Origin of the sequence: Butyrivibrio sp. XBB1001 (assembly GCF_000424505.1) — a bacterium.
Taxonomy (GTDB): Bacteria; Bacillota; Clostridia; order Lachnospirales; family Lachnospiraceae; genus Butyrivibrio.
In genome coordinates this window covers 173,015-288,357 of the sequence record NZ_AUKA01000002.1, presented here as the reverse complement: position 1 = coordinate 288,357, position 115,343 = coordinate 173,015, and the positions used below count along the sequence as shown (strand labels likewise).

Genomic DNA, 115,343 nt, shown 5'->3' with positions numbered 1-115,343 from the left:
GCCAGTTGATAGCAGCGTAAAAAAGTTCTTTATACCAACCCAGGTAAAGAGATTTCCCGGTGGCTGGTGATCCTGGTCATAGTTCGTAAACGCCATCAGGATCATGTATATAATTGGCATTACTGTAAAAATAGATAGTCCCAGTACTGGAACTGACAAAAGCAAAAAGTGTACATTTTCGTTGGCAAGGCTCTTTATATCTTCAATGAAGGAGTTAGCTCTTTTGCCAAGTGCTCTTGCAGATCTTGCCTTCTCACCTGAATATATGGAAAAGAGCCAGATTGCAAGGAAAGCCCCTGTTAATACAAGGGTCATTACGCCCTCAAGGAGTATAAGCATGGAGTTATCGCCCTTAGTCACTTCATAAATTCCAAGGCTCTCGTTGTAAACCATGCCCTGAGTGCTCTCACCCAAAGTCCTCATCATATGAAGGTTGTGATTGCCTGTCATGACCATAAAAGCTATGTAAAGAGCTTCTATAGTTGCAAATATAAGTCCCTTTATAACCTGTCCGTTTCTGATATTGGAAAGACCCATTATCAAATAAGACAGCTTTGAAAAAATATCCCCTTTGGTAAAAGTGGTTATGATATTTCTGTTGTTTACTAGCTTCATTTTAAAATCCTCTTTGTGTTTGAAGAGTCGTACTACATATTATTTTGGAAAGAACAAAGCATGTTGAATGCAACATGCTTTGCCCGTAATTATTCTTACTGAACCAGATCCCTACTAAATAAGGATTGTGTTCTTAGTTACTCAGTAAGTGTACTTGTGATGCTGTCTACAAGCGCATCGAGCTGTGCCTGAAGATTAGCCTCTGTGATCTCCTGGTTGTAAATACCTACACCAAAGGCCTTCATAGGATCCCAGTAATCGCCCATCTTGGCGATACTTGGCTGGTTAGTTGCAAGAGCAGCCTGATCGTTAAGGGCGCTGGCTACGATATCATTCTTGATCTCATCGCTCTCTGAAAGTGACTTAAGTACAGGAACATCACCCTGCTTGTTGTATCTTGAAAGGCAGCTCTCCTGACTTGCCATGTATACTGCAAGCTGCTGAGCGCAGAGAGGATACTGTGTATTTGACTTAACTGTGATAGTCTTGAAATCTACGAAGTTAGAGAGCTGGACATCCTTACCGCCGATGTTTGCTACAGGAAGGGCAACTGCTCCAACCTTATCACCAAGAGCCTCTCTAAATTCAGGTGCACTCCATGCTCCGCTTGTTACTGCGCCAAGCTTACCTTCCTTGAAGGCACTTCCGCCTACGCCATCTGCATCCTCAAGGTATTTAGGGTTCTTAGCAAGGTCAATCATGTACTGGCCTGCCGCAAATCCATTAGCATCGTTAAATGAGCAGTTTGTCTCATCAGTTCCATCTTCTCCGAAAAGTGTGCAGCCATTTCCAAGGAAGAACATCTCTGCATACCAGGAGTTTGTAAACTGTGTACTAAAGTTCCACATTCCATCACCAAGGTCTTTTGCCATCATTGTGTCAAGGCTCTTAACCTCTTCCTCTGTAAAGAAATCCTTGTTGTAGTACATAAAGAATGTATTAGGTGAAAATGGAACTGCGTATGTAAGTCCATCAACTGTTACAGCGTTTATAGCGCTTTCTGGAAGATCTGCAGCAAGAACATCAAAATCCTTGGTTATAGGAAGTAAAAGTCCCTTTGCAGCAAGATCACCAACACCGCCGCTTGGTGTATAGAAAATATCAGCAGCTGTATCTGCATCTGTTCCAAGAGCCTGAGGCGCTTCGTCTATACCTACAACTGCAATTTCATAGGTTATGTTGAACTCATCGTGAGCTTCGTCGAACTTTTTAACCATCTCATCAGTAATATCTACTTCCTCTTCAGGAACCCAGATCTTAAGTGTTACGTCCTGAGTTTCTGCAGCTGGAGCTGCATCACCAGCAGTAGCTGTTGCTGTCTCAGAAGTCTTTGAATCTGCGTTTGCAGAATTTGCCTGCTCTGCTCCACATCCTGCTACAGTGCTAAGAGCAATAGCACTTGTCAGCATGAGGGCCCCAATTTTTTTAGCTTTCATTTGTGAAATCCTCCTTTTAAAACAAAAAATAAAATAAAAAAGTAATTGGTTAATCGGTTTACCAAGACTATAAACAAATACAATTTTCCGGTCAACACGTTAACGGGATTTTCCATTTTATAGCTAAAAAAATAGCCGTCTCCCAGAAGAAACGACTAATTTTTTATTAGTTTTACATATGTGTTTAGGTTATCTGTTTACCACTTCAATATCATTCATTTAAAGATCTCACAGACTGCCTCTCATAGACTCTTATATGCTGCCGTTCATCAGCAGTTATCTGCACTCCGCTCTCTATCATTTTAAAGAGGTAATCGCTGGCTTTTCTGGCTTTCCACTCAAAATCCTGGGCAACAGAAGTAAGCTTAGGTGTCATTAGTTCGCAGTCAGGAAGATTATCAAAACCTATCACAGACATATCATATGGCACCCTGATCCCGCACTGCTTGAGTCCTTCAATAACGCCAAAGGCCACAATATCTGACATGCAGGCTATAGCTGTAAAGTCACCGCTGTTGATTCCAATATCCTGACCCACCACAACTGCGCTGTTATAGGTAGACTCTGAATAGTAGATATTTCCTTTTTTAAGAGGAACTCCTGCCTCCTTGCAGGCATCAGAAAAGCCTCTATAGCGTTCCTTTATAACTCCCTCTGATTCTATGTCGGGAGTAACAAGGGCAAGCTTCTTGTGGCCTTTCCCAATAAGATATCTGGCTGACAGATAGCCTCCGCGATAGTCCTCAATACCGATGTTCACTATCTTCTCTCCTGGTGCATAGGTATCAAGATATACAATTGGAATATCTATCTGCTTCCTGATTTCTGGAACTTCATCCTTGTAAACACCTAAAAAGAAGGCACCATCTACATTCCAGGAGGACAAAAGAGGCAATATTTCTCTTGGATCCCCCACGCACCTTAGCATAAGGTAGTAGTCCTTCCTCCTTATGTATTTCTCTAAAGAGGCGATGATGTGGGCATTATAGGGATTTGTAAAAAAGTCTTCATCCTTGCCAAGATAAGGAACAACAACTCCAATGAGTCTGCTCTCCTTTTTGACCAGAGATCTTGCCATTACACTTGGCTTGTAGCCTGTCTCCTTTATGATCTCGTCTATCTTGGCCTTGGTTTCCTGGGAAACCTTGGATAGCTTGCCATTTATTACATTTGATACAGTAGCTGTACTAACTCCTGCTCTCTTTGCGATTTCTCTTATATTCACTACTTCTCTCCATTGATTCTGCAGCCAGGTATAAGGCACTTGGCATTTACGCCTGGTTATATACAGTAAGGTTTTAGTTAACCGTTTAACCTAAGCTTACTATACATAGCATTATGCTGTTGTGTCAAGAAGAAGTGCATTTGCCTATTTCCACCACTTTCGTGTAAGCCAGACATGAACTGGTTTCTGTGACTTGTTTAACTTGTTTATATGATTTTGCCTATAGTTCACTTTTCGTGTAATAGCTTGATTTCGCTGGATTATATGAATTTGATGAATTTTGCGATTTCGTGTAAAGCGGCCTTAAAGCTTGTTTATATGCATTTGCCTATTTCCACCATTTTCGTGTAAGCCAGACATGTACTGGTTTCTGTGACTTGTTTAACTTGTTTATATGATTTTGCCTATAGTTCACTTTTCGTGTAATAGCTTGATTTCACTGGATTATATGAATTTGATGAATTTTACGTTTTCGTGTAAAGCGGTCTTGGAGCTTGTTTATATGCATTTGCCTATTTCCACCACTTTCGTATAAGCAAGTTAATCGAATTGGTGGAACCAGTAATTGTTCTATTATACGAAAATGCAGACATAGCTAAAAGCATGCAGTCCTCCTCTAGTTTGAATATAGTCAACATATATGGTAATATCTTGTAGTTGCGGTTTAATTTGTAACTCAAAAATACAAATATGAAAGGAAAATATTTATGCGTATTGCAGTAACTTATGATAACGGCGAAGTGTTCCAGCACTTTGGACATACAGAGAGCTTCAAAATCTACAATGTAGAGAATGACAAGATTGTTTCTTCAGAAGTAATCTCATCAAATGGTCAGGGACATGGTGCTCTTGCAAATGTTCTTGCAGGTGAGGAAGTTGATGTGCTTATCTGCGGTGGTATTGGTGGCGGTGCTCATCAGGCACTTTCAGACAACGGAATCAAGATTTGTGCTGGTGCATCAGGAGATGCAGACAAGGCAGTAGAGAGCTTCCTTAAGGGAGAACTTGAGGATACAGGTATCAACTGTGATCACCACGGAGAAGGACATACTTGTGGAGACCACGAGGATGGACATTCCTGTGGTAGCCATGATGAAGAAGGCGGATGTGGTGGATGCCACAGCGATGAGGAAGAAAGTGGCTGCGGCGGTTGCCATGGTGATGACGAGGAAGGCGGCTGCGGTGGCGGTTGCGGAGGATGTAGCGGATGCCACTCAGAGCCTTTGTTTGAAGGTAAGAACGTTGGTAAGACTTGCAGAGTTCACTACACTGGAACCTTCAACGATGGCGAGAAGTTTGATTCTTCCTATGACAGAGGAGAGCCTCTTGAATTCGTATGTGGTATGGGCATGATGATTCATGGTTTTGACAAGGCTGTTGCTGAGATGAATGTCGGAGATATCGTAGATATCCACCTTACACCAAATGAAGCTTACGGCGAATTTGATCCTGATGCAGTATTCACCCTCAAGATTTCTGAACTTCCTGGTTCTGAAGGCCTTTCTGTTGGCCAGAGAGTATATCTTCAGGATATGTATGGAAGACCAATTCCAGTTTTGGTAAAAGATAAAACTGATGAAGAGGTAACATTTGACGCCAACCACGAGATGGCAGGCAAGGACCTCAACTTCAAGATTGAACTTGTAGAGATCAAGGAAGCCTAAGAAAACAAAGAGTCGCCCGGGCGGTATTACGAAGCAATAGATTATCGCTATTCAAATAAAAACCTCACCATTGACAGTATTTACATGTGGCCGATATAATTGTATAAAAGTGATGCAAAATAACTATCAATGGAGGGTATGAAATGAAGAATCTTTTGGATCTCACGGGAAAAGTAGCACTTGTTACAGGCGCATCTTCTGGCCTTGGAGTTCAGTTTGCAAAAGCGCTGGCTGAACAGGGTGCAGACATTGCTATTTGCGCGCGCCGTCTTGAAAGGCTTGAAGCTGTCAAGAAAGATATCGAAGCTCTTGGGGTTAAGTGCTTCGCATATAAGTGCGACGTTTTAAAGGTAGACGAAATTCGTGCTATGGTAAATGCAGTTGAAGAGCATTATGGCAAGATTGATATTCTCGTTAACAATGCCGGTGTTGGAGATGCTACTCCAGCAGCAGATCTTCCTGATGAAACCTGGAGAAACGTTCTTGGAACAAATCTCGATGCTGTATTTTATGTAGCAAGAGAAGTGGGAAAAGTAATGCTAAAGAACGGTTATGGCAAGATCATAAATGTAGGATCTCTTCATTCCGAGGTTGTTATGTCTAATACTACCTGGCCAGTTCCTGCATACGCAGCTGCTAAGGGTGGAGTTAAGATGCTGACCAAGGCTCTTGCTGTAGAATGGGCTAAGAGCGGTATTACAGTTAATGCCATTGGACCGGCTTACTTTGGCAGTGAGATGACCAATGATATTCTTTCTACAGGCGGTTTTGACCCTGTTGCTGCAGCTTATTGCCCTATGGGAAGAGCTGGTAGAGAGGGCGAGCTTAACGGAGCAGTTCTTTACTTTGCGTCTGACGCTTCCTCCTATACTACAGGACAAATACTCTACATTGACGGTGGTTGGACTGCTATATAAATGATATAGGTGTCAAAAGTCAAACAAGCTTAACATGTATTCATGTTAAGCTTGTTTTTTTATGATATTAGGAAATTTCTCCGAAATTCCTATATCATAAAAAGCGCTCCGCTTGAGCAGAGCACTTGCTGAGGTATTATCGAAGCTAGTGCGAGCCACACAGAGTAATGGATGCGCACCTCGCGGAGATGAATTTTATTGCTTCGCAATACCGCTCGGGCGCGAAAGAGTCGCTAGCGACTCTTTGTTCTTAAAGGATATCGATATGTTCTCCAGCAAGGGCCTTGTTCATACTGCGGACTGCACAGAACTTGCCGCACATAGAACAGGTATCATCAAACTCTGGAGCTCTGTCTGCTCTGATAGCCTTTGCTGTCTCTGGATCAATTGCACACTCCCACTGGCCTTCCCAGTCAAAGTCCTTTCTGGCCTCAGCCATCTTGTTATCAATATCCATGGCATGAGGTATTTTTTTTGCTATATCAGCTGCGTGGGCTGCAATCTTGGAAGCAATTATTCCCTGCTTAACATCGTCAACATTAGGAAGAGCCAGGTGCTCAGCTGGTGTAACATAACACAGAAAAGCTGCTCCTGCTGCTCCTGCAATGGCGCCTCCAATTGCAGATGTAATGTGGTCATAGCCCGGAGCAATGTCTGTCACAAGAGGTCCCAATACATAGAATGGCGCTCCCATGCAGATTGTCTGCTGCAATTTCATATTTGCTTCAATCTGATCCATTGGCATGTGGCCTGGGCCCTCAACCATAACCTGAACATCCTTCTCCCAGGCTCTCTTTGTAAGCTCGCCTAGTCTTACAAGCTCTTCTATCTGGCATACATCACTGGCATCAGCAAGGCAACCAGGTCTGCAGGCATCTCCAAGAGATATTGTCACATCGTACTCTCTGCAAATATCAAGTATTTCATCATAGTACTCATAAAATGGATTTTCCTGCCCTGTCATGCTCATCCAGGCAAAAACAAGGGATCCTCCGCGAGATACGATGTTCATTTTTCTCTTGTGCTTTTTGATCTGGTCAATTGTCTTTCTGGTAATTCCGCAGTGAAGAGTTACAAAATCAACTCCGTCCTGAGCATGAAGTCTAATAACATCTATAAAATCCTTGGCTGTAAGCTCAGATAAATCCCTCTGGTAATGAATAACACTGTCATAAACCGGAACTGTACCCAACATTACAGGGCACTCCTCAACAAGTTTTTTTCTAAAGGGCTGTGTATTTCCATGAGATGAAAGATCCATGATTGCGTCAGCTCCCATATTTACAGCTGCCATTACCTTTTCCATCTCGATATTGTAATCCTTGCAATCCCTTGATACACCAAGGTTTACATTTATCTTGGTCCTGAGCATTGAACCTACGCCCTTTGCTTCCAAACACTTGTGATTTTTGTTGGCACAGATTGCAACCTGCCCCTTAGCCACAAGATCTCTGATTTCCTCTGGAGTGCGGTACTCATCCCTGGCAACCTTCTCCATCTCTTTGGTGATGATTCCTTTCCTTGCAGCTTCCATCTGTGTTGAATAATTTCCCATAATTTTCCTTCCTTTTTCATAGGTTTTAAAATGTATTAGTGATAAAGTGGTCCTCTTCCATGTCCCAAATCAAGCCCCATGGATATGCATTCTGTTATATAGTCTTTCGCAAGACTCATAGCTTTTTCTAATGTCATTCCCTTGGCAAGGCCACAGGCAATGGCACTTGATAAGGTGCAGCCTGTTCCATGGGTATTGCTGTTATCTATCCTTTTTCCAGACAGCCAAATGCGCCGGCTACCCGGCATTATATAGAGAAGATCATCTGAACTATCATCTCCGGCAAAAGAGCTATGTCCGCCCTTAATAAGAACGCTGTAGCCGCAGAAATCTGATATAATGCGGGCGGCTAACTCCATATCTTCCCCAGATGAAATATACATATTCTTAAAGCTCTGGTCCTGACAAATAGCGGATATGCTCTTTATTATTTTCTCTACCTCAGGAATATTGGGCGTTATAAGAGTGCATCTTTTAAATAACTCTTTTATCATGTATTCCAGATCGCTATTTCTGGATAGCTCTGTCCCTGAGGTGGAACTAAGTACTGGATCCAGCACTACATTTTTTATCTTGTATTTATCAACTGTTTTGCAGACAACTTCCATAATTTTTCTATTAGGAAGCATGCCGATTTTTACTGCATCTGGTTGTATGTCTGATAAAACTGCTTCAAGCTGTTTTTCAACAAATGCAGTTTCAACATTCATCACCGCCGACACCCCCAGCGTGTTCTGAGCTGTGAGTGCCGTGATAACACTCATACCATATACATCAAAGGCTTCCATGGTCTTAAGGTCAGCCTGAATTCCGGCTCCTCCCGAAGGATCGCTCCCTGCAATGGTTAGCACTGTTTTTTGTTTCATGATCTTTTCCTTACCTTCCAGCAATATCTAGTGCTGTACTAGCTGCAAGAAGTTCCCTTGCTGCTTTCCCAGAATTCTCTGCCTTCATGATTGCTGACACGACGCAAATTCCAGCTATTGGAGCGCCTTTAAGTATCTCAAGGTTATCCTTATTAAGGCCACCTATGGCATTTGCAGGGATTGGAACTGCTGCGCAGATATCTTTTAACGTATCTACTGATGTAAGCACTGTCTTAACCTTGGTGGTTGTGGGGTAAATAGCGCCAACTCCAAGATAATCTGCCCCGTTTTTATATGCCTCAAGAGCCTGGGGAACAGTCTTTGTGGTAGCACCAATTATCATGTCATCTCCCACAATTTTCCTTGCTATGTCAATTGGCATATCGCTCTGGCCAAGGTGCACACCTTCTGCTCCAATGGCCATGGCAACATCAATTCGATCATCAATTATAAGAGGCACGCCGAATTCTTTTGTAATATCATGAACCCTTGTGGCAAGCTCCATGTACTCTCTTGTGGTCTTATTCTTTTCTCTTAGCTGTATGAGTGTCACTCCACCCTCAAGGGCATCCCTTACTTTCTCTAAAAAAACTTCTTCTGAGAGCCCTGTACTGTCTGTCACAAGGTAGAGTTTCATCATCTTTCTATCAAAATTCTTCATTGTAATCACCTTAATCTATATCTTCTACGGCTATCAGATTATGCTAGCTGAATTGTCTCATCGTCTGCACACCTGCAAGTTTTCAGCTTTTTGCGAATCCTCATATAGAAAGAAAAGCTCGTCCAAAAAAGCTGCCTGAAAGCTACCAGTGCCGACTCTTTTTTCTTTTTCCAAAACCTTTTCATAGGCCTTTTCGCCGGCAATTCCAAAGAGGCTGCATGATTTGGCAACCGCATGAAGGCTCTGCTCTTTTGCAAGGAAACGGGCGCAGGAAGCGCCAAGTGCGCAGCCTGTGCCTGTAACAAGGCTCATCATAGGATGGCCACTATCATTTATGAGAACTTTTCCGGCAAAAGACATAACATCTCTCTTGCCAGTAGCTAGGATAGCCGCATTTAACTGTTCCGAGAGTTTCATGCTTATTTCTGTGACAGAAGAAAAATCTATATTCTCCTGAGCATCAACGCCCTTGCCCCTGTATGTTTCATCAAAGAGAGACTTTATCTCTGAATAGTTTCCTTTGATCAGGAGTTTTAGATCTTCTCCTTCTGTGTCTTGTTCTAAACTCATTTTTCTACAAGCATCAATGAAGGAATTAAGTTCAAAGAAAAACCTCCTTCTAAGCCCAGAGCAGGAAACTCCCACTGCATCGATGACAACCGGGATATCTTTTTTCAAAGCTGCAGACAAGGAGATTTTCATAGCCTCCATTCTGGTGGTGCTTATGTTACCTAGGTTTAAAAGAAGTGCTGAAGCAGTTTCCGTGATTTCTTTTACCTCGTCTGGGTGTTCTGCCATGATTGGCTTGGCGCCAAGAGCCAAGACAACGTTGGCACTAAGGTTCATGGCTATTGGGTTTGTGATGCAGTGGATAAGATCAGACATTTAGGCAGCCTTTTCCTTTCTATCTTCGTCTCTTAAGCTGTTCTGGATTTTGGTAAGAACGCCTGTTGCCTTAAGGTGCAGGAGAAGCACAAGCGCAATACTGCCACCGATAAGGGTTCCCATGATAAATGATGGCACGTAGAAAAACAGTGTCAGTTCTTCTCTTCCCCAGAGATAGGTCATAACAGGGTAGGATACGATGGCGCCAATAATGCCGGTTCCGATGATTTCCCCAAGAACAGCAGCAATGATCTTGCCTTTTGATAATTTGTAGAAAATGCCAGATAAAGCGGCACCAAAGACTGCGCCAGTAAGGGCAAGAGGCGGGATTCCCATAAAGGCCATTCTGATAATGCCGATCAGAAGTGCACACAAGAAGGCGTAACCAGGCCCCATAAATACTGCGCAGGTGATGTTGATAAGATGTGCCATCGGGCACATACCTTCAACCCTCAGGATTGGAGAAATCACAACCCCCATCGCAACAAACATTGCTAAAGTTACCATTTTCAATAAGTTACTACGTTTTTTCATACTGTCCCCTTTTCTCAGACGAGGAGCTTAGGATTAGAATTGCAGGGCTTTTTTATAATGAAAGAAAAAAAGCGGATGCAACCTAAAATGGCTACATCCGCATAAGCTCTCCTATTATCAGGCGTCCCTACGTTGGCATTATCCAAATCAGGTTCTCGGTCGAAGGTCACACCTTCCTCTCAGCCTGTAATACAAGCTCCCGTCTGTTCAATTTTTCCTTATTCTTTATACAACAATAAATGCCGGTCTGCAAGAGGGTTTCGAGATTTTCGATGAATTTTCTTGTTTGTAAATCTTTTCTCGAAATATGTAGAACAGTACGCATTTCTGTCTAAGCAGTAACAATCACTCAACAATATGTCCTTGATTTATAACATATTTCAGGTTCAGATTATCGTCAACAAGCAGAATATTGGCAACTTTTCCTTCCTCAATAGAGCCCACATCTCCATCAATTCCAATAGACTTTGCAGGGTTAAGTGTCGCAGAGAGTATGACTCTTTCAAGCTCCACACCCATGTCGAAGACCGCAGTCTTCATGCAGTCAAAGAGGTTTGTAACAGAACCCGCAACGGTGTCTCCCTTATCCTTTAGGGTTGCAAGCTTGCCATTCTTGATGACAGGCTGTCCACCTAGCTGGTACTCTCCATCTGGCAGCCCCGTTGCCTCCATGCTGTCGGATATTAGTATGACTTTGTCCTTGCCAAAAGAGCTAAAGGTAAAGCGCACCATTGCTGAATCCACGTGAATTCCATCGGCAATAAGTTCAACCTCTGCCCTGTTTTCCAAAGCTGCTATAATGGGGCCTGGCTTTCTGTGGTGGATTGGGTTCATGGCATTATACAGGTGAGTAACGTGCCTTGCCCCTGCCTTAAAAGCCATATCTGCTGTCTCAAAATCACAGTCGGTATGAGCTATTGAAATATTGACTTTGTCTTTACATTTTTCAATAAACTCCATAGCGCCTTCCGTTTCTGGAGCAATATCCACAAGCTTTATGAGTCTTCCTGAAGCCTCATAAAGTCTCTCGAACATACCTACATCCGGCTTTTGCACATATTGGGGATTCTGGGCGCCAATCTTTTTCTCGCTGATAAAAGGGCCCTCCATATTGACGCCTACCAATGTGGACATAGATTTTGATGTATATCCATTTTCCCCATTGAGGGATTTTTCGTCTATATCATCAGTTTCATCAGATCTGTCATGTTTATACGCATTCCCTTCGATGACAAAATCTCTTACAGTGCTCATGATCTCTTTAAGCATATCCTCAGGAAATGTCATGGTAGCAGGACATATACTGGTAATGCCATGCAAAAGCTCGTATCTCGCTATCTCTTTTAGCCCCTCTAAATCGGCGTTGCAGAAGTCATGCCCCATGGCTCCGTGGAAATGAATATCAACAAAACCTGGAATAGCCATAAGGCCCTGGCCGTCTATTATTTCGTCGTTCTCTTGTGTAGCGTTTTCAAAAAGAGAGCCTTCGCCATCCTCATCAGTAATGACCTTAGTTATCCTATCATTCTCGATGACTATGTCTCCTATTTCAAACTTACTATCCTTATTAAAAATCCTGACATTTTTTATTATCATGATTATCACATCCTGAATTATTTTGCGTTCAACAACCTTTAACATTTTCTTGATTCTGTAACTATAATTATAACCCAGCCCAAGAACTATGTGGTAACCCTTTTGCTATGATTCAGATATAAATGTAACTGATATCTTTTATCAATTTCAAATATTGACTGAAATGGAACCTGCTGTATAATGTTAGCATATGCTAACACATTCAACAAAGGAGGAAAGTATGAGTAAAATAGCAATTGTTTATTGGAGCGGCACAGGCAACACACAGTCTATGGCTGAAGCTGTAAAAAAGGGCGCAGAGGCAAGCGGTGCTGCAGTAGATATGTTCACACCATCAGAATTTAACTCATCCATGGTTGCAGGTTATGATGCAATCGCATTTGGATGTCCTGCCATGGGGGCAGAAGTCCTAGAGGAATCAGAGTTTGATCCGATGTTTACAGCTGTTGAAGGTTCTCTTTCAGGCAAGAAGGTAGTTCTTTTTGGATCTTATGGCTGGGGCGATGGCCAGTGGATGAGAGACTGGGAAGACAGATGCAAGTCTGACAACGCAACTCTCGTTACAGAGAGCGTTATTGCCAACAACGCGCCATCATCTGATGACCTTGAGAACTGCTCGGCACTTGGAAGGGCAATCGCTTAATATCAAAACTACTATCATTGGGGAGGCATCGCATCCAAAATGCCAGATAGCATCATCGTTGAGAACTGCTCACCTACTCTAGCAGGAATAAAGACAGGTAATATTTTCACAGTGGACAGGAGTCTTATTACTGATATACAAAAAGAGCTGTGTGAATTAAATAAGTGCTTTACACAAAAGGGTCTCAGGGTAGTCCCCCTTAGAGTTTCGGAAAAGAATGTCCTGCTCTACGTTTACAGGCCTGACAGATTAAGGGAAGATCTATCCTGTAAGGAAGCCAGATGCATTCTGCTTGAAAACGGCTATAGCTGTAATTCCATAGAAAAAGATATTGTTCATCTGATACATCAGATTCACAACAACAAGTCTTTTCCTCATGAGATAGGTCTTTTTCTTGGGTATCCGCCTGTTGATGTAAAGGGCTTTATGGAGGATTCAAGAAAGGGCGTAAAGTGCGTTGGCTACTGGAAGGTTTATGGGGACAAGGAGAAGGCTGAAAAGATATTTTCCAGATATAGGAAGTGTACTGATGCCTACAAAAGATGTCTTTCAAAAGGAAGGCTCTTATCTTCAATGATAGTAAAGACAGGCTAAAAATGGCACCGCGTAATCTATACGCGGTGCCATTTTTTTCAGACTCTTCTCAAATATACAAATCCAAATACTCTTGCTGATTCAACTACAAAGGAGCCGCCGAAGGTTACTGGAATAGTAAGGACCTTACTTCCAGCTACAGTTCTATGTTCAAGTGCCTTTGCTACTATCTCTTTTGACACAGGATATTCAACAAAATACTCCTCAGAAGTACCTGTATAATAAACCTTGCCGTTGTAGATAAACTCATCTCCAACCTTGATTGTGATTGGCTTACCATTATCTTCTCTAAGGAAGTGGACTTCAAGCAGAAGGTCCTTGCCCTCTTCCGCCTTCATGTGGTAAGTAAAGCCTCCATTTGGCGTAGCCTTTCTGGTTGTACCCTGCGCAGTGCTGCCAACTGAGCCATGATCTTCCATGGCATGGAGCTCGTCGTTTTCATACTGGCCATAACCTGGCTGAACAGTGTCTATAATGCTCTCTCTGCGGGCTTCTTCTGCTTTTCTCTTCTCAACCTCATCATTTGAAGCTGTATTTTTATCAAAGAAATACCAGTAGATTCCATAGCGCTCCCTAGTCTTTTTGTAGTGAGGCGCAAATACAAGATTTCTATCTGTTCCCTTAAGAGTAAAGTTAAGACTTCCCTCTTCTCTTACCATAAAACTGTCTATGTTATCTATGTAGTCCTTGATAGTGCCTTCCTGCACGGTCAGGTACTCATTGCCAGCGATTTTATTTGTAGGAATCGTAACGTCAACGCCAGTTGTGCCATCTATCATGTCTTCTGTGCCAAGGTTTGCAGATAATAAAACCGGGCCATACTTAAAGGCAAATACAGTGTCGCAGTCTGGAAGGCCCTTTGCAACTGTCTTCATGGCAAAAGAGATTTCTATCTGATCACCATTTTCAAAGATTCTGCTAACCTTAATGTAGCCATCTTCTCCTGCCTTAAAACTCTCGCCGCTACTAGCAAGTTTGCAGGTATAGTCTGCAGCCCAGTCAGGAACTCTAAACTTAAGGCTTACATCGCGCTTTCCATCGCATTTAATAGTGAAAAGAGCTGTGTTTTCCATAGGAATCTTAGTCTCCTGGATAAGAGTCAGCTCTTTTGCCTTATCAGTAAGAGTTGAGGAAACGTAGAGATTAACTGTGATTTCCTTGTCATCTGTAAAGTAAATGCTGTCTGAGAGCTTTGTAAAGTTCTCCATTCCAGTACCTGTACAGCACCAGAACTTATCAAAAGGCTTACCATAAACCTTGTAATAGCCTGTGGACATAGGCTGGAAGTACATAGTCATGCCATCTTCCGGATTCTGAGAAGACAAAATTGCATTGATCCAGGTATTCTCATAGTAGTCTGCATACTTCTTGTCCCCTGTTATGCGGAACAGGTCCCTGCTCATCTTGAGCATGTTGTAGGTATTGCAGGTCTCGTTATTACAGTTGGTGCGCTCTGCGTCAAGAACAAAGTCCTCTCCAAAGTGCTCCCACTCACTGTTTCCGCCAGTTACATAGGTGTGCCTTGTTACTACCATATCCCAGAAAGCCTTAACATATTCAAGGTATTCACTAGCCTCTTCACCAACAGTCATATATCTGTTAAGGGCCCCCAGGAATTTAGGGATAGTTGTGTTGGCATGGCGATTATTTAATACATTTTTATCTCCGCTGGCTATCTTCTTAAACAGCTCATCCTCATCAAAAGCGTGAGCAGCCTTTAGGTGCTCCTCTTTACCAGTCAGCTTATAGAGTTTATAAAGGGCATCATTCATACCGCCATATTCTATTCCAAGGACTGTCCTGTGTGTCTCCTCAGACCAGGAAGAAGCTCTGTTGTAGCTCCAGTCACCGATTCCCTCTGCTACCTTAAGGGCAGTTTCATAGCCAGTAAAAATATAAGTATTAACTAGCCCGTCCAGGATCTTGTGCATTGTGTACCACGGAACCCAAGCCTCTGTTATGATGTTTGTTTTACCCTCTTCTACGTTATCAAACTGTTTCTCTACATTACTTATATCAAGAATAGCAGCACCAAATACAAAGCCAGGCCTGCCAAGTGAGTGCTGCTGGCATTCATAAAGGCCATCAACCATTTTCTTTATAAGGTCCAAAAGAGCTTCTTTATCCTCAGGTTTAGTCCCGGAATTAGCATAGCCCTGAGAAGCCGCTGTAAGGTAGTGGCCCATTGTATGGCCCCCGATCAGCATATTCTCCCAGCCAGCATAGCGCATTTTTTTAGGACTTAGCCCTGCGTTTTCATAAAATCCAGCAAGCATCCTGTCTGGATCAATGCTCTTTAAATATGCAACGTCCTTGTAAAGGGCATTCTGGCAATAATCATCTGCAAGAAGTACTTGTGAAAGATCATACTCTTTTAACATTTTTATTCTCCCCGATTTTGGTCTGATATAGGAACTGCTCTAAGACTATAGATTTTCGCAGTTCTATAAATAGTATGATAACATAGACATTTTTCACTTACACTTCATATATTGCTTGCTTATTATTAAAAATGGCGCCGCAACATGCGACGCCATTTTTTTATCATATTTTACATGATCATCAAGGTTTGAAGTAGCTCATAGTCTCAGTCATATTCTCAGCCAGCTCCTGGAGCTTACCTGCTGACTCAGTGATTATTGAGAAGGTAGCATTAAGTTCCTGCATAGAGGCATTTGTTTCCTCTGTAGATGCTGCATTTTCCTCTGATATAGCTGAAAGATCTGAAATGATCTCAACCAGTTTATCCTTGGCCACATTGAGTTTTTCAACATGATCAGCGATGCTGTCGGCACTGCCTGATACATTCTGTACGTTATCAGCCATGCTCTGCATGTTGGTCTTGGTATCATCAAGCTGCTGTGACTGTTGTTCAAAACTCTCATTGAGTCTCTGCATGACTTCTACAGAAGCCTCTGAATCTGCAAGAAGCTGTTCTACAATCTTCTTGATTTCCTCTGCACTATTGCTACTCTGAACTGCAAGCTGTCCAATCTCTGTAGCAACTACAGCAAAGCCCTTTCCAGCATCTCCTGCTCTTGCAGCCTCAATACTTGCATTAAGTGACAAAAGATTAGTCTGAGATGCGATTTCTGTGATAGCCTGCGAGAACTTAGAGATCTCTTTTGCTGAATCGTTAGTAGAGTTGATGGTGCGCCCAATATCGCTTACTGAGGACTGAACCAGTGTGCTCTGGTCTATGAGCTTACTAAGAGCTGTCATGGCAGCCTCACAGGAATTCTTCATCTCTGTAGCATAGCCATTTAGCTGCTGTACATTATCTGAAACTTCCTCTATATCTCTACCGATATCCTGTGTATTTCCAGCTGCAGTCTCAATGCTATCTGCCTGAGTAACAGCTCCTCTTGAAATTTCATCCACAGCCTGACTTACCTGGTTAGATGCTGTAGACGCCTGGTTGGCAGAATCTGCAAGCTCTGAACCTGAAGTCTTAAGCTCATTGGACATATCCATGGTATTTCTAATGACATCACCAAGCTTGTCACTAAGGGTCTTGGCTCCATCAGCAAGAAGTCCGATCTCATCGTTTCTGTCAATAAGCTTGGGATCTATATCGAGTTTAAGTTCGCCCTTTGAAAGAAGGCCAAGTTCGTCAGCAATACGTCTCATCTTGTCTGAGGATTTGTTGGCAACAATTATGCCTAATGCAGAAACACCAATTGTAATTACAACTGATATTATGATCATCTCGATGATGATAGATCTTATGGTTGTAGAAACAGTCTTGCACTCTCTTCCGGCAAAAACCATTCCCACTACGCTTCCGTCGTCATTGGCAAGAGGAACGTAGTAGATATAATATTCCTGAGAAACACCAGCTGGTGCAGCCTGGGCAAAATAAGACTGTTTCTTATTAACTACTGTGTCATACAAGCTATCAGAAATGTTATGACCAATGGCTTTCTTGCCAGAGGAGTCCTTCATAGTAGTAATAACTCGCTCTTTTCCATATATGATAGAGTACTCAAGTCCTGTCTCAGCCTTTAGGGCATCCATAATCTCTTCGTACTCTTCCATTACATTTTCTTCACCTTTGTAAAGTATCCCATCACGGTAGTCCCAGGACCCGTCCCAGACGTTGTTCATCTCACTGTCAAGCTGTGCGGCAGCTACAGACAGCTCTTCCTGAACCATCTTCATGTAGGTATCAGAAATCTTGATGCCACCCATAACAGTCAGAACAGTTGCAACGCCAACAATCGCCGCTACAGCAGCAAAAATCAGCTTTTGTACCAGCTTACCATTACGAACTCTGGTTTCCATTTATGTGCCTCCTTATCCTTAAGGTTGTCAAAGCGAAACAATTATCAGATTAATTATAAACGTATTCTAGATAATACATAATTAAATCTTTATAAAGACTTCATTTTACAATTCAAAAATAGTGAGGCAAATTGCTATAAATGGGCACTACGAAATCTTTCAGGAAATTTTCTCACTAATAGCTTTCCAATTAGTGCAGCGGGTATAATTATCTCCTGGAAGCTCGTGTTCATGATTCCAAGGTCTGTCAAATACCAGAACCTTGAGCTCAGGCAGATGGTCAAAGAACTTAAAGGCCATTGGTGAATCCTCTATGGCATAATCAAACTTGATCTTGTAATAATCCTCAAGTTCCATGTTGAACTCGCTATTTTTTATAAAAGCATCTCTTCCATATTTGTTCAGGCAAAAGAGCTTTACACGCTCAAGGCCATGTTCATCGAGCCACTGTCTTGATGGCTCATAGGCACTTGCGGGTCTTCCTGTAATGATCATGACTTCATGCCCCTTATCTAAAAGCTCATTGATGACTGTAGATGCGCCGGGAGTCTCCTCATATCCTAAAAGGATCTCTGGGCGATGGCCCTCCAACATCAGCTGCTCGTATTCTTCATCAGTAAGTTCAAAAGACTGCTGAAGGTTAAAGAACTTAACCTGCTCATAGGGAACATTTTTCCCAAAGAGCCTTGCAGCAATGTCTACAAAACCTCTTGCTGTCTCGCATAAACAATCATCAAAATCAACGTAAATCTTCATTGTGTTACCTCTTACTTCTTACTACTTGCTTCTTACTACTTATTTCTTACTTCTAAATCTACTAGATCTTTAATTTTTCTTTCTGCTTACAGATTCTGTCAGGAACATCCCTGACAAACCATAATATCATATTTGTCAAGCCAAATGCACAGTTTCTCGTTTCCTGCTCAATTCTTGTCAAAACCAGTGTATTTGCAAAGCCGCATAGTCCTTTTACAAAAAAAGCGGACAGCGTTGCAATAATCCAAAATAGCATGTTATCTTCTACACTTTCAAATAATTTTTTTAGTTACAAAAAGCCACGGTTACTGGGCTAATCTATAAAGGGTCAGTGTATTATCTTCCAATGAGCTAAACTCTGGTTCAGATGAAACCACTTCATATTCAGTGTTAAGAATCCCCTGAATATATGTGTCTTTATTACTATATACGATAATCCACAAAGGCTTCTTGGTTTTAAATTCCTCATTTAACAGCTCTACATATGACTCACTAAATTTAGCCTGCCAGTCCTGATAGGCAAAGAACCTGCACGCAGGAGAAATGTCCATATCCAGATAAATTGTCGGATTGGCGTTATATGCCACAACGCTGCCACGCTCATCCTCTGGAATCTGAGAAGAAAAATCAATTAGCTGCCTGTACTTGGCCACAGCCTCTTCAGAAGGATTTGCAGAATAGGTCTCATACTTACCAGCCATCTTGATGATCTCCTTGCCTGTTCTATAGGAAGCAATAAGAAGCGTACCAGTTAGCGCAAAAACACCCATTTTTCTTGCTATGTCGCGGTTTTCAGCTATAGTGTATGTCAGCTCATAGACAGAAACTATTAGAAGGCCAAAAGTGATCATAGAATAATGGTCATATCTAAAGATACTCTTAAGCAGAATTTGAGTTCCGATTCCCATAGCAATATACATTATTCCGTCATAATATCTTTTCCTGAAAAGGATTACAAAACCTGTTCCCATCAGAGCATAGCTTCCAATCTGCCTTGTAGCTGACTTAATAAATGTAATTAAGCTGCTATTTGCCCCGGCTGTATAAGAAAGATTAAACAATATCGTTCCGTACCAGAAATCATAGGTACAATCATTAATAGCAAAATAAATCATAAATGGAACAATCGCCAGTGCTGTTCCGCCAATAAACGCTATTGCATTCCGAAGGAGATTGCCCCAGGCCTTGTTTGCACATAGATAAATTACTATAAAAAGTACAGCAATGCACACAGCTACAGAGTTTGTTATCCTGGACATTACGCACAGACCAAAGGTTATTCCGTAAAAGAGTGCGCAAAGTGGGTTGTGGTCCGGCTTTTCTTTTGACTTCTTATGAATCCAATCTGTAATAAAGTACATGCAAATTATGAGAAATGGATTTATATATTCTTCTAAAAGATTTCCACCCTCATAATTGCAGGAAAACACTATGATGCCAAGACATGCGCCAAAAACAGACCATAGCTCATTAAGAGTCCTTCTGAGCAGCTTGTATATAAAGCTTTCCGAAACAATGGCAAATAGTATCTGGATGATCAACACACCATATTTATTTCCAGTGAGCATGAATCCCAACAGATTTACCAGGAAAATTGCAGGGCCCTTCTGATCCCACAAATCTTTATAGGGTGTAAGACCTCCAAGCCATTCCCTGCCCATTACCAGGAAGAAGCTAGAATCCCAAGCTTTAAAATTGGGATATAGTGGGCTTGTTGAAGCTGAAAAATACAGCACCATTGCCACAGCAAAAATGATAAAGAGCAAATACTTTAGTGATCTATTTAAGAGGCTTCTGTATTTCATTTTAGTCTAATATGTACCCTTTCAGCTGATATATGTAGTCGAGACACACATTAAACAATTTAACATCTATCAGGGGGAAAAACAACGAAAAAAGTGACAGGTCCTGTGAAGAAGTGTTCACGTTACCTGTCACCCTCTCTCATATTATCACTTATTCACGAATCTTGCGCTTACTCCCTATCCACCTGCATAGTGCAACCAATCCAATTCCTACAAGAAATCCGATAGCATCAATTATTATATCTCCCACTTCAAACTCCCTGGTCGGAAGAAAGATTTTCAGCGTTTCATCTGCAAGTGCAATAATGCTACATACTCCAACAGATACCCATACTTTGGAAAAAGGAAAAGCGGCTATAAATCCCAGCATGAAATACAATGGTAAATGAAGAAGTGACCTGAACCAGTGCATATCTGTTGCCCATCTCCCCGAGACATTTGGAATTAATTCCTTGCACAAATCCTGCAATCCATTCGAAACACTAATTGTCTCACTTGGTGGCTGCGTAGTCCCTACAGTAATAACAATAAGCATCATAACAATTGGTAAAATCTGTCTAATTCTCTTATCCAGCATATCCATTCATATAATCTCCCCCACAATCACTTTTTTTCTATGTACTATTAGACAACCTGCTGATCAAAAAATCAACATTAAGGAAATCTTAAGAAATTTCGATGGTAAATCTTAAGAATTTTGTGTTAGCATAGATTTCGGCTCAAGTTTTCCGTCAACCTCTCTGTTGACTCATGAGCCATCATATCTGGCATTTCGCCAGTACTTTCCTACACCAGCTTGCAAGCATCGTAGAAAAAATAGAAAGGAATCAAACAATTTGATAATCAGCAAAAACAAATACTTTTTTAGGGCCCTTTGGCGGCCATTGGTTAATAGGATGTACAAGGACACAATCTTCAGACTGCTTTTCAAGGATGATAAAGAAGCTCTGCTTGAATTGTATAATGCTATTAACCACTCTAATTATGATAATCCAGATGACCTTATTATCAACACTTTGGAAAATGCGATATTCATGGGAATAAAGAACGACTTGTCCTTCATCATAGATACACATCTAAACATTTATGAGCACCAGTCTTCTAAATGCCCCAATATGCCTCTAAGGTGCCTATTCTATGTGAGTACTTTATACTCACAACTCATTGATCAAAGCTTACTATACAGAAGGACGAAAATGAACATCTACGAGCCGCATTTCATCATGTTTTACAATGGCAAAGAGGAAATGCCAGAGAGAATGACTTACAAACTGTCAGATTTGTACATGAATAAATCTGAAAATCCCGACCTAGAACTCATCGTAAAGGTGTATAATATCAACAGAGGTATGAATACTGATCTGATGAAAAGCTGCAAGAAGCTTGAAGAATACTCTCTTTTTGTTGCAAAAGTCCGCGAATACGCAAACAGTATGCCTATGTACAAGGCTATTCCAAAGGCTATTGATTATTGCATTGAGCACGACATTCTGCGTGACTTCTTGATAAAGGAAAGGAAGACCATTATCATGTATAGTTTATTTGAATATGATCAAGCTGAACATATGAAAGATATTGCAGAAGTAAGCAGACTTGAAGGAATAAAGGAAGGTTTAAATACCGGCCACGATAACGGAGTCAAAGATACAACCGAGTTATTCTCTTGGCTAAAAGCCAATGGTAGAGCGTCAGATGTATTAATTGCAATCGATGATTCTGACTTCCTCTCACAGCTTTTTGCTGAATACGAAGCTTGGAAAAAAGATAACGCACAGTAATATAAAAGCATTAAATCCCTGCTCTTGCGAGCAGGGATTCCTTTTCATCTCAAATCATATTATCAATCTCTCTTAAAGATATCTCTTGTATAAACCTTATCCTGTACATCATCAAGCACAGAATCATATCTGTTAGCAATGATGCTATCTGACCCGCTCTTGAACTTCTCAATATCATTAACAACAAGTGATCCAAAGAAGGTTGTTCCATCAGGAAGTGTTGGCTCATAGATAATTACAGTTGCGCCCTTGGCCTTAAGCCTCTTCATAACGCCCTGAATACTACTCTGTCTGAAGTTATCAGAATTGGACTTCATAGTAAGCCTGTAAACACCTACTGTGATTGGTCTCTCCTTCTCTGCATTCCACATTGAAGACTCTGTGTAATAACCAGCCTTTTCAAGAACCATATTTGCAATGTGATCCTTACGAGTGCGGTTACTCTCAACAATAGCCCTGATCAGGTCCTCAGGCACATCCTGGAAGTTTGCAAGAAGCTGCTTGGTATCCTTAGGAAGACAATATCCACCATAGCCAAATGAAGGATTGTTGTAGTGAGTTCCAATTCTAGGATCAAGGCAAACACCCTCAATGATCTTCTGTGTATCAAGACCTTTAAGCTCTGCATATGTATCAAGCTCGTTGAAATAACTAACTCTAAGGGCAAGATATGTATTGGCAAAAAGCTTAACAGCCTCAGCCTCTGTAAATCCCATGAATAATGTATCGATGTTCTCTTTCTCAGCGCCCTCTACCAGGAGATTAGCAAAAACTTTTGCCTTCTCGCGGCTTGCGTCATCGCATCCAACGATAATTCTGCTAGGATAAAGATTGTCATAAAGAGCCTTGGACTCACGCAGAAACTCTGGTGAAAAGAGAATTCTATCTGTCTTAAACTGCTCTCTCACCTTCTTGGTATAACCTACAGGAATTGTAGACTTGATGATCATTGTTGCAGTCTTGCTGGACTTAAGAACTAAATCTATTACCGCCTCAACCGCTGAACAGTCAAAAAAGTTCTTGGCAGGATCATAGTTTGTAGGCGCTGCGATAATAACATAATCAGCATCTGCATAAGCTGACGCGCCATCTGTTGTAGCCTTAAGATTCAGCTTCCTCTCCTCGTGCTCCTTCAAAAACTTCTCAATATACTCATCCTGAATAGGTGATATCCAGTTATTTAACTTCTCAACCTTCTCCTCAAGGATATCAACCGCTGTCACCTCATTGTGCTGTGACAAAAGAACTGCCAGTGACAATCCCACATATCCAGTTCCCGCTACTGCTATTTTCATAATATTATCCTCCATAACGCATACCTTCCGCGGACAAAGTAGGAATATGTCCGCAAGAATCCGGCATTGCCAAATACGCATATTATTATTCCACACAAAATCTTAAGAAATTTCGATGGTATTTCTTAAGAATTATATGATAACATATTTCTCGGTTCAAGTTTTCAGCCAATAAATCTTTTGGCACTTTAAGCGCTTTCAAGCAGGGATAATTTTAATTTATGTCGACAAAGAGACTACGATATAAAAAGATACTGATATTTCCTACGCATTTGCATTATTATATCTATGACTCTTTTCCTTATTCCTTCATCATATTGCTCAGCTCCCATTACTATTTCTGAAACTTGTGAGTAATTGAAATCAAATCTTATTTGCTGTCCGTATTTACTCTCAGCAATATTAAGCTGCTCTGCAAAATCATCACAAAACGTCTTGGGCTTAACCCTGTCTATTAGTTCAATAACATCCTGATTCAAAGGATATTCCATCATAGTATCAGACAACAATCCTGCTCCATTATCAAAAATTGGAGCCAGCTTATAATTTCCTTTCCCATCCATCAACACAGCAAGATTATGCGTATGACGATCTTCATTTAAAAAAAGAGCATCAACAGCCAATACCTTGCACATATAAATTCCAAAGTCAGCTATCCCGGTTGTCCTCTCTACTTCCGAAACAATTGCATCCAACCTTTGTTCATGATCATCTATAGAGTAAATAATATTATTAAGCCCTCTGCCAAACTGCTGCTTAAAAAGCCTTTCCAAAGTAATAAGCTGCCACCCATCAGTAAAATCGGCGCTTTTACAAGCATTGAATTTCTGACCATTATATACTATCTCATCTAGTTCATAATCAACGTACTCATTCCTGGCAAGGTCAGATAATCCAAGCAATTTGGAAACAGTATACTCAACAAGCCCTTCATATCCAAGATAATCTGCCTTATACCATATATTATCTCTGCTGAACTTGAGCTGATTCCCTTTTGATGATTGTCTGTCAGGCATATTCAATTCATTTTCAAATAGCTCTACCAATTTCTCACCTCTCAATTTCTATCCAGAAATTATCCTCAGCCATACGCCCCTTAGTCTTTTCGATAATCAATATAGGATCATAAAAGGGTATTCCAAGACGCTTTAACTCAAGTTTCATCTTATCCCTCTGCCTTGGAAAGCAGCGTGATTCTATAAACTCCTCGTAGTCTTCAAATGTAGGCTCTGTATTAACGCCAAAAGCCCTAAACATGGGCTTGTCTACATAGTTGTGTATTTCCACTTCTCTTTGGCTTTCATCAACGTCAATGACAGTGCAGATTGTATTCTCATATCTATATACTAAACGAAGCTTTAACTTGTTATCTGGTATTTCCAGTTTTCTGGCAAGTTCTGGCTTTCGCATAAGAATGTCTACAAGAGTAACTATCGGCCCAGTTATTGCCCCATCTTTTGTCTCCCAATTCTCCACAGTTCGAACCGCGCAATTTGCAAATGCAGCAAACTCGCGCTGCGTCATCCCAAGAAGATTTCTTACTCTCTTGATATCAGCCCCTGTTATTTCACTTGCTATAGCATATCTATTACCCATACAAATCACCTCACCATAATTTAACCACATATTTTGCGGTATTTCAATGACATTTTACCACAAAATATGTGGCTAGCTCAGTGTACAACAAATCCCTGCTCTTTTGAGCAGGGATTCTTTTTTCATCTCAAAGCCTAGTTATCCTTCCAGCATAGCCAGTTCATCATCAATAGCTCTAGACACAAACTGATTAATTGTTATGCCCTCATTTGCAGCATAGAGGGCTACTTTTTTATGCTGTTCAGGTTTAATCCTGACATTAAATGAACCTTTGAACTCTCTTTCTGGTTCTTTCCCAATCTGAACACAATAGTCAATATAATTTTTCACAGAATTATGGAACTCCACTGTCAGTTCCTGTACAGATTGACCATGAAAGTTTATTGAATCATTTAATCCAAGAACATGGCCAACAAATATCTGATCTTCCTGATCAAATTCGATCTTTGCGTGGTAACCTTCATATTCCATTAAAGAACTGATCATTATATCTCACCTACCTCTCCTAAAAACTTGATGATCATCTTGATCTGATAACGATATAACTCATTACCAGGATGTGGACCATCAAACTGCACTATACGCTTGGTTTCTTCATGATAGTAGCCAATGCCTAAGCCTCTTCCCCCTTCAAATTTCTTGCATCCACACTTTTTCATTAGCACATCAAGCTCGCGTGTTGTAAAATTCGTAGGAGATGGCTTACTAAGCAGTTTCCTGAGTAGTTCTTCCTTTTTAGGCATAATCAAATCCTTTGCAACTATTTTCTAGTTGCATTTTAGCATTATGTATCTCGCATGTCAATTTCTGAAAATGGCCTCGGCACCCCCTGCTTTTGTGCTTACTTCCTAGCCATCTACACAATGCAACCAATCCAATTCCTACAAGAAATCCAATAGCATCAAATATGATGTCTCTCACTTCAAACTCTCTGGTCGGAAGGAAGATTTTCAGCGTTTCATCCGCAAAAGATGATAATCCTTCTGTGGAGCTAGTAGTTACTGCGCTTAATGTTAACAACGGTCACAACGCCGGGCTCATGAAGGCTTGTAAAACTCTTAAGGGCTATTCCATTTTCGTCTCAAAAGTGCGAAAATATAAGCAGTTAGTGGAAGATGAGTACGACTTGTCACACTCTACTCCACTCAAACTTTTAGCAGACAAAAGAGATGTGATGAATAATCTCATTAAGCAAGCTGTTACGCTTGCCATTGATGAATGTATTCAGGAAAACGTCCTTAAATCTTTCTTTGAAGAGTCCAGAGAGGAGATCATAACTGTGGGTGTATTGGAATACTCTTATGAACGTCATATGCAGATAGTTCAGGATGAAAGCTATAATAATGGCTTTAATAATGGCTTTAATAACGGCGTGAATACTGGTCATAATAATGGAGTCAAGGATACAACCGAATTATTCTCCTGGCTAAAATCTAATGGCCGAGCATCAGATGTATTAACCGCAATCGATGATTCTGACTTTCTCTCACAGCTTTTTGCTGAATATGAAACCTGGAAGAAAGAGCATAATAAACAATGACTACTTGCAGGCAAAAGCGTAAATCGCACCTTCAAATCCAAAACCTGGGAGGAACTTTAAATGGTTGCACAGAATAATGAATGCATGTCTTCTGCTGTTGAATCACTATATCTCTCTAACACTGATGAGAACATCCGCAAAATTGCCAGAGAACGTGATGATTTTCTCCGCTATCAGGCTAAAAGAGAAGCCACGATAAAAGAGCTCACTGATGAAAATGCAACTCTTGCTGATGAAAATGCAGCCCTTGCAGATGAAAATGCAACCCTTACTGATGAAAACGCCCGCCTCCGTAAACTTCTAGAGGATAATGGTATTAAGCCATAAGGCCCTATATAGCAATCCCTGCTCTTTCGAGCAGGGATTTTTTTACATACCCTCTATTCACTAGCCCAAATCAACATTAAGAAAATCTTAAGAAATTTCGATGGTATATCTTAAGAATTTTGTGTTAGCATAGATTCCGGCTCAAGATTTCAGTCAGCATATCTGTTGACACTTAGGCCATCATATCTGGCGATTCGCCAGTACTTTCCTACAGCAGCTTGCAAGCATTGTAGAAAAAGACAGAAAGGAACTTAAATTATTGCAAATCGAAAATCAAAAGTATAAAGACACTGTCTTTAGAATGCTCTTCAACAATAAGCTCAACTTATTAGAACTATACAATGCCATAAACGGCACCAACTACACTAATCCAGATGATCTGACAATCACTACACTCAGCGGTGAGACCTTCCTAAAAGTCAAAAATGATCTGTCATTTATCATCAATCTTGAACTAAATATCTTTGAGCACCAGTCTACTCCATGTCCAAACATTCCTCTTAGAAATCTGTATTATCTGGCAGCTACGCTAAAAGAAAAGTTTCCAACGGAAAAAATCTACAGTCCTGCTATGATAAAAATTCCGGTGCCAAAATTTATAGTATTCTACAATGGCACATCACCAATGAACGACAAAGTAATCTATCGTCTGTCAGACATGTTTATCAAGAAAGATGATAATCCTTCTGTAGAACTAGTAGTTACAGTACTTAATGTTAACAACGGTCACAATACCGGGCTCATGGAGGCTTGTAAAACCTTAAAGGGCTATTCCATTTTTGTTTCAAAAGTGCGAAAATATAAGCAGTTAGTGGAAGATGAGTACGACTTGTCACACTCTACTCCACTTAAACTTTTAGCAGACAAAAGAGACGTAATGAACAATCTCATTAAGAAGGCAATTGCTCTAGCCATTGATGAGTGCATTCGGGAAAACGTCCTTAAATCTTTCTTTGAAGAGTACAGAGAGGAGATTATAACTGTGGGTGTATTAGAATACTCTTATGAACGTCATATGCAGGTGATTCAGGATGAAAGCTATAATAACGGCTTTAATAATGGCTTTAATAATGGCTTTGATAGTGGATTTAATAACGGCTTTGATAGCGGCGTGAATACTGGTCACAATAATGGCATCAAGGATACGACCGAGTTGTTCTCCTGGCTAAAAGCCAATGGCCGAGCCTCAGATGTATTAACCGCAATCGATGATTCCGACTACCTTGCACAACTTTTTGCTGAATATGAAACCTGGAAGAAAGAACATAACAAACAATGACTACTTGCAGACAAAAGCGTAAACCGCCTCTTCAAATCCAATACCTGGGAGGAACTAAAAATGGTTGCACAGAATAATGAATGTATGTCTTCTGCCGTTGAATCCCTATATCTCTCAAACTCTGACGAGAACATCCGTAAAGTTGCCAGAGAACGTGATGATTTTCTCCGCTATCAGGCCAAAAGAGAAGCAACGATAAAAGAGCTCACTGATGAAAATGCTCGTCTCCGCAAATTATTAGAGGATAACGGCATTAAGCCATAACTTGCTATATAACTAATCCCTGCTCATAAGAGCAGGGATTTCAATATTAATCTCTCTTAAAGATATCTCTTGTGTAGACCTTATCGGCTACATCATCAAGTACTGTATCGTATCTGTTTGCAATAATACTATCTGACCCGCTCTTAAACTTCTCAATGTCATTGACAACAAGTGATCCAAAGAAAGTTGTTCCATCAGGAAGTGTTGGCTCATAGATAATTACAGTAGCACCCTTAGCCTTAAGTCTCTTCATAACACCCTGAATACTACTCTGTCTGAAGTTATCAGAATTGGACTTCATAGTAAGTCTGTATACGCCTACTGTGATAGGTCTCTCCTTCTCTGCATTCCACATGGAAGATTCTGTGTAATAGCCTGCCTTTTCCAAAACTCTGTTAGCGATATGATCCTTACGAGTACGGTTACTCTCAACAATAGCCCTGATCAGGTCCTCAGGCACATCCTGGAAGTTTGCAAGAAGCTGCTTGGTATCCTTAGGAAGACAATATCCACCATAGCCAAATGAAGGATTGTTGTAATGAGTTCCAATTCTAGGATCAAGACAAACACCCTCAATGATCTTCTGTGTATCAAGACCCTTAAGCTCTGCATAGGTATCAAGTTCGTTGAAATAGCTGACTCTAAGGGCAAGATATGTATTGGCAAAAAGCTTAACAGCCTCAGCCTCTGTAAATCCCATGAATAGTGTATCGATGTTCTCTTTCTCAGCGCCCTCTACCAGTAGATTAGCAAAAACTTCTGCCTTCTCGCGGCTTGCATCATCACATCCAACAATAATCCTGCTAGGATAAAGATTGTCATAAAGAGCCTTGGACTCACGAAGGAACTCTGGTGAAAAGAGAATTCTATCTGTCTTAAACTGCTCTCTCACTTTTTTGGTATAGCCTACAGGAATTGTAGACTTGATGATCATTGTAGCAGTCTTGCTGGACTTAAGAACCAGGTCAATTACCGCCTCAACCGCTGAACAGTCAAAAAAGTTCTTGGCAGGATCATAGTTTGTAGGCGCTGCGATAATAACATAATCAGCATCTGCATAAGCTGACGCGCCATCTGTTGTAGCCTTTAGATTCAGCTTCCTCTCCTCGTGCTCCTTCAAAAACTTCTCAATATACTCATCCTGAATAGGTGATATCCAGTTATTTAACTTCTCAACCTTCTCCTCAAGGATATCAACCGCTGTCACCTCATTGTGCTGTGACAAAAGAACTGCCAGTGACAATCCCACATATCCAGTTCCCGCTACTGCTATTTTCATAATATTATCCTCCTTAGCGCATAGCTATTATGCGTATATTTTTAATCTATTTGATAACATTTTTATCGGTTCAATCTATCAGATTTGTACTTGAATAAATCTGAAAATCCAGACCTAGAACTCATCGTAAAGGTGTATAATATCAACAAAGGAATGAACACCGATCTGATGAAAAGCTGCAAGAAGCTTGAAGAATACTCACTTTTTGTTGCAAAAGTCCGCGAATTTGCTAACAGCATGCCTATGTACAAGGCTATTCCAAAAGCTATTGATTATTGCATTGAGCACGACATTCTGCGGGACTTCTTGATAAAGGAAAGGAAGACCATTATCATGTATAGTTTATTTGAATATGATCAAGCCGAACATATGAAAGATGTTGCAGAAGTAAGCAAACTTGAAGGCAAAAAGGAAGGCATAAAGGATACGACCGAGTTATTCTCTTGGCTAAAATCCAATGGCCGAACTTCAGATGTATTAACCGCAATCGATGATTCTGACTTTCTATCCCAGCTTTTTGCTGAATACGAAGCATGGAAACGTGCCAACAATACTTCTAGTACAAATGCCTAATACACTATATTCACAATTATTATCCCTGCTCTCTCGAGCAGGGACTTTTCATTTACTCTTACAAAATCATCTTTCAAAAATTCCTTTCACAGCTTCATAGCTCTTTATATCACCTATGTCGTACCTCTTTCCTGGCATAACATATGCATACATACTACATTTCTTACTAAGCCATGCAGCAAAGCTTCCAGGCGCATCATATCCACATCCAGCCTCTAACGCCTCATTTATTCTGGAAATATCCTCACTTCTATAAATATAAAATGGCGGAACAGCCAGGTTTCCTTTTGGCACTTGAGGCTTTTCCTCATACGAAGTAATCATTCCCTCATCAACCGAGATAACAGCCGTTTTTTGAAGTGCTTCCAGTCTATCCTCGCGGTGACACATCACACATGAAGTCTTCTTTTCCTTGGCAAATTCAATAAATCCCTTCAATGAAAAATCAAGCAAATTATCTCCAGCCATAACTAAATAATCGTCATGCAAAAGAGCTTTCTCCACCACCAACTGAATATCCTTAACAGCTCCTAGCCTCGTCTCATTAGTTGAAGTACCATCATCAATCACCTTGACTTTACCATCAAACTTCTCTGCCCAATCATTAAAAATATCAATGAACTTATGATTTGTTACCACGATAAATTCATCTATATAATCATCAACATCTTCAATTAAATGATCCAAAATTGGCTTTCCCCCAATTTCCAAAAGGGGCTTTGGAAAGTTTTCAGTTAATGGATATAATCTTGTAGCATACCCAGCTGCTAATATAATGCACTTCATAATTTCACTCCATCTGCAGTATCACAAATAAATGAACAATACTTGCCCTCAAGCCCTGAATATTCCTTCAAATATTGCTTAGCTACATTAAATTCTATTTCTTCGGCCTTCTGTGGATCAATCAGCGCCATACAACAGCCTTTAAAGCCTGCTCCGCTAAACCTTCCACCATATATACCATCAGTATTTCTCATAATGTTATAAAGAGAAATCAATTCCGCACAGCCGCACTCGTAATTAGTAATTGAGCTCTCACCACTGGCAAAAACAAGTCTGCCATACTCCTCCAAGTCACCATTTTGCCAGGCGCGTACGCCCGCCTCAGTTCTTTCAATCTCGGAAAAATAGTGTTCTGCCCTCTTTCTAAACGCTTCAGGCAATCTCTCTTTATATGTGTCAAAAACATCCCTTGGCACATCTCGTAGTCTTGCATCTGCAAACTTCCCATAAGGCATTCCTGCATACGCCAAAAGACTGTAAGCAGCAGCTTTACACTCATCCTGCCTTAAATTATATGCACTATTGGCTAAAGACCTCTCAAGGCCACTAAAAAAGATTGCAATCTTAAAAGGCTTGATCTCACTATTCTTAGGAATAAGCTCTGTGCTATCATCCAGGCAATCAAGATAAAGCAGTTCATTTTTGCGGCACAAAACCTCACAGGCCTGGTCAAGCTTACCACAATTAACACCAACATACTTATTCTCTGCAGCCTTAGCCATCAAAATCATTTCCCAAGGCTGCAAAGTAATACCATTAACTTTAGCCAGCGCTGACAAAAAAGAAATAATTACAGCAGCAGAAGAACTAAGCCCTCCAATAGGAAGCTCACCTTCAATAACTGCAGAAATCCCATATCTAAGAGGATATTTCTCTCCAAGTTCTCTTGTTGCTCCACGCAAATGATCCGCCCAGTCACCCTCTTTTTCCTCAGGAACTGACAAAACATGGAACTGCGCTCTCTTAGGAAAATTAACAGACTGAACCTCTACCACTCCATTCATCTTGGCAGAGTATGCAATATATACTCCCTTATCTATAGCAAATCCATTGATCTTACCATTCTGATGATCTATATGCGCTCCCAATGGAGATACCCTATATGGGCAAAACGAAATTCCCTCAGGTTCTTTGTGATATGAATTTGTGTATAATTCTACACATTTCATAGAAATATAATCCTCCCGTTTTTATAACTAAATTATGATATACATAAAATCTTAAGAAATTTCGATGGTATATCTTAATAATTTTGTGTTAGCATAGATTTTGGCTCAAGATTTCAGTCAACATATCTGTTGACACTCGGGCCATCATATCTGGCAATTCGCCAGTACTTTCCTACAGCAGCTTGCAAACATTGTAGAAAAAAATATAGAAAGGATCAAGCAATTTGATAATCAGTAAAAACAAAAACTTTTTTAGGGCACTTTGGCGGCCATGGATTAACAGGATGTACAAGGACACTATCTTCAGACTGCTCTTCAAAAATGACAAAAAAGCACTACTAGACTTGTACAATGCAATTAACCACTCTAATTATGATAATCCTGATGACCTTATCATCAACACTTTGGAAAATGCGATATTTATGGGTATAAAGAACGACCTGTCCTTCATCATAGATACACATCTGAATATCTACGAGCACCAGTCCACTAAGTGCCCCAATATGCCTCTACGGTGCCTATTTTATGTGAGTACTTTATACTCACAGCTCATTGAGCAAAGCTCACTATACAGAAGCACGAAAATGGACATCTACGAGCCGCATTTCATCATGTTTTACAATGGCAAAGAAGAAATGCCAGAGAAAATGACTTACAAGTTATCAGATTTGTACATGAATAAATCTGAAAATCCAGACCTAGAACTCATCGTAAAGGTGTATAATATCAACAAAGGAATGAACCCCGATCTGATGAATAGCTGCAAGAAGCTTGAAGAATACTCACTTTTTGTTGCAAAAGTCCGCGAATACGCAAACAGTATGCCTATGTACAAGGCTATTCCAAAGGCTATTGATTATTGCATTGAGCACAACATTCTGCGTGACTTCTTGATAAAGGAAAGGAAGACCATTATCATGTATAGTTTATTTGAATATGATCAAGCCGAACATATGAAGGATATTGCAGAAGTAAACAGACTTGAAGGCATAAAGGAAGGTAAAAAAGAAGGAATCAAGGATACAACTGAGTTATTCTCATGGCTAAAAGCCAATGGCCGAGCCTCAGATGTATTAACTGCAATCGATGATTCCAACTTCCTCTCACAGCTTTTTGCTGAATATGAAGCCTGGAAGCGTTCCAACGATACTTCTGGTACAAATTCCTAAAGTTGTTATACTTACAAATATTATCCCTGCTCTTTCGAGCAGGGACTTTTTCATTTATTCAACTGTTACACTCTTAGCTAGATTTCTTGGCTTATCAACATCAAGTCCTCTTGCTACAGAAACGTAATATCCAAGTAATTGAAGCGGAACAACAGCCAGCGCTCCAATAAAGTGTGCATCCATCTTAGGAACATAAGTTACAAAATCAGCAATATCCTCTACATCATATCTTCCATAAGGAGCTAGCGCCATCAGATACGCCCCACGAGACTTACACTCAACCATGTTAGAAATGGTTTTCTCATATAATTTATCCTGGCAAAGAACGCCTATAACAAGTGTTCCATTCTCAATAAGACTAATAGTGCCGTGCTTAAGTTCACCAGCAGCATAAGCCTCAGAATGAATGTATGAGATTTCCTTAAGTTTAAGACTGCCCTCAAGACCTATTGCATAATCAATTCCACGTCCAATAAAGAAAACATCTTTTGAATTAGCTATCTTTGCTGCAAACCACTGAATTCTCTCTTTGTCATCTAGTACTTTCTGGATACAATCAGGAATTCTTCCTATTTCTGATAAATAGTTGTCATAAGTATCTTTATCAATCTGTCCTCTTACAATAGCAAATTCTATAGCAAGAAGGAAAGAAACTACTAGCTGACAGCTATATGCCTTGGTTGTAGCCACTGATATCTCTGGCCCAGCCACTGTATAGATAACATAATCTGCTTCTCTGGCAATAGATGAACCAACCACATTTACGATAGCAAGTGTCTTATTTCCTCTGCTCTTTGCTTCTCGAAGAGCAGCAAGTGTATCGGCTGTTTCACCAGACTGAGAAATCACTATTACAAGATTATTCGCATCAAGAAGCGGATTTCTATATCTAAATTCAGAAGCAAGTTCTACTCTTACTGGAATCTTAGCAATATCTTCAATAACATACTGCGCAGCCATTCCCACATGCCATGCACTTCCACATGCCACAATTGTTATTCCGGTAAAAGAGCTGATTACCTCTTCCTCAATACCAATCTTAGTAAAATCAAGTCTTCCATTAGACACAAGTGAACCTATAGTATTACGAATTGCAGATGGCTGTTCATGAATTTCCTTCATCATGAAGTGCTCAAAACCGCCTCTTTCTGCAGATTCAGCAGAAAACTTAATCTCCACTAATTCCTTTTCTATAAGATCACCATTAAGGTCATAGAACTCAGCCTTACCAGGAAGGAGCCTTCCCATCTCATTGTTGCCTATATAATAAACGTTCTTAGTATGATTAAGAATAGCCGGAACATCTGATGCGACATATGTTTCTCCCTCAGTCACTCCAATGATCATTGGGCTATCTTTTCTAGCTACATAGATTTCATCTGGATAATCAGCAAACATAACTTCCAAAGCATATGAGCCGCGAACTCTTACCATAGTCTTAGCAAGAGCATCAATAGGGCCAACCTTATACTTCTTGTAGTAGTAATCAATAAGCTTAATAGCGACCTCAGTATCTGTATCACTGTAGAATTCATACCCATTCTTAATAAGCTTTTCTTTTAATTCCTGATAGTTCTCAATAATACCGTTATGTACACCAACAACCTCAGATAAAACTGTTCCTGAAGCAGATCCTGTACAATTGCCTGATACATGAGGATGCGCATTTATCTGTGAAGGTCCACCATGAGTTGCCCACCTTGTATGGCCTATACCACAGCATCCATGTACACTAGTACCATCATCAGTCTTCTCCTCGAGATTCTTGAGCCTTCCGACAGCCTTAACAACTTCTGCCTTATTGCTTCCATCTCGTACTGCTATACCAGCTGAATCATATCCTCTATATTCAAGTTTCTTAAGTCCATCGATCAATATTGGAGCAGCCTGTCTTTTTCCTATAAAACCTACTATTCCACACATAGTAATTGTTTCCTTTCCTATCTCGTATAAATCAAATTTTATTTAGTATATGTAAAAAAGTAATTGTCAAAAATGCACAATAACTTCCCTATATCATATTATTTTTTCGCTAGTGCTTAAGAAAACCTTAAGAAATTTAGACGGTAAATCTTAAGAAATCCCTGATAACATATTCCCTGGTTCAGATAACAAGCTACATTTCTGTAGTAATCCTATTTTATGAACCATCATACATGGCAGTTCGCCAATCATTCCTACAACAGCTTTGCAACTTTTGTAGAAAATAATATTAGTGAAATGATACTAAACTAAAAATGCAAATTGAAAACAAAAAGTACAAGGACACCGTTTTCAGGATGTTGTTCAACAACAAACTCTATCTACTGGATTTGTATAATGCCATAAACAAAACTAATTACACCAATCCTGATGATCTAATGATTACTACCTTAAGTGGTGAGACATTCCTCAAAATGAAAAATGATCTGTCATTTGTCATTGATTTTGAACTTAATATCTTTGAGCATCAGTCAACACCAAGTCCTAACATTCCGCTTAGAGACCTATATTATCTTGCAGCCAACCTCAAAGATCTAGTCAAACAAGAAACTCTCTATGGGCCTACTCTGGTACAAATCCCAACTCCGAAATTCTATGTGTTCTACAACGGAACCATAGCGATGAAAGATGAAGTAACTTACCGTCTCTCTGATATGTTCAAAAAGAAAGTTGAGTCACCCTCGGTAGAACTAATAGTTACCGCCCTGAATATAAATATTGGTCATAACAAAGATCTGACGGAAGCCTGCAAAGCCCTTAAAGGCTATTCCATTTTCGTTACTAAAGTGCGAAAATATATAAAGGAGGTGGAAGCAGAATATAATTCAAGCCATGCCATCTCACTAAACCTAATGGCTGACAACAAGGATATCATGAAAACACTTATTGCCACCGCCATAGAAATATCCATTGATGAGTGCATTCAGGAAGATATACTAAAAGATTTCTTCACCGACTACAGAAAGGAGATCATCGAAGTGGGCGTACATGAATACTCTTTTGAACGGCACATGTAAATAATAAAAAATGAAAGCTTTGATAATGGTGTTCAAGAAACTACTGCTCTCTTCTCCTAGCTCAAAGCTGACGGCCGTCAAGATGATATTCTAAAAGCCATCGATGATCCAGATTATCTCTCCAAGCTCTTCAAGGAGTACGAGGACTACAAGAAATCAAATAGTTAAGCCATAAGCATCCACTCAGAATGGCCAACTACAAGCCAAAATGAGTGGATGCTCTTTTATTCTACAATTACGATTTTCACATGTTTTCTCGATTTATCTGCTTCAAAAGTTCTAGTTACCAATATAGTTCCTTACACTAATTATCTGCGGAATATAAACACCACTCTTCCTCATCTGAAAAAGTAAATCCACAGCCAACCAAAAATCACTCTTGAACACTTTGATTCCTGTTATGGTGCTTGCCCCTATAGCGAATAATTTTTACTTAATTGGCTAGTTTGTACAGAGTTAACTGATTGTTATCTGGTGAATTAAGCTCGGGTTCAGTTGAATATACTTCATAATATGAGTCAAGAATGCTTTGGATATATGTATCCTTGTTACTACTTACTACAATCCACATGGGCTTTTTTGTTAAAAATTCTTCATTCAATTGCCGCACATATGAATCACTGAACTCAGCCTGCCAGTCTTGAAAAGCAAAAAATCTACATACCGGAGAAATATCCATATCAAGATAAAACGTCGGGTTTAGGTTATATCCTACAACATTGTTGCGCTCAGCTTCAGGAATTTGAGAAGAAAATTTTAATAATTCACTATACCTAGCCATAAATTCCTCAGATGGATTTGCAGAATAATCCTGATGGGAGAAAGCCATCTTTATAATCTCTTTTCCTGTTTTATGTGAAGCTATCAAAACTATACCTAATAGAAAAAGAATACTAATTTTTCTTATTAAGTTATTTTTATCGGTATTGTTTATAACGTTTACCAGTTCATAAACAGCAATAATTAGAAGGCCAAAAGTAATCATAGAATAATGCGCATAGCTAAAAATATTCATTAGAAGGAGCTGCGTCCCAATTCCTATAGCCATATACATTATTCCATTAAAGTATTTTTTTCTCAGTATACATATTATCCCAGTTCCAATCAGCGCATAACTTCCGATTTGTTTAGCATATCCTTTAATAAATGAAATATAACTACTTTCGGATTTTGCTGCGTATGATAGATTAAATAGTATCGTACCATACCAGAAATCGTAGGAACAATCCTTAATAGAAAAATAGATCATAAATGGCAAGATAGATAATGCCGTTCCGATTATAAATGCTATGGCATTTTTCAATAGATTAGTCCAAGCTTTATTTGCACAAAGATATATAATTATAAAGAATATGGCTATGCATACGCTTATAGAGTTTGTAGCTCTGGACATTACACATAACCCAAATGTTACACCATAGAATAAAGCATGAAATGGATTATGATCTGGTCGATTTTTAGTCTTTTGAGACATCCACCCCGAAATAAAATATAAACAAATGATTAGAAATGGGTTTATATATTCTTCTACAAGGTTTCCACACTCATAATTGCAAGAAAATACTATGATGCCAAGGCTAGCACCTAAAACTGACAATTTTTCATTAAGAGAACGCCTAAGGGTTATATATATGAATACTGTGGAAACAGTTGCGAATACTATTTGAATAAAAAGTACTCCATATTTATTGCCTGTAAGCAGGAAACCAATCATATTGACTAAAAATATTCCTGGCCCTTTTTGATCAAACAGGTCTTTATAGGGGATAAGACCAGCGCGCCACCCCTTGCCAATAACCATAAAAAGACTGGCATCCCATCCTTTATTATTAGGATACAAGGGACTTGTTGAAGCTGAAAAATACAGCACCATAAGAGCTGAAGACAATATGAAAAAGAAATACTTTAGTATATTATTAGTAATATGTTTTTTCACTTTATTAACTCCTGTTTTTTAATACATATGGGGAACAGCCCCTTGTTCAGATTCCATTTTGTTTTTTATCAAATTCTTTATTTTTTGATATGAAAAACTTCTCTTAAAATAGAAATCAACTGTTTCTAACAGCCGTTGAATTTCTTCTACATACTGATATCCATCTTCTACATCATATGCAATGTAGTGGCCGTTATAATTAATAACGGCCACCGCCATATTTCCAGTATATCTAGATATATTATCAGAATCATAGACAATTTCTCTATTCTTACTTAACATAAGTAAACCAGCTGAAATCATACTACAATGCGATTGTTTTTTTATACACGACATTGAAATAAATCTTTTATTGTTCATAACATTATTTTTGATATTTCCTTACCATCCTTTCAAAAATAATTAAATATATGTATGCTTTTTCAGAACTAAGCATAGATGAATGCAGAATTACCACAATACATAAACAAAACTATTAGCTATGAAAAAACTACATAAAGTAACTATATAGGATTGGAAAATATTGAAAAGCAATCCTACGTTTCGATATATTTTTACAAGGAGTTCTTTTCAATTCTTTTTGCAATTGTCTTATCTGCATTAATAACTCTTCTGTCTTGTTTCCTTTTTTATAGCTGCTGAGTAATCTATACATACTTACCTGAAGAAGGTCATTATAACTCTGTTGAACGTAATCTTCATGAACGATTTCGCTTATTTTATCATATGCATTCTTATACACAAATTGATTGTCACGAATCAATCTCTTTGTAGCAGTAGCAGACGAACTATTACTCACATAATGATATAGAGGTTTAGCAACACACGCAAACTTACGATCAGCCATCGAAAAAAACTCAGATTGAAAAAGCAAATCTTCACAATATCCTATTGTATTATCAAATGATAACGCTTTAATATGTTCTGTCTTAAACAACCGATTAAATAGATATCCTCTAACATCGTCATTCGTAAACATTTCTCTAAGCATATCTGAAGAATAGATTTCTTCTTGTTTGTTATATATATGCGCACTAACAGCTTCCCCATCGTTAGTAAAATAACCACAAAGGCAACCGTCAAAGCTTTCATCTGCAATAGCTTTCATAATTAGTTCATACATATCGGGCTCAATGTAATCATCTGCATCCAAAAAACTTACCCACGGCTTTGTAGCCATTCTAATGCCAAAATTTCTAGCAGCTGAAACCCCACCGTGCTTCTGCTTATAATATTTAACACAAGAATAATTATCAGAATACTGTTTTGCTATATTAGTTGATTCATCTGTAGATTCATCATCGATAAGAAGTATTTCTGATGGCACACAAGATCCAGACAAAACACTATCAAGCAGTTTGGCCAGTAACTTGCCACTGTTAAAAAACGGGATGATAGTTGTAACATCAATACTATGTCTGATTTTTTTATTTTCAAGAATATTTTGCATGGTATGTAATCTCCAAATGTATATTTACCTCCGTCTATATAACATAATATAGATTTAAATAATTACTATAGCACTAGCCAAGTCATTATCGATTTTTCCTTTTAACAATTCTTTGAAGTATTATGCTTATTCTTTTTAAATGCTCATTTCTCCAAAACAGAAGGCAAAACAAAGCTGATGAACAAATAACACATACAAAAAGTTTAATTGGAAAGGTGATAATACCTTTGTCTGGTACTATTTGAGACGCATAAAAAGTTACTGTTACTGTAACCATAGCAGCTATAGCATATTTAACCAGTAATAATACATATGATATAGGCTTCTCACTATCGAAGAGTAAAGTAAACACGTTGTGAATCAACCACGGAATTCCTAGCACTACTAAACTAATCACTGTAGATAGCAATACACCATATAATCCAATATATCTAACTAATATTATATTTAGTCCCAAATTCAACAATGCCGTTAACAAAGGGCGAAACCTATCTTCATACCAGATACCTGCCGCATCTTTATATGCACCGATCATCTGATCAATTTCAAAAATATAAAAATAAACCACCAAGCAAATAATAACTGAATAGCTGAGTAATCTATCCTCTCCCATCCATACCTTCATGAATGGTTGAAATAGCCCCATAAAGCAACTACAACACACAGCACTTATGAATGAAATACCAAAGGTCATAGTCTGAAAATCATAATAGTTTTTCTTTTGGTTTTCAACAATCAAACTATTCCCTATACCGGCTATAACAGATTGATATAAAATGGATAAGATACTAATTACTGAAGACAATATAAAATAATAATTTTGATAAACCGCTAAAATTGATAATCCTAAAAAGGCAGAGACTACTATTGAATCTGCGGATCTTAAAATAGTACCACCTATTTTATTTGTGACTAGTCCTTGCACTTTTTTCTTTATATCGTTAACTGTACGACTATCAAGTTTTCCCCTTGGATGATACTCCGGATAAATTTTATCAACTCTTATAGCAGTAATTATATTGGTCATGACCTGAGCCAAAATAGAACTGCCTAAATAAAGATAATAATTTCTCAGAAATATCAATACAAATATTTGGAGTATATACTGTACAGTATTCGTTAATATCATCACCTTACTACTTACATCCGTTCGCTGATGAGCAGAAAGAAGACTATTCTTATAAGCAAAAAGCCAGTAAGATAATACAGTATTCCCTAAGTACATAAGGTACAAATAGTAAATATTTAAATCATTTGGTGTATCACTAGCAATCAGTTTTGGAAGAAAAGGAACTAAGATAAGTCCCAATGCCAAAACCACTAACCCTATAATTCGAAAAATCTTTTTATAGAGATTCATCAACGCGCATATCTTATCTGTATCATCTTCTGCAATTGGTGCATACATACTACAAACCAATGCCGCTCCAATTCCAAGCTCTGCAAGGTTCAATACTTGAAGAATAGAGGAAAACAAATTATTCAGTCCTGCATATTCAATTCCCATGTAATAGATCATCAGTGTTCTCATAATAAAAGGCATGATAATCTGGTACACCTTTTGGATTGACCCAAACAAAACGTTTCTACTTGCATTTTTAGTTCTTTGTATCTTCATAAATATCCTTATTTTTTATATACTAGAAGTCTATTTTTTATCGTCTGCTTTTTTCGATGATTTCATCAATAACATCACACCATCGTGAGGTTATACTATCAAGACTGTATTCTTTTATGCTCTGTAATGCGCTATTTGACATTTGATCTGCCATACTCTTATTTAATGAAAAAGTAACCATTTTCGCAGCTAATTCATCAACATTTCCAGCCTCAACCAAATATCCATTTTCCCCCTCTATTATCAAATCACTGGGTCCCGTCTTGCAATTAAAAGCTATTGCAGGAAGGCCGAAAGAAAAGGCTTCCAAAATAACCATTGGAAAGCCTTCATATTCTGATGAAAGCACCAGGCAAGATGCCTCGCGATAATATTTGTCCATCTCATTGCTATGACCGGCAAAAATTACGTTTGACAATTTATTTTTATCAGTCTGAGCTTTTAATTCATCCTCTAATTCTCCAGTTCCAACAATAATAAGTTTCCATCCAAGACACTTTTCCTGCGCAATTTTCCATGCATCCAGTAGTAAGTCAAATCTTTTTTCCCATGCCAATCTTCCAACTGCCAAGAAGGTTTTGTTCGTATAATCATAATCTGATTTTACATTTGCCAAACTTGGATTAGGCATAGCAATAACAAACTCAGGATCTAAATTGTATTCCTTTATGTGCTTTAGCCTATCCTGTTCAGTAAGTACTACTAGTTTTGAAGCATATTTTTTTATTAACTTCTTTGCTTGAAACCAACGTCTATCCCCCTGTTTTTCCATCGTCCAATAATTAAAATGTTCCCATGCAATTTGCCTACAATTTGTACCACAAATTGCATAAGATGTATATTGGGATAATTTTGTATCAATATCAATAACAATATCTATTTGGTTCTTTTTGATGTATCTATGCAGTTTGATGATTGGATATATATATGTTCTGTACAGTTTTCCTTCTGTTTTTGGTTCCAAAAGATAATTCACTTTTACATTTTTATCCACAGAATAAAAAGGCTCTCCATGATTCCAAAAACTTAAGATTTCTACATCATAACCACGAGAAGCTAAAGCATTAGCAATAATACATCCAACTCTTTCTGTTCCACCAGCCCTAGCAATTACCCCACTAATAAAACAAATTTTTGTAGCCATTCCAAATTTCACTTTCATTTTCGCAATAGATTTTTTTTCAGCTTCACCAATTTATTAAAATTATCTACGCCTATAATTCTTTTAAGTTTTTGCACTCTTTTCTTTTTATTGGTTTGCCAGGAAGCATTGTAATGATGAATGCTTATTGTCTTCTCAGTAGTGTTAACAATACCCGATTCATAGTCTTTTGCAGCAAAATACTCTGTTGGATAAATTTTTAATTCACCAACACTCTGAAATGAATCATTTCGGACTAACCCGATATTAGTCAAATATTCCGTAATATAATAAGGGCTTGGTTTCAAATTTAAAGAGCCATCAGCATTATAAAAGGAAATGGATTTATACATATCTCTAAGCTCTTTTATTGTATTATTGCCAGCTTCAGCACCAAAACCTATGCCACCATTTATCCATATCTTACCTTCAAACCCCATATAGCCATGATTCGTTCTAAGTTCGTCTAGAGAATTAACAAGTTCTACATCAGTATCTAAATAAAACCCACCTTCACGATAGATTATGTCAAAGCGTGCATAATCTGGAACAAATCCCCATTTTTTTTCTCTATACGCTGCATGCATATATTCATTTCTATTTAAGTCATAGTTGTCCTCATTCCATTCAATAACTTCATAATCTGGACAAAACTTTTTCCAACTCTCTATACATCTTTTATCCTTATCAGGCAAAGGCCCTTTACCAAACCAGCAATAATGTATTTTTTTAGGAATCATATTTTTTCCTTCCTTTCTTTAACGTAGATATAAGGTATTGATAATATCAAGTATAGCAAATATCCAGACGGTTCCACTCGCAACGAAATATTATAAACAAACAGAAATAACATGATCAAAATCATAATTCTTGTTGTTGATATATTCATATCTATTTTTTTTATTTTAGATGCTTTTATAAACGTACATATGAAAAAGGATAAATAAAATATAATACCTAATAATCCCGCCTCTATAAATGTCCAAATCATGTGAAACCATTGATAATTCAAGTACGAATACATTGTATAAAAATCCGAAACAAAGAAATTTGTATATTCTGCATTACCAATCCCTATCCCTAACATTATTTTTTCTAAATCATTATCGAATATACTATTAGATATAGCTGTAATACCTGTAAGTCTGTTAACATCCCCTGTTCCGTTATAACCAGTATCTCTCGTAGCATATTCAAGAAATCCATTAATAGAAAAAACAGCATAATAATCCATACTTGGTTTATCATTTAGTAATACAAATAGCGAAACAATATATGAAAAAGCAAAAGCGCCAAGTACTAAAACTATAACCTTATTCCATCTGATTTTTTCGAAGATCGCCGCAACTATAATAATAACAGCAAATTCAAGTATAAATGCCTTAAGTTCTGCTGTTGCAGCCATATATAATGCAGAAATACACACGACTAAAAATTTAAAAATCGAAACTTTGTTTTTATAATATCCAATCGTAGCTTGCGTCAAACAGATGCATAATATCACATTTAGAGGGAGATTACACCCAGAGTAATTCCAAAATACCCCACCAACCATATCACCTACTATTGTTCCAGCTGGATAATCCACGAAGAAGCGCTCGATTGTGCATAGTGGTACCGATACCGCAAACACAATCCACAATAGTTTAAATATTCTTTCCAAATCTTCTCTACGAATTAAAACATAGCATGCATATAAAAATAAGATATACCTTAAGTTGTTTCGCATTCCCCAAAGCAATAATAGCGGGGATTCAGAATTTAAGAGTCCTGAAAATAGTCCGATAAAAAGGTAAAGAAAAAAGCAGATAAACGTTTTAGGAACCGTTGCTCTCTGCTTTATTCTTACTGCATAAAAAAACGTCCATATAGTTAATAAATCACCAATATAAAGCAAAGGTCTCGGTAAGCCAAATGTATATATCAATACATAAGAGAACATATTGTAATAAAGAGTAATTAATACCCACCGAGCACCATTAGATGAAGCTTTAATGCCACCATGTATCTTCACAGTAATCTCCAATCCTTTTTGTTATAGGTTAATCTAAGAAAATCTTGTCCTCACCTACATACCCAATAATTTTCGCAGGAATACCTGCCAAAATAGCATTTTTTTCATAACATGACTTTGTTACAACCGCTCCTGCAGCTACAACAATTCCTTCTGCCAGTTCAATATCTCCAATAATTTTTGCTCCGACGCACACTTTAATATTATCACCTAATATAGGGCATTTATTGGTAATCCCATTGTTTCCAATACAGTTATTTCCATATAGCCTACAATTTTTTCCAACACGAGCATTTCCATTTACTACAATTCCCTGAGTATGAAATATTTTAAGCCCTTTTTCAAAAACATTTTCTCCGGATTCTATTCCAAGTTTTCGTCCCAAATTATTAAATTTGCGACAATTCATGATATAAAGAAAACTATTGAAAGGACCGTTTTTTCGCTTGCCATAATAGTAAGATGTTTTTCTCATTTGGTGTATATATTTCCAAGTCATATAGTCAGGATGTTTCTTAAGTATTTTCAATAATGTCTGATATTTACCAATCCGAGAAAAAAATAAATTGTATTCAGTTCTATATATATTTTTTAACTCCGCTTTTGTTAAGATTTCCACAGTTAATCCCCTTCTTGCTTATGTCGTATTATTTTAGCAGGATTACCTGCAATAACACAATTGTCGGGAATATCTTTCAAAACAACCGATCCTGCCCCAATGTCAACATTATTTCCAATCGTAATACCTCCCGTCACAATAGAACCAGTGTAAATGTTAACATTGTCACCAATAGACGGCTTATCACTCCCATTACTATCTTTAGTAGATGGATTCCTTCCAACTTTCACATTTTGCCAAACTGAAAGATTTTTCCCAGCTGAATTACAATGAATAATACATCCTTGTCCATGAAAAATCGCCAAGCCCGGCATAATATCACCGCTAATTTCGATTTCACGTTTATTGCAAATGAAAAAGTTACATAGATACTTTATAGCCTTATGGTCTTTTAACCTATACTGATAAACTGCCCTATAAGGCATATTGTAAAGCAAAGCATAACAGAGGCCCAATAAGGTATCATGTTGAGGTACCGCATATTCAATGCGTTCCAAATCAATTTTGCATACCTCTCGGAGTTTTTTATCCTTTAGGTATGGAATAATCGGAATCAATAATCTCCAAAAGTTTAAAAATAGTATAGCCTTCTTCATTCTTCTCAAAACCTAGTTTCTTTCTTCATTTTACGAATTGCCATTAAAATAAGCGCACCATCATATAATTTGTATCTTATACAAGTATTAAACATTCTGATCTTTATTGGATTTTTCGAATATGGATAGTCTCGAATAATCTGACAAACTAATTCATCATTAATAATCTTTTTTATGTATTGTCTTAAATCAAAATCAGTATTCCTTTTACTATACGAAAACGCCTTTTCTATGCAGGATCTAACTCTTCCTAAAAAACATCTCTTTGTACGCAAATCATATTTTGATAATGGAAGAAACGCAGATAAATCATTATTTATCTTTTGATACAGAATCTTTTGTCTTTCAAATTCGCCTTCGTTGAATTTATATGTCAAAGAGGAAGGATTTGCTAGTCTATAGTTATATAAAGCACTTCCTATAAAAGAAACTCTATTGGCGTATTTTAAATAGGAAATATGAAATATAATATCCTCAGAAATGTACTGTCTCTCTGATGGAAAGCTAAGATTATATTTCTTGATAATATCTAAAGAATAAAGTGCATGCCATACGGACATTGGAATAATTGCATCGACTTGTGCATTTGGTAATCCTGCAATCATTTCAAGAAGTACTTTATCAATTATCTCTCCTTTTTCGAATATCTCATCATTGTAATATGATATTTTTTTTATCAACTGACTTTCATTGTGAAACATGGAATATCCACAAAAACTTGTATCCGCATCATATTGTTCAATGCGTTCATATAATTTCTGGACCATTTCTAGTTCTATGTAGTCATCAGAATCGACAAACAAAACATATTTTCCCTTTGCCAATTCCAGTCCACTATTTCTTGCATACCCCAAGCCTTCATTTTTTTTATGCAGGACTTGCACTCTTCGATCCTTGCTTGCAATTTCATCACAAAGTTTCCCTGAAGAATCAGTTGATCCATCATCCACCAGAATAATGTCAAGCTTTGCATATGTTTGATGTGCTATGCTTGCATAACAATTCAATATATATTTTTCTACATTATAAACTGGCACAATAACTGATATTAAAGCGTCCACCTAAAGCATCTCCTATTATAAAAAATCTCTGGTTCATTGTTTTGTAATATCTTATATAGATACTTTGAATAATATATGCCAGCATCCCAATGATCTGTATAATTCCCAGCATCTTCATTCAAATTATAATTCTCATTCTTCAAATCAATAATCATATCTTTAATATTTGTCTTCATATGTATGTTCGTTTTTCAAATAATGCAAATGGATTGGCTGTTTATAACCTATTAAACTGCTTTTGATTAGACTTTTCATACGATCATTATGCATATTTATAACATTCTCATTATATACATCAATTCCCAGCATACTCACTAAAATTGTTATATTAGCCGAAGCAGACAAATATTTCCCGAAATAGTATTGTGGAGCACCAATAATTTTTCTCGACAATTGTGTATATATTTAACTGAAGGAAAAAATTCAAGGCTACATAGGATTCCCTTTATACTACCTACAAAATAACACTTTTCAACATGGATATTCGCAATGACTTGCGTAACAAAAACAGTGCTTCCAATTCATATTCATAATATGGATACCCAAAAAATAATATCATCCACGATGTTCCTCTCCAAAATCATCAAGAATAAAGAGCTTATTGACCTCTACATCATTTAAAGTTCTCATATAGTTGTACTTTGCTGGTATCCCAGCTCTTATACAAGCGCCAAACATAACAATCAAGGTTTTGGATTTTGGTGATTATTTAAAAATATTTTACCGCTGTCTCCTTATCGTTTATCTTTCTTTCATAATATTTTTTTGTAAACCAATGTTAGTATGTACTCAATATTTTTATTAGTTTTGTGATTTCATTTTCCTGCTAAATCAAAATACATATTTGCAATATTCATGAAATAGTCTTTATCAGAAAATTTTTCCTGTGCCATTTTTCTTGACGCTCTGGATAACATGTCAAATAATGAGTTGTCGCTACCTATTTTGTAAATTGCATCTGCCATTTCATTAACATTTCCGGGATCAAATAAATATCCATTTTCCCCGTTTTTAACAGCCGAAGATATATCTCCTACATTTGTTGATACCACAGGCATGCCATAACTCATCGCTTCTAATATTGACATTGGAAGGCCTTCATTATATGACGGTAATACTAGCATCTGACAGTTTTTGTAAAGGGCCTCTTTTTGCTGCCCGGAAATCCACCCTTTAAATTCAACATAGTTTTCAAGATTATATTCCTTACATTTTCTTTTTAATTCGACTTCTTCTTCCCCTGTTCCTGCAATAATAATTTTAATTTTTTCCAACCTATTTGTGTTTTTTAAATAATTTAACCCTTCAATTAAGTCAGACACACCTTTTCGTTTAATCAAAACACCCATGTATAGCACATTGAATGGAGTATTATACATTGTTATTTCTGAAGGAATAGACACTGTATTGGATATTACAAATGTTTTTGCCTTCGGTTCAATATCGAGAATTGTTTCATTCCATTTTTCCCCTAAAACAATTACCCTACTACATTCGCGTAGCAAAGTTTTTATTTGCTTCTTATTTGAGGAACTATCAAACCATTTTTTAAATTCTGATCCATGCAGATGAATAACATCTGGTATATCATGCTTCTTACAGAGCTTATGAATTTGGTATTTACGAAAAAAACTGCCTTTATAAGACATATGAATATGTACAACATCTGGATGACTTTTAAGAATATAATCACGAATTTTGAAATAAGCCACAAGATAATATGCTATTTTGAATATAAAATTAGTTTCTATATAGGTAGGAATAAACCGCATTTCTATATTATCTTTAGCCCAAGCATGCGACAACAACTGAGTTACCACACTGGATATTCCTCCCTTAACTGAAGGATGGTTTCCAACCATTAATACCTTAATTTTATTCACATTATTACTCATATCAATCATATTTTTCATTCAATACATTTGCCTAATACTATTAAATTTTTAAGTGGAAATTTTATATTAGAAAATAAATTGAAAAACTAATATCCAAAAGACTATCACAATTCTTAATTTGAATCACTTATCATAATCTCTTAAATACTAGATGTGTGAGATTACTAACAGTTTTTCTATTTCTATTTTCTTTCACAATTACATCACTAGAAATATATTTATCAATTACTTCTATAACCGCTCTAGTATTAGAAATATAATGTCTATATTCCGTTACAAAAAGCCTCTTATATGCATTTGCAAGATCAGCTATATCATAACATGGCTCTATCAGATGCATTTCATCAAACTGATGCAAAAGTTGTAGCTGATGATCATCAACATGTTCCCCAAACTTTGCCAGCCTAGGAACAGCTATCACTTTTTTTCCTTTCTTTAGTGCACCAATAATTGCTCCAGTACCACCATGAGTTATTACAACATCACACTCCAATTGTTTCTGCGCAAATTCTTCTCGATTCAAAAATCTTTTATAAGAATAGTTCTTTGGTTCATAGTCACTATTCCCTATCTGTGCAAAAACAGAATCTGATATAACTCCATTTTCTATTAGTCTATCTACTTCCTTTAACAACCTATTAAACTGAAATTTCTGCGACCCAAGAGTAATAAAGATCATTGCCATCCCTCTTAACCAAACAATTAATATATACCGCCAACATATTTTGCATTAGGAAAAATATCCTTCATAGACTCCCACTGAACAAAAAACTGGTCTGCCACCTTGTACATTAACCTTCCAGTTTCTGTAGCAGATGTAACTTTTGCAAAAGATTCAATATATATTATTTTTTTCCCAAACAACTTCATAATCATGCACATTGGAATCATTGCCAAAACTCCAGTGCATACAATAATATCCGGTTTTTCCTTATAATAAATTTTTAGAGAAGAAATAGCATTAAGTAGCAAAATAAGTGGAAATAACTTTTCTTTTCTATTAACCTGCCTTAAATAGTATGTTTTCTCATCTTTACAACTAGAATCATAAGAAGTCTTTTCTGTTATTACGAAACTATCATACATATCCATCAGTGGTTTCAACATCATAAGTTGTTCATAATGCCCACCAGATGATGCTGCAAAACAAACCTTAATTTTTTTCACCATTCTCCCACACTTTCTCTCATACGTACTTTTCAAAATCTCAAGAAAACTTATTTTCCACTATCGCTTGCACCATAACCATAACCATATCCGTAGCCATAACCGTAACCACGCTTATAATATCCATAACTCTTATTAGACTTATCAACTTTGTTGAGTACTACTCCCAGAATTCTTGCCCCTGATACAGCAAGCTTATCTCTTACTTTCTGAACCAGCCTGTAATCTACATTACCAGCTTCAATTACAAGAATTGAGCCATCAACGATAGCTCCCATAATTGCAGCATCTCCAACAGAAGCAAGAGGAGGTGTATCAATTATTACAATGTCGTATTCATTACGAAGTTCCTGCAAAGTATTATTGAATTTATCAGAAGCTATGAGTTCTGTAGGGCTGTTACTAATAGGACCAGCAGGTATAAGATCAAAGCAAATATCATCTTCCTTATCTTCGTTTCTATAGATGATATCTTCTAAATCACACTGACCTGTAAGGAAGTGTGTGAGACCGTATTTTGGTCTTCCCTCCACAACTCTGCTATTAAAGATTGATTTTCTAAGATCGCAATCAATATAAAGAGCTTTCTTGCCAAGTTCTGCAAAGGATCTGACTGTTTCAAGAGCAATTGTGCTCTTTCCCTCATTTGGAGTACAGCTTGTAAACAGCAGTGTCTTTAAATTCTCACCACTAAAACTGATTCCTGTTCTAAGATTCTTTATTTCCTCTGCCATAGCAAAGGGAAGTTCTTTTTTTTCAAGCTTAATTTTTAACATTTACAAATAACTCCTTACAATTGCCTACTTCATCACCATATATTAGTGATACTGCTCTCTCTCTCATAAGCTCATCAGCTACGCTGATACCGTATTTCTTTTTTAAGAATAAGTAACTTTTTCTTACTTCAGGCTGACGTTCTTTCAGATTATGACAATCTGATGAAACAATATCTGCCAATTTATGTTTGACAAGCCCATGTGCTGTCTGGAACTCCTTGGTTCCTGTCTTGGATAAAAGTGACTCGCAATTTACCTGAATTAAAGCTCCCTGCTCTTTCATCCTGTAAACAATCGTAGGTCTATCCTGCACAGCAGGACAACGTTCAGCATGTGCTACTATAGGCGTTAGTCCTGCCTGCGAAGCTTTCTTGATAAATATTTCAAATTCACTATCCTGCATTCTGCTAGAAGAAAACTCCAGCAGAATGCATTTTTGTTTCCCAAAAGGTCTTATCTCATCTCTTGGAACAAGTTTTTCCCCATCAAAAAACACTTCTTCACTGTTATTTGCATATCCCTCTAGTAAAGTTTCGAATCTCTCATCACAGTAATACTCGCGGCTAAGAAATATTTCCATGTCACTCATATCTGTTTCTGCAAGCCATCTCTTTAATTCATCAAAGTGTTTCACCGCTTTACTAGTTGGTGTATCAAACATTCCCTTTCTCAAGTGAACTGTCATTACTAGAGTTCGAACTCCTTGAGAATATTCTCGTCTAATAAGTTCCTGAGCTTCCTCGTAGTCCTCAGCTCCATCATCTACAAACGGAACTATGTGACAGTGAATATCTGTAAGCCCTATAACAGGCTTTCCAAAATCAATCATGGAAATATTTTTTCTGAAGTCCTATTGCAGAAACCGCAATAATACCGGCGCCTGCGATAATCAGAAGCCAGAAGTTATCGCCTGTTCTAGGAGACTTCTTCCTATTTGCACCAAGTACTGCACCTTTTAATGTGTTCTTCTTAGCCACAATAACTACAGGAGAAAGTGAAGTGAAGGCACCAACAACTCTTCCCTCAACAACTGTTGTAGACACAACTTTCCAACCATCTTTACCATAGTGGAGAATGTAAACCTGTGAATCCGCTGTAATTGCTGGGAAACTAAATGAAATATAGAGTGGATTCTTCTCAGAAACCTCTACCCCAGCAGGAGCCTTTACATCCATAGAATTAAGTACAGAAAGGTCACTTGCCTTGACTTCTGTATGTGTATACTCACTTATAAGAGTTCCAAATAAAGTAAGATCAGCAAGTGATGCAAGAGCGTTAGGATCTGTAATATCGCCTAAATTAACACCCTGAGTCTCTGAATCCCTTCTAGCACCGAGAACCTGAGGATCAACGTTAATTGCCTCTTCTGCACTACGTCCAATTCCTCCAAGTTCTGTTGTTGTTGTCCTACTAACTGCCTGTGCGTCTACTGTAAAGAACACATTGGCCATCATTACTACTGCAAGTGCAGCGCTTACTAAAACATTTTTCCTCATAACTTCTTCCTCTCCCTGTAAGTTAAATCTTGTTGTCTTTTGTATTTGATTAAAAGTTAAGCTGTGCTTAGGATCTGGTATAGAAAAGATCAAGTATAAGCTGAGTTAACTTATCATCATCAAGGTAAAATTCATCGTGGATGCCTGTCTCCACGTTTTCTCCAGGAAGGTTTAAAACCTCTCCTGAATAATCATAGTGAGTCAGATGATCAACGCTATCTGCGTCAATATCCTCATAGAGGAAATCCCCTGCGGCATCTTCCATAGTTTCTACTATGGAGCCGCCCTGACTCTGTATTGTCTGAAACATTGCCAGCATGAACTGGGTCTGTCTGGACATTCTGGAAATGTTACTGCCTCTGACTGTAACGTCTCTGTTGTGAACAAAAGCCTTGGCTGCTGTACCATCAAGATGAATTGTGGTGCCTTCTACATAAGAAGGATCAAGGTCTGTCTCATCGCTTGCCAGCTTTAACGTTACACCTCCGATAGAGTCAACGATTGGTTCTATTCCATCCATGGTCAGTGAGATAACACTTCCTATACGTTTTCTGCCTAGTATGTCGGAAACCTTCTCCCTTGTGAGGTTGCTAGCCTTCTGGGGTGTATTGCCATAGGCATACTGCATAGTGAGCTGCTCTGTTCCCTTGGCAAGATAATTACCATCGTTGTCGTAAATATCTACATCCACCATGGTGTCTCTGTTTATCTCAAGGGGTGTAATTAGCTTTTTGTCATTATCTATTACAAACAAAATGATGGTATCACTTCTACCACCTTCTGTAATGCCTACGCCTTCTCTCTCCTGATCACTACTGTCAATTCCCAGAAAAAGAGCTGTATCAATATGTGAGTTTGGTTCATACCTCACACCATCATAGGTAATACTGCCATCAAAGCTGTCCTTGGTATAGGGCCTGCTAGCGCCGGCCACAGTAGCATCTTCTGAAGAATCGCTACTTGCTCTCTTAACGCTGTCCGCTTTTAAATTATTAGAATAGGTCTGTGCAGCCATTACTCCAAAGAGTGCTAAGACTACAAGTGATGAAGCAATTATTATCTTGGGTTTCTTGTTGTTCATGTGCTCTTAAACATCCACTCCATCGATTTTCTTTAAAACAGCAACCACTATAAATCTGTTATCACGTAGTTTCCTATCGCAGGTACTAAGCGTGATTATATGATCATCAGCACCAACCTTCTCATCATCAAGGATTATGCTCCTTGATGAAACGCAATCGGTACTGAGTGAATCCAAAAATGCCAATCTATCTGCCTCTACTGAATCATCATAGTAGTATGGTATATAAGTATCACTGTACATGACCGCAGCAAAAATCCTATAAGACATCTCGTGATCAGCTGTACTGATGGTGATTTCTCTATGGCTCTCTAAAAAATCTTTATCTTCAAACTTATGAAGTCCTGCAAACATGGAGCCATCATTCATATTGTGGCCATAAACCACAGTGTTGAAGTCTTGTAAAGAAATGGAATCACAGCTTTCGATGAATGGACATCCATGTGAAGAGTTCATTCCCTCTGGTCCGTGACTAAGATAATAGGTATCATCCGTAGGATGCTGCACTATCGGATAATCTATAAGGGTTCCTGGAATATTGATCCAGGCGAAAATATCAGGATTAACATTCTGTAGACTGACTATGTCGATATTAGATGTATTGCTTGTTTGTTCTGATGTTTCCTCTATAGTAGCTTCTGATGTAGCTTCTGAAGCTAAAGTATTACTATCATTAAGGTCTATGTCTGAGGACGAAGCTGCGGAGGAATCCTCCATAGCATCATCGCTCTGTTCTAAGCTAGAGTAGGCCATGGATGCAAGTTCATCCATCTCCTGCCTGCTATTTCTGCTATCAATAAACAGATAAGTGCCAATTCCAGCAATAACAATGAATGAAATAAATGCTAAACATAAATAGTATTTTTTCTTCCTGTTCATCATCTTCTCTTCTTGGCCTTTTTCTTTTTAGATGATCTGGACTCATGTCCTTCTGAAATGCTCTTCTCATATGGAACAGCAGCAAGTGTACCAAGTCCAAGGTATTTTCTGACATCGTCCTCACTTCTGATAGACATATCACTGTAGTACATAACAAGAATTACAGCTATAGCAAGAAGTAGTCCTACCATTCCGCCCATCATAGTATTCTTTTTCTTACTAGGGCTAACCGGGTTAACTGCAGGCACAGCACTTTCAACTGAAGATGGCTTAGTTGTATCTGTAACCTCTGCAACTCTTGCTGCAAGGTTCTCAGCAAGACTGTTTGCTATATCGCAGGCAAGCTGAGGGTCCTGATTCTTAACTGTGATCTTGATGATTCTGGAATCTGTAGGATTCTCAACGTTAACTGTCTTAAGAAGTGATTCATAACTTGTATCAAGCTGAAGATCAGATATAACCTTCTCCAGAACTGGTCTACTCTTACCAAGAATCTCAAAATCTACTGTGAGCTGCTTACCAATCTGAAGGTCTATAGCTGAAGTAACAGTAGTTGTCTTAGAAAAGATATAAATCATGGATGAAGACTGGTACAATGGCTTGATCAGGAACATTGTGTATAATAATGCAATTATTGCACCAATCAACCCACATGAAATAATAATCCAGATTTTCTGTCTGAGGACGAAGAAAAGCTCCGCAAGGTCGATCTCGTCATCCTCTTCAATAGTGCTAATTGCATTTGTTTCAATCATAAAAAACTATCTCCAATACAAAATTTCATCAAACTAATGATAATATGAAATAATAATTTTTCAAGTAATATTTTATAGAATTTTTATACTTTGTTTATAGTTTTCTTCTTTTAATCGTATTATCATTCGCGTTTTAGTATAATACATTACAATTATTCGTTTGCTTTTCTTATATTTTTCTGCGCTTTTTGTGTAATTTAGTTATGCATTTTTATGCAGATTCGATTAATCTTTTACCTTAACCATGCATGTTTGCTGTATTCATCTCATTTTATGCAATCAAAAAAGCCATCAATCAGAATAGAATTAACTGATTGATGGCAATTATATAAACTGCTTTCTGAATATTCTAACAAATTTGTAATATTTTCGACGGTTTATCTTCTATATTTATGATATAGGTGTCAAAAGTCAAAAATGCATACATGCTTGCATTCTCAACTGAGTTCTGTACCTCTTTTGCCTGCTCTGATGCACTTGAAGCGATGTCCTGAGGGCCTTTTTTTACTTTTTTGTCATGATCAGGTATTTCTCATACTCTTTGAGTGCAGTAAGTTCACGCCTGTATAGGCCATAAATTGCTATATCTGTTTCGTGGTAGTCTTCATATTTACCGAATATCTCCAGTGCCTGCTCAAACGAAACCCATGCATTTGTATATCCAGCAAGTTTTTCTGCTTCTGTAAGGTGCTGAACTCCGGTATCTTCTATGAGTTCACAAATGTAGTAATGATTGATGTGTCTCCAAACATCAAAAAATTCTTCAATATCAAGATATGCTGCAGCGGCCTTTGTCTTGTACCCTGTCTCCTCCAGCATCTCACGTTCGCAGCAATCAGCGTAGTTTTCATGGCCTTCGACACCGCCACCAGGGATGATGTAAAGTCCGCTCTTTGGCTCATGGCACAAAAGAACTTTTCCATCCCTTACAAGTATTCCTCTGCATGCATGGCGAAGCTTCTCTATACGGCCAAGATAGTCATCATTTATAAGCTGCATCTGCACCGGAGAGGCACTTTCAAACGCTTTTATCTGATTGATGATTCTATCAGGGACTTCGCTTACAAACTGTCGCATCATATCAGCTTTATAGTATTTGTGGCCAGATACATCGATAGGATCTGGGAGATTGTATTGCACGTCTATGAGATGTCTTTTCATCTTCTTAATGCATTCAGCTTTCAGATAGTCTTCAAAATCAGTTTCCTTTGAGTCTTCCAGAAGTCGCATGATATCATCGGCGTCATCTATGTTCTGATAGAGCCACCTGTCTATCCTGGTTGATTCGGGGTAATAGGCCTCCTTGAATTCGTCTATGGTCATGGGCGGGATCATCTTTTTTTGCAGAGCGCGCCAGATTGATAGGTCATTCCAATAGTCTGTGAGGCAATGCACAACTATTCCGACGTAGAAAGATCTTTTGATGTTGTCTTTTTCTTTTACCACAAATTTGTTCCAAAATGCTTTTATATTCAAAATCCAGTTATCGTAGTTCTGCGTATCTCCCCATGGTCCGCAGTTTTCGAATAAATGGGAATGGATTTTCTTACTCAGGTAATCCTCGTCAAAGTGCACCGAATCTGGCGCCACTGAGCCAAGGATGAACTCCTCTATATTCTCTGAAATTGCCAACCTGTCTATTAGTTTGAAGGCAATTTCCATATGTGTGATCTGTCCTGCCATACTAAGTTTTTCTCTCCTTTATTCCGGTATTCTTTTCCGCACACGGTTATTTTTCTTCTCTAAGACGAATCTTGGTCCTTCCTCTCCTACTTCACCGTTTGGAATAAATCCAACATTAGCCAGTATTCTCTTTGATGGCAGATTGTCCGGATCAGTTTCTGCCTCGACTCGTGATACTTTGTTTTGAGACAAGGCCCATTCAGTTAAAGCCCTTACTGCCTCAGTCATATATCCATTCCCACAGTAGCCTTCCTTAAGGCCATAGCCTATTTCTACCATTCCGTCATCTGTGATTCCTTTGAAGCAGAGGTCTCCCACGATAGTATTAGGTTGTTCCTTAAGTTCCATGTTCCAGGCAGCAAACCATACTCTGTCTTCCGGGTTATCAAGGCATCCTTGAAGCATCTCTGAATATGCCTTCTGCATTTCCGGATTTTTCTCGTCATCTATAATCTTCTGCATTTCCTCATCTGATATCGGATGCAGGAGCAGCCTTTCCGTCTCTATTTTTATCATGTATCTCCTTACTTGCCATCCTTTTTCCAGAAAAATGAATAATGATGTTTCTTCCTGAAGCCAAGCCTCTCATAGAATTCCATATCGGAAATCACGTAAGCCCTAGTTGCTCCAAGGTTTTTGGCTCTGCGAAGCGCCTCAAATATCAAGGCTTTTGCAATGCCCTTCCCTCTGTATGCCGGTATAGTACAGACAGGCTCAACATAAACATAATCAGTCCCTGCCATATACCAGAGCAGACAACAGGCCACCATTTCTCCCTTTTCATTTACTGCTGCAACACCTAACTCCTTATTAAAATGCTTTCTGACTCTTGGAACAATCTCCTCTTCTCTCTCAAATTCTGCTTTATCATCACTATGATCAAATCCCTGCCAAAAAAGCCATTGCAGATCATACGCATTTTCAACAGGATCCGGGCAAAATAACTTAAGGCCATCCGGGAGTTTTGCATCAAGTGAGCGAACATCAAGACTCCTTTCCATGATGGTCTCATCCAGGTCCGAAGGTGTAAATCCAAGACTCTTTGTCATCTCTAATTCGTCCGTATTCTCATCACAGATTGCTAGTCCGAAGCCGGAATCATCCCTAAGCTCTTTGCAGGCATATTCCAGAACGGCCTTATATAAATCTTTATACTCCGGAAGTACTCCACAAAAGCCCTCGCCAAAATACATATCGTAGATAGCAGCGCCAACGATTTTGTCGTCCACAGTCCAAAGGCCAATGGAATTCTTTAAGCTCTTATCAAATTCAGGATGTTCAATCATCCATTCCAGCCTTGCCCAGTTCCAGTTAATATGCCTGTCATCGTTCTCATTTAATGCAATCAGAAAAGAGCACAAGGCCTCATAATCACTGTCAGTATAATTCTTAAAATCTATATTAGCTCTCATAATCAATATCTTCCTTTGTTATGTTGACACTCTTCTTGAATCCAGTCACTTTTTGTAGCAATGCCAGAACTGGCTTCTTGCCTCAAGCACAAACTCACCGTCTTTTTCAATTTTATCTTCAAAATATGCAAGGAGCTTGTTCTCATATCCGGCAATAGCTTTCTCATGATTCCTGTAGTAATCCTTTATCTTCTCCACGATTTCTTTTGCCTCAGTGTAATGCCAAAGATTAGGCAAAAGAACTGACTCCACCCTTGCAAAATATTTCTCCATCATGGATATATACTGATTTCTCTTCTCTGTCTGACCAGCTATTGTTTCATCTATGAATGATGAGTCTTCTCCTATAGCTTCAATAGCTTCTTTAAAGAGATTGTTCCAGTTTGCTACGTTAGCACCGTTGAAAGAAAACAGACCATCCTCTGCGACTACCTTGCTGGCATGTGCCACGATAGCTTCGATATCTTTTATCTCAGAATCAAGGTAATGAGCTATAACTACGTCATATTCGCCATTTTCATCAATCTTATTCCAGGTCTTCTCATCCTCAAGATCTGCAAATTCAAGCTTAATGTCTGCACCTTCAGGCAGTTTATCTTTGTTCTCAGGAATGAACCTTGCAAAATCATCTGCCCAGCTGCCGTGAATGTCATACCCTGTAATCTTTGTTCCCTTGGGAATGTCAGTCCAATTGTTTCTCCAGAGCTTAGCGTATCCGCATCCCAGATCAAGAACTCTTTTTCCGTCTTTAAGATCAAGAGAATTGAAGATTCTCACATACCAGTCAAGTTCTCCGCTTGTATGCTTCAGTGCATCCCAGTGGCGCTCATCAGCAGACTGGTCAGCACTTACATACTGTACGATTTCGGCAACATCATCCCAGTCAAGCTCTTCCTTTCGTGCCAAAGTTCTTTTAATTGCGTCAGTGATCTTCTCCAGTTGATATTTCTTTTCCTCCATCTTCTGAAGCTGTATTTCCAGCGCGCCCTTAATGTCACTGGCTTCACCACTCTTTAGATTATCTCTGATTTCTTCGAGGGAAAAACCTATCTGCTTGAGAGCCACAATTTTTTCCAGTATCTGCAGTGCTGCGTCATCGTAAAGACGATAGTTACCTTCAGAGTATTCGGTGGGTTTAAGTAGCCCTTTTTCATCATAAAGACGTATTGCCTTCTGTGATACTCCCGCTTTCCTAGCCATTTCTCCTGATGTCATTTTCTTTTTCATTTTCGGAACCTCCTTATTTGTTTATAAAACCACCTTAAGGGATTCCCTAAGGGAAGAGTCAACAGACTTTTCATAAAATTTATTTATGGACCTCTTTATATGAAATCATTGTTTTCTAAAGCATACCGTATCAACATTCGTAACTACTTCTGGAAAGAATTCCTCTAAAATAGGTATGTGAGTCTCCACAACATTTATTGTTTTTAGTTCATCAGGCGTGAAGAACTTTAGTTTCTTTGACTCTTCACTACATTGTAGTAGAGGAGCTTCTTTTAATTCAGTCTGGTACACAGCCATCATGCTTCTGATGATATTTCCGTCCGGGTATTCTATGATAATTGAAGGATCATCGAAAAGTTTTTTGAACACAATATCTTGTTCTTGCAGTTCTATCCCTGTTTCTTCCTTTGTTTCTCTGATAGCACATTCAATCAATGTTTCTGTAAGAAATAATCCTCCGCCTATGAAAGCCCATCGATTGCTATCTGTACGCGATTCCATCAAAACCTTTTCTCCGTGAAAGATCAGAATGGTTGAGCCGATATGATTAGGTCTGTTTGGTTTAGGTGCGTTATTGTTCTTGTAATAGAATTTTGCAGTTCCCAATGCACTCTCTTCCAAAATATCACTCAGCTTATATGCATGTTCAAAATCATCAAGCTTGTAGCATGGAATATGTGGCTCAAAAGCCAGATCAGCAAAGTACCGGGCCTGAAGGCATCTCATCCCAAGGTCTCTGGCAGCAAAAAGCTCATTTGAACCGCCATCTCCGACATACAGGCATTCCTCAGCTGTAATTCCCAGCTCCTCCATTGCTTTCTTATATATTTCATGATCCGGCTTACATATTCCCTGCTCATATGAAAGTAATGCGGCATCTAAGTATGGGAAAATAGAGCTTTTTCTAATAGCATCAGCTTCATCAGAATAACAGTTACTTATAAGTCCAATCTTTATGCCGCGTCTCTTAAGTTCCTGCAAAAGAGCTATAGTATCCACGGGAGTTCGTTCAAATATCCCTTCCAGGTTCTTCTTTCGCTTATCTGAAAGAAGCTTTACGGATTCCTCGCTGTAACATCCCAACATTTCAAGAGCCTTCTTTATCCCTTCCTCTATCGTACAGTTTCCGCAGCTTCTGTCGTGCTCTGTGGAATGCCATGCTTTTTTGAAAGCATCAACCGGGATATTTAAATCTGTAGCCATGTCTTCGCTAAAATATGTACCCCCGGAAAACATTGAAACGAGCGTTTCAAACATATCAAATATAACAGCCTTGATCATACACAATGTCTCCTATTCCGTCTTGTCCAACTAGTCAGCTAATATATTTTGAAATCATGCTTTTAATAATCCTATCATTTAGCACATTTCCTGAAGATTAAAAAGATACTATTAAATTATCCCCTGGAAAATAGCCATTTGCAATATATGAGTTGATCTTTCTTACAGCTTTTTCTGCATATTTGGGATCATCCATTCTGCCATCATGCTCCCAGTATATTTCTTTTCCATCTCACTAGAACACATAGATTTAGACAGTAAACTAAGCTTTTTCATTCTGATAAAGTCGAAAAATATTCCTTGAAAAATATTCGATCGCAGCAAACTGATTTGCTACGTGAATTAGAAACGCGGCTGGCGCTAGATGGCCAGCCGTGGTAACTAGAATAATCTCAGATAAGTAAATCGATTTGGTTATGCGCTTGTCTTCGTTAACAGAACGACCGTCTCAACATGCGTAATCATCTATGTTTGCATGTACATATACGGACTAGTACTGTATACCCCATTGAGGAACATAGAAATTATGGGTGTTAAAAATACTAGGTAAATACATTTTTCTGATATTTACCGTATTTGCTACATTACCCTTAGTACATACGGATGTATTCGCACCCCAAGTATGTGCTAAAGCCAGAAACTGTCTGCGTTTGCATGAAAGATTTATGCAGTGCGTAGGGATTTATGTTCCCCTATAATGCAATAAGAAGCGGCTGTTGCATTTTTGGCAACAACCACTACCTTTGAACCATTTCCATTTTGGAAATAGTTGCTCGTATTACTTATGTTCTTTGCTTTTACTATATTCATCACCTTTAATTGCCTCGAATTCGAGGCAATTGTGCAAGTAGACTTGCATAATTCCACTCACGTCTATACTTGTTCTTAATTCCAATACTTCTTTAATTCTTTGTAAAAATTCTCGTGTGTTCCTGCCAAAATCACTACTACAGTTTCATCATTTACATATTCCACTGTATAAGCCACTCTGTAATCAGTCTTGTTATACCTGAAATCGTAGGTAGACACTCCTTCCAGATCACCTACTTTTGCATCTCCTATGGATGGATCTTCAACAATCTCATCAATTGCATCTTTAAACAACCCCTTAAGATTTTTATCCTTAATCTTTTTAAGATATTTACCTGCTGCAGGAGAAATAATAAGTTTTGCCACTAATCATTCCTCCTCACCGAAGACATCATCATATGACATTGACTCAAGCTCTCCGGTTGCCATCTTATGAGCGTCATCAAGCATTTTCTTAACTGCTGGTCTTACTTTTGCCTGTCTATTCTTGAATTCCTTAAGTAGAGCTTGTCCAGAATATCCTTCCTTTATAAGATCAGAAAGAATCTCTTCTGCAAATTCACCATTAGAATCAATTCTAGCCGGGCGTATAACCAACTCATTATCCCTTATGATACATTCTGCTTTATCTTCAAACCCAAGTTTTGCATAAAAAGCTCCTGGGATAGTTAGCTGTCTTTTTGACGAAATGCTTATAATCTTTTTATTCATTTCAGCTATCATTACGAACCTCCTAACCGAAACAGTCCAAAAACAAATTTCTTTGTTTCTTGGTTTCATTGTATCTCACTTTCTTTGTTATTTCAATTAACCTTATATTTATTTCATAAAAAAATCAGCAATAGTTGTCACTTTTTACATACCTCTTTTATAACTCCATATATCCACGGTGTAGTAGTCATTGCCTCACGAAGTATTTTTTTCTTTTCCTCTTCCGGTAGCAAATCTGATAATATACTTATGTCTTTAGGCTGAATTCTATCTTTTCCAATACTCTTAATTGCTTGAATAACTATAATCGTAATGTAACTTTTGCCGGATATTTCCTTATTGGCGCAATGCTTAAACTCAACCAGATAATTTCCAATCTTGTACTTTCGATATGGGCCATCGCTGACATAGCTATAATTAACAGGTACCTGTGTTGATAAATGCAGGAAGTTAAGAGCTGTTTCTCCTGAAGGAGCAATTGTCCAGTTATACTTCCTAGCAAGCGCCTGAGCTACCTTTTCAATATTTGGTGAACTATACTCTCCTAACAGCTTGCTGTACAATGGCTTATCATATATTCCTTTTATGACTCTTCTGATCGTCCCTGCTTCACCAAGTCTGGATAATGCCTTATTAGTAGGATCAGTCCCTGCAATATCAGCAAAATCTATCGCCGAAAAAGCATAACCTGAATCAGCATCTTCTATTCTTTTTTCTATTTCAATCTGATATTTTTCTCTCATCTTGAGCGCCTTTCGTCAGATAAATTATATAATTTGTCAGACGTATTGTCACGATTACTACATGATTATCGTGGCATTTCAAAGAACTCAATAATCTGTTTCACCGACACAGGATAAAAGTTATTTGCATCCACTCCGACATCATACCTGAGCACACCTTCGTTCCTGTTCTGCTCGTTATAATCCATTCTCGCGTGTATGTGCCCATGTAGCTGAATACTTCCGCTGTTTTTCTTGGGCCATGACAGCATAGGATAATGCATAAGTGCGAAATATCTTCCATTAAGTGAAACCGTCATGAAATCTTTTATGTCTTCAAATAATACTGGATCATATTTTTTATCATGATTCCCATTTATCAGATACTTCTTGCCCTTCATTCTAGCTATAACACTGTTGGCTTCATCGACACTCATATGGTGGCAAATATCTCCTAGAATATAGACAGTATCATCCTTACCGACAACTGCATTGTAGTTTGTAAGTAGTATCCGGTTCATATCTTCTACAGATTCAAAAGGTCTGTTCTGCATGGTTATGATGCCTCTATGCCCCAGATGTAAATCACTTGTAAAATATATCATTGGCAATCCTCTAACTCCCTCTGACGTAAAGCATCATAATAAGCCTTGTAACGATATGCAGTTCTCCTGCTTATCTTGCCTTCTGCTACAATCTCCATGATCGTCATGCCACTTTCAAATTTGACAGCAAAGTCATTATATGACTGCGTCCAAGCTGCATCATGTTTCTGTCTGCCAGCAAACTTACGACCTCTGTATTCCTCAAGCTCAGCTTTCAGATTAGCATTTTCCACTTCCAGTTCACTGATCCTTTTCAGAGCATCTTCCAAAGTGGTTATCATATTTACCTCCTGTGCCAAAATTTTTATGACACAATTATAGCCATTCAAAAAGAGAGTGTCAATTTAATATTGACACCCTCCATGAATCTATTCTTATTAACAGGCAGTATTATTTAAAGCGCAATCTTTATTGTCTTCCTATCAGGATTCTTGGCTACTACTCTGTCCTTATCACCATCCGACCAGAACCGATCCATGATATAGCAGTCGTGGCAGCAATACTTCCGGCCCTTCTTCCCATATGATGAAAAGAAACGGCCACAATAGGCGCAGACTTGATTGTAATAAGCGCCAGCAGATTTATTACCCGCCTCAGGATGCTCTTTCCACCATCTTCTCCTGCACTCATCTGAGCAAAAAAGCTTTTTCCCGGAATGAGGCTTTCTTACAAGATGCTTTCCACAATACTTGCAGTTATCAGGAGTATTGCGATGCTCCCTATATTGCATCTTTACCTGCTCTGCATATCCATCAAGGCCATAGTCAAGAAGCATTAATCCCACTGCATTAAGTTCGCCACTTCATTTTCTGTGCCACATTTAGGGCACGGTAGCATACTTGGGATAATGTCAGAATTTTTCTTCATAACATTCCCACACTTACTGCAAATATGACTATATTCCCTTATCAAATGATAATTTTCTTCCAAATCAAAACGCATTACACAAGGCTCGTGTCCAAGTTCTTCAACAGTTTTTTCGCCATACGACCGCCTCTTTAAAAGCTCAATATCATTCGGTGCGTACAATGATAGATTTGCATCCACCTTCCAGTTACCACAATCATCACATATAAACAGTTCACGTTCTGCATCCACTGCAGCATAAGGTGTTTCTCTGAAAAGCTTCTGCATTTCTTCACCATACTTACCATTATCTATACTTTCCAGCGTTTCTCTATACACCTTAGGAAAAAGAAATCCTATCCCCAGCTGAACCGAGTATCTTTTCTTGCAGTTCTTACATTTAAATAAATATCCTGTTCCCATAACAAAACCTCATTGTCCCCTGTGAACCTCAACAAACCTGTATATCTTTCCCAGCAAATATTCGTCCCCACAACTGGTATTCCCCAATGTACATCGTCCGCCAAAAGTACATAATGTTTGCTTCGATTTTTGTCGATTTGTTTCCTTATAAAATCACCTCAAACCCGCATGGTTATGCGGTTGTCTTAGTAAGCAACACGACGGTCTCAGCGGTTCGCTGTTTCCACTCTGTCTTCGCACTTTGTGCTCGACAATCGTGGACAGCTATCGCATGGACAGCGTTAGACTTCTGACGTCGTCCCTTCGGTCCTAGTCAAAAGGACTACTGTCTCAACATGCGGTACTACAGCATATAATTTAAACATACTGCGAAGGATAAGGCACCAGATATGTTCACCCCTTTTTACATAGTTTGCGGTGAAGGGGTTAAGAAATAGCGGACAACTACGCTGGTTTTCAGCTATACAAGCTGACACACGTTGTAAAAAGGTATTGTGGTTATGTTTGCTATTATAATTTGTACTATCTGTATAGCCTTCTGCATCATACTTCTGAGAATGGTAATATGAAATCTGAGATTTTAAGTATATCTCTATTTCATCTATAGTTCCCATTATCAACTTTCTTAATTCAGAGTCAAAATAGTATATATTCTCTAATTGCTCAAAGCTTGTACCATCATGAAATTTTTTGTCTGTTTTTGAAATAAACGGAAGAAAATATCCCGAAAACCTATAATTGTTAACATGATTGAGAAAAGAAATAACATTGCCACTGTTCTGAATTTTAAGTCCCTTATTTCTTAATATTTCAACCTGCTCCTTATAAGTCTTAGACTTTTTAAGTTACATAATAGCCCCTAAAATAAAAATGTGCTCCCATTGGACACTTCAAAGAGAGGTGTGGGAGCTCCTGTTAGTTTCAGTATAACAAAAGCTACTATTTTTTCAATAGCATTTTTATCCATCCATTTTCGTCAGATAGATTGTTTGTTTATCTGACGAACAGCCACGTCTATTATCATGAGTGGTTGTTTCTAAAATGGTATTAACCACCTTAAGCTCTTTTCTATACTTATCAAGTCTTTGGATCTTCTTCACCCACTGTAACCGTACAAACTTTATATCCCAGTTTCCCCATAACTGGAACCTTTTCGTATTTCCTGGTTTCAGTATCAATAATGATCATGGCAGATTCTCCAATCTGCCTTCCATCACTATATGTAGACAATACATCTGTAGAAATGAAACCATTCTTCTCGTAGATTTCCTTAACCGGAGTATGGCCAATCACCTGCGTATAGGTTTCCTTTCTAAAAGCCTCCACATCTTTATACTGTGGTCTGTACCAAAGCGGTGATTCATCATTCCACAGATATTTATCCGATGCACTATTCACTGCTTCCACAACCTCATCTATATCTGCATCCAGTAATTCAGGATTTAATCTGCTGACATACTCCGCAGTCAGCCCACCATGCATAAATAGCACATTATCAATCCTGTGTATAAATGCAATCTGAGATTTGTTCTGTAATGAATCCTTTAGCTCATCAAGCTTTGAAATCACAGTTCTTTCAGCGTATGGTGAATAGCCTGTTTCGAGTTTGCCCCAGAGATAACTGACATCATGATTGCCATAGCACCATAATGTCTCAGGATTATCCTTGGCAAAAGAAATAGCCCTGTCGAAGGTGTCTCGGTATTGAATCACATTGAATTCCATATTCCAGTCATCAGGTATATCCATAAGGCAAACAGCTCTTTCGGCCTTGCCTTCCTTAAGGATTTCTGATGCTCTATCAAATATCCATGGTTTTAAATGTATATCAGGGATTACAAGTACTTTCATTTATCAAGTCCTTTCAAAAAATGTATTTAGAAATCATCTTTTTTATAATTCTGTCGTTAAGCACATTTCCTGAAGATTCAAAAGATACTATTAGATTATCCCCCGGAAAATAGCCATTTGCAATATACGAGTTGATCTTCCGTACTGCTTTTTCCGCATATGACGGGTCATCCATTCTACCATCATGTTCCCAGTAAACTTCTTTACCATCTCTTTTCCTAAGAATAGTGAAATCAGGGTAGACAGTTCCTACTCCCTTAAGATTCAATGGGCATTCGTATTTGTACTCAATGCCTAAATCATAGAATGTATCTGCAATTATCTTTTCGGATTTAGATCGGACACGTTCCCCTTTCTTAGTGTAGATTACTGGAATGTTCTCAGAAAACTCTTTTCCTGTGTAGGAGATATCTTTCCATTCTGCAAGACGATGTCTCCAAGGCTTCTCTACTGGAATGACAAGCTTCTGTCTTACTGGATGTAACTGATCATATATATCCTCGATTTCATTGTCGTTATATTCAACACTGAGCTTCTGGATTTGCTTAATTCGTCTTTCTACTAACCTTTGTACCTTTTGGTCGTACGACTTTTGAGCTAGTTTAAATGCCAGTTCTTGGTTTTCCTTCTTTATGAATTGTCCATTTTTATCCTGCTCAGTGCAATGCATGTATTGTATTTGACTCTTTCTGGTTGATGTTATTCTTAATGCACCATCTGGAATATTCTTAAGCCTATTATCTACAACAAGTTTTATCGCCTGCAGTTTCTCCTCTTCATGTTTTAGTAATTCTTTTAAACCATTCATTTACTTGTTACTTCTCCTTCTATTTGTTATTTCTATTACAAGTTTTTCTTTTGTATGTTGCTTTTACTTGTGTGTCTTTATTTGTCTGCCTTTATTTGTATATCTTTATTTGTCTGCCTTTATTTGTATATCTTTATTTGTCTGCCTATCGTTATATATTTGCGGCTTTGGCAGGCCGTTTATCAGCGTACTGTCTGCCTTTTCGCTAGAAATATTGCACTTCGGCAGACTATCTCTCGCCCTAGTATCTGCTTTATTTCTGTATATATTGCACTTCGGCAGACTTTCCCTCGCCCCAATGTCTGCTTTATTTCTGTAAATATTGCCCTTAGGCAGACTATCCTGCGCCCTAATGTCTGCTGACAAATGCATAAATGCATATTTAGGCAGGCTATTTGAAGACATTTGGTCTGCTTAAATACAGCACCCTCAAATTCAAGCAGACAAATTCAATTGTTCTAGCCTGCTGATATTCCCAAATATAGGCATCAAGCAGACAAACACCAATAAATATGTCTGTTCTATATAAAAAAAATTGGATTTGCAGCAGACAAGCTTTGAATAAAACGTCTGCTAAGAATCAAAAGTTCAAGATTGCGGCAGACTAAAAGCTTAGTCAGCCGCAATTATTAGAATATCTTGTTAGAATTTGTGATCAGAAAACTGTTTAGTCGACATGTTTCCTTCTAAAACCGTTTCAAACCCGCATGGTTATGCGGTTGTCTTAGTTAACAGAACGACCGTCTCAGCGGTTCGCTGTTTCTGCTCTGTCTTCGTCCTTTCGGACTTGCCAATCGCAGACAGCTATCGCATGGACAGCGTTAGCCTTCTGACGTCGTCCCTTTGGTCCTAGTCAAAAGGACTACCGTCTCAACATGGTTTGTCCAGGGGAATTGATCCACGGCAACGGCTCTGCTCATGACGTAGCCGTTTTCCTGGAGGATTTCAAGGTCTCTGGCAAGGCTTGTTGGCTTGCAGGAGACGTAGATCATGTACTGAACGCCGTAGTCAATGATCTTGGAGAGGGCCTTAGGATTGATGCCATCGCGAGGAGGGTCAAGGATGATCATATCAGGCTTGTCCTGGATGTCATCAAGGACCTTGAGTACGTCGCCTGCGATAAATTCACAGTTATCAAGGTGATTGAGCTTGGCATTTTCCTTGGCTGCCTCGACAGCTTCTTCTACAATCTCAACGCCGATAACCTTGTTGGCAACAGGCGCAAGGAGCTGGGAAATCGTACCAGTTCCGGAGTAGAGGTCGTAGATTACACCGTCTTTACTGATTTTCTTCTGGTCGTAGAGGCTCTTGATGTAGTCTCTAACAGTCTGATAGAGGACTTCCGCACTTAAGCTGTTTGTCTGGAAAAATGAAAAAGGAGTAATCCTGAACTTAAGGCCCAAAAGGTGCTCGTAAAAGAAATCCTGGCCATATAGAATCTCTGTGCCTTCGTCTATGACTGCATCAGCAAGAGAGTCATTTTGGGTGTGGAGAATACCTGTAATCCTGCCATCAAGAGTCAGGGATAAAAGAGCGTCCTTAAAGCCAGTAAGGTCATGCTGTTCCTGAGTTGTAGTTATAAGGTCAACTAAGATATCTCCTGTCCTTACAGCCTTTCTGACTAGGAGGTGACGAAGATATCCCGTCTGTTTCATCCTATGGTAAAAAGAGATTTCTCCATTTGCATGCATAGGTGAAAAATAATCCAGTGTTGCTGAAAGAATAGCTCTGTAATCATCATCTACTATTCTACAGCCGCTAACTGTAACTATATCGTAAAAGCTGCCTTTTTTGTGCATTCCAAGGCACAATGGGCCGCCCATAACTTCATCACCAAAGGTAAATTCCATTTTATTTCTGTACGCAAACTTAACCGGGCTAGTCTTGATTCCTTCCCAGTTAACGCGCTCAGACTGTCTGTCCATGGCAGGTTTAAGAAGTGCTCTGACCTGCTGCTCTTTAAGGCCCAATTCCTTGACATAAGGCATAGTAAGGTAACTACAGCCGCCACACTTGCCAAAGTGGATACAAGGGCTCTCTATAGCATCTGTAGGCTCTTCTAAAACCTCAACAAGCCTTCCCTCTGCTCTATCCTTGCGAACCTTCTGAATTTGCACAGAAACCTTCTGATCTGGAAGAACGCCCTTTACAACGACCTTTCCCTCAGCAGTTTCCACGATTCCTTTGTTGGGGAAATCAACCCTTTTTACAATTCCTTCAATAATCTCTTTCTTTTTCACGGTAAAAAATCTTTCTATCTTTCAAAATAAAGAATTTCGCATATTTCATCTACACATCTGCACTCAGCAAAAAATGTAGTGTTTCCAGTTTCACAGAAATAGCTATTCTGGAACAGTATAAGAGCCAAGCTGCGCCAAAGCATCCGGCACACTTGGCCCCCAATTTTTCTATTTCTGTTCTGTTGCTACGAATTGTCACTACTCCTTCTCAAAAGGGCCAGGCAAATCGTATCACTCCTTGATGAAGTCCTCATCATCGAAGTCGTCATCAAAATCATCAAAATCGTCATCATAATAATCATCTTCAAATGCTGGTGTCATATAGCGATAAACCAAAAATGAGATGATAGCTACAGCAGAAGCTGCACCAAGTACAGCCAATACCCAAAGGATCACATTGGAAGGCTTCTTGGCATTAGCTGCTTCTCTCTTGTCCAGTAATTCGTTGATTCTTGTCAGTTCAATAATTTCATCGATCTTAGATTTTACTTCCATGGTAACCCCTTTCTCATAAAAAAAATAATTCTGTAATAAGTATAACATAGATTATTGAATTTCATCAGAAATTCGATAATCGTATTGGATTTCCGGTTCAGATTTTCTTGAGCTTGGCGAAGGCTGCGTACATGATCTTCTGGCCGCAGTCGTCAAATTCTACGGTAACCTTATAGTCTCTTGGGCCTTCTTCAAGGCCAGTGACTACTCCTACGCCGTATTTGATGTGTGATACCTTGTCGCCGACGCTGTATTCAGGCTTGCCTGTAGTTGTGGGCATTCCCTTGGACAGGCCTGCAAGGCTTCCCTTGGTGTGGGTTTTGGCAACGCTTGAGATGTATGGTTTATCCTTGGGTTGGGCGCGCTTAATTGGTGGTTTGTTGACTGGTGACGCCTTGAGCTTATATGTGTTAGCCAGTCCTGATCTTGCGCCAGCACCAGAGCTTCCATTTCCTGTTCTATAACCTGTACCATCCACACTAGTACCGTATCCTGCTCCAGTTCTACTAGCACCGTATCCACCACTCTTAGCAGCGGTTTCGTTGGCCTTTCCGATGCCCTTGGCGTAGGCTGGCTTTATTCCCGAATAGCCCAGGTCGCTGTCTGGTACCTCATCTGAGTAGGTGTTGTATCTCTTGTTGTAGCCACGGCTATAAGCGGAATCATCTGAATATGTTGACTCGACTCCCTCGTACTCGTCAATTGAGTCACCGTCATCAAAAAGAAATGCCGGCTTATTGCTTTCTCTTAGGCCTGACTTGTCAAGAAGTTCGTCCGGAATCTCGTAGACAAATCTGCTGGTCTGGTGGTACTCATTTCTACCCCAAACCTTCCTCATTCTGGCAGCTGACAAAGTGAGGTGGCGTTTTGCACGGGTTATACCTACGTATGCAAGTCTTCGCTCCTCCTCAATGTCCTCAGGGTCCTCTTCTCCGTCAAAGACATGGCTTGGGAACACTCCCTCTTCCATTCCTGCAAGGTAAACATGTTCAAACTCAAGTCCCTTGGCGCTGTGAAGGGTCATAAGAAGAACTTTCTCATTGTCTTCGCCAATCTTATCTATATCAGCGATAAGGGCAACTTCTTCCAAAAAGCTTGAAAGAGAAGCCTCTTCCCCTGTTTCTTCTGCCTTTTCCTCGTAGGATGCGATCTTTGAAATAAGTTCATCCACGTTCTGGGCTCTGTCATTATCTCCGCTATCATCCTCATCATCAATGGTCTTAAGATAGTCCATATATCCCACAACTTCAATGACATCCTTGAGGAGGTCTTCCAGAGAATAGGTCTTCATCTTGGTCCTGAAAGCACGGATCATTGTAACAAAATCAAGAAGCTTACTAGCACTTCTTGAAACAGCCATGATCTGATCTGCTTCGCAGAGGGCTTCAAAGAAGCTTATTCTTCTCTCATCCGCATAGTTCTGGACATAATCAAGGGTTGTGGCACCTATGCCACGCTTTGGCACGTTGATGATTCTTTTAACAGCCACATCATCTGAGCCGTTGTCAATTGTCTTAAGGTAAGCCAAAAGATCTTTTATCTCGCGTCTTGCATAGAAGTTCGTACCACCTACGATATCGTAAGGGATACCCTCATGAACAAAGCGCTCTTCTATAAGTCGTGACTGGGCGTTGGTCCTGTAGAGTACTGCGCACTCATCATAGGATAGCTTGCCATTTCTCTTTAACTTACCGATATCAGAAGCAATAAACTCTGCCTCATCATAGGCTGTATCAAACTGGCGCAAACGAACCTTGTCGCCATCTTTTTCATCAGTCCAAAGAGCTTTATCCTTACGGCCGAAATTATTCTGGATAACTGCATTGGCCGCATCCAGGATCTGCTGCGTTGATCTGTAGTTCTGCTCAAGCTTTATGACAGTGGCATTCTTGTAAACCTTCTCAAAGTCCAGGATGTTCCTGATATTGGCACCCCTGAATCTATAGATACTCTGGTCATCATCACCTACAACGCAAAGATTCTGGTACTTGTCCGCAAGAAGCCTTATAAGCTCAAACTGGGCATTGTTAGTGTCCTGATACTCATCAACCATGATGTACTTGAATCGCTCCTGATAGGAGTCAAGAACATCAGGATTTTTCTTAAAAAGCTCAACAGTCTTGACAATAAGGTCGTCAAAGTCCATGGCATTGTTCTTTTTAAGAGCTGCCTGATACTCAGTGTAGGCCTTGGAAATCTTGACCTTTATATGATCATTCTGCGTAGCCAGGGCATATTCCTCTGGAGATACCAGATTGTCCTTGCACTTGGAAATACTGCTCATGATCTGACGAAGTTTAAGTGTTGTGGTCTCAAGCTGATATTTCTTGCAGATGTCCTTCATTACTGTCTTGGAGTCATCTGTATCATAAATTGTAAAATTATTGCCGTAGCCAAGCTTGTCCGCGTATCTTCTAAGAATGCGAACGCAGCTGGAGTGGAAGGTTGAAACCCAGATACTCTCGGCTCCAAAACCAACTATTTTATCTACCCTTTCACGCATCTCCCCGGCTGCCTTGTTGGTAAAGGTGATAGCCATGATGTTCCAGGGGTTAACATTGCATTCGTCTATAAGATAAGCCACTCTGTGGGTCAAAACCCTGGTCTTACCCGAACCGGCGCCAGCCAGAATAAGGACTGGTCCGTCTGTCTGAAGCACAGCCTTTTTCTGCTGCATATTAAGTGTATCGTAAATTCCCATCTATATCTTAATTCCTTTGTTTCTGTAATTCTCACTTCTTGTCTTTGCCCTTATCCTTAGACTTCTCCTTGGCTGCTGCCTTGGTCTCAGTCACATTATCAAGGATTTTCTCAATAAGAAGCTTTTTAACGTAAACATCATAGGACAACTCAATGATAAAAGAGATCATCTGCATCTTCTTTTTCTCTTCATCGCTGATATTCTCGTCCTTGAAGGTCTCAAGAGCTCTTGCATATTTCTTTTTAAGGTCCTCTATAACGGGCTCTAGAGCCTCACTCTGAAGTTCATAGGCGTTCTGATAGATCCTGCTAAGGTTCAGCTCGTCATCACTTCTGTGGAACCTGTCATTTAAAGGCCCTAAAAGAGTCTGAATGTCATTTATGGACAGGATGTTCTTGAGATAGTAAATAAAAATAAGCAAAATGACGTGATCTCTTGAATACTTCTTCCTGACAGGAGGCGGTAGCAGGTCATTCTTGGCATAGTTATTTATCATAGTCTTTGTAAGGATCTTGTCGGTCTCCGGATGACGTGTTGTCTTTTTAAGCCTCTCATCCATAAAGGTCGTGAGCTGATCCATATAAAGATCTATGTTGGGCATCTCATCAAGAGAAATCGTATCGATTCTTCCAAGAGATGCGATTATGCTGTTCATTAGATTGTCATTATCAATTGTCATTTTTACTATCCTCGTAGCACACCCCAAAAACTTAACTTTTCTTACTCTCAAGAGCTTCATTTCTCATTTCCTGAGCATTTTGCACCACTGCATCAGTAATCTTGTCACCTCCAAGGAGTCTTGCAAGTTCTCCTATGGAAGCCTCTTCAGAAAGGGCGTAGATATTAGTCACAGTCCTTCCATCTGACAAGCCCTTCTCGATCATAAAGTGCTCATCTGCCATGGCCGCAATCTGCGGAAGATGCGTGATACAAATGATCTGGTGCTCCCTCGAAAGCTCTCCCAGCTTTTTGGAAACCTTCCAGGCAGTCTTGCCACTAATTCCCGCATCAATCTCATCAAAGATAAGCGTGCTGATGTCATCCTTGTCGGCAACTACAGTCTTGAGCGCCAGCATTATCCTTGAAAGCTCACCACCGCTTGCAATCTTTTCAAGAGGACGAAGATCCTCACCTGGGTTTGTAGATATCATGAACTCTACACTATCATACCCCTTGGAAGTAACGCTATTTTCATCGCTCTTTATAGAAATCTCAAATCGAACATCCAGGAAATTCAGATCAATAAGCGCTTCCGTAAGCTTTTTCTCAAGTCCCTTAGAAGCCTTCTTCCTGATATCTGAGATCTTTTTACACAGCAAAAGAACTTTCTCTTCCTGGGCCTTGAGCTCTGCCTGTAGCTTATTTCTGTGGGCATCAAGATCTGATAAGGTATCGAGCCTTTCCTGTTTCCTTGATAGTTCCAAAAGAACTGCCTCTATACTACCGCCATACTTGTCCTTGAGATGGTTGATCACATTGAGTCTGTCCTCAACCGTGTGAAATTCCTCATCATCAAACTCAAGGTCACTTATATAGCCAGACAGAGAGTGGTTGAAATCTGTCAAAAGATTCTCCACATCCGAAAGCTGGCTTAGAAGATCCTCAAGCTCGCTGTCGTAGGAAGAAACAGATGACAGCTCTCTTACAGCTCTTCCGATCATGTCAGATGCGCTCTCCTCGGACTCTCCAGAACCAGTCATAGAAAGAGCTACCCCTGCAGCTTCAGAAATCTTGCGACTATTTACCATTTTGTGGTATCTAGTTTCAAGCTGCTCATCTTCGCCGGCAACGAGTTCTGCATCAGAAATCTCAGAAACCTCAAATTCAAGAAGTTCCTGCTCTCTCATCCTGGAATTTTCATCCATGGAAGTCTCATCCAGTTTTTCTCTGATGTCCTCTAGAACACGCAGATTTTCTTTAAGCTGGGCCGGAAGATTTTTAAGATCATCCATACAATATTCATCAAGAATCTCCAGATGTTTATTCTTGTGAAGGAGCTCCTGATGATCATTTTGTCCGTGGATATTTATCAGAATATTAGAAATGTCTTTTAACTGTCTTGCAGTGACGTTTTCCCCGCAAACCTTAGATACACTTCTACCCTGCATGAGCTTTCTCTGTATGACTACTGTTCCATCCTCATCAGGCTGGATATCCATAGCCTCCAGTAGCTTTCTCTGAGCTTCATTCTCAAGCCCAAAGACAAGCTCTACAAGAGCATATTCCTCCCCGGTTCTTATAAGGCCTGCATCGGCCTTTCCTCCCAGCGCCAGGTTCACAGAGCCAATGACTACTGATTTACCTGCACCAGTTTCTCCAGTAAGGATATTAAGTCCTTTGGAGAACTCAATCTCCTGCTCCTTAATTAGAGCAAGATTCTTAACATGTAAACTGTATAACATATTTCCTCATCCTTTTTCGAAATGAGAACCCCGTCTTATTTATAGTAAAAAGAACTAACTCACTCCAGCATTTCACGGAATTTATCCATTACTTCCAGGGCTTCCTCGTTAGTCTTTATAGCTATCATAATAGTGTCATCTCCCGCTATGCATCCAACAATCTGCGGCATTTCAATAGCATCAATTGCTGCTGCAAGAGCCATTGCCATTCCTGAAACTGTCTTGATAACGAGAATATTCTGAGCCAGGTCCATCTTAACAAAACCTGCCTTTAGTACGCTAACATACTTATCCTGCATAGCTTCTGGGTCTGCAGTTGAATAAACATATTTCTGTCTGCCGTCCTCAGTTACCTGCTTGCTGAGCTTCATCTGCCTGATATCTCTTGAAACAGTGGCCTGTGTAACATCGTAGCCCTCATCCTTAAGAAGGCTTGCCAGCTGCTCCTGAGTCTCGACTTCATACTTGGCTATAAGCTCAATTATCTTGTCATGTCTGTTTTTTTTCATACAAAAATACCCCACTCATAAATCACAAAAATCATTATATATCGAATTGCTCAGGACTTAATTGTCCTCGCAATTTCATAATTATTTAGCATCAAATTTCTTACCAAGAGCCTGCAAAAAGCTTACCTTGTTAAGCTTGACTATCTTGGTTGTCTTATTAGCTCTTTCTATCTCAATCCTGCTGCCTGTCTGAAGTTCCAGCCTTCCGCTCCCGTCAAAATAAGCAATTGACTTCTGCACAGCTCCACCTCTGCCCTCTCTCATGACCACTGTTATCTTGGTCTTATCTGAAAGGACCATACTCCTTGAATTAATAGTATGTGGACAGATAGGAGTAATCAGGATCATGTTGGCTGAAGGCTCAACGATAGGCCCTCCCGCTGACAGGCTATAGCCTGTTGAACCTGTAGGAGTTGAAATCGCAATTCCATCTGCGTGATAATTGCAAAGGAACATATCATTTACATATATGTCAAAGTTGATTATTGAAAACTCACCAGCTCTGGTAATAATAATATCGTTTAGAGCGTAGTCGTGCTTGTCATCAACAACTCCATAGAGCATCATTCTGTCTTCTATATCATAGTCACCTGCAAGGAGCTGACGCAGCGCATCATCAACATTTCCAACCTCTACATCAGCCAGATATCCAAGTGTACCCAGGTTTACACCAATAAGCGGAACATCAAGGTAAGCTGCGCTTCTTGCTGCCTGCAGCATTGTTCCGTCTCCGCCCAGGACTATGCAGCATTCTGCCTCTTCCGGTATCACACTTAAATAGTCTCTTGATACTTTGTTCTCAGATTCCTCTTTATCAATGTTCTCTGCTATTACACATTTCTTGCCATGACTCTCAAGGTAATCCTTGATGTGCATAGTCATTTCAAGATTCTTGTCCTTGTCCTTGTTAGTAACTAAGCAAAAGCAATCCATAATTATTTATCTAAGCTCCCATGCGCTCTTGCAACAGTTTCTGCAATGAGCTTTTCCATTTCAGGGCTATGCGAAAAGCCATCGCCCTGCTCCTCCACAACTTTAAGTGTCTTCTCTCCATCTGCCTCAGTAAGCTCTTTTACCCTGTCATTAGCCTCAGGGTTCTTGCTGATGTGGACCAGATACTCAATATTACCCTCTGGCCCCTTGATAGGCGAATAATCAAGATGAAGTACGTCAAAACCGGCTATATTCACGAAATCAATGATCCTGTGGACAACTTCCTCATGAACCTTGGGATCACGAACAACTCCCTTTTTACCGACTTTTTCTTTGCCCGCCTCAAACTGAGGTTTTATAAGGCATACCATCTCGCCCCTGTCTCTAAGGAGCCTTCTTGCAGGCAACAGTATCTTCGTAAGGGAGATAAAAGAAACATCGCAGGAAGCAAAGTCCAGATCGTCCTGAATGTCATCTCTTACCATATATCTGAAATTGGTCTTCTCCATGCATACTACGCGGTCATCGCTTCTAAGCTTCCAGTCCAGCTGGCCATGGCCCACATCCACCGAATACACCTTGGATGCGCCATTCTGAAGCATGCAGTCAGTAAATCCACCTGTAGAAGCTCCAATATCCATACAAATCTTATTTTCCAGAGAAAAGCCAAAGTTATTGACTGCCTTCTCAAGCTTGAGCCCGCCTCGGCTCACGTAGGGAAGTGTATCTCCCCTGACTTCAAGGCTTGTTATCTTGGCTTCCTCAAAGGTTGTTCCAGGCTTGTCCTCTCTTTGTCCGTTGACAAAAACCTCTCCGGCCATTATAAGTGTCTTGGCCTTTTCTCTTGAAGGCGCAAGTCCTCTGTTTACAAGAAGAACATCCAGCCTCTCTTTTTCTTTTGCCATAATCTTTCCTTATTTCCTAATTTCTTCAAGTACACGGTTTGCAACAGACTCAGGGTCCATTGAAAGCTCCTTGTAGAGCTGGTCTACGCTTCCGTGTGTCACAAACTTATCTGGTATCGCAATTGATAAGACGGATGCATCAATCCTGTTCTCATCGATATACTTTCTGACCTTCTCTCCATAGCCGCCTGTAGCCACATTTTCTTCCATTGTTACAAACAACTTGTGAGTCTTGCTGGCTGCGTGGATATAGTCAGTATCAATAGGTTTAACAAATCTGGCATTAACAAGTGAACACTTAATGCCATTTTCCTTGAGGATTTCTCTTGTCTTTTCAGCAATCTTGACCATGCTGCCAACAGCCAAAAGACATACATCCTTCTCTTCATAAATAGGCTCGCACTTGCCCATTACTATAGGAGCTCTGAACTCCTGAAGTCCTGAATAAGCGTTACCTCTTGGATATCTGACTGTGATAGGGCCGTCAAAATCCACCGCAAACTTCAGCATATCTGAAAGTTCCCATTTATTCTTGGGGGCCATAATATGCATGTTAGGCATTGTAGACATATAGGAAAGATCGAAGATTCCCTGATGGGTTTCTCCATCACTTCCCACAAGTCCTGCCCTGTCTATAGCAAACACAACTGGAAGATTCTGAAGGCAGACATCTTCTAGAATCTGATCATATGCTCTTTGTAAAAAAGATGAATAAACCGCAAACACAGGCTTGTACCCGCCTGTAGCCATGCCTGCCGCAAAGGTAACAGCGTGTTCCTCTGCTATTCCTGCATCCACAAATCTGTCAGGATACATGTTGCGGAATCTCTTAAGTCCCGTGCCATCAGCCATGGCCGCTGTGATAGCAACCACCTTGTCATCCCTTGCTCCAAGCTTGCACATTACAGTACTGAAAATATCCTGGTAATTGGCTGTAGTTCTGGGATTTCTGGGAAGGCCGTTCTCGACAAGGAAAGGCTCTGTTCCATGGAATCTTGCAGGATGCCTCTCTGCAGGCTCAAATCCCTTGCCCTTCTTGGTCATAACGTGGATAATGACAGCTTTTTTGACCTTCTTGGCTTCCTTGATGGTTCTGACAAGAGCCTGGGTATCATGTCCATCAACAGGCCCCAGATAAGTAATTCCAAGGTTTTCAAATACCATTCCTGGTATAAAAAGCTGCTTAAAGCTGTTCTTGGCACGTCTGATGCTGTCAACCATCTTGGGATTGGAATTACGAAGCTGCTCGTAAACGTCCCACTTAAGGTTAAGGTAGCCTTCTGCAGTACGGACAGAATCAAGGTATCTTCTCATTCCGCCAACGCTCTCAGAAATAGACATTTCATTGTCATTTAGGATTATGATGTAGTTGGTCTCAAGCTTGGCTGCGTTGTTGAGAGCTTCATAAGCAAGGCCTCCAGTAAGAGAGCCATCTCCAATAACAGAAACAACTGTATAATCCTCTCCCTTAAGGTCTCTGGCCTTGACCATTCCAAGACCTGCAGAAATAGAAGTAGAGCTATGTCCCGTATCAAAACAGTCGGTGTCTGACTCGCATCTCTTTGGGAAGCCGCTCATGCCACCATACTGACGAAGGTGGTCAAACTGATCCTTTCTGCCAGTTAAAAGCTTATGAGTGTAGCACTGATGTCCTACGTCCCAGATTATCTTATCCTCAGGAAGATCAAGTGCAACGTGGAGAGCCATTGTAAGCTCAACTGTTCCAAGATTAGATGCCAGATGTCCACCTGTAACTGATAATTTTTCTATTAAAAATTGTCTTATTTCCTGGGCAAGCTCGGGATATTTCGACTTGGGAATATCCTTGATGTCCCCGGTTTTATTTATCTGATCAAGAAGCATATCTCCGCTCCCTTCATTTCGTATTACTTTTGTCTATAGATGAGGTAGTTAAAGAGCTCATCAAGAAAGCTTCCCTTAAATCCAAGCTCCTCTAAAATATTCATAGCCTCATCCGATAGCTCTTTTACCTTGGAAACAGCATTGTCCATTCCATAAAGGCTCACATAGGTGCTCTTGCCATTCTTCTCATCAGAGCCGATTGGCTTTCCAAGAACATCTGCTGTGCTGGTGATATCAAGAATATCATCCTGAATCTGGAAGGCGATTCCAACGTTACTGCCGGCCTTCTCAATCTGAGAAACCTGGGCAGAAGTCGCTCCACCAAGAATAGCCCCTATCATAAGGCTTGATTCTATCAGTGCTCCAGTCTTGTTCTCATCTATGTAATGAAGTGTATCCTTCATCTCTTCTTCTGCAACGTCAGTGGCATTCTCAGCGCAGATATCAGCGCACTGGCCTCCAACCATGCCGTAGATTCCGGCTTTTTCAGTCAGCACCTTAAGTGCTGCCATATATCTGTTTGAAGTTTCTCCGTCGAAAAGAGATAGCTCTTTTCCCTTTATAGCGCCTAATACCGCGGTTTCATAGGCAAGATTTAAAAGGCCATCCCCTGCAAGGGTAGCCATTCCTGCCCCATATACAGCGTGGGTTGTCTTCCTGCCTCTTCTGTACTCGTCATTATCCATAGCAGGCAGATCGTCGTGAACAAGAGAATATGTGTGGATCATCTCCATAGCCGCCATAAATGGCCTTACCACATCCTCGCTTGAATCTTCTCCTGCAAAAAGTTTGTAAGCTTCAAGCATCATCATAGGCCTTAGCCTCTTGCCGCCTGCCATAAGACTGTAATTCATAGCCTCGATAACAGTTCTTGCGTAGCCTGACTCTTTTGGTAAAAAAGCTTTCAAAACCTCTTCTATATGAGATGCCTTATCCGATAGTCTGTTTTCAAAGTCGCTTCCCATAGTACTTATTCAAAGTCTGTAAGACTTCCATCCTCCGCAATTTTCTGAACTTTTTTCTCTACTTCCTCTATAGTCTCGTGGGCATATTTAAGAAGTTCCATGCCTTTCTGGTACTGCTTAAAAGAATCTTCAAGACTGATCTCGTCGCTGTCCAGAGCCTGGATCTTTGCCTCTATCTCAGCAAAAGCCTCTTCTACAGAGAGCTTTTTATCCTGCTGTATGTCTTCTTCCTTTTTCCTTGGTGCCATATCTATCTCCTGTGTCCTTGTGACCGGTTTCTCTGGTCAATTCATCTATTCATCGATACTAGGACTTATATCTGCACTTACTACTGATTCCAGTTACTGCTGCATGAAAGCTCCCTGGTATTCTAATGAAGTCACTGGTACTTCATCTCTGCAATATCTGTAACCTGAGCCTTAATCTTACCATCTGTCACGTATAAAGAAATCTCGTCACCCTTTTTAACCTGGCTGATGCTGCGGATGTTACTGCCATCAGAAGCTGCAGCATAGGAGTAGCCGCCCTTAAGCCTGTCAAGTGGCGATAAGCCTTTTAGTCTTTCAATATCAACCTCAAGCCTGTGCCTGTAACTTAAGACTTTCCTGTCCATCAGTACCTGTAACTGGTCCTGATACTGATCCATCCTAAGGAGTCTGTCCTTGATCTTGCCCATAGGACTTAAAAGACGAAGTGTCTCTTTATACCTGGTCTCCTGCATCTTCAGATCAGAAATCCGCCTGTCCATGGATCTGTGTAAAGAATAAGCATAGTCCTGAAGATCCTGCAAGAATCTCTCGTATTCAAAAACAGCAATCTCTGCCGCCGCAGAAGGTGTAGGTGCTCTTCTGTCTGCAACATAGTCCGCTATTGTAGTATCCGTTTCGTGTCCAACTGCTGAAATAATTGGAATAGGGCAATCGAAAATGGCCTGAGCCACTATCTCTTCATTGAATGCCCATAAGTCTTCTATAGAACCTCCGCCTCGGCCCACAATGATAACGTCTACCTGTTTCTGTGTTAAGGCTTCTATGCCTCTTACTATACTCTCAGGAGCCTCATCACCCTGAACTATAGCGGGATAAAGAACTATCTGGATATGTGGATTTCTTCTGGTGGCAACGTTTATGATGTCACGCACCGCTGCTCCCGTAGGGGCTGTAACAACGCCGAGAGTATGTATATATCTGGGGATAGGCTGTTTGTACTCAGCAGCAAAAAGCCCCATTTCTGACAGTCTCTTTTTAAGCTCTTCATAGCGCTCATAAAGAGCACCAGCTCCGTCCAATAAAATCTCCCTGGCATAGAGCTGATACCTGCCGTCTCTTTCATATACATCTATGGTCCCGGTGATCTTGACCTGCTGGCCTTCCTTCATCTGGAATTTCAGGCCGCCTCTTTCTCTGTCCCCCCGGAACATAACACAGGCAATAGCGCCTCCGGCATCCTTGAGTGTAAAATAGATATGACCGGAGGAATGATATTTGCAATTGCTCACTTCTCCCTTAACAGTAATGGACTTTAAAAGAAAGTCCTGAGTGAACATGTTCTTTATGTATGCATTAACCTGTGTGACTGTATATTCACTGCGCAAATTTAGCTAACACTCCATTTACAAATGCTGGTGAACCATCCTGTCCAAACTTCTTGGCAAGTTCAACAGCTTCATTGATAGCAACACCTGTAGGAACTGACTCATCATACTGGATCTCGTATACAGCAAGTCTGATGATAGTAAGATCAACCTTGGCCATACGCTTAGTATCCCAGCCTGTTGCCTTCTCATTGATAGCCTTGTCGATGTCCTCAAGTTTCTCAGCTATCTTCTCATATTTGTCTCTGATGTAATCAGCGTCTGACTTGGAAAAATCAAGGTCGCCCTCTGTTGTAAAGAGTTCCTCCTGCTCAGACATTTCTTCCTTGGTGTTAAATTCAACACGAAAGAGCAGCTGGAAAATCTGCTCTCTAAGTTCTGTTCTATTCATATTTATTATCCATTCTAAAAAAGTTGTATATCAGTTACTCTTGCGGTTTCTCATCCGCGGCTCTGTGATATCAAGCCTTAGGCATTACGATTCCTGCGATTCTGATATTGACATCAGTAACCTCAAGGCCTGTCATGTTCTCGATAGTAGTCTTAACACGAGTCTGAGCCTGCTGGCAAGTTGCTGGAATATTGTAGCCATAAGCCATCATAAGTGAAAGATCAACCTTGACATCAGATGAACCGATCATGACCTTGGCACCCTTGGATAAGTTCTTGCGGCTTACCTTCTCAAGAGTATCACTTACAAATCCTCCTGCCATTGCTGAAACGCCGTCAACCTCAAGAGCTGCCAAAGCAGCAATTCTTGCTACAACGTCATCCGCAATCTTAACTGATCCAATCTCTGCTAACTCTTTACCCATTTTATCTACTCCTCATTGTTGTGAAGTTTATTCTGAATTATTATACCATATATCAAGCCATTTGGCATAAATACTGCATAAGCCGTAAATTCACCTGATCCAGAAGATCATCGTATTGGTATCCACAAAGGTTGTGTAGGATACAGAGGAATTATCCCCCTGCATATAGTTAAACACCTGCCTCTGTGTTATAAGCTGCTCAAAAAGCTGGTCGTAAACATCTCTGTCAGCACACTTTATCACTACGCTTGAGCTTCCGTCCTGATATCTTCTGTTGAAAAGATCTCCCACCAGCACCAGTTCCGGAGTTGTAAAATACTCATCTTCCCTGACGTAGTAGTTATCCTTCATACTAGCACAATCCGGCATATAAAGGATATCTGAAACGGTGTGATTTTTCTCTATTTCATCTGTAGTAACATTAAGATAATCATAATTAACTGCTGGAAGCCTTGTGGAATCAGCATTTTCGCCATTACCAACCTGATAGGAGGAATCTCCCCAGGTAACATCCACATAGTAATAGACGTCATTGCACAAAACCAGATTCCAGGCATGTCTTACATCTTTAGCCTTCTTGGTATCCACAGTTCCTGTGACCAGAGTGCTCTTTATACCAAGTTTCCCCAAAAGAAGCTGCATAGCCTTGGCATAGCCATTACATACGCTTCGTCCCTCGATGAAAACCGAGCAAATATTCTGATTATCAGGAGCATCAAGGTCATACTCAACATTCTGTATCAGATATTCGTACAGATACTTGATCGCATAATAATCATCCTCAGAAGATGGCGCACCGGCAAGGATCCGGTTGACTTCCTGGTTGATGAGAGTCTGTTTCTCTTTTACCTCATCTGCTGTGTAGATGTAGTTGCCAGAGAAGCTGATCTTAGTTATAGCGCCGTCTATGGTGTAATTGGTATATCTGTAACCATCGACGTAAAAGAGCTCCGGGTGATCCGCGCATACGTAGTCAAAAACCAGGTCTATAGCCTCATCACTTGTTGTGGAAACCGGAACATTCTCACTCATGGTCTGAATGATGGACAGAATCTCAACATAAAGAGTCTGACCAGAACCTGTTAGTCTGTCAAAGGCGTATAGCCCCTGCTGCTGACTCTTTAGCTTTTTAACATTATCAGGAGTAAGGCCTGCATTTTGTCTTGCTGCCTTCATCTGTTCATTGAGCTCAGCCTCTGTAAGTTCCTTGTAGGAAGAGGAATAAGACTTATCCGCATCATAGCCGCCTCCATAGGTAGCCGTAGAAGTGCCAGAAGTCTCCCCATCGCTGGCAAAAGAAATCTCGCCTGTAGCCTCTATCTCATCTGCAGAGTACTCGTTATCGGCAGGCTGATAGGACGGAGCAAGGTCAAAAGAGCTGCTGGTAGAATCCTCTGAAACTACAAGCGTTTCCTCTCTTGATGCATAGTCATCCTCGTAGGCAGGCTCCTTCATCCCCAGTATCTCCAGATACTCATCAAAGCTTGAATACTGGCATCCAGACAAAGTCAGTGCTGTAGTAAGCGCTGCAAGAAATAATGCTATTTTGTTTTTAGCACGTTTCTCCCTCAATATTTAAGCCTCCAAGAACTTTTTTCAACTAACATCTCGCCCTTTTTAGTTCTTTTTAAACTCTGAAAGGACAAGTCCCTTATTACGATCCATTGTCATGCCGACACTCCACTCGTTGATAAAGAGAAGAAGTGGTCTGTCATGCATATCTTTTATCTTCTTCATATCAGAAGTTCCGACAAGTGTGGACATATCTACGTCCTCGTTGTCTACCCATCTGATGTACTCGTATGGAAGATTTTCAAGTATTATATCTACATTGTACTCACTCTGGAGTCTGAATTTCAATACGTCAAACTGAAGTACACCAACAACGCCTACAATAATTTCTTCAAGACCTGTGTTGTACTCCTGGAAGATCTGAATAGCACCTTCCTGGGCTATCTGAGTGATACCCTTGACGAACTGCTTACGCTTCATGGTATCAACCTGGCGAACCCTTGCAAAATGCTCAGGAGCGAAGGTTGGGATGCCCTCGTAAACTATGTTGTCCTTGGGCATGCAGACTGTATCGCCGATTGAGAAAATACCTGGATCAAATACACCCATGATATCTCCTGCATAAGCCTCTGAGAGGATCTTACGCTCGTCAGCCATAAGCTGCTGTGGCTGTGAAAGTCTCATTACCTTGCCGCTCTGAACGTGCTTAACTTCCTTGTCTGCATCATATCTGCCTGAACAGATTCTCATGAAGGCGATCCTGTCTCTGTGAGCCTTGTTCATATTGGCCTGAATCTTGAATACAAATGCTGAGAAATCTCTCTCAAGCGGATCGATTTTCTCGCCATCTGATGAAGTTCTTCCTGTAGGTGGTGTTGCCATCTTGAGGAAGTGGTGGAGGAATAATTCTACACCGAAGTTCTGAAGAGCAGATCCAAAGAATACTGGTGTAAGCTCTCCTGCGCGAACCTTATCAAGGTCATATTCAGCACCAGCACCGTCTAAAAGCTCAATCTCGCTAATAAGCTTGTCATAAGCGTCCTGGCCTACATTAGCATCAATTCCAGCCTTGTCATCAAGGTTTATAAATGTCTCTTTTCCCTCTTTGGTACCCTTCTGAGTCTCAGAGAAAGTAACAATATGGCCTTCTCTTCTGTCGTAGATACCCTTGAAGTTCTTACCTGATCCGATAGGCCAGTTCATAGGGCATGTAGCGATACCAAGGTTGTTCTCAATGTCATCAAGAAGATCAAAGGTATCCATTGCATCACGATCCAGCTTGTTGATAAAGGTAAAAATCGGAATATGGCTCATAGCGCAGACTTTGAAGAGCTTTCTGGTCTGAGCCTCTACGCCCTTACTGGCATCGATTACCATGACAGCTGAGTCAGCAGCCATAAGTGTACGGTATGTATCTTCTGAGAAATCCTGGTGTCCAGGGGTATCAAGGATATTGATGCAGCAGTCTTCATAGTTAAACTGAAGAACAGATGATGTTACAGAGATACCTCTCTGCTTCTCAATCTCCATCCAGTCAGACACTGCATGTCTTGCTGTAGCCTTACCCTTAACGCTTCCCGCCATGTTGATAGCTCCGCCGTAGAGAAGGAACTTCTCAGTAAGAGTTGTCTTACCGGCATCAGGGTGAGAAATAATGGCAAAGGTGCGGCGCTTGTTTATCTCATTTATTGTCTCTTTTGTATTACTCATTTTCGCATCCTTACATTTAATAATACTTGTATCTTTCGGTTTGAACTATAGATATATTTGGTATGACGTGCAATCTTTGTTCCTGTAAAGCTGAACATTCCGATGAGCCCAGAGAATCAATTTCTGCGTGCACTGGCACTTGAAATTGATTGGTCTCATCTCCATAGCTTTAAAAGTCACAAAGTATTGCGCATTCATACCTGCATATATCTATAGCTCAAACCTTACGATTACGTTAACCGCATATTATATACGTGTCTGAAATATACTAAATTTGTCTGATTATACTCAATATGAGGCCGGTATGTGATAAACATGCCGGCCCCCAAAAAATCGATCAAAATAATCAAATAACATTCGAACTAGACTCGCAAATACCTCGTCAAGTTCTCTCAGTTCTGAGCAACATCCTTCATAGAGAAGCTGATTCTGCCCATCTTGTCCTTGCCAAGGCAAACAACTGTAACTGTATCGCCAAGTGTAAGAACATCTTCAACGTGCTCGATTCTCTCCTTAGAGATCTTGCTGATGTGTACCATACCCTCTTTACCAGGTGCGAACTCAACGAATGCGCCGAATTCCTTGATGCTTACAACCTTACCTGTGAAGATCTGGCCTTTCTCAAACTCTGAAACAATGATGTTAACCATGTTTACAGCCTCAGCGATCTTGTCCTGATCCTCGCCGCATACTGAAACCTTACCATCATCTGTGATATCAATCTTAACACCTGTACGAGCGATGATCTCGTTGATTGTCTTACCTCTCTGACCAACAACATCACCGATCTTCTCAGGATCGATCTGGATAGAAACGATCTTAGGAGCGTACTTGGATACTTCCTTACGAGGCTCTGCAATAGCCTTGCTCATGCACTCATCCATGATGAAGAATCTAGCCTCACGGCACTGTGCGATTGCTGTCTCAACGATAGGCTTTGTAAGACCGTGGATCTTGATATCCATCTGGATAGCTGTGATACCGTCCTTAGTACCTGTTACCTTGAAGTCCATGTCTCCGAAGAAGTCCTCAAGACCCTGGATATCTGTAAGTACTACGAAATCGTCATCTGTATCGCCTGTTACAAGACCGCAGCTGATACCAGCAACCATCTTCTTGATAGGAACACCAGCAGCCATAAGTGACATACAAGATGCACATGTAGAAGCCATTGATGTTGATCCGTTAGACTCAAATGTCTCTGATACTGCACGGATTGCATATGGGAACTCTTCAACGCTAGGAAGAACAGGAAGAAGTGCTCTCTCAGCAAGAGCTCCGTGTCCAATCTCTCTACGTCCAGGTCCTCTTGAAACCTTTGTCTCACCTACTGAATAAGCAGGGAAGTTGTACTGATGTACATATCTCTTGTCTGCTGCAAAAGAGTCAAGTCCCTCAACCTTCTGAGCCTCTGAAAGAGGAGCAAGAGTTACAACGTCACAGATCTGTGTCTGTCCACGAGTGAACATAGCACTTCCGTGTACTCTAGGGATAAGATCAACCTCAGCTGAAAGAGGTCTGATCTGCTTGATCTCACGACCATCTGGTCTCTTGTGATCCTTGAGGATCATCTTACGTACTGTCTTCTTCTCGTACTGGTAGATTGCCTCACCGAGGATAGCAAGCCACTCCTCGTTGTCAGCAAACTTCTCTGTAAGTCTATCTGTAATATCGGCGATATTAGCCTCTCTTGTCTGCTTGTCGTCTGTGAATACAGCCTTCTCCATCTCTTCTGGAGGAACAACTTCCTTGATTGCTGCAAAGAGCTCTTCAGGAACTGCGCAGCTTGTGTATTCGTGCTTTGGCTTACCAACCTCAGCTACGATACCCTTGAAGAATTCGATGATCTGAAGGTTAACATCATGAGCCTTGTAGATAGCTTCCTTCATCTTCTCCTCAGGAATCTCGTTGGCACCAGCCTCGATCATGATAACCTTCTGACCTACAGATGCAACTGTAAGCTTGAGGTCACCTGTGTTCCACTGCTCCTGAGTAGGGTTAACAATAAGTTCTCCATCGATCATACCGATCTGTGTCATAGCACATGGGCCATCGAATGGGATATCTGAAATTGAAACTGAAACTGAAGCGCCCAGCATAGCTACAAGCTCAGGACGGCACTCAGGATCAACAGCCATAACCATAGTCTCGATAGTTACGTCATTTCTGTAATCCTTAGGGAAAAGAGGTCTCATAGGACGATCGATAACGCGGCTAGTAAGAATAGCGTTCTCAGAAGGCTTACCTTCTCTCTTGTTGTATCCACCTGGGAATTTACCTACTGCGTAGAACTTCTCGCCGTACTCTACTGAAAGAGGGAAGAAGTCGATTCCGTCTCTTGGCTTAGCGCTTGCTGTTGCTGTACAAAGAACTGTTGTGTCTCCGTACTGCATGAATGCGCAACCATTTGCCTGTTTGCCTACCTTGCCGATCTCAACCTTAAGTGTACGACCAGCCAGTTCCATTGAATAAGTTTTTACCATTTTTTCTCCTTCCTGCTCATCCGTGATCCGTCATCTGGCAGGGGCAGAATTTGTGGCCCCCTCGCCACTTCAGGCACGTGTGCAGTTACACATATTATTAGTTCTGTATTTTTATATGATATTAAGTTTTCAAGGTCATAATAAAAGTCACGCAATTCATGAGTTTTATTATAACTTTGAATACCAATATCATATAAATTCAAAATGCTTAGCATGCAAGCATGCACGCATTTTTGAATTTTGACACCTATATCTTATAAAGAATCCTTGCATATATGATATACGAATTGCTCCATGACTTTCGTCATTCTCGCAATTCTACAAACATTCGGAAACCGCTAATTTACTTCGTAAATTGCTATTTCCTCATATTTGTTCGGGTCATAAATTCAAAATGCTTTACATGCAAGCATGTACGCATCTTTGAATTTTGACACCTATATCATATAAATGCATAAAAGCGGAACAGGCTGATTTTCATCAGCCTAGTCCCGCCTTTAGTATCAAAATTACTTTCTAAGACCAAGATCAGCGATAAGCTTACGATAAGCCTCGATATCCTTCTTCTTAAGGTATCCAAGAAGGCCACGTCTCTTACCTACCATCTTAAGAAGACCTCTTCTTGAGTGGTGATCCTTAGGGTTCTTGTCAAGGTGAGCGTTGAGCTCCTTGATTCTCTCTGTAAGGATTGCAACCTGAACCTCAGGTGATCCTGTGTCGCCAGCCTTTCTAGCGAACTTCTCGATAACTTCTGTTTTCTTCTCTTTTGCGATCATCGTTTTTCTCCTTTGTAAAAAATAATCCTGAATCCGCCTGTTACACAGACAAAGGTTGGAGTTTCCTGTATCCGAGTAAAAGGTAGTTTCTGTAACTATTACTGCACTCTTGTCAGCAACTAATGTAGTTTAGCATAAAATGTAAGGTATGTAAAGTCAAAATAGTTTTTGGCCTGCCCCCAATTAAAAAGTGTGTAAAAACTAAATAGATTAGTTATGTCACTAGTTAGTTTTTATGATTAGTTTTTCTTTGCCTTCTCTGAAGCCTTATCCTTCTTGGAATTTCTTCTTACAACTTCCTCAGTTGTGATTCCAAGAGCTGCAAGGATTAAAAGTACAAGCCATGGGAAGCCCTTCTTTTCTGTGTTAGCAACAGAATCCGTAAGAGCTGTCTGCTCATCAGCGATTGTTACTTCCTTGTTGTCTACATCCTGACCTTCAGTTGTCTTAACTTCGTCACTAGAAGCTACTACTGTCTCAGTCTCTTTTGTCTCTTTGAGTTCTGTGTTGTCCTTAGTCTCAACTACTGTATCTGTAGCCTTCTTTGTAGAAGTCCTTGAAGTCTTTGAAGTCTTTGTTGAAACTGCTCTCTTAGCGCCAAGAACTTCTGGAGTATCTATTGTGAGAGTTGTAGCTGTCTTCTTGGTTGTAGCTGTTGTAGGAATTACTGTAACATACTCACTAGCTGAATCTGAGTTCTGATCCTGGCTACCATTTGAACCATTGTCGCTATTCTGGTTTCTTCTAGCCTCTTCCTCAGCTCTTCTTCTAGCTTCCTCTGCTGCCTTTCTAGCCTCTTCCTTCTTGATTTCGTCAAGCTTATCACCAAGCTTTTCTTCTGTAGCGCCAAGCTTTTCCTCAACGTTTTCCTTCTCAGTCAGAGCCTCTGCAAGCTTCTCTTTAGCTTCTTTATACTGGTTGTTAAGCTCAGTAAGCTTATTTGTCATCTCATCATTTGTAAGATTTGTGTCGCCATAATTCTTAATAAGGTCAGCGATCTGATTTCTAAGAGCCTCAACCTTCTCTGAAGCTGTATTGATCTTTTCGTTAGCCTTATCGAAATCCTCAGAAAGCTTGTTGTAATCAGCAATAACCTTTGCATATTCTGCTGAATACTTCTTAGCTGTTGCTACTGCCTTATCAGCGTTTTCTTTCTCAGTCTTGGCATCGTTTGCTGCTGTCTCAGCCGCTGAAAGCTTCTGGCTTGCTGCATCGCCGGCAGCGATCTTATTAAGGAGTTCCTCATCCTCTGAAAGTCTCTTTGCCTCTGCCTCTGCTTCAGCTACTTTCTGTGCTGCTGTCTGGCCATCAGAGATTTTCTTTAAAAGATCAGCATCCTCAGCGAGCTTCTTAGCGTTAGCTTCTGCCTCAGCAACCTTCTGTGCTGCTGCCTGGCCATCTGCAATCTTCTTCTGAAGGTCTGTATCATTTGCAAGTCCGTCAACCTTTGCCTGGGCATCAGAAATCTTCTTAGCTGCTTCCTGACCATCTGCAATCTTCTTCTGAAGATCTTTATCCTCTGAAAGTCTCTTTGCCTCTGCTTCTGCATCTGAAATCTTCTTAGCTGCTTCCTGGCCATCTGCAATAGCTTTCTTATTCTGCTCAGCCACCTGCTTTGCATTATTTTCAGCATTTGTTACAGCCTGCTCAGCTGCTGAATGCTGTTTGTTGTAATCAGAGAGATATCTCTGTCTTGTTGCAACATAGGACAATTTCCCCCATGCATATGCCCACTCATCATCAAACCAATTTGATCTCTTGTAGACTTTTATATCATTTCTATACTCATCAGTTTTAAAATCGAACTCAACTCTTTCTCCGTTAATCTTTAAGGCAAAATAATGCGGAATTTTTACAAACTCATAATCGTCTTCAATTACCTCAACCGTAGTGTTGCTATCAAGCTTCTTATAGTAGTCTTCAATCAAAAGAATTGCTATCTTCATGTTTTCTTCTGGCTTGTACCATTCCTTAGCATCTTTTATTGACTTATGGTTATTCTCCAGATCAGAAAGTGCATCCTCTGCATCTGTAACTGCCTGGTTTGCTACATCTACTTTACCCTGAGCAGTGTTTCCAGCTTCAACAATGCCCTTATTATCTGTGTTAGCCTGCTCAGCTGCCTTCTTTGCATTCTGAATAGTAGTATCAGCCTGTGTTCCAGCGTCTACTATAGGCTGATCCTTCTTAGCGTTCTCAAGTTCCTGGTTAGCCTCAGATACTTTAGTTTCAGCATCTGTACCATCTTTAATAATCTGATCATTTTCTGTTGCAAGATCCTTTGCATCCTGAGCAGCCTTATCTATAGACTCCTGGGCATCCTTTCCTGCTTTGATTATATCGTTGTTTTCATTCTTGAGATCATCTGCATTTTTCTTAGCATCATCAATCTGCTGCTGAGCCTTCTGGCCTTCTGAAATAGCTGTATTAATCTTCTCAAGTTCAGAATTTGCTGTTGTAGCCTTATTTCCATCTTCCTCTGCTGCAGCTTCCTTTCCGTCTACATCAAGCTCTTTTGCTTCTTCTGCTTTCTGCTTTGCATCTGCAAGGTTCTTACTAGCTAATTTAAGCTGCTTTCTAAGCTGCTCAGCGTAATCTTTTGCTTCTTTAAGAACTTCCTCTGTTTTCTCTACATCACCTGTAGCAGTTCTGATTGCTTCCTGGTACTTGCTCTGAGCCTGGTTAGCACGGGAAAGAGCTTTTTCGTATGCTTCTTTCTTTGCCTCAAATTCGTCCTTGGCGCTCTCGTACTTGGCTGTAGCTTCAGATACAGCAGTCTTAGCATCGTCATATGCCTTCTGAGCTTCTTCCTGTGTTGTAGAAGCTGCGATCTTGTCGTTAGCCTCTTTAATCTTTTCATCAACATCTGCAAAAGCTGATGCTGCCTTGTTTGCTGCCTCATCTACAGAAGGTGTCTCATTTACAGCATTTATAGCCTCCACTCTGTCACTATTTGCACTTACAATTGAATCTACATCGCTTACGATTGTCTTTGCATCTTCATTTACAGTTTCTGCATTAGCATTAAGGTTCTCAGCGTTCTTTGCGATAACATCGATATTATCGTTATAAACTTCCTTTAAATCCTGATTTGTAACGTTCTCTGATTCATTATTAGAAGAAAAATCATTTTTGATTGTATTAACATCTTCGTTTACCTGGGCTGTAGTAGCAGCTAATCCATCGTTTGAAGACTCTGAAGTGTTGTTGACAACTTTGCTAAATGCTGCCTCTGTCTCTTCTACAAGATCAACGCCTTCTTTGTTTTCCTGCACATTTCCATTTGTATTTAAAGAGCTATCATCTCCCTCAGCTGCCATCGCAGTTACTGGCTGAAGTGCCATGCTGGCGCTGATTCCTAATGAGATAGCTTTAATAAGCTGTTTGTTAAGTAAGTTCTTTTTCATAACACATTTCTTCCCTTTTATTATATTTTTCTACATACATATATAACGATTTTTTCAACGGATATATTTATACAGGATAAGCAATCATAAAGATAATCATATTTGATGTTAATTTTGTTGTTTGTGATTTTAATTATGATTTAGTTGGCGTACTCATTTACTTGTTGATCTTGTACAGCAAGAAAGAAGCAGGCCTTTGTGAACCTGCTTCTTTCCTTGTGTGTGTTCTCATGAGAGAGGTTTATTTGATTAGGATTATATCCTGGTCATCTATTAGATGACAGATTAGTTTGACTTCTTATTGTTTCTTCTAATAACTTCCTCAGTTGTTATACCAAGTGCTGCGAGGATGAGAAGGAGAATATAAGGAAGGCGGCTCTGCTGCTCTACTGGGATAGCTGCGAGAGGAGTTTCCTGATCTGCGATATCAGTAATTGCACTAGTTACTGTCTCTTTTTCTGTCTTCTCTTCCTGGACCTTTGCTACAACTACGCCACCCTCAGAATCTGCTGTGATGTCGCTATTTTCTGCATCTTCTGTCTTAAGAGCTGCGTTCGCGCCTGCTGCTTTGCTATTAGAAGTTACTGTTTTTGCTGCTTCTGTACTTGATGTTGCAAGGGCTCTGTTTGCTCCAAGAACTGCTGCGCCATCTGCTGCAGCTACTGTAGCTACTGGAGTCTGTGTTGCGCCTGAGCCAGGAGTTGCATCTGCTGTTGTACCCTGATCAGTTCCTGTGCCTGTAGTTGTGCCTGTTGTACCCTGATCTGTTCCTGTGCCAGATGTGCCCTGCTGGCCATCATTTCCGCCTGTAGGCTGGTTTGCTGCTTCGTTATCAGCTATTTCTTTCTTCTTGTCTTCGAGCTTTTCTTTTGCATCTGCAAGATCTTCATCGGCTTTCTCTTTATCTTTTTCTGCCTGATCAAATTTATTCTTGGCTTCGATGTACTTTTTGTTAAGTTCATCAAGTTCTGCCTTCACATCGTCAGTACTGATGCCTGTTCCAGCGTAGGTTGCCATCAGGTCAGAAATGCTCTTCTTAAGAGTATCAAGTCTGTTTGCTGCATCCTGAAGTTTTGTATTAGCCTTTGATGCTGCTGCAGAGAGCTTTTCATAGCTGTCAAAAACTGCCTTGTATTCTTCTGCGTACTTCTTGGCAAGTGTAAGAGCATCGTCTGCTGCCTGTTTTTCGTTCTGGGCGGTTGTTACTGCATCCTGAGCATCCTGAAGTAAATTCAGTGCTTCTGCTCCTGCATTTATAGTAGCTGCATTATCTTCTGCTACCTTAGCTGCCGCGTCCTTAGCATCCTGTACGGCTTTCTCTGCATCTTTTCCTGCCTGGATTGCTGCTGCATTATCTGTAGCTGCCTTTACCGCTGCGTCCTTGGCGTCCTGTACTGCTTTTGCTGCATCTTTTCCTGCCTGTATAGCCTGCTTATTGTCAATTGCAGTCTGTTTTGCTGTTTTTTCAGCTTCTTTGACTGCTTCTTCTGCAGCCTCTTCCTTATCCTTATAGCTAGAAAGATATTTATTTCTCTCAATTACATACTGATAATCTGAAGTATCATCTATTCCAGATTTTTCGTATACTTTTACGTCATTTTTCCTAGTAGATGTATCATAATTGAAGTATCTTAATGTACCGTTGACATTCACTTCAAAATAGTGATATCTTGCTGGATCAAGTGTCCATCCGATGTATGTAAATCTCTCTTTTCCAGTTAAAGTTATTTCTGCATTTGGTTCAGTTTCTCTAATCCAAATTTTAACAAGTTCAAAAGCAATCATCTTGTTATGATCTGTGTCAAAATGTCCAGAAACATTATCCAAAATAACCTTAGAAGCTTTCATATCATCAAGCTTCTTCTGAGCTGTAACAACATCATCCCAAGCATCTTTTACTGCCTGCTCTGCATTTTTTCCTGTCTGGATAGTTGATGCGTTATCTGTTTCTGCCTTTACTGCGGCATTCTGAGCATCCTGCACTGCCTGTGCTGCGTTCTGTCCAGCGCTTATAGCTGCTGCGTTATCTGTCTCAGCCTTGGTTGCAGCTGCATTTGCCTGATCTACTGCGCTCTGAGCTGTTTCTGCATCAGTAATCTTGCCTGTGATCTCTGCAAGAGCTATGGTAGCTTCCTTTAAGTTATTCTCAGCATCTGTTACAGCCTGCTCTTTGCCTTCTACATCAAGCTCTTTTGCTGCCTCTGCATTTGCCTTGGCTGTATCAAGCGCTTTAGCTGCTTCGTCAAGCTCATCGTTTAATTTCTTGGCCTCAGCCTGGGCTGCCTTGAGATTTTCCTCAGCTTTCTTGATGTCGCCATCAGCATTATTTATAGCCTCTGTGTAAGCTGTCTGAGCTGCATTTGCCTTATATAAAGCTGTCTCATAAGCTCCCTTCTTCTCAGCATATTCTTTCTTGGCATCTTCAAGATTCTTGTTTGCTTCTTCAACTACTGCCTGAGCTTCTGCATAAGCTTCATCAGCCTGCTCCTGGGTTGTAGCATTCTCGATCTTCTCGTTTGCCTGAGCTATCTTTTCTGATACGCCATCGTAGGCTGTGTCAGCCTTCTGGGCTGCTGCATCTACAGATTCTGTATTCTCAAGCTCTTTTACGGCGTCATTTCTTGTATCCTGAGCATCAGATATGTTTTCAGCGTCTGTATTTAGAGTTTCAACATCTTTCTTGATCTCTTCTACGTCCTTAGAAAGATTTTCAGCCGCTTCTTTTATCTGATCGTAATTATCATTGTGAACTTCCTGCAGATCATTGTTTGTGATTGTTGCAACTGTATCTGCTTCTGTAGCGCTTTCTTTTCCGTTAAACTGCTGATCTATTGCCTGAACGTTTGCATTTACTTCTGCTACAGCTGCGGAAACGCTATTTGTTTCATTATTAACTTCTTTGTCAAAAGACTGTGCTGCCTGCTCTACTGTTTCTGTTGCAGAAAGCTGCTTGCTGACTTTCTGCTCGTCACTTGCCAGGGACTTGTTAAGTTCTTCGCCCTCAGCTGCATATGCTGCAACAGGCTGTAATAACATGCTTGCACTTATTCCGATTGTGATTGCCTTTACCAGTTTCTTGTTAACTAAATTCTTCATCATATCTTTTCCCTCTCTCAAATAAAAATCGCACACACACGTTTTTGTTGTTTAGCTTGTAAATGTTATACATCATAGAAAATCATAATTTTAATCATATTTGCGTCAGTTTTTGTTTGTTATGATATTTAATATGATGTTTATAATTTACAAAAAAGTCTGTAACCATGCGTGTTTTAGAGTTTAGGAAAACTTTATACCTTTTTCCGTTTCCATTTTTTATGACAAAAATCATGGAAAAGCCGCATAAATGGGCAAAAGAAAAAGACCACTATTTTGTAGTGATCTTTTCCCTGATAGTTTTGTATTTTCTTTATCGTATGTCTTCTATATCTTTTTTCATCTGAGCCTTGAGTTTTTCTACGCTTTCGAACTTCATCTCCGGGCGTTTGAACTCACAGAGCTTAACTTCGATGAACTTGCCATACACATCTTCGTCAAAATCATATATGTAAGTCTCAACGCCAACCTGATTGTTTGAGGACACGGTGGGCTTTCTGCCAATGTTGGTCATGCCCTTAAAGGTCCTGTCTCCAACTACAACAATGCTGCTATATACACCAAATGGTGGAAGGAGCTTACCTACAGGAGGCAGCACGTTTACAGTAGGAACTCCAATGGTAGAACCAAGATGATTGCCATGTTCCACGATACCGCTGATGCTGTAGTCGCTTCCAAGGAGCCTTTTGGCCATTGGGATATTTCCGTCTGCCACCTGGTTTCTCACCCTGGTGGAGCTGACTTCCTCTCCATCAAGCATTACCTTGTCAATAAGGCACAGCTCAAATCCCAGTTCCCTGCTCATGCTCTTTAGAAGGTGCTGGTCTCCTCTTCCCTTGTCGCCAAAAGAAACATCACATCCCGCCGCAATATAGTCAGCCTTTAAGTCTTCTACCAGAATGTTCTTAACAAAGTCCTCCGGAGGTGTTGCAGCTGTCTGGACATTTAACGGAAACTCCACCAAGATGTCAATTCCCATGGCCTCGAAGGCTTTTCTTTTCTCATTTCTGGTAAAGAGCTGTTTGACAGGGTGTCCTACAAAGAATTCCTCCGGGGATGGCTCAAAGGTAAAAACAGTGGCTTTCAGGCCGTCCTGCTTCTGATCCAGGATGAGCTTTAGAAGCTTTTTGTGTCCTAAGTGGATCCCATCAAATTTGCCTATGGCAATGGCAGTTTTCTCAGATATATTTAATTCATCAAGTCGTGTTATTATCTTCATTGTCTTGTTTCTTATTTTATCTCTGTTTTTTTACTTCTTATTATTGTTTCCTATTTTTAATTCTTCTCGAAAAAGAACTTATCCACCTTAAACTGTTTAGTTCTGGCGTCATATTTGTATATACCAAAAAAGGTATCGTCTTCTGAATAAACTCTGAACATATCTCCGTCAGAAAACATCTCTTTTGCAAAGTCCTTGTCATTAACGCCCTCAGGATCTTCGCTTACAAGGTTATCTCTGCGGAAGCTATTGCCGTTTTCAAGGATTACTCTGCAGTTGTCACTGACATGGATTGCATCAAGATCCCTGAAAATGTACTCTGGAGATTTTATGATAGACTCAAGCGTTCCGTTATCCCTCATTTCTTCTACCTGTGAGAGCTTAACAGCGCTATCAAGGGCGAAGGCTCCAACTCTTGTTCTCATGAGGTTCTGCATGGCAGCACCGCACCCTAGTCTCTCGCCAATGTCATTGCAGAGAGTTCTGATATATGTACCCTTAGAGCACTTAATTTCCATGACAAAAGAGTTATCTTTTTCAAGATTTGAATCATCAAGGATTGTTATAGCGCCAATGTGGATCTTTCTGGGCTTTCGCTCAACCTCGATGCCTTCTCTTGCAAGCTCGTAGAGCTTTTTGCCATTTTGCTTGATTGCAGAATACATAGGTGGAATCTGGTCGTAGTCGCCAACAAAGGCCTGAACGGCCTCGTGGAGTTCCTGCCTTGTCACATGAACTTCAGATTCAGTAAGTACAGTGCCAGACATATCCTGAGTATCAGTTGTGACACCCAGTTTGCAGACTGCGATATATTCTTTATCATGATCTGTCAGCATCTCAACCAGCTTGGTTCCTGTTCCAAGACAGACCACAAGCACACCTGTGGCATCAGGATCAAGAGTACCGGTATGACCTATTTTCTTTTGATGAAGAATTCCGCGGAGCTTGGCTACCACATCATTGGAGGTAAAGCCCTGTTCCTTATAAATATTTATCAGTCCGTTGTATTTGTTCATGTAGAAAACTCTTTCTTATATTTTTCAGACTCAAATCTGTGAGGCATGCCTGCGAAGTGGGCGTAGCTAACAATAGCCGCAAGACACACAATCCTGCGGCTATGAATTATTTATTTCTTTTCATCGTACTGCTGCTGAATGAAATGAGTTATGCTGTTGATAACGTCGTGCTGTGTACCGTTCAAAGTACATCCTGACGCTCTTACATGGCCACCACCGCCAAGGAGCTTGGCAACTCTTGATACATCGATATTGCCGTTACTACGAAGGCTTACTCTATAGAGCATTGGCTCATCCTCATAGATGAAGATTGCAACATCACAACCGATTGTGAACATCAGCTGGTTGACGATTCCGTCAAGGTCATTGCCCTTAACTCCATAGAAATCCATTGTTTCCTTGGACACAGCAGATGCAATTACCTTGCCATCCATAAGTGAAATGCTCTCAAGAAGAGCTCTTCCAAGAATCTGGTTCTGGAGATAGGTCTTTTCATAGAAAACATGGTCAATGAGCCATGTAAAATCAAATCCAAAAGCTGTAAGCTTACCAGCAATCTCATAAGTTCTTGGAGATGTGCTGTTGTACTTGAATACGCCTGTGTCTGTTACCATTCCAGTGTATAGAGCCTGCGCAATATCTACATCAAGCTTGTCCTTGTCCATTACTTCATAAGCAAGCTCGCAGGCTGAACTTGAAGTAGGAACAATGTAGGTAACATCACCTGTTCCAGTGTTGCTGATATGGTGATCGATATTGATGGTCTTTTTGGCTGCATCAAAGATTTTCTCAGCTTCGCCGGTTCTGCCTTTTTCGCAGTCTATGCATATGAATAGATCATAGCTCTCAATATCAGTTGTAAAAGAATGGTTTATCTTGTCAGCATCCTTAATGAAAAGAAATTCCTCTGGAATGTCCTCAAGAAAAACATCAACTCTTACCTCAGGATAGTTCTTTTTAAAATAAAGATATAATCCCATGCTAGAGCCTATGCAATCGCCATCAGGCCTTACGTGTCCTGCAATTGCAACTGTACTTACTCCGCTCATATGATCATCAATTCTCATTTATATCAACCTTTCTACTACAAACGCGCAGCCAATATCCTGTTATAGACTTAACTGCGCTGTTTCTTTTATCTTATATCTGTTTGATTTCTTATGACTCTTTAATGCCAGATTCCTGCATTCTATAGGATCATAATTCCTCCGGTTCGTCTAAACCTTCATCTTCAGAATCTTCGGAATCTTCTGACTGATCTTCGATTTCTTCTCCACGAGCAGCTCTTGCCTCGTTATCCTTGGCAGCTACTTCGTCGATTATCTTGGACATGTTGATTGCGTACTCGATTGAGTCATCCATGATAAATCTTATCTCTGGAGTGTATCTCATATTCAGCTCTTTTGCCAAAGTACTGCGAACATAGCCAGCAGCGCTCTTAAGGCCTTCTGCTGTTCTTGCTCTGTCCTCGTCATTGCCCATTACAGTTACCCAAACCTTACATGTCTTAAGGTCTGGCGCAACTTCTACGTCCATAACTGAAGTCATAGGACTGATCCTTGGATCCTTGCTATAGCGGAGGGCTTCTGAAATAACTTTCATTACTTCTCCGTTGATTCTTTTATTCTTGTTACTATTCTTACGCATATTTTATCTTATCCTCCGCGACATGCGGATTGCTCCGCTTCGCTCTTGCAATCCTTCGTACAATTGGGAAAAAGATATACTGATTTTATTCGTATATCTTTTCCCATTTACGTCAGATTATTTCATAAATACAGTAAACTGTATTCACTCATTTCATTTATAGATCAAGTACGTGGTACCTCAACCATTTCGTAAGCTTCTACGAAGTCGCCTTCATGGATTGAATCAAAGCCGTCAAATACAAGACCACACTCGAAGCCTTCCTTAACTTCCTTGACATCGTCCTTGAATCTCTTGAGGGAAGCAAGATCACCTTCGAAGATCTGCTCGCCATCTCTCTGGATACGAACCTTGCACTCTTTCTTGATAACACCGTCCTTAACAAAGGCGCCGGCAATGTTACCAACCTTAGAAGCCTTGAAGATCTGACGAACTTCTGCATGACCAGTAACTCTTTCCTCATAGATAGGAGCAAGCATACCCTTCATAGCATATTCGATTTCTTCGATAGCCTGGTAAATAACCTTGTAAAGCTTGATCTCAACTCCTTCGTGCTCAGCCATGCTCTTAGCTGTAGCATCTGGACGAACGTCAAATCCAATGATGATAGCGTTTGATGCAGCTGCGAGTGTTACGTCAGACTCATTGATTGCACCAACACCACCGTGGATAACCTTAACAACAACTTCATCATTAGAAAGCTTGAGAAGTGACTGCTTGAGGGCTTCTACGCTACCCTGAACGTCAGCCTTGATGATGATATCAAGTTCCTGAAGTCTGCCTTCCTCAATCTTGGAGTAAAGGTCATCAAGTGACATCTTAGCCTTAGTCTCTTCGATAAGGTCTTTCTTGTGCTGCTGAAGGTATGTGTTAGCATACTGCTTGGCCTGTTTGTCTGTCTCATGTGCAAGGAATACCTCACCTGCATTTGGAACATCTGAAAGACCAAGAATCTCAACTGGCTGTGAAGGACGAGCTTCCTTAAGCTTGTTGCCCTTATCATCAACCATGGCTCTTACCTTACCTGAGCTTGCTCCAGCTGAAATGAAGTCACCAACATGGAGTGTACCCTTCTGAACAAGTACGTTTGCTACAGGACCACGGCCCTTATCAAGTCTTGCCTCAAGGACAAGTCCTCTAGCCTCTCTGTCTGGGTTAGCCTTAAGCTCAAGGATATCAGCTGTAAGGATGATTGTCTCAAGAAGGTCTTCAATACCTTCACCAGACTTAGCAGATACAGGAACGAACTCAGTTGTTCCGCCCCAATCTGTAGAGATAAGGCCGTATTCAGTCATTTCCTGCTTAACTCTGTCTACGTTAGCGTTAGGCTTATCAATCTTGTTAACAGCTACGATGATCTCAACTTCAGCTGCCTTAGCATGGTTGATAGCTTCTACTGTCTGTGGCATTACACCATCATCTGCAGCTACTACAAGTACTGCGATATCAGTTGAGTTAGCACCACGCATACGCATAGCTGTGAATGCCTCATGACCAGGTGTATCAAGGAATGTGATCTTCTGATCATTAACTGATACTGTATAAGCACCGATTCTCTGTGTGATACCACCGGCCTCTCTGTCTGTTACAGAAGTCTTACGGATAGCATCAAGGAGTGATGTCTTACCATGGTCAACGTGACCCATTACGCAGACAACTGGTGGACGCTTCTTAAGTGTCTCAGGTGCATCCTCTTCCTCTTTAAGGAGTTCTTCGATAACATCTACTGGAACTTCCTTCTCACAGAGGATCTCATATTCCATTGCGATATTCTCAGCTTCCTCATATGAAAGCTCTGTATTAACTGTTGAAATCTGACCAGCCATGAACAGCTTCTTGATGATAACTGATGGCTGCATTCTCATCTTCTCTGCAAGTTCCTTGATAGAAACCTTCTCAGGGATAGTGATAACCTTGATCTGCTCTTCAGGCTCTTCTACTTTCTTGACCTCAGGCTTAATGAATCTGCCAACTCTCTTACTTCTTGGCATCATCTCTTCCTGCTCATAAGCAAGATCCTTCTTGTTTCTCTTATCCTTTTCCTGACCCATACGGCGTCTTTCTTCGTCTCTGTGGCTTCCACCCTCTTTTACTGGAGCTGCCTCAAAAGCACCGCCTCTGTCATTTCTGTCATTGCGCTTGCCGTCAAATTTGCCGCCGAACTTGTCGTTCTTGCCAGCGAACTTACCGCCGCCCTGCTGAGCGTCCTTGTTAAAGCCGCCTCTGTTGTCGCGGTTAAAGCCGCCGCCCTGCTGGCCGTCTCTGCGGAATCCGCCCTGGCCATTGTTTCTGTTCTGGCCATTTGAATTTCTGTCTCCGTTTCTATCATTGTTTCTATCATTGTTTCTATTGAAGCCGGAGTTTCTATCGTTTCTGTCGCCTCTATCATTTCTGTCGTTTCTATCGTTTCTGTCATTTCTAGGGGCCTGATTATCTCTGTTTCTATTGAACTGGTTATTATTGTTGCTGTTGTTCTCAGCTACTGGTGCTGACTTTGGAGCTGTCTCAGCTACCTGAGGCTTCTCCTGAACCTTAGGTTGTTCCTGAGTCTGTGACTGAGTCTGTGCTGCAGGTGCTTCCTTCTTAGGAGCTGGAGCAGGAGTCTTCTTGATAGAAGAATTACCATAGCTCTCCATCTGTGAAGGTGCTGTCAAAGGCTTGATTGGGTGATAAACATTCTGTGACTGAGCGAACTGCTTACGCTGAGGCTGGTTGTTACCACCTCTGTTGTCACGGCGCTGATTATTTCCACCATTACCGCCCTGATTATTCTGGTTATTGAAGCCACCCATCTTGGAGTTGCCAGCATTTGTAACCATGATGATCTTTTTCTTTTTCTTAGGAGCGTCTGAAGACTTATCCCCACCATCAGCTGGCCTTGCCTGCTTCTGAGATGCGTCATCAGCCTTTGCTGCCTTCTGTGCTGGCTCTGCTGCCTTAGCTGCCTTTTCTACAGGTTTCTTGGCCTCTTCGTCCTTCTGTGATTCTTCTTTTTTGGAATTAGAACCACCGAAGTGCTTTCTAGCCACTTCAGCATCTGTCTCCTCTATAGAACTGTTCGAACGCTTCGCTTCAATGCCTTTTTCCTGCAAAAAGCTTATAAGCTCTTTTCCTTCGCATCCAAGCTCAAATGCAAGATCGGATATTTTTATTTTTGCCATTACATTTCCTCCGTACTTCTATTAGTAGAAAGTAAGTTCTTCCGAAGCGACTCTGCAAAGCCTTTGTCCAATATAGCCAGACTTGTTCGAACATCCTTACCAATTGCATGTCCCAGTTCACCCTTGTCTCCAAAGAGAACTATTGGAACATTATAATAATTACATTTATCATTAAACTGCTTTTTCGTGTTATCGGAAGCATCCTCACTTACGATAACAAGTTCTGCCGTATGCTTGCGAATTGCCTCTAGAACAGCGAATTCTCCGCTCTTTAGCTTCCCTGCCCGCATACACAGTCCTAATAACGAATAAATCTTATTAGAATCCAAATTTAGCTCAGCTCCTTTTGTAGCCTATCTGAAACTTCTGCTGGTATATGAGATTTGAGGGATCTCTCAAGGCCTCTGTTCTTGATGGCCTTTTTGAGGCATTCAGGATTGTTGCAGATATAGGCTCCTCTGCCGTTTGCTCTTCCTGTTGTGTCTAAGATGATCTCATCCTCAGGAGTTTTCAGAACTCTTATGAGCTCCTTTTTCTCCTTCATCTCATTACAGCCGACACATTTCCTCATGGGAATTTTCTTTTGCATGGATTACTCCTCAGTGTCCTGTGCATCCTCAGCTTCTTCGTACTCGCCTTCCTCGTACTCGCCCTCTTCATACTCATCGTAATCTTCGTCGTCGAGGTAGTCTTCCATACGGAATCCTGGAGCGTCCTTAGCCTGAGTCTCACTCTTGATATCGATCTTGTAGCCTGTAAGTCTTGCTGCAAGTCTTGCATTCTGTCCTTCCTTACCAATAGCAAGTGAAAGCTGGTAATCAGGAACTACAACCTTGGCACTCTTCTCATCAGGATCAGCAAATACTGCTACAATCTTGGCTGGTGAAAGAGCATTCTGAATGAGGTTACCTGGGTTCTCATCCCAGTTGATAACGTCGATCTTCTCGCCGCCCAGTTCATCTACGATAAGGTTAACTCTTGCTCCGTTAACACCTACGCATGCACCAACAGCATCAACGTTAGGGTTGTTAGAATAAACAGCAATCTTAGTACGGCTTCCAGCCTCTCTTGCGATTGACTTGATCTCTACAGTTCCGTCCTGGATTTCAGCAACTTCCTGCTCGAAAAGTCTCTTTACAAGATCTGGATGTGTACGAGATACAAGGATTCTTGGTCCCTTTGAACCGTTCTTGACCTCGAGAACATATACTCTAAGTCTCTGAGTTGGTCTGTAAACCTCACCCTTAACCTGCTCGTTCTCATTGAGGATTGCATCTGCACGTCCAAGGTTGATAGAGATGTTCTTGCCGATGAATCTCTGTACTACACCTGTTACGATGTCATGCTCTTTCTCGAAATATTCATTGTAGATGGCACCACGCTCTTCCTCACGGATTTTCTGAAGTATAACGTTCTTGGCGTTCTGTGTAGCAATACGTCCAAATTCCTTGGAGTTAAGTGATACTGCTACGATATCGCCAACCTTGGCCTTCTTGCTGATCTTCTTGGCATCATCAAGACTGATCTCGATCTGTGGATCCATAACATCATCTTCAGTCTCAACAACTTCCTTGTCTGCATAGCACTTGAAGTCACAATTGTTTCTGTCAACCTCAACTCTAATGTTGTCAGCCTTGCCAAAGTTATTCTTGCAAGCTGTGATAAGGGAATTCTCAATTGCATCAAACAGAGAATCCTTGCTGATGTTCTTCTCCTTCTCTAAAAGGTCAAGGGCATCCATTAATTCTTTACTCATCGTAATCTCCTTTTTCCGCTCATAATTTCTCAAAAATCAAGAGCAAGCTTAATCACTGATATCTCTTTTCTGATAAAAGTCTCATCTGTATCATTTATAGTAACGGTTACTGTTGTGTCATCAAAACTCTTAAGTGTTCCGGCAAATTCCTTAACTCCGTCTCTTGCCTTAAAAAGCTTGAGTTCCACATCCTGGCCGATGCTGTTTGCAAAATGTCTGTCTTTCTTGAGTTGTCTACCTAATCCTGGACTACTAACTTCCAGTGTATAGGCCTCTTCGATGAAATCATCAACATCAAGCGCATCTGATAATGCATGACTCACATCTACACATTCGTTAATATCAACGCCGCCATCCTTGTCAATGTAAGCTCTAAGGTACCACTCGCCTGCTTCCTTGACGTATTCTACATCATAAACCCTGACGCCATTGGCCTCTGCGATAGGTGTTAAGAGAGCTTCCGTCTTCTTCTCAATATCGTCTTTTTTGGACATATTGCGCTCCTTTACTTTGTATTGCACTTATTGCCTTGTTTTGCAATCTTGCAGTGTATTGCGCTTATTGCTATTTTTTGACATAAATAAAGTGGACTCGCGAAAGTCCACTTCAAACTAGCAATAATTTAATGTTTCCTATAGCATATTAGCACAGTAGCTGGGGCATGTCAAATTTTCGCTTATTTTTTATGGAATTTTTATGGAGTTTTCTGGAATATTATGCAGGAAGTGATGCAAGACTTCTTGTTTTTCCTTCTTGCATCACTTGCGCCGCTAGGCGTGATGCATAATTCTTGTCTTCCTGTCTTTGGCATCACTAGTTTTCTAGAAGTCGTAATACCTTTTCTTGCTTCGTTCATTTCCTGATATTACTTGGCGTTTGATTCATAATACCTTTTCTTGCTTTTCTCATTTGCTTGGTATTACCTGGCGTCTAATTCATAATACCTTTTCTTGCTTTTCTCATTTACTTGGTATTACCTGGCGTTTAATTCGTAATATCTTTTCTTGCTTTTCTCATTTGCTTGGTATTACCTGGCGTTTGATTCATAATACCTTTTCTTGCTTTTCTCATTTACTTGGTATTACATTTTTCTCATACCTCATAATATCATGCCACCTTAGAGCTAACAGCACCCTACTTATAACAAATCGTACCCACACTACATAAAATTATCTGCTATTATTTTTTGAACTACATCTATAGTCAAAGGATCAGCCTTAGATTCGTACGTGGCCAAAAAATTCTTCCCAGGATAATAACCATTTTTAATATATTGTCTCATTTTCCAAATCACATTTTGCACATACTCAGGATCATCCATTTTTCCAAAATGTTCCCAAATTACAAGCTTATTTTCTTTCTCAATTCTAACTGTGAAATCCGGATATATATCATCGCCTCCCACATCAAGTTTGCACTCATATCTATAAGGTATTCCAGCATCAAACAGCGCATTCGCTATTAGTGCCTCTGATTTTGACCGAACATACTCCCCTTTAGGAGCCTTCACTATTAAATTTTCTGGATGAGACAAATTGCGTTCATAATCTTCCATATCCCATCGCTTACTCGCTAAAAGTTTTCTGTATCTTGAATTTTCATCAAGATATTTTCCATAATCAGTCCAATATCTAGTCTTTAGATATTGCTCAATACTGCCAAGTTCATTTTTCTTATCACATAAAACAGACTTAAGGAAGACCTTTTGGGCCAGTTCAACAGCCAGGTTCCTATTTTTTTCGTTAATATACTTTCTTTCAACCTCCCCATTTTTGTTTTTCCTTTGGTGATAATATCGTATTTTTCCCTTAATCTCGCAAATAACAATTGTTCCTGATGGGTAGCCTGCTATTCTCGCTTCCAATTCGATAATTTCTTTTTCAAGCTGTTCTTTTCTTGATTCGTAGTATTTTTCTATCATATCGCTCCTTACACAATACATAATACTTGCGCAGGATTAGATATTTCTTTTGTTAAAAGACATAGCATCCCCTGAAGCAAGCACATTATAAAAATCTTGTTCTGTGAAATCTATGGAAGAATATCCAAGGATGGCCAATTGGCCTTTCAACAGAAATTCATTAAGATAATAAAATACCCAAATCACTCAGTGATTTGGGATTCGGGTTGGGCTGTTATTAAACAGTCAGTACCTCGTAGCGGAATCGAACCGCTGATTCTGCCGTGAGAGGGCAGCGTCTTAACCGCTTGACCAACGAGGCATTTACTCTTGTGTGTCGCTGCCGTACCGCGGCGACTTGTTTATATTATCCCAATACATAAAATAATGCAAGCACTTTTTTCAAATTTTTTTAATTTTTTTTGAAGTTTTTCAAGAAATGGCTTAACCATGCGGTTTTAAGAGATTTATTTTTTCAAAAAAATATATGTCAGTACCTCTTTTTTATTGTAATACATGACTTTTATAGTCAAATATCTTTTAATATTTCTTAGAATTATTCTCATTCTTAGATGAAAACGCATCTATTAATGCCGACTTCCTGCGGGCAAAAACAGAAATAGTCCGCAAGAATCCTGGTTTTTTGCTAAAATTAAAATTCTATAGAATATAGTCTAGTAACATTTTGTCTTATAGCACTTTATCTTATAACTGTTAGACTTATATCATTTGTCTAATGACAGTTAGCCTTATAACACTTTATCTAATGTCAGTTAGCCTTATAACACAAAAGTCCTATGACAAGAGACTTGAATAGACTCTCATCATAGGACACGCTTCCATCTGTCATCTGCTGCACAATATCCATGCAAACAGATTTATTAGACTTACAATTATTTTTCTTTTGGCGCAAAAATATCCAAACAACCAGCAAACACAAATATAAGTGCCGTACTTAAAAGGACTCCACCAAGAATATCTGTAAACCAGTGTACTCCACAAACAAGTCTTCCGATAACGCTTAGAACAATAAGAAGTGCAAGGAAAGCCTGCATTAGCATGTTCATCCAAGGCGCTCTGGGGCGCTGTGAAATCTGGCCGTATCTTTTGTTAATGATGATGACGCTTCCAAGAATTGTTACGATCAGCATAGTGTGTGTTGAAGGGAATGATGCCTCAACATGTTCTGCACCCTCTTCTATTATAGGTCTGTAGTTGATTATCACTTTTTCAAAAAAGACATATAGGATGCCCAAAATTACATATAATCCGCCAAGGCAAAAAAGATAATTGTCCACCTTAGCAAGGCTCTTTCTTGTAATCCACTCCAAAAGTCCTATGATTGCATACTCTGCAACCAGGCACAAAGCCAGCACCAGAGCCGCTTCTGATATAGCCTTCCAAAGATTGTTAATTCCAAAGAAATTGTGGATTGCTCCGTTTAAGTGTGATAGTCCTATGCTGGTTCCTTCTGGACCTATTGCAGCCACATCTACGGTTTTCACAATAGCAATCAGCAAGAGAAATAGCGCAAAAAACACTCCTGAACATATGAATTTTCTTTTTACGTAACTACTATTTTCCATTACTCGTCTTCCTCCAATAATACCTTTTTGGTATTTTTATATTTGGTATTATGCATACTCAAAGCGGTAATACCTTTACATATCGTATCCTCACTATTGGTATTACCTAATTCCACTGTAATAATACCTTTTCTTCATTAGCTTGCCTTTTAGTATTACCCATCCTCCGCTCAATAATAACATTTCATCATTTTTCCTGACCTTTGGTATTACCCACTTCCGTTGTAGTAATACCTTTTTCTTTCTTAGCTTGTCTTTGGTATTACCTAGTTTCCGCAAGATAATAACATTTCATCATTTATCCTAGCCTTTGGTATTACCCGACTCCGTTGTAATAATACCTTTTTTCTTCTTAGCTTGCATTTGGTATTATACCCCGGAAAATTTTCCAAATTATTCGTTTTAAGTTGCAGTAATACCTCAAATTTCTGATCAAATAACCCTCTCATCCCTTCATAAGATCAAAAATACTAATCTGATTGGAATCAGGGATATCTCCAAGAAGTCCCATTTCAGCCATCTTATCGATGACGCCCTGAGGACACTTGGTGCGTTGTCTAAAGTCGTCCTTGGACAAGAACGGGCCGTCCTTGGCGGCTTCCACGATCTGGTCGGCAGCCTTTTCGCCCATGCCATCGATACTGGTAAGAGCAGGCATGATCTTATCTCCGATAACCTGGAAGTCTCTGGATTTAACCTTGAAAATGTCGATAGGCATAAATTCTATGCCACGCTCGTACATTTCCTCTACAAGTCGCATGTCGCCGTACTCAGCCTGCTGGGCATTGGTGAGTTCATCCTTCCTGTTCTGGTAGTCACGCATGATAGCATGAAGGTGGTTTTCTCCAAGGCACATGTGCTCATAGTTAAAGGCTTTGGCTCTGATACTGAACCAGGCAGCGTAGAAAGCCTGTGGCACGTAAACCTTGAAATAAGCTATACGCCAGGCCATCATAACGTAAGCTGCAGCGTGAGCCTTAGGGAACATGTACTTGATCTTTTCACAGGACCAGATGTACCAATCAGGAACACCGTGATCTATCATGTCCTTTTTCCATTCAGGCCAGTTTTTCTCTTTGCCTCCGGCAACCTTACCCTTACGGACAGCTTCCATGATCTTGAAGGACTCAGATTTATCAAGGCCTTTCTGGATCAGGTAGATCATAATATCGTCTCGACAGCAGATGCAGGTATCAATTGTTGCTGTTCCCTCCTGGATCAGAGTCTGGGCATTACCAAGCCAAACGTCTGTACCATGAGACAGACCAGAAATTCTTATAAGGTGGGACAAGGACGAAGGTCCTGCATCAATAACCATCTGCATAGCGAAGTCAGTACCAAACTCAGGAAGTCCCAGACATCCAAGCTTGGTTCCGCCAAGCTGCTCGGGTGTTACATTAAGAGCAGTTGTGTTCATAAACAAGCTCATAACATTCTTGTCATCAAGAGGCACAAGCTTAGGATCAAGACCAGTGCAGTCCTGAAGGAATCTGATCATAGTAGGATCATCATGTCCCAGAATATCAAGTTTTAGCAGGTTATGGTCAATTGAGTGATAGTCATAATGCGTTGTAATAGTGGCCGTTGTCATATCATTGGCCGGGTGCTGTACAGGACAGAAGGAGTTAATGTCCTCTCCCACAGGAAGAACTATGATTCCTCCTGGATGCTGGCCTGTACCACGTCTGATTCCGGTGCAGCCCTGAACAATACGGTTTATCTCGCATTTTCTTTTGCTGGCACCAATTCCGTCATAATATTTCTTAACAAAACCATAAGCCGTCTTATCAGCAAGAGAAGCTATGGTTCCAGCTCTGAAGGTCTGGCCATATCCAAAGATAACCTCAGTATACTTGTGGGCCTTGGACTGGTATTCTCCAGAGAAGTTAAGGTCGATATCAGGCTCCTTGTCTCCCTTGAATCCAAGGAAAGTCTCGAAAGGAATATCAAAACCATCCTTGTACATCATGGTTCCGCACTTGGGGCATCTTTTATCTGGCATATCGCAGCCGGAATTACCGCCAAAAGCCACAACCTCAGGCGAATCAAAATCACTATATTTGCACTTAGGGCAAACGTAATGCGGGCTCAAGGAATTAACTTCGGTAATACCTGATGTAAAGGCGACAAAAGATGAACCTACAGATCCACGGGATCCTACCAGATATCCGTCCTCATTGGACTTCCAAACAAGCTTCTGAGCAATGATATACATTACGGCGAAACCGTTCTTAATAATTGAGTTAAGTTCTCTTTCAAGACGCTCTTGAACAATTTCAGGAAGGTTCTCACCATAGATTTCATGAGCCTTGTCGTAGCAGATCTTAGTCAGGATCTCATCACTATTTGCAATGACAGGGGCGCACTTATCAGGACGTACCGGCGATATGCTGTCGCACATATCAAGAATACGCCTTGTATTGTCTATAACTATCTCTTTTGCCTTGTCATAGCCCAGATAGTCAAACTCAGCCATCATCTCTTCTGTGGTCCTTAGGAAAAGAGGGGCCGGCTCCTCGTCGTCCATACCTTTTCCAGCCATGATGATGGTTCTGTAAATCTCATCCTCAGGGTTTAAGAAGTGAGCATCGCATGTGGCCACAACCGGCTTGTTAAACTGCTCGCCAAGTCTGACTATTTCTTTATTTATCTCTCTGATATCATCGTCAGAGTTAATGTCTTCATATCTTTCAGAGCCAACCATGAAGTGATTGTTGGCAACAGGCTGGATTTCCAGATAATCGTAAAAATCTACAAGCCTTGCAATCTCTTCCGGTGGTCTTCCCTCAACAACAGCGCCATACAACTCGCCCGCGCAGCAGGCACTTCCTACAATCAGTCCCTCTCTGTACTTGATCAGCTCGCTCTTTGGAACAAGAGGAAATCTTCTAAAGTAGTCCACATGAGACTTGCTGACAAGTGTATAAAGATTTACGCGGCCCAGAGTATTCTTGGCCAGGATAATGCAGTGATTAGGGCGCAGATGCCTTATCATGTCTGGAGTTGGCTTACCCAGAACATTCACATCCGTAAGCGTCTGAGCCTTCTGCTCTTTTAACATTGGAACAAACTTGTTAAAGATAAGTGCTGTACACTCCGCATCATCGACAGCCCTGTGGTGGTGGTCAAGGACAACATTCAAAGTCTTGGCTACCGCATCAAGAGTATGCTTGGCCTGAAGCGGGAAGAAATATCTGGCAAGCCACAGTGTATCTACAGTTGTGTAGTCAACATCTATGCCAAGTTCCTGGCAGTTCTGGTTTATGAAACTTATGTCAAAAGAAACATTGTGTCCCACAAGTACCGCGCCCTGGCAGAATTCCACAAACTTAGGGATGATAACCTCTCTTGTCGGGGCATCCATGACCATTTCGTCGTTGATACTTGTAAGTTTCTCAATTCTATAAGGAATAGGCACCTGAGGATTGATAAACTCAGAGAACCTCTCTATTATCTCGCCGTTTCTGATCTTAACAGCGCCAATCTCAATTATCTTATTCTTGATAGGAGAAAAGCCTGTTGTCTCTATATCGAATACAACAAAGGTAGTATCATCAAGGCTCTGTCCCTTGTCATTAACAACTATTTCCTTTAGGTCATCTACAACGTAGGCCTCAACGCCCAGGATAAGTTTAAAGAAATCCTGTCTCTCGATAGGTGGTTCTCCAGCTTCCTTCCTGCGCTTGCATTCGCCAGAATACAGATCCTCCCAGACGTGATTGGCATCAGTAAGGGACTGAACAACGCCATGATCAGTGATAGCAATTCCAGGCATTCCCCATTTGTAGGCCTGTTTAACTATATCTTTTACCTCGGAAACACCGTCCATATCACTCATCTTGGTATGGCAATGGAGCTCAACACGCTTTACGTCTGCTCTGTCGACTCTCTTGGTGGTAAAATCCGGTATCTTTTTTACACCAGCAACTGACTGAATTGAAAGCTCATGGTCAAACTTATCCACAGCTGCAATACCCTTAACCTTGACGAATGCGCCTTTCTTGATGTCTTTGGTAATCTCAGGAACATCCTCAGTCTTAACAAACATCTTGACTGTGATGGAATCTGTAAAATCTGTGACATCGAAGATCATGATGCTCTTTTCGTTTCTGATATCCCTTTGGTCGTAAGCTGTGATCTGGCCGTGGATAACAACTTCTCCCATCTCGCCAACAAGGTCCACAAGCTTCATGACATCATCGTCAAAGTCTCTACCAAAGATAACATCAGGATTATCGGATCTCTTGTAGCTTCCTCCGAAGTCTCTGCCTCTTCCTGTCCATTTTCCTTTTGATCCGCCAAAAGAGCTATTTCCGCCTTCCTGTGAAGGGCTCTTTTTAAAGTCTCCACTTCCAGCAGAGCCCGCGCCTGCGCTACCTGCACTGCCTGCTCCAGCATTTGTTCCGGCATTTGTCCCAGCAGCACCTGCTCCAGTGCCTGCGTTGCCAGCTTTTTCTGCAGCCCTTGCAGCCTTCTTTTCTTCTCTTTCCTTTTTCTTCTCAAGAGCTTCAAGTTCAACAGCCTCGAGCTTTTTGGCCATTTTTGCAGCCTCAGCTGAGTAATCGGGCTCGTTATCCTCTTTTTCTATCTGAACAAATTCCGGAGATATAGCCGCAGTAAGTCCGCATCTCTCATTGATAATCTTGGACAGGACCCTGATAAGATCTGGGGCTTTCTTTTTACCAACTACGGAATCCTCAAGTTTAAGGACAATGTTGTCGTCATCAGGGTACACAAAAGAAGCAGACCGAAAAAGACTATACTCCATATGGTCATAGTCTTTTAGTTCCATCTCGATACTTTCTCTATATAGATCTATCAGATTCTCAGGGGTATACTGAGCAGACAAGCTAAACTTCTCGTAAATCTTGATTGTCAGATCCTGATCGCCAAAGAGCTGTTTCTTGATACCAGCCTCTGTTTTAAGGATATCTGACTTGTCGATCAGCTTGTTACTGGAAATGTATATCCTGATAAAATCCTGCTTCCTCGTCGTGGACACCTTGTCAACCATGGTCTGTTCCATGATTTCCTTGGTATGGGCATCCAGCTTCAGAGCAGGAAAAACCTCAAAAAAACTTTTACTCATGACTCCCTCAATGTTTCTACCCCGTCCCTAAATTTTGCACACCTGGCTCGACTGCCTTATCAGCACAGTCTCGCCCATACATACACTTACTTCGGGACTAATTTATTACTATATTATGCTGACAATGGATCAGCATTCGTTTGGAGTTTACTTCCAGTTATCAAGCTCGAATTTTAGTGTTTCAAGGAGCTGATCCTCTGGCACTTTCTTGACTATTTCGCCTTTCTTGATGAGAAGTCCTTCACCGTCGCCACCAGCTATTCCGATGTCTGCTTCCTTGGCTTCTCCAGGGCCATTAACTGCACAGCCCATAACTGCAACCTTTATATCAAGCGGGTACTTCTGAACAAGAGTTTCCACCTGATTAGCAAGTCCGATAAGATCAATCTTAGTTCTGCCGCAGGTAGGACATGATACCACTTCAATACCGCCCTTTCTAAGTTCAAGAGTGCGAAGTATAAGCTTGGCTGTCTTGATTTCTTCTACAGGGTCACCTGAAAGAGAAACTCTAATGGTATCGCCTATTCCCTGGCTCAATATAATTCCAAGTCCTACAGAAGATTTGATATTACCGCCATAAAGAGTACCAGCCTCTGTGATTCCAACATGCAGAGGATACTTGCATTTCTGTGCAAGAAGCTCATGTGCCTTGGCGCAGAGCATTACATTTGAAGATTTGATGCTGACAACCATGTTGTCGTAGCCAAGATCTTCTATAATACCAATCTTATCAAGTGCACTTTCCACAAGGCCCTGGGCTGTTACTCCACCGTATTTTTCAACAAGATTTTTTTCAAGTGAACCTGAGTTAACACCAACTCTGATGGGTATATTTCTTTCTTTTGCACAGGAAACCACTGCTGCTATTCGGTCCTTGGAGCCGATATTTCCTGGGTTGATCCTGATCTTATCAGCACCATTTTCCATAGCAGCAATAGCCATCTTGTAGTCGAAATGGATGTCCGCTACAAGAGGAATATGTATCTGCTTCTTTATCTCTTTTACCGCGTTTGCAGCTTCCTGAGTGGGCACAGTGCATCTGATGATCTCGCAACCAGCCTCCTCAAGCCTTAAAATCTGATCTACAGTGGCTTTAACATCCTCTGTTCTTGTATTAGTCATAGACTGGATCAGGATTGGGTTACCACCGCCGATTACTCTGTCTCCAATATGTATTACTTTTGTATTATCTCTATATGCCATGGATTCTCCTTTTTGCCTAATTATATGGCGCTTGCCTGAACTTTCATGGTAGTACGGATTGCATGCATAATTTTATGGCGCTTACCTGAACTACCTTGTGAATTTCGTAATGTCATTAAACAGCACAAATACCATCAGTCCCAAAAGAGCTATCATACCTATCATATGGACGAAGCCCTCTTTTTCCGGTGGAACCGGCTTGCCAAAAATCACTTCTATAAACTGGAACACCAGCCTTCCTCCGTCAAGCGCAGGGATAGGTAAAAGATTCATGACTCCCAGGTTAACTGATAAAAGCACTGTAAGTGACAACATGGTCAGGATTACTGCAGAAATGCCATAAGGTTTAACCTCTTCGTAGGTGTCATCTACCATTTTGACCATTCCAACAGGGCCGGAAACATCATCTTTGGAGAGTTTGCCCTTGAATAAAAGAGCAAGGCTTCTGTAGGTAGTTTTGAAGTAATATCTAACCTCATACCAGGCGTACTTCAAAGCCGCAGGGCCCTTGATATCCTCATAATCTCCAAGGTAAATACCCATATAGTATCTTCCAGCTTCTTCGCTGTACTTGGGAACAAGTGTAGTCTCGTGGAGTTCGCCGTTTCTCTCATAGACAATCTCCATAGGACTTCCCTCTGCAAACTGTGAAATGAGGGTAACTTCGCCAGCCATGTAGACCTTTTCACCATCTACACTTATAAATTTATCGCCAATCTGCATTCCAGCTTCTACAGCAGCTGAATCCTCAGTCATATTGTAGATGACAGGGAAATTCCACTGAGAAAAGCTAACCAGCACAATAGCCAGAATATATGCAATAAAGAAATTGGCAAATGGACCTGCAAAAAGAGTTGCAATCCTCCTCCACACTGGGGCATTCAGGAAAGAATGCTCATCATATTCCCCCTTTTCCTCAGCCACAGGGTCCATTCCATCAAATACACAAGCTCCGCCAATCGGTAAAAGCTTTAAGCTATATAAAGTATCTCCCTTTTTCTTTTTCCAGATTGTTGGTCCCATTCCGATAAAGAACTCGTTGACTCTTATTCCGCCAGTCTTTGCCACAATGAAGTGACCAAACTCATGAGATGCCACAAGGACACCGAAAATGATAAAGAAAATTAAAATGCTTACAATCATGCTACTCACAAAAATTCTCTTCCTTCTGTTAGATTTTTTAACCAAGAGTCACCAAGTGACTTGCTATAAAAACTTTTCATCACGCCCTGAGAAAGTCGTAAGTTTCCTGCTCAGTAGCAAGAATTGCCGCAACATCAGGGTTATCGATGCGCTTGTGGTGCTGCATAGCTCTTTCTATCATGTCATAAATCTCAAGATACTTGATGTCTCCCTTGAGGAATGCCTTAACTGCCATCTCATTGGCTGCATTAAATACAGTAGGCA

General features: G+C 40.2%; 106 protein-coding genes, 1 tRNA gene and 1 riboswitch (2 of these 108 running past the window's edge). Of the genes, 12 read left to right on the top strand and 95 right to left on the bottom strand.

Annotated features, from left to right (window positions below; translation table 11 throughout):
* From G631_RS0104175 to G631_RS0104165, 3 genes are all read right to left on the bottom strand, one after another.
* A protein-coding gene (locus G631_RS0104175; RefSeq protein ID WP_051196818.1) for a carbohydrate ABC transporter permease crosses the window boundary here: on the bottom strand, positions 1-615 show its beginning. It extends 744 nt beyond the left edge of the window; 615 of the gene's 1,359 nt are visible here — the first part of the coding sequence; its start codon is at positions 613-615; its stop codon lies off the left edge, out of view.
* Positions 616-752: 137 nt separating this feature from the next.
* Positions 753-2,051 (bottom strand): extracellular solute-binding protein, encoded by a 1,299-nt coding sequence (locus G631_RS0104170; protein ID WP_026488380.1) that lies wholly within the window; start codon positions 2,049-2,051, stop codon positions 753-755.
* Between the two features lie 211 nt (positions 2,052-2,262).
* Positions 2,263-3,276, bottom strand: a complete 1,014-nt coding sequence (locus G631_RS0104165) for a LacI family DNA-binding transcriptional regulator (protein WP_051196816.1) — start codon at positions 3,274-3,276, stop codon at positions 2,263-2,265.
* A 707-nt stretch (positions 3,277-3,983) separates the two neighbouring features.
* Between G631_RS0104165 and G631_RS0104160 the strand changes: the two genes are divergently transcribed.
* Both G631_RS0104160 and G631_RS0104155 read left to right on the top strand, forming a co-directional pair.
* Positions 3,984-4,940, top strand: a complete 957-nt coding sequence (locus G631_RS0104160; RefSeq protein ID WP_026488378.1) for an FKBP-type peptidyl-prolyl cis-trans isomerase — start codon at positions 3,984-3,986, stop codon at positions 4,938-4,940.
* A gap of 143 nt (positions 4,941-5,083) precedes the next feature.
* Positions 5,084-5,857, top strand: a complete 774-nt coding sequence (locus G631_RS0104155; protein WP_026488377.1) for an SDR family oxidoreductase — start codon at positions 5,084-5,086, stop codon at positions 5,855-5,857.
* A 250-nt stretch (positions 5,858-6,107) separates the two neighbouring features.
* On the opposite strand, the gene thiC is transcribed toward G631_RS0104155, so the two are convergent.
* The 6 genes from thiC to nagA all read right to left on the bottom strand — a co-directional run bounded on the left by thiC (position 6,108) and on the right by nagA (position 11,954).
* Entirely contained in the window at positions 6,108-7,412 is a 1,305-nt protein-coding gene (thiC, locus tag G631_RS0104150) for a phosphomethylpyrimidine synthase ThiC (protein WP_026488376.1), read from the bottom strand.
* 35 nt (positions 7,413-7,447) lie between these two features.
* Positions 7,448-8,278 carry a bifunctional hydroxymethylpyrimidine kinase/phosphomethylpyrimidine kinase gene (gene thiD / locus G631_RS0104145; protein WP_035789297.1) on the bottom strand — a complete coding sequence of 277 codons (831 nt, stop codon included), beginning with the start codon at positions 8,276-8,278 and terminating at the stop codon, positions 7,448-7,450.
* Between the two features lie 10 nt (positions 8,279-8,288).
* On the bottom strand, positions 8,289-8,939 hold the full coding sequence (gene thiE, locus G631_RS0104140; RefSeq protein WP_026488374.1) for a thiamine phosphate synthase: 651 nt from the start codon (positions 8,937-8,939) through the stop codon (positions 8,289-8,291).
* 57 nt (positions 8,940-8,996) lie between these two features.
* On the bottom strand, positions 8,997-9,824 hold the full coding sequence (locus G631_RS17945) for a hydroxyethylthiazole kinase (protein ID WP_051196815.1): 828 nt from the start codon (positions 9,822-9,824) through the stop codon (positions 8,997-8,999).
* Complete coding sequence (gene thiW, locus G631_RS0104130; protein ID WP_026488373.1) at positions 9,825-10,358, bottom strand: energy coupling factor transporter S component ThiW; 534 nt, start codon at positions 10,356-10,358, stop codon at positions 9,825-9,827. It lies immediately after the preceding gene.
* Between the two features lie 106 nt (positions 10,359-10,464).
* Positions 10,465-10,569, bottom strand: a riboswitch (TPP riboswitch).
* Between the two features lie 134 nt (positions 10,570-10,703).
* The gene (gene nagA, locus G631_RS0104125; protein WP_026488372.1) at positions 10,704-11,954 is read right to left on the bottom strand and encodes an N-acetylglucosamine-6-phosphate deacetylase; all 1,251 of its coding nucleotides are present in this window, start codon (positions 11,952-11,954) and stop codon (positions 10,704-10,706) included.
* 220 nt (positions 11,955-12,174) lie between these two features.
* On the opposite strand from nagA, the gene G631_RS0104120 reads away from it, so the two are divergent.
* Together G631_RS0104120 and G631_RS0104115 are read left to right on the top strand one after the other, a co-directional pair.
* Positions 12,175-12,597: a flavodoxin gene (locus G631_RS0104120; RefSeq protein WP_026488371.1), complete on the top strand. Its 423-nt coding sequence runs from the start codon at positions 12,175-12,177 to the stop codon at positions 12,595-12,597.
* Positions 12,598-12,636: 39 nt separating this feature from the next.
* Positions 12,637-13,191 carry a DUF3793 family protein gene (locus tag G631_RS0104115; RefSeq protein WP_026488370.1) on the top strand — a complete coding sequence of 185 codons (555 nt, stop codon included), beginning with the start codon at positions 12,637-12,639 and terminating at the stop codon, positions 13,189-13,191.
* Between the two features lie 38 nt (positions 13,192-13,229).
* On the opposite strand, the gene G631_RS17940 is transcribed toward G631_RS0104115, so the two are convergent.
* The 5 genes from G631_RS17940 to G631_RS0104085 form a co-directional block, all read right to left on the bottom strand.
* On the bottom strand, positions 13,230-15,572 hold the full coding sequence (locus tag G631_RS17940; RefSeq protein WP_051196813.1) for a beta-L-arabinofuranosidase domain-containing protein: 2,343 nt from the start codon (positions 15,570-15,572) through the stop codon (positions 13,230-13,232).
* A 181-nt stretch (positions 15,573-15,753) separates the two neighbouring features.
* Positions 15,754-17,475, bottom strand: coding sequence for a methyl-accepting chemotaxis protein (locus tag G631_RS0104105; protein WP_026488369.1), 1,722 nt, complete (start codon positions 17,473-17,475; stop codon positions 15,754-15,756).
* A gap of 159 nt (positions 17,476-17,634) precedes the next feature.
* The gene (locus G631_RS0104100; RefSeq protein WP_026488368.1) at positions 17,635-18,231 is read right to left on the bottom strand and encodes a 5' nucleotidase, NT5C type; all 597 of its coding nucleotides are present in this window, start codon (positions 18,229-18,231) and stop codon (positions 17,635-17,637) included.
* A gap of 305 nt (positions 18,232-18,536) precedes the next feature.
* Positions 18,537-20,036, bottom strand: a complete 1,500-nt coding sequence (locus tag G631_RS0104090; RefSeq protein WP_026488366.1) for an ArnT family glycosyltransferase — start codon at positions 20,034-20,036, stop codon at positions 18,537-18,539.
* Positions 20,037-20,187: 151 nt separating this feature from the next.
* Entirely contained in the window at positions 20,188-20,619 is a 432-nt protein-coding gene (locus G631_RS0104085; RefSeq protein ID WP_026488365.1) for a VanZ family protein, read from the bottom strand.
* 613 nt (positions 20,620-21,232) lie between these two features.
* On the opposite strand from G631_RS0104085, the gene G631_RS21310 reads away from it, so the two are divergent.
* Entirely contained in the window at positions 21,233-21,814 is a 582-nt protein-coding gene (locus tag G631_RS21310) for a hypothetical protein (protein WP_051196809.1), read from the top strand.
* Positions 21,815-21,876: 62 nt separating this feature from the next.
* Here the strand turns inward: G631_RS21310 and G631_RS0104075 are convergent, their stop codons facing one another.
* The 6 genes from G631_RS0104075 to G631_RS21610 all read right to left on the bottom strand — a co-directional run bounded on the left by G631_RS0104075 (position 21,877) and on the right by G631_RS21610 (position 25,626).
* Complete coding sequence (locus G631_RS0104075) at positions 21,877-23,109, bottom strand: nucleotide sugar dehydrogenase (protein ID WP_026488363.1); 1,233 nt, start codon at positions 23,107-23,109, stop codon at positions 21,877-21,879.
* A gap of 236 nt (positions 23,110-23,345) precedes the next feature.
* Entirely contained in the window at positions 23,346-24,155 is an 810-nt protein-coding gene (locus G631_RS0104070; protein WP_026488362.1) for a hypothetical protein, read from the bottom strand.
* A gap of 4 nt (positions 24,156-24,159) precedes the next feature.
* Positions 24,160-24,705, bottom strand: a complete 546-nt coding sequence (locus G631_RS0104065) for a helix-turn-helix domain-containing protein (RefSeq protein ID WP_026488361.1) — start codon at positions 24,703-24,705, stop codon at positions 24,160-24,162.
* A 138-nt stretch (positions 24,706-24,843) separates the two neighbouring features.
* On the bottom strand, positions 24,844-25,191 hold the full coding sequence (locus tag G631_RS0104060; RefSeq protein ID WP_026488360.1) for a type II toxin-antitoxin system HicB family antitoxin: 348 nt from the start codon (positions 25,189-25,191) through the stop codon (positions 24,844-24,846).
* On the bottom strand, positions 25,191-25,448 hold the full coding sequence (locus G631_RS0104055) for a type II toxin-antitoxin system HicA family toxin (RefSeq protein ID WP_026488359.1): 258 nt from the start codon (positions 25,446-25,448) through the stop codon (positions 25,191-25,193). The genes G631_RS0104060 and G631_RS0104055 overlap by 1 nt, the downstream gene beginning before the upstream one ends.
* On the bottom strand, positions 25,441-25,626 hold the full coding sequence (locus G631_RS21610) for a hypothetical protein (protein WP_442855799.1): 186 nt from the start codon (positions 25,624-25,626) through the stop codon (positions 25,441-25,443). The genes G631_RS0104055 and G631_RS21610 overlap by 8 nt, the downstream gene beginning before the upstream one ends.
* Positions 25,627-25,690: 64 nt before the next feature.
* On the opposite strand from G631_RS21610, the gene G631_RS20595 reads away from it, so the two are divergent.
* The 4 genes from G631_RS20595 (at position 25,691) to G631_RS0104035 (ending at position 28,115) form a co-directional block, all read left to right on the top strand.
* On the top strand, positions 25,691-26,245 hold the full coding sequence (locus G631_RS20595; protein WP_196803811.1) for a hypothetical protein: 555 nt from the start codon (positions 25,691-25,693) through the stop codon (positions 26,243-26,245).
* 60 nt (positions 26,246-26,305) lie between these two features.
* Positions 26,306-26,572: a hypothetical protein gene (locus G631_RS0104045; RefSeq protein WP_026488357.1), complete on the top strand. Its 267-nt coding sequence runs from the start codon at positions 26,306-26,308 to the stop codon at positions 26,570-26,572.
* Positions 26,573-26,831: 259 nt separating this feature from the next.
* Complete coding sequence (locus tag G631_RS17935) at positions 26,832-27,851, top strand: hypothetical protein (RefSeq protein WP_051196807.1); 1,020 nt, start codon at positions 26,832-26,834, stop codon at positions 27,849-27,851.
* A gap of 60 nt (positions 27,852-27,911) precedes the next feature.
* Positions 27,912-28,115: a hypothetical protein gene (locus G631_RS0104035; protein ID WP_026488356.1), complete on the top strand. Its 204-nt coding sequence runs from the start codon at positions 27,912-27,914 to the stop codon at positions 28,113-28,115.
* A 46-nt stretch (positions 28,116-28,161) separates the two neighbouring features.
* Here G631_RS0104035 and G631_RS0104030 read toward each other — a convergent pair whose 3' ends face one another.
* Positions 28,162-29,394, bottom strand: coding sequence for a nucleotide sugar dehydrogenase (locus G631_RS0104030; RefSeq protein ID WP_026488355.1), 1,233 nt, complete (start codon positions 29,392-29,394; stop codon positions 28,162-28,164).
* Between the two features lie 90 nt (positions 29,395-29,484).
* Here G631_RS0104030 and G631_RS17930 point away from each other — a divergent pair, with 90 nt between their 5' ends.
* Positions 29,485-29,967, top strand: a complete 483-nt coding sequence (locus G631_RS17930; protein WP_026488354.1) for a hypothetical protein — start codon at positions 29,485-29,487, stop codon at positions 29,965-29,967.
* A gap of 66 nt (positions 29,968-30,033) precedes the next feature.
* Here the strand turns inward: G631_RS17930 and G631_RS0104020 are convergent, their stop codons facing one another.
* Positions 30,034-30,753 (bottom strand): nucleotidyltransferase family protein, encoded by a 720-nt coding sequence (locus G631_RS0104020; protein WP_026488353.1) that lies wholly within the window; start codon positions 30,751-30,753, stop codon positions 30,034-30,036.
* A complete protein-coding gene (locus G631_RS0104015) occupies positions 30,750-31,922 on the bottom strand; it encodes a galactokinase (protein WP_026488352.1) in 1,173 nt (390 codons plus the stop codon). Before G631_RS0104015 ends, G631_RS0104020 begins: the two co-directional genes overlap by 4 nt.
* Before the next feature lie 284 nt (positions 31,923-32,206).
* Between G631_RS0104015 and G631_RS20590 the strand changes: the two genes are divergently transcribed.
* Positions 32,207-33,091: a hypothetical protein gene (locus G631_RS20590; protein WP_242829058.1), complete on the top strand. Its 885-nt coding sequence runs from the start codon at positions 32,207-32,209 to the stop codon at positions 33,089-33,091.
* Positions 33,092-33,145: 54 nt separating this feature from the next.
* On the opposite strand, the gene glmS is transcribed toward G631_RS20590, so the two are convergent.
* Positions 33,146-35,014 (bottom strand): glutamine--fructose-6-phosphate transaminase (isomerizing), encoded by a 1,869-nt coding sequence (glmS, locus tag G631_RS0104005; RefSeq protein ID WP_026488351.1) that lies wholly within the window; start codon positions 35,012-35,014, stop codon positions 33,146-33,148.
* 437 nt (positions 35,015-35,451) lie between these two features.
* Between glmS and G631_RS17920 the strand changes: the two genes are divergently transcribed.
* Positions 35,452-36,090 (top strand): hypothetical protein, encoded by a 639-nt coding sequence (locus G631_RS17920; protein WP_242829057.1) that lies wholly within the window; start codon positions 35,452-35,454, stop codon positions 36,088-36,090.
* Positions 36,091-36,523: 433 nt separating this feature from the next.
* Here G631_RS17920 and G631_RS0103995 read toward each other — a convergent pair whose 3' ends face one another.
* From G631_RS0103995 to G631_RS0103630, 71 genes are all read right to left on the bottom strand, one after another.
* Positions 36,524-38,026, bottom strand: coding sequence for an ArnT family glycosyltransferase (locus G631_RS0103995; RefSeq protein ID WP_026488350.1), 1,503 nt, complete (start codon positions 38,024-38,026; stop codon positions 36,524-36,526).
* 18 nt (positions 38,027-38,044) lie between these two features.
* On the bottom strand, positions 38,045-38,308 hold the full coding sequence (locus tag G631_RS0103990) for a hypothetical protein (protein WP_207637873.1): 264 nt from the start codon (positions 38,306-38,308) through the stop codon (positions 38,045-38,047).
* Positions 38,309-38,516: 208 nt separating this feature from the next.
* Positions 38,517-39,476 carry a glycosyltransferase family 2 protein gene (locus tag G631_RS0103985; RefSeq protein WP_026488348.1) on the bottom strand — a complete coding sequence of 320 codons (960 nt, stop codon included), beginning with the start codon at positions 39,474-39,476 and terminating at the stop codon, positions 38,517-38,519.
* 85 nt (positions 39,477-39,561) lie between these two features.
* Positions 39,562-41,094 (bottom strand): lipopolysaccharide biosynthesis protein, encoded by a 1,533-nt coding sequence (locus G631_RS0103980; protein ID WP_026488347.1) that lies wholly within the window; start codon positions 41,092-41,094, stop codon positions 39,562-39,564.
* 37 nt (positions 41,095-41,131) lie between these two features.
* Positions 41,132-42,238: a glycosyltransferase family 4 protein gene (locus tag G631_RS0103975; RefSeq protein ID WP_035789342.1), complete on the bottom strand. Its 1,107-nt coding sequence runs from the start codon at positions 42,236-42,238 to the stop codon at positions 41,132-41,134.
* Between the two features lie 14 nt (positions 42,239-42,252).
* Positions 42,253-42,975 carry a glycosyltransferase family 32 protein gene (locus tag G631_RS0103970; protein WP_026488345.1) on the bottom strand — a complete coding sequence of 241 codons (723 nt, stop codon included), beginning with the start codon at positions 42,973-42,975 and terminating at the stop codon, positions 42,253-42,255.
* The gene (locus G631_RS17915) at positions 42,972-44,249 is read right to left on the bottom strand and encodes a hypothetical protein (RefSeq protein WP_026488344.1); all 1,278 of its coding nucleotides are present in this window, start codon (positions 44,247-44,249) and stop codon (positions 42,972-42,974) included. Before G631_RS17915 ends, G631_RS0103970 begins: the two co-directional genes overlap by 4 nt.
* Before the next feature lie 28 nt (positions 44,250-44,277).
* Positions 44,278-44,868 carry a poly-gamma-glutamate biosynthesis protein gene (locus G631_RS0103960; protein ID WP_026488343.1) on the bottom strand — a complete coding sequence of 197 codons (591 nt, stop codon included), beginning with the start codon at positions 44,866-44,868 and terminating at the stop codon, positions 44,278-44,280.
* 2 nt (positions 44,869-44,870) lie between these two features.
* Positions 44,871-45,464: a serine acetyltransferase gene (locus tag G631_RS21485; protein ID WP_051196801.1), complete on the bottom strand. Its 594-nt coding sequence runs from the start codon at positions 45,462-45,464 to the stop codon at positions 44,871-44,873.
* Positions 45,465-45,469: 5 nt separating this feature from the next.
* A complete protein-coding gene (locus G631_RS0103950) occupies positions 45,470-46,525 on the bottom strand; it encodes a glycosyltransferase family 2 protein (protein WP_026488342.1) in 1,056 nt (351 codons plus the stop codon).
* 815 nt (positions 46,526-47,340) lie between these two features.
* Complete coding sequence (locus G631_RS0103940) at positions 47,341-48,408, bottom strand: glycosyltransferase family 4 protein (RefSeq protein WP_242829056.1); 1,068 nt, start codon at positions 48,406-48,408, stop codon at positions 47,341-47,343.
* A gap of 142 nt (positions 48,409-48,550) precedes the next feature.
* A complete protein-coding gene (gene pssE, locus G631_RS17905) occupies positions 48,551-49,099 on the bottom strand; it encodes a PssE/Cps14G family polysaccharide biosynthesis glycosyltransferase (protein WP_081671223.1) in 549 nt (182 codons plus the stop codon).
* Between the two features lie 23 nt (positions 49,100-49,122).
* Positions 49,123-49,590, bottom strand: a complete 468-nt coding sequence (gene pssD, locus G631_RS0103930; protein WP_035789296.1) for a PssD/Cps14F family polysaccharide biosynthesis glycosyltransferase — start codon at positions 49,588-49,590, stop codon at positions 49,123-49,125.
* Positions 49,591-49,637: 47 nt separating this feature from the next.
* Positions 49,638-50,363, bottom strand: coding sequence for a CpsD/CapB family tyrosine-protein kinase (locus tag G631_RS0103925; RefSeq protein WP_026488338.1), 726 nt, complete (start codon positions 50,361-50,363; stop codon positions 49,638-49,640).
* Positions 50,350-51,192 (bottom strand): tyrosine-protein phosphatase, encoded by an 843-nt coding sequence (locus tag G631_RS0103920; RefSeq protein ID WP_026488337.1) that lies wholly within the window; start codon positions 51,190-51,192, stop codon positions 50,350-50,352. Before G631_RS0103920 ends, G631_RS0103925 begins: the two co-directional genes overlap by 14 nt.
* Positions 51,185-51,859 (bottom strand): hypothetical protein, encoded by a 675-nt coding sequence (locus G631_RS0103915; RefSeq protein ID WP_026488336.1) that lies wholly within the window; start codon positions 51,857-51,859, stop codon positions 51,185-51,187. The genes G631_RS0103920 and G631_RS0103915 overlap by 8 nt, the downstream gene beginning before the upstream one ends.
* A 67-nt stretch (positions 51,860-51,926) precedes the next feature.
* Positions 51,927-52,940: an LCP family protein gene (locus G631_RS0103910; protein WP_026488335.1), complete on the bottom strand. Its 1,014-nt coding sequence runs from the start codon at positions 52,938-52,940 to the stop codon at positions 51,927-51,929.
* A gap of 6 nt (positions 52,941-52,946) precedes the next feature.
* Positions 52,947-53,822, bottom strand: a complete 876-nt coding sequence (locus G631_RS17900; protein ID WP_081671222.1) for a class B sortase — start codon at positions 53,820-53,822, stop codon at positions 52,947-52,949.
* Complete coding sequence (locus G631_RS0103900; RefSeq protein ID WP_026488334.1) at positions 53,819-54,574, bottom strand: YveK family protein; 756 nt, start codon at positions 54,572-54,574, stop codon at positions 53,819-53,821. The genes G631_RS17900 and G631_RS0103900 overlap by 4 nt, the downstream gene beginning before the upstream one ends.
* 504 nt (positions 54,575-55,078) lie before the next feature.
* Positions 55,079-56,257: an NUDIX domain-containing protein gene (locus G631_RS20585; RefSeq protein ID WP_081671221.1), complete on the bottom strand. Its 1,179-nt coding sequence runs from the start codon at positions 56,255-56,257 to the stop codon at positions 55,079-55,081.
* An 18-nt stretch (positions 56,258-56,275) separates the two neighbouring features.
* Entirely contained in the window at positions 56,276-56,773 is a 498-nt protein-coding gene (locus G631_RS17890) for a GNAT family N-acetyltransferase (RefSeq protein WP_081671220.1), read from the bottom strand.
* 8 nt (positions 56,774-56,781) lie between these two features.
* Positions 56,782-57,669 carry a GNAT family N-acetyltransferase gene (locus G631_RS0103885; RefSeq protein WP_035789294.1) on the bottom strand — a complete coding sequence of 296 codons (888 nt, stop codon included), beginning with the start codon at positions 57,667-57,669 and terminating at the stop codon, positions 56,782-56,784.
* Between the two features lie 45 nt (positions 57,670-57,714).
* Positions 57,715-58,896: a MerR family transcriptional regulator gene (locus G631_RS0103880; RefSeq protein ID WP_026488332.1), complete on the bottom strand. Its 1,182-nt coding sequence runs from the start codon at positions 58,894-58,896 to the stop codon at positions 57,715-57,717.
* A 105-nt stretch (positions 58,897-59,001) separates the two neighbouring features.
* Positions 59,002-60,177, bottom strand: coding sequence for an HAD-IA family hydrolase (locus G631_RS20580; RefSeq protein WP_081671219.1), 1,176 nt, complete (start codon positions 60,175-60,177; stop codon positions 59,002-59,004).
* A gap of 885 nt (positions 60,178-61,062) precedes the next feature.
* Positions 61,063-61,353, bottom strand: a complete 291-nt coding sequence (locus G631_RS0103865) for a type II toxin-antitoxin system RelE/ParE family toxin (RefSeq protein ID WP_026488331.1) — start codon at positions 61,351-61,353, stop codon at positions 61,063-61,065.
* A gap of 3 nt (positions 61,354-61,356) precedes the next feature.
* Entirely contained in the window at positions 61,357-61,710 is a 354-nt protein-coding gene (locus G631_RS0103860) for an AbrB/MazE/SpoVT family DNA-binding domain-containing protein (protein ID WP_035783510.1), read from the bottom strand.
* 125 nt (positions 61,711-61,835) lie between these two features.
* Positions 61,836-62,441: a DUF6088 family protein gene (locus G631_RS0103855; protein WP_026488329.1), complete on the bottom strand. Its 606-nt coding sequence runs from the start codon at positions 62,439-62,441 to the stop codon at positions 61,836-61,838.
* 65 nt (positions 62,442-62,506) lie between these two features.
* A complete protein-coding gene (locus G631_RS0103850) occupies positions 62,507-63,025 on the bottom strand; it encodes a metallophosphoesterase (RefSeq protein ID WP_026488328.1) in 519 nt (172 codons plus the stop codon).
* Entirely contained in the window at positions 63,022-63,306 is a 285-nt protein-coding gene (locus G631_RS0103845; RefSeq protein ID WP_035789293.1) for a resolvase, read from the bottom strand. The genes G631_RS0103850 and G631_RS0103845 overlap by 4 nt, the downstream gene beginning before the upstream one ends.
* Before the next feature lie 113 nt (positions 63,307-63,419).
* Positions 63,420-63,800 (bottom strand): hypothetical protein, encoded by a 381-nt coding sequence (locus G631_RS19900; protein ID WP_051196798.1) that lies wholly within the window; start codon positions 63,798-63,800, stop codon positions 63,420-63,422.
* Positions 63,800-64,294 carry a hypothetical protein gene (locus G631_RS0103835; protein WP_026488326.1) on the bottom strand — a complete coding sequence of 165 codons (495 nt, stop codon included), beginning with the start codon at positions 64,292-64,294 and terminating at the stop codon, positions 63,800-63,802. Before G631_RS0103835 ends, G631_RS19900 begins: the two co-directional genes overlap by 1 nt.
* Before the next feature lie 281 nt (positions 64,295-64,575).
* The gene (locus tag G631_RS21605; RefSeq protein ID WP_442855801.1) at positions 64,576-65,058 is read right to left on the bottom strand and encodes an Abi family protein; all 483 of its coding nucleotides are present in this window, start codon (positions 65,056-65,058) and stop codon (positions 64,576-64,578) included.
* 313 nt (positions 65,059-65,371) lie between these two features.
* Positions 65,372-66,145: a metallophosphoesterase family protein gene (locus G631_RS17870; RefSeq protein WP_081671217.1), complete on the bottom strand. Its 774-nt coding sequence runs from the start codon at positions 66,143-66,145 to the stop codon at positions 65,372-65,374.
* Positions 66,146-66,158: 13 nt separating this feature from the next.
* A complete protein-coding gene (locus G631_RS0103820) occupies positions 66,159-66,953 on the bottom strand; it encodes a hypothetical protein (RefSeq protein ID WP_026488324.1) in 795 nt (264 codons plus the stop codon).
* 105 nt (positions 66,954-67,058) lie between these two features.
* Entirely contained in the window at positions 67,059-67,358 is a 300-nt protein-coding gene (locus tag G631_RS0103815) for a hypothetical protein (RefSeq protein WP_026488323.1), read from the bottom strand.
* A 416-nt stretch (positions 67,359-67,774) separates the two neighbouring features.
* The gene (rlmD, locus tag G631_RS0103810) at positions 67,775-69,193 is read right to left on the bottom strand and encodes a 23S rRNA (uracil(1939)-C(5))-methyltransferase RlmD (RefSeq protein WP_026488322.1); all 1,419 of its coding nucleotides are present in this window, start codon (positions 69,191-69,193) and stop codon (positions 67,775-67,777) included.
* A gap of 231 nt (positions 69,194-69,424) precedes the next feature.
* On the bottom strand, positions 69,425-69,688 hold the full coding sequence (locus G631_RS0103800; protein ID WP_026488321.1) for a hypothetical protein: 264 nt from the start codon (positions 69,686-69,688) through the stop codon (positions 69,425-69,427).
* A 97-nt stretch (positions 69,689-69,785) separates the two neighbouring features.
* Positions 69,786-72,389 (bottom strand): UvrD-helicase domain-containing protein, encoded by a 2,604-nt coding sequence (locus G631_RS0103795; protein ID WP_026488320.1) that lies wholly within the window; start codon positions 72,387-72,389, stop codon positions 69,786-69,788.
* A 31-nt stretch (positions 72,390-72,420) separates the two neighbouring features.
* On the bottom strand, positions 72,421-73,068 hold the full coding sequence (locus G631_RS0103790; RefSeq protein WP_026488319.1) for a DUF1836 domain-containing protein: 648 nt from the start codon (positions 73,066-73,068) through the stop codon (positions 72,421-72,423).
* Between the two features lie 31 nt (positions 73,069-73,099).
* Complete coding sequence (gene recN, locus G631_RS0103785; protein WP_026488318.1) at positions 73,100-74,791, bottom strand: DNA repair protein RecN; 1,692 nt, start codon at positions 74,789-74,791, stop codon at positions 73,100-73,102.
* Between the two features lie 59 nt (positions 74,792-74,850).
* A complete protein-coding gene (locus G631_RS0103780; protein ID WP_026488317.1) occupies positions 74,851-75,300 on the bottom strand; it encodes an arginine repressor in 450 nt (149 codons plus the stop codon).
* Between the two features lie 81 nt (positions 75,301-75,381).
* A complete protein-coding gene (locus G631_RS0103775) occupies positions 75,382-76,233 on the bottom strand; it encodes an NAD(+)/NADH kinase (protein WP_026488316.1) in 852 nt (283 codons plus the stop codon).
* 2 nt (positions 76,234-76,235) lie between these two features.
* On the bottom strand, positions 76,236-77,138 hold the full coding sequence (locus G631_RS0103770) for a TlyA family RNA methyltransferase (protein ID WP_026488315.1): 903 nt from the start codon (positions 77,136-77,138) through the stop codon (positions 76,236-76,238).
* Positions 77,139-77,147: 9 nt separating this feature from the next.
* Positions 77,148-79,001 carry a 1-deoxy-D-xylulose-5-phosphate synthase gene (gene dxs / locus G631_RS0103765; RefSeq protein WP_026488314.1) on the bottom strand — a complete coding sequence of 618 codons (1,854 nt, stop codon included), beginning with the start codon at positions 78,999-79,001 and terminating at the stop codon, positions 77,148-77,150.
* A gap of 23 nt (positions 79,002-79,024) precedes the next feature.
* On the bottom strand, positions 79,025-79,966 hold the full coding sequence (locus G631_RS0103760) for a polyprenyl synthetase family protein (RefSeq protein ID WP_026488313.1): 942 nt from the start codon (positions 79,964-79,966) through the stop codon (positions 79,025-79,027).
* A 5-nt stretch (positions 79,967-79,971) separates the two neighbouring features.
* Complete coding sequence (xseB, locus tag G631_RS0103755) at positions 79,972-80,214, bottom strand: exodeoxyribonuclease VII small subunit (protein ID WP_026488312.1); 243 nt, start codon at positions 80,212-80,214, stop codon at positions 79,972-79,974.
* A gap of 131 nt (positions 80,215-80,345) precedes the next feature.
* Positions 80,346-81,512 (bottom strand): exodeoxyribonuclease VII large subunit, encoded by a 1,167-nt coding sequence (gene xseA, locus G631_RS0103750; protein WP_051196851.1) that lies wholly within the window; start codon positions 81,510-81,512, stop codon positions 80,346-80,348.
* Positions 81,513-81,549: 37 nt separating this feature from the next.
* Positions 81,550-81,951: a transcription antitermination factor NusB gene (nusB, locus tag G631_RS0103745; protein WP_026488310.1), complete on the bottom strand. Its 402-nt coding sequence runs from the start codon at positions 81,949-81,951 to the stop codon at positions 81,550-81,552.
* A gap of 70 nt (positions 81,952-82,021) precedes the next feature.
* Positions 82,022-82,375 (bottom strand): Asp23/Gls24 family envelope stress response protein, encoded by a 354-nt coding sequence (locus tag G631_RS0103740; RefSeq protein WP_026488309.1) that lies wholly within the window; start codon positions 82,373-82,375, stop codon positions 82,022-82,024.
* 90 nt (positions 82,376-82,465) lie between these two features.
* The gene (locus tag G631_RS19890; RefSeq protein ID WP_051196794.1) at positions 82,466-83,947 is read right to left on the bottom strand and encodes a transglutaminase domain-containing protein; all 1,482 of its coding nucleotides are present in this window, start codon (positions 83,945-83,947) and stop codon (positions 82,466-82,468) included.
* Positions 83,948-83,992: 45 nt separating this feature from the next.
* Positions 83,993-85,597: a peptide chain release factor 3 gene (locus tag G631_RS0103730; RefSeq protein WP_026488308.1), complete on the bottom strand. Its 1,605-nt coding sequence runs from the start codon at positions 85,595-85,597 to the stop codon at positions 83,993-83,995.
* Between the two features lie 392 nt (positions 85,598-85,989).
* Positions 85,990-88,080 (bottom strand): polyribonucleotide nucleotidyltransferase, encoded by a 2,091-nt coding sequence (locus tag G631_RS0103725; RefSeq protein WP_026488307.1) that lies wholly within the window; start codon positions 88,078-88,080, stop codon positions 85,990-85,992.
* Positions 88,081-88,589: 509 nt separating this feature from the next.
* Positions 88,590-88,856: a 30S ribosomal protein S15 gene (gene rpsO / locus G631_RS0103720; protein WP_026488306.1), complete on the bottom strand. Its 267-nt coding sequence runs from the start codon at positions 88,854-88,856 to the stop codon at positions 88,590-88,592.
* Between the two features lie 239 nt (positions 88,857-89,095).
* The gene (locus G631_RS0103715) at positions 89,096-92,263 is read right to left on the bottom strand and encodes a hypothetical protein (protein ID WP_026488305.1); all 3,168 of its coding nucleotides are present in this window, start codon (positions 92,261-92,263) and stop codon (positions 89,096-89,098) included.
* Between the two features lie 285 nt (positions 92,264-92,548).
* Entirely contained in the window at positions 92,549-95,362 is a 2,814-nt protein-coding gene (locus tag G631_RS0103710) for a hypothetical protein (protein ID WP_026488304.1), read from the bottom strand.
* Positions 95,363-95,672: 310 nt separating this feature from the next.
* Positions 95,673-96,578, bottom strand: a complete 906-nt coding sequence (locus G631_RS0103705) for a bifunctional riboflavin kinase/FAD synthetase (protein WP_026488303.1) — start codon at positions 96,576-96,578, stop codon at positions 95,673-95,675.
* Positions 96,579-96,634: 56 nt separating this feature from the next.
* Positions 96,635-97,594 (bottom strand): tRNA pseudouridine(55) synthase TruB, encoded by a 960-nt coding sequence (truB, locus tag G631_RS0103700; protein ID WP_026488302.1) that lies wholly within the window; start codon positions 97,592-97,594, stop codon positions 96,635-96,637.
* 110 nt (positions 97,595-97,704) lie between these two features.
* Complete coding sequence (locus G631_RS0103695; RefSeq protein WP_026488301.1) at positions 97,705-98,661, bottom strand: DHH family phosphoesterase; 957 nt, start codon at positions 98,659-98,661, stop codon at positions 97,705-97,707.
* Positions 98,662-98,791: 130 nt separating this feature from the next.
* Entirely contained in the window at positions 98,792-99,241 is a 450-nt protein-coding gene (gene rbfA, locus G631_RS0103690) for a 30S ribosome-binding factor RbfA (RefSeq protein WP_026488300.1), read from the bottom strand.
* 164 nt (positions 99,242-99,405) lie between these two features.
* Positions 99,406-102,402, bottom strand: coding sequence for a translation initiation factor IF-2 (gene infB / locus G631_RS0103685; RefSeq protein WP_081671216.1), 2,997 nt, complete (start codon positions 102,400-102,402; stop codon positions 99,406-99,408).
* On the bottom strand, positions 102,402-102,731 hold the full coding sequence (locus G631_RS0103680) for a L7Ae/L30e/S12e/Gadd45 family ribosomal protein (protein ID WP_026488298.1): 330 nt from the start codon (positions 102,729-102,731) through the stop codon (positions 102,402-102,404). Before G631_RS0103680 ends, infB begins: the two co-directional genes overlap by 1 nt.
* Before the next feature lie 2 nt (positions 102,732-102,733).
* On the bottom strand, positions 102,734-102,991 hold the full coding sequence (rnpM, locus tag G631_RS0103675) for an RNase P modulator RnpM (RefSeq protein WP_026488297.1): 258 nt from the start codon (positions 102,989-102,991) through the stop codon (positions 102,734-102,736).
* 3 nt (positions 102,992-102,994) lie between these two features.
* Positions 102,995-104,158, bottom strand: a complete 1,164-nt coding sequence (nusA, locus tag G631_RS0103670; protein WP_026488296.1) for a transcription termination factor NusA — start codon at positions 104,156-104,158, stop codon at positions 102,995-102,997.
* Between the two features lie 29 nt (positions 104,159-104,187).
* A complete protein-coding gene (rimP, locus tag G631_RS0103665) occupies positions 104,188-104,652 on the bottom strand; it encodes a ribosome maturation factor RimP (protein WP_026488295.1) in 465 nt (154 codons plus the stop codon).
* 665 nt (positions 104,653-105,317) lie between these two features.
* The gene (locus tag G631_RS19885; protein ID WP_051196793.1) at positions 105,318-106,079 is read right to left on the bottom strand and encodes a hypothetical protein; all 762 of its coding nucleotides are present in this window, start codon (positions 106,077-106,079) and stop codon (positions 105,318-105,320) included.
* Between the two features lie 229 nt (positions 106,080-106,308).
* Positions 106,309-106,380: transfer RNA gene (locus G631_RS0103655), tRNA-Glu, on the bottom strand.
* Positions 106,381-106,951: 571 nt separating this feature from the next.
* Complete coding sequence (locus tag G631_RS17855) at positions 106,952-107,644, bottom strand: phosphatase PAP2 family protein (RefSeq protein WP_035789292.1); 693 nt, start codon at positions 107,642-107,644, stop codon at positions 106,952-106,954.
* A 445-nt stretch (positions 107,645-108,089) separates the two neighbouring features.
* On the bottom strand, positions 108,090-112,733 hold the full coding sequence (locus tag G631_RS0103645) for a PolC-type DNA polymerase III (protein WP_026488294.1): 4,644 nt from the start codon (positions 112,731-112,733) through the stop codon (positions 108,090-108,092).
* Positions 112,734-112,880: 147 nt separating this feature from the next.
* Positions 112,881-113,936 carry a flavodoxin-dependent (E)-4-hydroxy-3-methylbut-2-enyl-diphosphate synthase gene (gene ispG, locus G631_RS0103640; RefSeq protein ID WP_035789291.1) on the bottom strand — a complete coding sequence of 352 codons (1,056 nt, stop codon included), beginning with the start codon at positions 113,934-113,936 and terminating at the stop codon, positions 112,881-112,883.
* A gap of 90 nt (positions 113,937-114,026) precedes the next feature.
* Entirely contained in the window at positions 114,027-115,079 is a 1,053-nt protein-coding gene (gene rseP, locus G631_RS0103635; protein WP_026488292.1) for an RIP metalloprotease RseP, read from the bottom strand.
* Positions 115,080-115,158: 79 nt separating this feature from the next.
* Positions 115,159-115,343, bottom strand: partial view of a 1-deoxy-D-xylulose-5-phosphate reductoisomerase gene (locus G631_RS0103630; RefSeq protein ID WP_026488291.1) — the 3' portion only. The gene runs 958 nt beyond the window's last position; 185 of the gene's 1,143 nt are visible here — the last part of the coding sequence; its start codon lies off the right edge, out of view; the stop codon is at positions 115,159-115,161.

What these genes read in the sequence shown, in the direction of transcription:
- G631_RS0104170 (WP_026488380.1), bottom strand. Translation starts at nt 2,051, where the DNA reads ATGAAAGCTAAAAAAATTGGGGCCCTCATGCTGACAAGTGCTATTGCT.
- G631_RS0104160 (WP_026488378.1), top strand. Translation starts at nt 3,984, where the DNA reads ATGCGTATTGCAGTAACTTATGATAACGGCGAAGTGTTCCAGCACTTT.
- G631_RS0104155 (WP_026488377.1), top strand. Translation starts at nt 5,084, where the DNA reads ATGAAGAATCTTTTGGATCTCACGGGAAAAGTAGCACTTGTTACAGGC.
- thiC (WP_026488376.1), bottom strand. Translation starts at nt 7,412, where the DNA reads ATGGGAAATTATTCAACACAGATGGAAGCTGCAAGGAAAGGAATCATC.
- thiD (WP_035789297.1), bottom strand. Translation starts at nt 8,278, where the DNA reads ATGAAACAAAAAACAGTGCTAACCATTGCAGGGAGCGATCCTTCGGGA.
- thiE (WP_026488374.1), bottom strand. Translation starts at nt 8,939, where the DNA reads ATGAAGAATTTTGATAGAAAGATGATGAAACTCTACCTTGTGACAGAC.
- G631_RS17945 (WP_051196815.1), bottom strand. Translation starts at nt 9,824, where the DNA reads ATGTCTGATCTTATCCACTGCATCACAAACCCAATAGCCATGAACCTT.
- thiW (WP_026488373.1), bottom strand. Translation starts at nt 10,358, where the DNA reads ATGAAAAAACGTAGTAACTTATTGAAAATGGTAACTTTAGCAATGTTT.
- nagA (WP_026488372.1), bottom strand. Translation starts at nt 11,954, where the DNA reads ATGATAATAAAAAATGTCAGGATTTTTAATAAGGATAGTAAGTTTGAA.
- G631_RS0104120 (WP_026488371.1), top strand. Translation starts at nt 12,175, where the DNA reads ATGAGTAAAATAGCAATTGTTTATTGGAGCGGCACAGGCAACACACAG.
- G631_RS0104115 (WP_026488370.1), top strand. Translation starts at nt 12,637, where the DNA reads ATGCCAGATAGCATCATCGTTGAGAACTGCTCACCTACTCTAGCAGGA.
- G631_RS17940 (WP_051196813.1), bottom strand. Translation starts at nt 15,572, where the DNA reads ATGTTAAAAGAGTATGATCTTTCACAAGTACTTCTTGCAGATGATTAT.
- G631_RS0104105 (WP_026488369.1), bottom strand. Translation starts at nt 17,475, where the DNA reads ATGGAAACCAGAGTTCGTAATGGTAAGCTGGTACAAAAGCTGATTTTT.
- G631_RS0104100 (WP_026488368.1), bottom strand. Translation starts at nt 18,231, where the DNA reads ATGAAGATTTACGTTGATTTTGATGATTGTTTATGCGAGACAGCAAGA.
- G631_RS0104090 (WP_026488366.1), bottom strand. Translation starts at nt 20,036, where the DNA reads ATGAAATACAGAAGCCTCTTAAATAGATCACTAAAGTATTTGCTCTTT.
- G631_RS0104085 (WP_026488365.1), bottom strand. Translation starts at nt 20,619, where the DNA reads ATGGATATGCTGGATAAGAGAATTAGACAGATTTTACCAATTGTTATG.
- G631_RS21310 (WP_051196809.1), top strand. Translation starts at nt 21,233, where the DNA reads ATGAACATCTACGAGCCGCATTTCATCATGTTTTACAATGGCAAAGAG.
- G631_RS0104075 (WP_026488363.1), bottom strand. Translation starts at nt 23,109, where the DNA reads ATGAAAATAGCAGTAGCGGGAACTGGATATGTGGGATTGTCACTGGCA.
- G631_RS0104065 (WP_026488361.1), bottom strand. Translation starts at nt 24,705, where the DNA reads ATGGGTAATAGATATGCTATAGCAAGTGAAATAACAGGGGCTGATATC.
- G631_RS0104060 (WP_026488360.1), bottom strand. Translation starts at nt 25,191, where the DNA reads ATGATCAGTTCTTTAATGGAATATGAAGGTTACCACGCAAAGATCGAA.
- G631_RS0104055 (WP_026488359.1), bottom strand. Translation starts at nt 25,448, where the DNA reads ATGCCTAAAAAGGAAGAACTACTCAGGAAACTGCTTAGTAAGCCATCT.
- G631_RS0104045 (WP_026488357.1), top strand. Translation starts at nt 26,306, where the DNA reads ATGGTTGCACAGAATAATGAATGCATGTCTTCTGCTGTTGAATCACTA.
- G631_RS0104035 (WP_026488356.1), top strand. Translation starts at nt 27,912, where the DNA reads ATGGTTGCACAGAATAATGAATGTATGTCTTCTGCCGTTGAATCCCTA.
- G631_RS0104030 (WP_026488355.1), bottom strand. Translation starts at nt 29,394, where the DNA reads ATGAAAATAGCAGTAGCGGGAACTGGATATGTGGGATTGTCACTGGCA.
- G631_RS0104020 (WP_026488353.1), bottom strand. Translation starts at nt 30,753, where the DNA reads ATGAAGTGCATTATATTAGCAGCTGGGTATGCTACAAGATTATATCCA.
- G631_RS0104015 (WP_026488352.1), bottom strand. Translation starts at nt 31,922, where the DNA reads ATGAAATGTGTAGAATTATACACAAATTCATATCACAAAGAACCTGAG.
- G631_RS20590 (WP_242829058.1), top strand. Translation starts at nt 32,207, where the DNA reads ATGTACAAGGACACTATCTTCAGACTGCTCTTCAAAAATGACAAAAAA.
- glmS (WP_026488351.1), bottom strand. Translation starts at nt 35,014, where the DNA reads ATGTGTGGAATAGTAGGTTTTATAGGAAAAAGACAGGCTGCTCCAATA.
- G631_RS17920 (WP_242829057.1), top strand. Translation starts at nt 35,452, where the DNA reads ATGATTACTACCTTAAGTGGTGAGACATTCCTCAAAATGAAAAATGAT.
- G631_RS0103990 (WP_207637873.1), bottom strand. Translation starts at nt 38,308, where the DNA reads ATGTTAAGTAAGAATAGAGAAATTGTCTATGATTCTGATAATATATCT.
- G631_RS0103985 (WP_026488348.1), bottom strand. Translation starts at nt 39,476, where the DNA reads ATGCAAAATATTCTTGAAAATAAAAAAATCAGACATAGTATTGATGTT.
- G631_RS0103980 (WP_026488347.1), bottom strand. Translation starts at nt 41,094, where the DNA reads ATGAAGATACAAAGAACTAAAAATGCAAGTAGAAACGTTTTGTTTGGG.
- G631_RS0103975 (WP_035789342.1), bottom strand. Translation starts at nt 42,238, where the DNA reads ATGGCTACAAAAATTTGTTTTATTAGTGGGGTAATTGCTAGGGCTGGT.
- G631_RS0103970 (WP_026488345.1), bottom strand. Translation starts at nt 42,975, where the DNA reads ATGATTCCTAAAAAAATACATTATTGCTGGTTTGGTAAAGGGCCTTTG.
- G631_RS21485 (WP_051196801.1), bottom strand. Translation starts at nt 45,464, where the DNA reads ATGAAGAAGGCTATACTATTTTTAAACTTTTGGAGATTATTGATTCCG.
- pssE (WP_081671223.1), bottom strand. Translation starts at nt 49,099, where the DNA reads ATGATCTTTATTACTCTTGGGTCGCAGAAATTTCAGTTTAATAGGTTG.
- pssD (WP_035789296.1), bottom strand. Translation starts at nt 49,590, where the DNA reads ATGGTGAAAAAAATTAAGGTTTGTTTTGCAGCATCATCTGGTGGGCAT.
- G631_RS0103925 (WP_026488338.1), bottom strand. Translation starts at nt 50,363, where the DNA reads ATGTTAAAAATTAAGCTTGAAAAAAAAGAACTTCCCTTTGCTATGGCA.
- G631_RS0103920 (WP_026488337.1), bottom strand. Translation starts at nt 51,192, where the DNA reads ATGATTGATTTTGGAAAGCCTGTTATAGGGCTTACAGATATTCACTGT.
- G631_RS0103915 (WP_026488336.1), bottom strand. Translation starts at nt 51,859, where the DNA reads ATGAGGAAAAATGTTTTAGTAAGCGCTGCACTTGCAGTAGTAATGATG.
- G631_RS0103910 (WP_026488335.1), bottom strand. Translation starts at nt 52,940, where the DNA reads ATGAACAACAAGAAACCCAAGATAATAATTGCTTCATCACTTGTAGTC.
- G631_RS17900 (WP_081671222.1), bottom strand. Translation starts at nt 53,822, where the DNA reads ATGATGAACAGGAAGAAAAAATACTATTTATGTTTAGCATTTATTTCA.
- G631_RS0103900 (WP_026488334.1), bottom strand. Translation starts at nt 54,574, where the DNA reads ATGATTGAAACAAATGCAATTAGCACTATTGAAGAGGATGACGAGATC.
- G631_RS20585 (WP_081671221.1), bottom strand. Translation starts at nt 56,257, where the DNA reads ATGGCAGGACAGATCACACATATGGAAATTGCCTTCAAACTAATAGAC.
- G631_RS17890 (WP_081671220.1), bottom strand. Translation starts at nt 56,773, where the DNA reads ATGATAAAAATAGAGACGGAAAGGCTGCTCCTGCATCCGATATCAGAT.
- G631_RS0103885 (WP_035789294.1), bottom strand. Translation starts at nt 57,669, where the DNA reads ATGAGAGCTAATATAGATTTTAAGAATTATACTGACAGTGATTATGAG.
- G631_RS0103880 (WP_026488332.1), bottom strand. Translation starts at nt 58,896, where the DNA reads ATGAAAAAGAAAATGACATCAGGAGAAATGGCTAGGAAAGCGGGAGTA.
- G631_RS20580 (WP_081671219.1), bottom strand. Translation starts at nt 60,177, where the DNA reads ATGATCAAGGCTGTTATATTTGATATGTTTGAAACGCTCGTTTCAATG.
- G631_RS0103860 (WP_035783510.1), bottom strand. Translation starts at nt 61,710, where the DNA reads ATGATAGCTGAAATGAATAAAAAGATTATAAGCATTTCGTCAAAAAGA.
- G631_RS0103855 (WP_026488329.1), bottom strand. Translation starts at nt 62,441, where the DNA reads ATGAGAGAAAAATATCAGATTGAAATAGAAAAAAGAATAGAAGATGCT.
- G631_RS0103850 (WP_026488328.1), bottom strand. Translation starts at nt 63,025, where the DNA reads ATGATATATTTTACAAGTGATTTACATCTGGGGCATAGAGGCATCATA.
- G631_RS0103845 (WP_035789293.1), bottom strand. Translation starts at nt 63,306, where the DNA reads ATGATAACCACTTTGGAAGATGCTCTGAAAAGGATCAGTGAACTGGAA.
- G631_RS19900 (WP_051196798.1), bottom strand. Translation starts at nt 63,800, where the DNA reads ATGCTTCTTGACTATGGCCTTGATGGATATGCAGAGCAGGTAAAGATG.
- G631_RS0103835 (WP_026488326.1), bottom strand. Translation starts at nt 64,294, where the DNA reads ATGGGAACAGGATATTTATTTAAATGTAAGAACTGCAAGAAAAGATAC.
- G631_RS17870 (WP_081671217.1), bottom strand. Translation starts at nt 66,145, where the DNA reads ATGAAAGTACTTGTAATCCCTGATATACATTTAAAACCATGGATATTT.
- G631_RS0103820 (WP_026488324.1), bottom strand. Translation starts at nt 66,953, where the DNA reads ATGAATGGTTTAAAAGAATTACTAAAACATGAAGAGGAGAAACTGCAG.
- G631_RS0103815 (WP_026488323.1), bottom strand. Translation starts at nt 67,358, where the DNA reads ATGTCTTCAAATAGCCTGCCTAAATATGCATTTATGCATTTGTCAGCA.
- G631_RS0103800 (WP_026488321.1), bottom strand. Translation starts at nt 69,688, where the DNA reads ATGGAAGTAAAATCTAAGATCGATGAAATTATTGAACTGACAAGAATC.
- G631_RS0103795 (WP_026488320.1), bottom strand. Translation starts at nt 72,389, where the DNA reads ATGGGAATTTACGATACACTTAATATGCAGCAGAAAAAGGCTGTGCTT.
- G631_RS0103790 (WP_026488319.1), bottom strand. Translation starts at nt 73,068, where the DNA reads ATGACAATTGATAATGACAATCTAATGAACAGCATAATCGCATCTCTT.
- recN (WP_026488318.1), bottom strand. Translation starts at nt 74,791, where the DNA reads ATGTTATACAGTTTACATGTTAAGAATCTTGCTCTAATTAAGGAGCAG.
- G631_RS0103780 (WP_026488317.1), bottom strand. Translation starts at nt 75,300, where the DNA reads ATGAAAAAAAACAGACATGACAAGATAATTGAGCTTATAGCCAAGTAT.
- G631_RS0103775 (WP_026488316.1), bottom strand. Translation starts at nt 76,233, where the DNA reads ATGGATTGCTTTTGCTTAGTTACTAACAAGGACAAGGACAAGAATCTT.
- G631_RS0103770 (WP_026488315.1), bottom strand. Translation starts at nt 77,138, where the DNA reads ATGGCAAAAGAAAAAGAGAGGCTGGATGTTCTTCTTGTAAACAGAGGA.
- dxs (WP_026488314.1), bottom strand. Translation starts at nt 79,001, where the DNA reads ATGCTTCTTGATCAGATAAATAAAACCGGGGACATCAAGGATATTCCC.
- G631_RS0103760 (WP_026488313.1), bottom strand. Translation starts at nt 79,966, where the DNA reads ATGGGAAGCGACTTTGAAAACAGACTATCGGATAAGGCATCTCATATA.
- xseB (WP_026488312.1), bottom strand. Translation starts at nt 80,214, where the DNA reads ATGGCACCAAGGAAAAAGGAAGAAGACATACAGCAGGATAAAAAGCTC.
- xseA (WP_051196851.1), bottom strand. Translation starts at nt 81,512, where the DNA reads ATGTTCACTCAGGACTTTCTTTTAAAGTCCATTACTGTTAAGGGAGAA.
- nusB (WP_026488310.1), bottom strand. Translation starts at nt 81,951, where the DNA reads ATGAATAGAACAGAACTTAGAGAGCAGATTTTCCAGCTGCTCTTTCGT.
- G631_RS0103740 (WP_026488309.1), bottom strand. Translation starts at nt 82,375, where the DNA reads ATGGGTAAAGAGTTAGCAGAGATTGGATCAGTTAAGATTGCGGATGAC.
- G631_RS0103730 (WP_026488308.1), bottom strand. Translation starts at nt 85,597, where the DNA reads ATGAGTAATACAAAAGAGACAATAAATGAGATAAACAAGCGCCGCACC.
- G631_RS0103725 (WP_026488307.1), bottom strand. Translation starts at nt 88,080, where the DNA reads ATGGTAAAAACTTATTCAATGGAACTGGCTGGTCGTACACTTAAGGTT.
- rpsO (WP_026488306.1), bottom strand. Translation starts at nt 88,856, where the DNA reads ATGATCGCAAAAGAGAAGAAAACAGAAGTTATCGAGAAGTTCGCTAGA.
- G631_RS0103715 (WP_026488305.1), bottom strand. Translation starts at nt 92,263, where the DNA reads ATGAAAAAGAACTTACTTAACAAACAGCTTATTAAAGCTATCTCATTA.
- G631_RS0103710 (WP_026488304.1), bottom strand. Translation starts at nt 95,362, where the DNA reads ATGATGAAGAATTTAGTTAACAAGAAACTGGTAAAGGCAATCACAATC.
- G631_RS0103705 (WP_026488303.1), bottom strand. Translation starts at nt 96,578, where the DNA reads ATGAAGATAATAACACGACTTGATGAATTAAATATATCTGAGAAAACT.
- truB (WP_026488302.1), bottom strand. Translation starts at nt 97,594, where the DNA reads ATGAACAAATACAACGGACTGATAAATATTTATAAGGAACAGGGCTTT.
- G631_RS0103695 (WP_026488301.1), bottom strand. Translation starts at nt 98,661, where the DNA reads ATGAGAATTGATGATCATATGAGCGGAGTAAGTACAGTTGCAATTGCA.
- rbfA (WP_026488300.1), bottom strand. Translation starts at nt 99,241, where the DNA reads ATGCGTAAGAATAGTAACAAGAATAAAAGAATCAACGGAGAAGTAATG.
- infB (WP_081671216.1), bottom strand. Translation starts at nt 102,402, where the DNA reads ATGGCAAAAATAAAAATATCCGATCTTGCATTTGAGCTTGGATGCGAA.
- rnpM (WP_026488297.1), bottom strand. Translation starts at nt 102,991, where the DNA reads ATGCAAAAGAAAATTCCCATGAGGAAATGTGTCGGCTGTAATGAGATG.
- nusA (WP_026488296.1), bottom strand. Translation starts at nt 104,158, where the DNA reads ATGAGTAAAGAATTAATGGATGCCCTTGACCTTTTAGAGAAGGAGAAG.
- rimP (WP_026488295.1), bottom strand. Translation starts at nt 104,652, where the DNA reads ATGTCCAAAAAAGACGATATTGAGAAGAAGACGGAAGCTCTCTTAACA.
- G631_RS19885 (WP_051196793.1), bottom strand. Translation starts at nt 106,079, where the DNA reads ATGATAGAAAAATACTACGAATCAAGAAAAGAACAGCTTGAAAAAGAA.
- G631_RS17855 (WP_035789292.1), bottom strand. Translation starts at nt 107,644, where the DNA reads ATGGAAAATAGTAGTTACGTAAAAAGAAAATTCATATGTTCAGGAGTG.
- G631_RS0103645 (WP_026488294.1), bottom strand. Translation starts at nt 112,733, where the DNA reads ATGAGTAAAAGTTTTTTTGAGGTTTTTCCTGCTCTGAAGCTGGATGCC.
- ispG (WP_035789291.1), bottom strand. Translation starts at nt 113,936, where the DNA reads ATGGCATATAGAGATAATACAAAAGTAATACATATTGGAGACAGAGTA.
- rseP (WP_026488292.1), bottom strand. Translation starts at nt 115,079, where the DNA reads ATGATTGTAAGCATTTTAATTTTCTTTATCATTTTCGGTGTCCTTGTG.